The organism is Bacillus cereus group sp. BfR-BA-01382, from assembly GCF_022663475.1.
GTDB classification, from domain to species: Bacteria; Bacillota; Bacilli; order Bacillales; family Bacillaceae_G; genus Bacillus_A; species Bacillus_A thuringiensis_S.
Map to the genome: position 1 here is coordinate 1 of NZ_JAKUFQ010000011.1, position 95554 is coordinate 95554.

Genomic DNA, 95554 nt, shown 5'->3' on the forward strand with positions numbered 1-95554 from the left:
CAAAAGAAAGCAGAAGAACAGAAAAAAGCGGAGTAACTGCTGTAGTGAAACGGCTGGAAAACAAGAATGTGGTGCAAGAGATAATGAACGAATAAGCAAAACTAGTAATATTTATATGAGTGTGAGGGAACGTTAGCCCTCACCTCTTTGTTTTTCTTTTTTCTTATAGTATTAAATGCATTTGAGTGTGAAAAAAGTTATAAATCATCATTGTTTTTTCTGAAAAATCTAAATAATATTGAGAAATAAAAATAATTGAAAATATTAATAAATATGTGTTGTGTTTATATAGGGTTGTTCGTTATAATGAACATAAGGTTTTTAAAAAAGAACACATATTAGCTAAGCTAATATAGTTTTCTTTACATCTCTTATTGAAAAATAAGTGATAAAAATATAAAAAAAAGCTAGGGGGAATTGATTGTGAGTCTGAAAAAGAAATTAGGTATGGGAGTTGCATCAGCAGCATTGGGGTTAGCTTTAATTGGTGGAGGAACATTTGCATTCTTTAGCGATAAAGAAGTATCAAACAATACATTTGCAGCTGGGACGTTAGACCTTACATTAAACCCTAAGACGCTTGTAGATATTAAAGATTTAAAACCAGGGGATTCTGTTAAGAAAGAGTTCTTATTACAAAACAGCGGTTCGTTAACTATTAAAGACGTTAAATTAGCAACAAAGTATACTGTTAAAGATGCAAAAGGTGATAATGCTGGTGAAGACTTTGGTAAGCACGTTAAAGTAAAATTCCTTTGGAACTGGGATAAACAAAGTGAGCCTGTATACGAAACAACTTTAGCAGACTTACAAAAAGTTGATCCAGATCTTTTAGCTAAAGACATCTTTGCTCCTGAGTGGGGAGAAAAGGGTGGATTAGCAGCTGGTACAGAGGATTATCTATGGGTACAATTTGAATTTGTAGATGATGGAAAAGACCAAAATATCTTCCAAGGTGATACATTGAATTTAGAATGGACATTCAATGCTAACCAAGAAGCTGGGGAAGAAAAATAATAAAAAAGCGGGTATTCCCGCTTTTTTTTATAAAGAAAAAGAAGTGCTGGTTGTAAGCACTTCTTTCTATTATTATTTTTGATTTTGCTTCCACTTTGTAAATTCAAGAAATTCACGAAATTGTTCTTTGGAGACACCAGAGTTCATTGCATCTTTAACGAGTTGTGTCCATTCGGAGTCTAGGTTAGTTGCCTTTGTTGTTTCATCATGAAGTAAAGTATCAACTGGAATTTGTAGAACTGCTGCGATCTTTTCAAGAAACTGAATGGAAGGGTTTTTTTGTAAATTTCGTTCTATAGAACTAATGTAAGATTTAGCAACGCCAGCTTTTTCGGCAAGTTCAGTTAATGAAATACCTTTTTGTAAACGAAGGCGTTTTATACGTTCTCCAATCATATTTGCGCACCTTTCTATCAATATGTAGTTGTCTTATGATGTCATTATTATAACATAAACTTCGTTAAAAAGAACAAACCTATTGAGCCTGACTGGATGGCTTCATACGTTGGAAAAATTGTTCGATGTCTTGCATGGCGATACCAGCATCTAGAGCTTCAAGTATTAAATCAATCCATTCTTGATCCAGTGCGTCTGTCTTATCTTTGTACAAATGTAATTCCTCCCTAATTATCGGTCATAATTGCTGCTACAGAATACATGATAATGCAATCGGACTTTGTGTTTTATATAGTGAATTATCAAATACTTTGTAGATGAAACAAAGATAAAATCCCCATTAAACTCCCTCTATGGAAATTATAAATTGTTCGATAAAAACTTTCAATATTTTCAGAAAACATTGTTGAATTGTGATATATCCGTATGCTAACTATGAAATTTTTACAAATATATTAAAAACATTACATAATATGACTAAATATTGAAAAAATATTGAATTTTTAATAAAATTTAATTTGTAATACATATTATTTATTAGGGGAGGAAATAAGGGATGAACAAGAAACCGTTCAAAGTTTTGTCATCAATCGCTTTGACAGCTGTATTAGGCCTTTCATTCGGAGCTGGCACTCAATCGGCATATGCTGAAACACCTGTGAATAAAACAGCTACGAGCCCAGTGGATGATCATTTAATTCCAGAAGAGCGTTTAGCAGATGCACTGAAAAAACGTGGGGTAATTGATTCTTCAGCTTCAGAGAAAGAAACAAAGAAAGCTGTTGAAAAGTATGTAGAGGACAAAAAGGGTGAAAATCCTGGGAAAGAAGCAACAAATGGGGATCAACTTACGAAAGAAGCATCTGACTTTTTAAAGAAAGTGAAAGATGCGAAAGCAGATACGAAAGAAAAACTAAATCAGCCAGCAACAGGGACACCTGCAGCGACAGGACCAGTTAAAGGCGGACTAAATGGTAAAGTACCAACTTCTCCAGCAAAACAAAAAGCATATAACGGCGATGTTCGTAAAGATAAGGTACTTGTTTTACTTGTAGAGTACGCTGATTTTAAACATAACAACATCGATAAAGAACCTGGTTATATGTATTCGGAAGACTTTAACAAAGAACACTATGAAAAAATGTTATTCGGTGATGAGCCATTCGCGTTAGAGGATGGAAGCAAAATCGAAACATTTAAACAATATTACGAAGAGCAATCCGGTGGTAGTTACACAGTGGACGGAACAGTTACAAAATGGTTAACAGTTCCTGGTAAAGCTGCTGATTATGGTGCAGATGCTGCTACAGGTCATGATAATAAAGGACCAAAAGGACCACGTGATCTAGTAAAAGATGCATTAAAAGCAGCTGTAGATAGCGGTCTTGATTTATCACAGTTTGATCAGTTCGATCAATACGATGTAAATGGTGATGGAAATCAAAATCAACCAGACGGTTTAATCGATCACTTAATGATTATTCATGCGGGTGTTGGACAAGAAGCTGGCGGTGGTAAATTAGGTGATGATGCAATTTGGTCACATCGCTGGACAGTTGGACCAAAACCATTCGCAATTGAAGGCACACAAGCGAAAGTTCCATATTGGGGCGGAAAGATGGCAGCATTCGACTATACAATTGAACCAGAAGATGGCGCAGTTGGTGTATTCGCGCATGAATATGGCCATGATTTAGGTTTACCAGATGAGTATGATACAGACTATACGGGTCATGGTGAGCCAATTCAAGCTTGGTCTGTTATGAGTGGCGGCAGCTGGGCTGGTAAAATCGCTGGAACAACACCAACGAGTTTCTCACCACAAAATAAAGAGTTTTTCCAAAAAACAATTGGTGGTAACTGGGCAAACATCGTAGAAGTAGATTACGAGAAATTAAATAAAGGTATCGGTCTAGCAACATATTTAGACCAAAGTGTTACGAAATCTAACCGTCCAGGTATGATTCGTGTTAACTTACCAGATAAAGATGTAAAAACAATTGCACCAGCATTTGGTAAACAGTATTACTACAGCACAAAAGGTGATAATCTTCATACAACGTTAGAAACACCACTGTTCGATTTAACGAATGCAACGAATGCGAAATTTGATTTCAAATCGTTATATGAAATCGAAGCAGAGTATGATTTCCTTGAAGTACATGCTGTAACAGAAGATGGTCAAAAAACGTTAATTGAAAGACTGGGCGAGAAAGCAAATAGTGGAAATGCAGATTCGACAAATGGAAAATGGATTGACAAATCATATGATTTAAGTCAATTCAAAGGTAAAAAAGTAAAATTAACGTTTGAGTACATTACGGATGGTGGTTTAGCATTAAATGGTTTCCTACTTGATAATGCGTCATTAACAGTAGATGGTAAAGTTACATTCTCAGATGATGCTGAAGGTACACCACAATTAAAATTAGATGGTTTCGTTGTATCTAGCGGAACAGAGAAGAAAAAACATAACTACTACGTAGAGTGGAGAAACCATACTGGATCAGATAGCGCATTGAAATTTGCTCGCGGTCCAGAATATAACTCAGGTATGGTTGTATGGTATGCAGACTCAGCTTACGCAGATAACTGGGTTGGTTTACATCCAGGACATGGTTTCCTTGGTGTAGTTGATTCTCATCCAGAAGCAATTGTAGGAACTTTAAATGGTAAACCAACAATTGATAGTAGTACACGATTCCAAATCGCTGATGCGGCATTCTCATTCGATAAAACGCCAGCTTGGAAAGTTGTATCTCCAACGCGTGGAACGTATACGTATGATGGCTTAGCGGGTGTAGCGAAGTTTGATGATTCGAAAACGTATATTAATCAACAGATTCCAGATGCAGGACGTATTTTACCGAAGCTTGGTCTGAAGTTTGAAGTAGTAGGACAAGCTGATGATAATTCTGCAGGTGCTGTTCGTTTATATCGTTAATACTGTGAAACTACCGAGAGATTTTCTTTCGGTAGTTTTTTTGTGAGCAATGAATTTTATATAGTTGAAAAAGTCATATATAATGTAACTTTAAGAATAGAAATTTATTATATATGAAGTCTATATAAATAATGAAAGAACTGGATAAAAATAGTGGGAGAAGGTGAGTGAATGAGTATTTCCTCTATTGTAAGTAGGCAAAAGGAATATTTTTTAAAAGGGCATACGAGAAGCATCGAAATGAGAAAGAATAATTTGAAGAGGCTTTATGAAGGCATTCAGCGTTTTGAAGAAGAAATATTTCAGGCATTGAAATTAGATTTAAATAAGTCAGTTCACGAGTCGTTTACAACGGAAGTTGGATATGTATTAAAAGAAATTTCTTTTCAATTGAAACATATGTCATCGTGGAGTAAACCAAAGCGAGTTCGAACAGCACTGACTCATTTTGGATCAAAAGGAAAAGTAGTGCCAGAACCGTATGGTGTTACGCTTATTATTGCACCGTGGAACTATCCGTTCCAATTAGCAATTGCACCACTTGTAGGAGCACTGGCAGCTGGAAATACAATCGTTTTAAAGCCGTCAGAGTTAACGCCAAGCGTTTCAAAAGTGCTTAAGAGAATGTTAGGTGAGTTATTCCCAGAAGAGCTTGTAGCGGTAGTAGAAGGTGGCGTTGAAGAGAGTACATCTTTGCTGAGGGAACCGATTGATTATATTTTCTTTACTGGTAGTGTTGGCGTTGGAAAAGTTGTAATGGAAGCAGCAGCGAAACAGTTGACGCCGCTTACGTTAGAACTTGGCGGGAAAAGTCCTTGTATTGTACATAAAGATGCAAAGATAGAGATGACAGCAAGAAGAATTGTTTGGGGTAAGTTTTTAAATGCAGGGCAGACGTGTGTAGCGCCTGATTATATGTACGTGCATTCTTCCGTGAAAGAAAAGCTAATTGAGGCAATGCGACATGAAATTACAGAGCAGTATAGTAAAGAACCTTTGCAAAATGAAAATTACGTGCGTATTGTAAGTGAGCGTCATTTTGAACGATTATGTCGATTTTTACAAGATGGTCAAGTCGTAATTGGTGGAAACTATAAGAAAGATACATTACATATTGAGCCGACAGTACTAGCGGATACTACATGGCAAGATGCTGTTATGGAAGATGAAATTTTTGGCCCGATTTTACCAATCATAGAGTACGACAATATAGAAGATGTAATTGGCACAATTCAGCAACATCCGAAGCCGTTAGCGTTATATGTATTTTCTGAAGATAAAGAAGTACAAAAGAAAGTGACGAGTAATATTTCATATGGTGGAGGCTGTATTAATGATGTTGTCTATCATCTTGCCACGCCATATTTACCTTTTGGGGGTGTTGGAAGTAGTGGATTAGGGGGTTATCATGGGAAAGAAAGTTTTCGGACTTTTTCACATTATAAAAGCATTTTAGCCCAATCTACAGCATTCGACATGAAAATTCGTTACTCTTCTACAAAAAGTGCTTTAAAATTCATACGAAAGTTGTTAAAATGATGATGGTGTTTATCAGTAGGCGCAGCCGTATGATAATAGCCCCTTCGCAATGGAAGGGGTTTTTCTGTTCGACGTTATGTATCATGCGAAAATGAATCAAACATACTACATAAAGAATAGAAACGAACGCTTGCTAAATAACCATTTTTGTTTGGATCGAAACAAAAAATAGTCTATAGAACATAAATATTTATTCATGAATATAAAAATTTAAAATTTAAGGTAGATAGGACGGGAAAATGAAAAAGATTATTAAAGTTGAAGCAGTTGAAAAACATTTTGGAAATCAAGTGATTATCCCACCTCTTTCTTTAGATATTAAAGAGGGAGAGTTTTTAACAATTTTAGGGCCGAGTGGCTGCGGGAAAACGACTTTACTTCGTATGATCGCAGGATTTGAAACTCCAACTAAAGGGAATCTTTTATTAGATGATGAAAGAATTAACGATTTACCGCCATATAAGCGTCATATGAACCTAGTGTTCCAACATTACGCACTATTCCCACATATGACAGTGGAGAAGAATATTTGTTTTGGTATGAAAATGCAGAAAGTATCAGCAGCAGAGCAGAAAGAGCGTGCTGAAGAGGCAATGCGTTTAACGCAGTTACTTGAGTTCCGTAATCGTAAACCTGCGAAGCTTTCTGGTGGACAACAGCAGCGTGTTGCAATTGCAAGAGCAATTGTAAATAATCCGCGTGTATTACTATTAGATGAGCCACTTGGAGCGCTTGACTTTAAGTTACGAAAAGACTTGCAACGTGAATTGAAAAACTTACAACGTAATTTAGGAATTACGTTCATATACGTAACGCACGATCAAGAAGAAGCAATGAGCATGAGCGATCGTATCGTGGTTATGAATAAAGGACATATCGAACAAATCGGAACGCCGAAAGAAATTTATAATAAGCCGAAAACGTTGTTCGTTGCGACATTCATCGGTGAAAATAATATTGTGAAAAACGGGGAAGGCTATGTAGCAATTCGTCCTGAAAATGTAAAAGTACGTTCGGTTGAAGAACCAATTTTAAAAGAATACCATCTTGGACATATTGAAGATATAGAGTTTGTCGGAAATATGGAGAAGCTTTATGTACGTGATGAGAAAACATCAGAATTACTAATGGCATATCAAACTGCTGAAGAGGCAGCGCAGTGGAGCATTGGAGATAATGTATATGTAGGCTGGGAGCAAGAGGACGAGGTGACCTTAAATTGAAAAAAGGGAAATTACTCGCACTACCTACAGTCGCGTGGTTATTAATTTTCTTCCTAATCCCGCTCGTATTCGTATTAGGATTCGCCTTCATGCAGCGCGGAGCTTACGGGACAGTAGAAATGCAATTTACGCTGGAGAATATATCCCGTGTGTTTGATCCATTGTACTTAGGGACATTATGGGAAACTGTTAAAATCGCAGTTATTACTACAGTAATATGTTTATTAATTGGTTATCCATTTGCGTATACAATTACAATTGTTGACCGCAAATATCGTTCTATTCTTTTATTATTGGCAACGATCCCGTTTTGGATTAACTTTCTTGTTCGTTCATACGCATGGATTGTTATTTTACGTTCACAAGGCCTTGTGAATACGTTGTTATTAAAGCTTGGTATTATTAGTGAACCGTTAAATTTATTATATAATACTCCTTCTGTAATACTCGGAATGGTCTATTCTTTATTACCATTTATGATCTTACCAGTGTATGCAGCAATTGAGCAGCTAGATAAGCGTAAGCTAGAAGCGGCTTATGATTTAGGAGCAACACCAATAAAGGCATTTTGGAATATAACAGTGCCGATGACAATGTCAGGAATTGCGACTGGTTCTATTTTAGTATTCGTTTCTTCTATCGGAATGTTTGTTGTATCAGACGTGATGGGCGGATCGAAAGTAGCATTAATCGGAAACGTTATTCAAAACCAATTCTTAGGTGCACGTGACTGGCCGTTTGGATCTGCGTTATCGATTATCGTTGTTCTATTCTCTGTTCTGTTAATTTACTTATATTATCGTGCAACGAAAGTATATAAATATAATGAGAACGGAGGGGAATAGGCAAAGATGAAGAAGTTTTTAGTTTCTTATTCTTGGTTAATTTTGTTATTCTTGTATTTTCCAATGATGGTTTTAATGGTCTATTCTTTCAACGACTCTCGCATTAATGCGGAGTGGGAAGGTTTTACATTCCATTGGTATACAGATTTATTTCAAAAACAAGATGTTATTGATGCATTTGTAAATAGTATTACGATTGCAGTTATAACAACGATTGTGACAACGGTACTTGGCGTATTCTTTGCGATTGCTTTACATCGTTATAAATATCGTTTCGAAGGGGCTATTAATGGCCTTGTATATTTACCAATTTTAATTCCTGATATTTTAATGGGATTATCTTTACTAATTCTTTTCAGTCAGTTAGGAATGGAACTTGGACAAACAACGATTATTATTGCACATATTACATTTAGTATTTCGTTTGTTGTTGTTATTTTAGCTGCGCGTCTTTCAAGTATGGGACGTGACTTAGAAGAAGCTGCAAATGATTTAGGAGCAACGCCTTGGCAAACGTTTCGTTATGTAACGTTCCCAGCAATTGCACCGGGAGTTATTTCGGCAGCATTATTAACATTCACATTATCAATTGATGATTTTGTAATTAGTTTCTTCGTATCAGGACCAGGATCAACAACATTGCCATTATACATTTACAGTATGGTTAAGCGCGGAGTATCACCAGAAATTAATGCTCTTTCTACAATTTTAATTGTTGCTATCGTAGGATTAATGGTTCTATCTGAAATCTTCCGTAACAAAGGTGCAGATGGTGAAGAAAACTCTGGAGGACACCTTCCTTTATAATACGAATGATATAGAAAGTACGAGGGGGTAATAAACCGATGAAATTAATGAAAAGAATAGCTGGCGCAGCAATTAGCTTTAGCCTTGTTGCTGGTGTACTTGCTGGTTGTGGTGAAAAAAAAGAAGAATTAAATATTTATAGCTGGGCTGACAATTTTGATGAGCAAGTGCTAAGAGATTTTGAAAAGAAATATAATGTGAAAATTAACTATGATAAGTACGCAAGTAACGAAGAAATGCTTGCGAAATTACAAGCTGGTGGCGCAAAGTATGATTTAATTCAGCCATCTGATTACATGGTTAAAACAATGGCGAAAATGGATTTATTAGCGCCGTTAGATAAAAAGAATATCCCAAATATCGAAAACATGGTTTCTAATTTCAAAACACCGGCGTTTGATCCAGAGAATAAATATTCTTTAGTGTACACTTGGGGTGTAACAGGGATTGCATACAATAAAAAGTATGTGAAAGAAGCACCTACAAGCTGGGCTGACTTATGGAATGAGAAATATAAAGGACATGTAACGTTACTAAACGATTCTCGTGAAGTATTAGGAATGGGTCTTAAGAAGCACGGTTTCTCAAACAGTACGAAAGAAGATGCAGAGTTAAAGACAGCAGCAGATGATTTAAAGAAGCTGCTTCCAAACTTATTAGCATTTGATACAGACAACATTAAACAAAAATTCATTACAGAAGATGCTTGGATCGGAACAGTTTGGTCTGGAGATGCAGCATTTATCGCAAAAGATAATAAAGATGTAGAATACGTTGTACCAAAAGAAGGCGGAACAATTTGGGCTGATACGTTAGCAATTCCAAAAGGTGCAAAACATAAAGAGCTTGCTGAGAAATTTATGAACTACTTACTAGATGAAAAAGTAAGTGTGAAAAACTACGAGTCAATTGGTTACAGTAATCCAAATGAAAAAGCTCATCCTCTTCATAGTAAAGAATACCGTGATAATCACATGATTTTCTTAACGAAAGAAGAGTTAGATCGTACAGAATGGCTTGTTGATGTAGATGATAAGTTAAAAGACTATGATCGTTACTGGACGGAGCTAAAAACAAAAGGTAAATAAGTAAGGAAATGCGGTTTCTAAAGTAGAAATCGCATTTTTTCATAGTAGGAGGAAATCGTTTGAAGAAGAAGTTACATCAATATGAGATAATGTGTATTGCTTTATTATTTGCTGTATTTGGTATTGTTGCTTGGCGCGTACATGCAGGTGGCGTTACCGTGATGGATACATATGTCCGTGGATTAGTAAAAGGGCTACAAACGGAGAGTTCCCTTACATTTTTCTCGTACTTTACAAAATTGGGATCAGCAATTGGGATAGTCGCTACGCTCGTTATAAGTTTGCTTGTTTTTTGGAAGAAGCGTTATTATGCTACGATGATTGTGTATCCACTGGGAATTTTAATAACACATCTTGTGAATAAAGGGATAAAAGAGATTGTACAGAGAGAACGTCCGTCATTAAATGAAGCGCTAGATGCACTTGGATATAGTTTTCCTAGTGGACATGCAATGCTATCAATTATGACATTTGGATTTCTTGCTTATATCATTGCTGCTAATTTGAAAAGCATAGCTGGGAAATGTGTCACAACGATTTTGATGGGCACAGTAATTCTATCGATTGGATTAAGTAGAGTCATTTTAAATGTACATTACCCAACTGATATTTTAGCTGGTTACTGCGTAGGTGGTATTTTGTTAGTTATCGCTATTTACTATCATCGTTTACTTACTGAGAGATTGGGGTTTAATAAAGAGAGATAGAAAAAACGCCTGGAAAAACTATCATTATAGTGTTCCTAGGCGTTTTTTGTTTGTATAAAGATATGATACAGTATAAGTGACAATTGAATTATTTAAAGTAGGTGAAAATGTGTGAAGACAAATGTTCATAAAGTTGATAAGTGGGGCAAGTTAGGAGCTTTTTTGTATCAATTTCGTTATACAGTAATTGTAGCGTTACTGTTGCTCGCAATCGCACTTGGGATTTTTGCTCCAAAGCTACCGGGAGTATTAGGTGGTGACGGTTTCCAAACGGAAGGCGACTATCAAAAAACAAAAGAAATTTTAGATAAAGATTTTAAGAGGTCTCAAGATACGCTTCTGCTCGTTTTTGAGAAAAATAAAGATGCTTCGCATGAGGAATTTAAAAAACGAATAGATGAAATTGTAAAGAATGTTCAAGAGAAAGAGAACTATGAATCTTTCCATCACCCAATCCAAAATAAAGAAATGCTACAAGGTGATATCGGTTATGCGACAATTTTATTTTCCGGGAAAACAAATAAAGAAAGAATGGAAAAGACATTACAATTTGCTGATGAGATTGAGAAAGAAAGTAATGTAGCATTAAAAGTAACACCTACAGGATTTCCGAAAATTAATCAAGAGATTAATGAAAGAACGCAAAATGATTTAAAAGTAGCAGAAATGATTGGATTACCAATTGCGTTTCTTGTATTACTATTTTCGTTTGGTAGCCTTTTGGCATCAATTTTACCGATTTTGAATGGGGCGCTTAGTGTTATTAGCACGATGGGTATATTGTATTTTATCGGTGTGGATAAAGAACTTTCTATTTTCGTGTTAAACGTTGCACCGATGATTGGACTTGCACTATCTATTGATTTTGCGCTATTATTTGTGAACCGTTTTCGAGAGGAAGTTGCTAAACGAACGGTAAAAGAAGCGATAGCAATTACATATCAGACGGCAGGACGTGCAATTGTATTTTCAGGATTATGCGTATTTGTTGGGTTGTCAGGTTTGTTTTTCTTTAAGATAGATTATATTCAATCTGTCGCGATTAGCGGAATGATTGTTGTGATTATGAGTATTTTATTCTCACTCACACTTCTTCCAGCGCTATTATCGTTAATAGGTAAAAGAATATTAAAAAAGAATCAAGTAGCACATACGCCGGCAAAAGCATGGCGTAAATTTGCACAATTTGTAATGAAACATCCAATCGCAATGATTATTGTTGTTACAACATTTATTGTTATTTGCTTATTGCCGTTACGTACAGCTAATTTGCAGTTCCCTGGTGTTGAAGCTTTACCTGAAAAGAGTGATACAAGGATTGCATATGAAAAGTATGAAGAAGCATTTAATGAAACTGTCAAAACACACGCTGATGTTATGTTAGTTGTAGAGACGAAAGAAGATATGAAAGAAAAAGAAAGTCTACAAAAGATAGAAGAAGTCGTTCAAAAGTTAAAAGATGATAAGAAAGTACATGAAGTAAGAAGTTTATACGACGGGTTAACTGGAATGAAAGCAGATCAAGTTGTTGGAATATTGCAGTCGCCAGAGTCAGCGAAACTAACTCCTGTATTTGAAGCATACACGAAAGGGAATAAGACGACGATAGAAGTCTTTTTGAAAACAAAACCACGTACAGAGACTGCAAAACAGTGGGTGCGTGACTTTAAAAAGAACTATAAAGAAACGGATGTTACGTATTATCTAGGCGGAATGACGACGTTTCAACAAGAATTAGAAGATGAAATTAAAGATAAAGTTGTAATTGGTATGTCTGTTATATTTGGATCGACCTTTGTTATATTATTATTTGCATTCCGATCTATACTCATTCCAATTAAGGCAATTATTATGAATATACTTAGTTTAAGTGCAACCATTGGAATTGTTGTTTGGTTATTTGAAGGTGGTCATTTCGGTTTAGAAGCGAGTCCGGTTCTGTTTGTCTTACCAATCTTCATTTTTGGCCTCGTATTTGGGCTTAGTATGGATTATGAAGTATTTCTTATTTCACGCATTCATGAGCTCTATGAAGAAACAGGAGATAACGATCAAGCAACGTTAGAAGGGCTCGTTTCAACAAGTAGAATCATTACATCAGCTGCTTTAATAATGATTGTTGTAACGGGTGCATTCGCATTTACTGATATTTTACCAGTAAAGCAGATGGGGCTTGGCGTCGCATTAGCAATATTTCTTGATGCAACAATTATTCGTCTTATGCTCGTACCAAGCTTAATGAAGTTATTTGGAGACTGGAACTGGTGGTTGCCATTTCGAAAAAAACGAGAAAAATCATCATAAAAAAATGCTCATCATATTGATGAGCATTTTTTTATGAATAGCAAGACCTACATTTTGCAAATAGTATGTGATAAGAACATTACATACAAGTAGGTGAAGGCAATGTTTCGTTATTTTAAGTTTAAGTTAAATGATACAGTACAGTTTGCAGAAAACGATGGGCATATGTATCGCATTGTCGGTTATCGGTTAGAAAAGGGATTTTATCCAAAAGATGAATGGACTCATATCATTTATGAACTACTTAGAGAATTTGACGGGTATACGATGGATGCAGAGGAGGAAGAACTTGTAAAGGTCGTTCAAGTAGAGGATGAGTATTACAAAATACAAGAAGTATCAGGTTATCGTTATCCAGTAAAAATGAAACAAAAACAACAAGTGATGAAAATAGAAAGGATGGACGATTTATTAGATGCTTACAATGATTATAAAAGGTTGGCAGATTTCTTTAAAGATTTATCGTATGAACAAAAAGCTGAAGAAGTATTGTTAGAAATGAAAAGGCTTAGAGCTTGAGGGGCAGTCTATTATAAGACTGTCCTCTATTTTTGACGGTGCATCAAAGTGTGTTTTCCGTTACAATGAGAGAATCAATAGAAATAAGGTGATAAACAGTATGGAAACAAAGAAAAAGGGCGAATGGTGTGAAATTACCGTTCCAGCTAAATGGAATGGTATAAGTATTGAATCGGTATTAAAAGTAGAATGGGAAATACCGAAAAAGCTATTACATCAGCTTCGTATGGAAAAAGGTGTTACGGTTAACGGGGAACAAAGAAGATGGAATGAGCTTTTAAAAGAGAACGATAAGTTACAAGTTCATATGTTTGCGGAGGAAGAGTACGGTGTAGATCCAGAATATGGTGAATTACATGTAGTATACGAAGATGATCACGTACTCATCGTAAATAAACTAGAGCAAATGGACACACATCCTGCTGAAAAAGGTGGAAACGGGACGCTTGCAAATCTTGTTGCTTTTCATTTTCAAATGCAAGGTTTAGAGACGAAGGTTCGTCATATTCATCGTTTAGATAAAGATACGACAGGTGGTGTCGTGTTTGCTAAGCATAGAATTGCTGGTGCAATTATGGATCGTTTATTAATGGAACGAAAAATTAAAAGAACGTACGCAGCGCTCGTTGAAGGGAAAGTAAAGAAGAAACAAGGAACGATTGATGCTGCTATCGGAAGGGATCGCCATCATGCTACAAGGCGTCGTATTTCTCCAAAAGGTGACCAAGCTATCACATATTATAAAGTAGAAAAGTATTTTAAGAAGCAAAACACGACTTTCGTAACGTTACAATTAGAAACGGGTAGAACGCATCAAATTCGTGTTCATATGAGTCATAATGGTAATCCACTAGTTGGGGATGTATTATATGGTGGGCAAACAAAATATATGTCCAGTCAAGCATTACATGCGATGAAGATAAATTTCTTGCATCCAATTACGAAAGAAGCGATTGAAGTTGATGTGCCGTTTCCTACAAAATTAAATAATAAAATAAAAGAATTTCAAAAAGAAAATGCGTAAAGTATAAGTTTTAATTTGAAAAAAGTAGATTTTTGCAGGGATTTCTCTAAAAGAAGCGAAGCCGTTAAGAGAAAAGAGAGGTGAGAATTACTTGATCAAATATAAGTATGTACTTGGAATATTTTTCGCTTGTCTTTTAGTTACTCTATGTCTTTACCCCTATTTACCAAATCGTATGGCAGTACATTGGAACGTAAATGGTGAGCCAAACGAGTTTATGAGTAAACAAGTTGTTGTAGCATTTATTCCTTGTTTTATTATTTTTTCATATGGATTTTTGTATATTATTTCACATAATATATTTAAGTTTAATCAAAGAGAGCATTGTATTATAGGTGGATTTATAAAGAAAATTACATTATTTATGTTGTTTATTCATATGCTTATTCTCTTGATTAATTTTGGAGATTTTATATTCTTTCAAACAGGATTAACGATTGGGATTAGTATGTTTCTTTTTATGCTGAGTAAAGAATTTAAGAAAATAAAAGGCAAAGAAAAAGATCCAATTAAATTACAAAAAATTCGTTTAGTAAGTAGACGGATTTTTCAAGTGATGGCATGTGGCATATTGTTTTCATTGTTTTTGAACTTAGAGTGGGGATTTTATATATTGCTTAGTGTAATAAGCTGTGGATCTATGTTGTTTATGTTCTATATTTTCTATTCATACATAATAGAAAGCTATGAAACTTGAAAAAGAGTCTTCTCATTATGAGAAGACTCTTTTAATCTATTTACTTTGTAATAAATTGTTGTGTCCAGTAGTTGCCGCTTTCTACATAACCAACACCGATGTGAGTGAAGCCGTTATTTAAGATGTTTGCACGGTGTCCAGCGCTGTTCATCCAAGCTTGTACTACTTCTTCAGGTGTACGTTGGCCTTGAGCGATGTTTTCACCTGCAGATGTATAAGAAATACCAAATTTCTTCATCATGTCAAACGGAGACCCGTATGTAGGGCTGTTATGATCAAAGTAGTTGTTTTTTTGCATGTCTTCAGACTTAATACGTGCTACTTTGCTTAATTCAGTATCGATTTTTAGTGCTGGTAAGCCTTGCTTTGTACGCTCAGCGTTTGTTAATTCAACAACACGTTGTTCGAACTCGCTTAAAGATTTTGCTTCTTCAGCAGGCTTTTGCTCAGCAGGTTTTTGAGTATTGTTGTTTTCAGCAGGCTTTTGAGCTTCTGGTTTTTGAACTTCTTCAGCAGGCTTTTGCTCGGCAGGCTTTTGAGTTTCTGGCTTAGCTGTTGGTTGCTCAGTTACAACATTTTCAGTAGGTTGTTGACCAGGAATAATGCAATTTGGTTGGAAGTTTCCTTGTTGCCATTGCGCTAATGACTCAACGCCCATAGATTGTAAGAATGCTTGTAATTCTTGTTGGTTCATTTGTTTCATCATTACTTTTGAATGCTGAATATTTTGAACCTTAATGTTAGATGGTTGTACTGTTGCAGCTTGTGCATCTAGAGAAGATACTCCTAAAGTAAGAGCTGTTGCAGCAGCTACAGATAATAAAACACGCTTTTTCATGATGTGTGTCCCCCTATATAAAGTTTTAATTTGTTTTCACACGATTTGTTTTTGACAGCCTGTCTGACTGACAAATTCATCGTAGCATACAATTTGCGAGAAAAAAGATGGAAAAAAATTCATAGACTTTAAAATTACCTAATTTATCCTAAGAGAAGAAGTGAGCAAAAATAAGAGAAATATAGAGTATAAAAGGAATTTATAGTGTTTTTATACTTGATTTTAAGAGGGGTTTTTGGATAAATTTACCTAAAGAGAAAATAAAGAATCCTATTGTATCAATGGTTTGAGCGATTTTTTGAGGAATATAATGGATTGATTTTTACAAAACTGTAATGTTTCTGTTGTTCTTTTTTATAATAAAGTAACATATTTTTAATGTTGTAGCAGACAAAAAAGCGGCTATCTCTTTACATAGACGAAGGAGATAGCCGTTTTCCTATTATTACGTATGTTACGAGTTAGTTTCAATTGCTTCTAATAATAAATCTACAATGTGAATTCCTCTCATTTTATGAGAAAGCCCTTCTCGCTCAATTCCTAATTTCATTTGTAATAAACAACCTGGATTTGCAGTAACAATGGTTGCTGCGTCTGTTTCATGCACACGGTCCATTTTGTAATCTAGAAATTCCATTGATAACTCTGAATGAACAATATTGTAAATACCAGCAGAGCCACAGCAGCGGTCCGCATCTTTCATTTCACGATATGTTGCACCTTGGATAGCCTCTAGTAACATACGAGGTTCAGAAGCTGTGCGCATAACATTGCGTAAATGACAAGAGTCTTGATACGTAATAATTTGCTGCGTGAGTCGTAAATCAGTTCGCTTATGGAAGTCTAGTTCTACTAGTATAGCAGTAATATCTTTAATCTTAGAAACAAACTGCTTAGCACGTTCAGCCCACTCTGGATCATCCTTTAAAAGATAATCATAGTCTACGAGGTAAGCTCCGCAACCACCTGCATTCGTAATAATATAGTCGATGTTTAAATCTTCGAATGCCTTTATATTTCGCTTTGCTAATTCTTTTGCTCCACTCTTTTCACCAGCATGTCCATGCAATGCACCGCAGCAACTTTGTGTTTTCGGAATAACGATATCACAACCAGCTAATTGAAGAAGTTTCATCGTTGCGTTATTTGTTTCTAAAAACATAGTATCCATTAAGCAGCCTGTGAAGAATGCAACTTGTTTTTTCTTTGTACTTTCTGCAGGTAAAAATGAAGGACGATCTTTCATTGCTTTCATTTTTGGCACTTTTGGCAAAATGAGATCCATCGTTGCAAGTGTTTCAGGGAATAACTTCATAATACCTGTTTTATGTGTTAGTGTTTGTAAACCAGAACGTTGATAAAATCCAATTAGTCCTGTTAATGTTCTCATTCGATTTTGATGGGGGAACAATCCTTCAAAAACGACTTTTCGAACAGCTTTCACTGGCATTGAGAATTTTTTATTTTGATTAATAATATCACGAGCTTCTTCTAATAAATGTCCATAATTTACACCAGATGGACAAACAGGCTCACAAGCACGGCAACCAAGACAAACGTTTAATGTATTTTCAACATCTTCATCTGGTTCGATTAAACCATCAACGATAGCTTTCATTAATGCGATACGTCCGCGCGGTGAATGTGACTCTTTATATCCGGATTGAATGTAGGTAGGACAAGTAGGTAAACAAAAACCGCATCGCATACAGTTTAGTAATTCATCTTCACTTAATCGTTCTTTAAATTCTTTTTGAATATTTTCTTTATTTAATGTGGTCATCGCTCAACCACCACTCTTTTTCGAGTGTCTTTCGCGAACATTTTTCCAGGATTCATAATGTTATTTGGATCGAAAGCTTGCTTTATTCCTTGCATAGCTGCAATACCTTCTTTACCTAATTTCATTTCTAAATATGGAGCTTTCATCGCACCAACACCATGTTCACCAGTAATTGTGCCACCAAGTTCAATTGCTTTCGTAAATATTTCAGCAAAAGCTTGTTCAGCTCGGTGCATTTCTTCTGCATTACGAGCGTCTGTCATACAAGTTGGATGTAAGTTACCGTCACCAGCGTGTCCAAACGTACAAATAGGAATATTATATTTTTTTGCAATGGCATTAATAGCTTCAACCATCGGAGCGATTTGTGAACGTGGTACAGTTGCATCTTCTAATATTGTAGTAGGTTTTAATCGTGCGAGCGCTGATAGTGCACTACGGCGAGCGGTACGAAGTGCATCTGCTTCCGTTTCATCTTTTGCAATGCGAACATCAACTGCATTCATAGAGCGGCAAACGTTAGCCATGTTTTCAATATCTCGATTGACTACTTCGGGCGGGCCGTCTTGTTCGATTAATAAAATTGCTTTTACATCTGTAGGTAAACCGATTTGTGCAAACTCTTCTACTACTTCAATTGTCGGTTGGTCTAAAAATTCCAGAGTTGCTGGAATAATTTTATTTGCAATAATAGAAGAAACAGCACGTGCAGCTTCATTAATATCTTCATAGAGTGCAAGCATTGTTTTCTTTGTTTCAGGCATAGGAACAAGTTTTAATATCGCTTCTGTTACCACGCCAAGTGTTCCTTCAGAGCCGATAAATAAACGAGTTAAATCGTAACCAGCTACATCTTTTGCTAATTTGCCGCCAGTACGAATAATATCACCATTTGGTAAGACAAGTTCAAGCCCCATTACATAATCACGTGTTACGCCATATTTCAAGCCGCGTAACCCACCTGAATTTTCATTAATATTGCCGCCGATTGTAGAAATCTTCATCGAACTTGGATCTGGCGGATAAAATAAACCTTTTTCTTCTACTGCTTTAATAATATCAAGTGTAATGACACCAGCTTGTACAGTAATTGTTAAGTTTTCTTCATCAATTTCTAAAATATTGTTCATATGGCGGAAAATAAGGACGATACCGCCTTCAAGTGGACATGTTCCTGCGCAAAGATTTGTTCCAGACCCACGAACATACACAGGAATTTTGTGAGTGTTACATACCTTTAACACTTCAGCTACTTCATTTGTATTACGTGGAGCAATGACTGCATCAGGCATTGCTTGGAAGTTTGGAGTGGCATCATAACTATAAGTTAAACGCCCCATATTGGATGTATCTACATTATCTTCGCCAACAATAGATACGAATGAATGAATAATTTGCTTTTCTAACATTGGAAATCCCCCTCAAACTGTTAACGTGTTTAGTTATAATAAACAACGTGGTAACAGTGCTTTCATTATAATGATAAAAAAGTAAAGGGATTCTTTCTATGTGTAATCATCTAAAGATTAATCTGTTTTATCGTTCTTTTTTGTATGATTATCTAATAGGAGGAGTGCGAAGTATAAAACGTTTAAGTCTTTGAATTGTTTTGGATCAAGTCCTGTATGCTCTTCAATCTTTTTTAGCCTGTAATGTAATGTGTTAATGTGTATATGTAATTGTTTAGCTGTCTGTTTATAAGATTGGTTATAATCGATAAATAAGCGTAAGGTGTGCATAAGCTCAGGAGATGATAGTAAGTTTTCGATGGTACGCTCTAGAAATTGTTCACGCGTTTCGGCAGAAATATCTTGTAAACACATTTCTAAACGTAAATCTTCATTAAATACAATTTGTTTCGTTTCCAATGATACAGAAAGAGCACGTAATGCTTGTTCGTAAGATATGTTCATATTGTTTGGGGTAACTGTTTGTCCAATCCCGATATATAAAGGAATAGAAAATAAAGCTTCGCAGTCTTGTTTTAATCGTTTTAAAAATTGGTATGTTTGCTCGTTGGAGCTCATCGCTGTAAATAAAATAAAACGATCATTTCCCCACCGAACAAATAGATGCTCTTTTGTTAATATATTGCGTATATGTTGCCATATTTTACGCTGGAGCATCGTGTCATTTTTTCCAATAGAAAACAAAATAAGTTGTTTCTTCTTATATAAATCAATGCCAAGTGTTTTGGCGCGATCGAGAAAACTTGGAGACCATGCTGTATTTTGAAGCCAATCAAAGACGAAAGCTTCATAAGAACGGTGCTCAAGTTCTAGTTGCTCTAAAAAGTAGTTTTCATGAATTAATAACTCGGTCATCTTACGCAATATTTCTCCATAGCGTGAAATATTTTCAGGTTCTCCTGTAATTCCAATAACACCAATTACTTCGTCATGAAATAATAAAGGAAGATTCATTCCAGCCTTTACACCTTGCAACTGCCTTTCATCTTCTGTTGTAATGATGACAGTTTTCTTTTGGTTAGCGCAGCGGAGTGCACCTTCATGAAATTGACCAATTCTTTCTGTATCTGTACTTGCAATAATAACCCCTTGTATATTAATAATAATATTCTCTGTAATTAGTCTGCGTACTTCTTGTACAATTTTATTCGCTAAATCAGGAAATAGCATAATTGACACACCTCAAATTCTATTTGTTGTACATTATATATGTAAATTGAGTAAGAAAGGAAAATTTCACACTTTCCACACATTTATTTGTTATTTTACAATTATAACGAAATCATCCGAAGATGGAGGGAATCTTTTGAGAAAGTATGTTTTTCTTCTCTGTTTTTTATTTCTATTAGTAGGGTGTCAAGGAAGTTCATATACACCAATTGCTAAAGATAAAAATGTTATTATAACAACGAATATAAAAGAAGGAAGCATTAGTTTTATTGATAAAAAAAATAAAAAGTTAATCACGACATGGGAACTAAATGAGCCAATGGCCGGAATCACACTGCTTCCAAACGGTGAGGAAATCCTTGTATACGGTAAGCAATTAGAATATATGTATGTATATTCATTGGCGGAAGGAAGGCAAGTGGAAAAATATAAAACTGGAAAGGGCATTGTAAATGTGATCGTATCAGAAGATAAAAAGCAATTATTTGCTGCCGATCAAAATGTTCAAAAGGTAAGGTTCTTTACGATAAATGGGAAAGAGACAGGAAATGTTTCAACAGGAAAAGGTCCTATAACGATGGTAGAGTATCATAATCGGTTATCTGTACTAAACTTTTATGATACGAAACTAACGACAATTGATACGAAGAAAAAAGAAGTTGTTCAATCCTTTATGATTCCGCCAGCATCAACCGGAGCAACGATTAGTCCTGATGGGAAAGAAATATGGATTGGCGGACATGGTGATGGAAATCAAGTAAATGAGAAAGTGTTAGTGTATTCTTTACAGGGGGGAGAAATGGTGCGCTCTTTACACGCTCCATTTATGCCTGTGAATATAACGAAGGATAGTAAGTACGTATATGCACTAAGTCATGGTTCGAACACACTTAGAAAGTTTGATATTAGCACATATAAAGAAATAGCTTCTGTAGAAGTAGGATCGAATCCATTTGCATTTTTGGAGAGCGGAGCAGAAGGATATGTAGCAAGTTATGATAGTGATGAAGTGTGCGTTATGGATATGAAGAATTTGAAAATAAAACAAACAATTAAAGTCGGAAAAGGACCGTTTCAACTCATAGAGAGGGAAGGGAAGGATAATGAATAAATATAGAGTGCTAGTTGTAGATGATGAAAGTGATATGAGGCAGCTTGTTGGAATGTATTTGGACAACTTCGGATATGAGTGGGGAGAAGCTGAAAATGGAAAAGAGGCTCTTAAAAAACTAGAAACAGATCATTATGATTTCGTTGTATTAGATATTATGATGCCAGAAATGGATGGACTTTCAGTTTGTAAAGAAATTAGAAAAACGTCAGATGTGCCGATTATATTTTTAACCGCAAAAGGTGAAGAGTGGAATAGGGTGAACGGCTTACGTATGGGAGCGGATGATTATATTGTAAAACCGTTTAGTCCTGGTGAATTGGTTGCCCGTATGGAAGCTGTGTTAAGAAGATATACAAAGCAAGAACAGCAAGAAGAGATTCAATTTGGACCAATTCTTATCAATGAAAAAAGTAGACGAATAGAGGCGGATGGTGAGCCGATTTCTCTTACAGTAAAAGAGTTTGATTTACTATATTTTCTTTGTCAGCATACAGGACAAGTATTTAGCCGGGAACAATTACTTGAAAAGGTATGGGGATATGATTATGCGGGAAGTACAAGAACAGTAGATACGCACGTGAAAACGATGCGCTTGAAGCTTGGAGAAAGTGGAAACTACATTCAAACTGTTTGGGGTGTAGGCTATAAATTCGAGGTGTAACGTATGTTTACGATGGTACAAAAACTTTGGCTTACAGTAGTGTGTGCAGTATGTGTAACAGTGTCCTTTCTTTATTTCGTATCTTTATACTCATATGAAAAACTATACGTTGATAATTTAAAAGGTTCATTAGTAATGGAAGGGAAAAATCTTGCTGCTCAGTATGATAAGCGCGAAGGAATATCAATTTTTGAAGAGAAAGTAAGATCATTTGATCAAATATCTAGTTCAGACGTTCTTTTCGTGTCTAATCCGCGTGATTTAAGTGCATGTTTACCTTTTGATGTGCATCATCATTCTCTTATAAGTGAAGGAGATAGGCAAACGCTATTAGATGGGAAAACTGTGACAAAGATAGGATATGAAGAACATTTTGAACGTAATATTATGGGGGTTGTCATCCCTGTATTGGAAAATAAAAAATTAGTCGGAATTGTATATTCTTATATTCCTTTAAAAAGTATAAAAGACTTAATATATGATATGGGTCTTATTTTAGCACCACTAGCAATTGCGATGATTTTAATTACGATATGGGTTGGAAGAAAAATTATAATTGCAATAACGAAGCCGCTTTCGCAAATGGAGCGGGTTGCAAACCATTTGGCTACGGGAGATTTCTCGGAGCGGATTACCGTTTCTTCAGAGGATGAAATTGGACGACTAGGAAAAGCATTTAATAAAATGGCAAATTCATTGGAAACAGAAGATGTAAAGCGTAAGGAATTTTTAGCAAATGTTTCGCATGAACTTAGAACACCACTTAGTTATATAAAAGGGTATAGCGAGGCTATTTTAGATGGCGTTGCAAAGGGACCACAGCAGGAAAAAGTAACGCAGCTAATTCATAAAGAAGCAGGTCGTATGCAGCGTCTCGTTCATGACTTGTTAGACTTAGCGCAATTAGAAGGTGAGCACTTTCCGTTAAAGAAGCAACCTATCGTTTTTTCACAGCTGATTGAAGACGTATTAGATACGTATGAGATTAAGTTTATAGAAAAGGAAATTCATATTTCAACCAATTTAAATCCAGAGGTCATTGTCATGATTGATGAGGATCGTATGCAACAGGTGCTTCATAATGTGTTAGATAATGCGATACGGTATACAAATCAAAATGGAAATATCGTTATAACTTTAGAGAAAATCGATGATTACTGTGAATTAAAAATAAAAGATACAGGAATTGGCATTGATATAGAGCATTTAGAAAATCTTGGCGAGCGCTTTTACCGAGTTGATAAAGCGAGAAGTCGTCAACATGGTGGAACAGGTTTAGGCCTTGCTATTGTGAGACAAATTGTTCATATACATGGTGGACAGTGGAAAATTAAAAGTGAAAAAGATAAGGGAACAACGGTTATTATTAAACTGAATGTACAGGATGAGGTGGGCATGTTCTAATTTTTAGGACATGTTCTTTATATTGAAGGGAATATTTATCTCGCTATTTGCCGGGCAGTAAGCCCCCCACCTCAAAATTCAGCGGAAGCAAAGAATTTAGGTGGGGGGATGAAAAAAAAAACTACTGATTAAAGTTTCACTTTATACGTAAAAATATAAATTAATATGTAATAAATATCGGAAATTTGACTATTTTATGAACAAAACATTTGTACTTCTTATCAATTCGGTCTAAAATAGTTATGATGCAAAGTTCTTATAAATCGTTTCAATTGTTGTTTGGAAGATACTGAGGTGATTTAACTGGAGTACAAATCTATTAAACCGAAAAAAATTTACGAAGAAGTATCTGAAGCTATTTTAACAATGATTAAAAATGGTACGTTAAAACCTGGTGACAAACTACTCCCTGTGCATCAATTAGCTGAGCAGTTTCAAGTTGGCAGATCTGCTGTTCGTGAAGCGCTAAGTGCGCTAAGAGCGATGGGCTTAATTGAGATGAAACAAGGAGAAGGTACATATGTGAAGAACTTCGATTCTTCTTCATTAACAAAATCATTAAACAATAGATTATTAATGAAGAAAGAAGATATTTTGAATTTATTAGAAGTACGAAAGGTGCTTGAAGTGGGGGCAGTTCGAGTAGCGGCGGCAAAACGTACGGAAGATAATTTACAAAATATGAAACATTGGTTAGATGAAATGGCAAAGAGCATTGGAGATGAAAAGGCTGGCGAAAAAGCTGATTTTCAATTTCATATGGGAATTGCAGAGTCTTCGCATAATAACATTTTGCTTGAACTCATGAATCATGTTTCAGAGATGATTGCTGAAACAATTGGTGAATCAAGACGCATTATTTTATATGGTGAACAAACGACATCAGAACGACTTATAGAAGAGCATCAAGTTATATATGATGCGGTGTTAAAACAAGATGTAGAATTAGCGCAGAAAGCAATGCTAGATCATTTAACAAATGTAGAACATATTGTCACAGGTAAAAACGATATAAATTCGTAATTTAATCTTTTAAAAATTTAATTTTCTGATAAAATAGAGAAAGATTAAGTAAGCGTTTTCTTTAGGAGAGGGAGAGGATAGGCCATGGTTGAGCCTATTTCTTCTCTACTCAGTCATCTGATGACCATATGTTTATTGGCGAAGTTGTAAAAAGGGGGAGTAATAGTTATGAAAGTTACTTTATTTGTTACTTGTTTAGTCGATATGTTTGAAACAAATGTCGGTAAAGCAACAGTTGAAGTGTTGGAGCGTTTAGGTTGTGAAATTGAATTTCCAGAAGCACAAGTTTGTTGTGGTCAGCCTGCTTATAATAGCGGCCATGTAGAAGCAGCAAAAGAAGCGATGAAACATATGATTGAAACTTTTGAAGATGCAGAATATATTGTTACACCATCTGGCTCGTGTGCGACAATGTTTCATGAGTATCCGCATGTTTTCAAAGATGATCCAAAGTGGGCTAAACGTGCACAAAAAGTTGCTGATAAAACTTATGAATTTACACAGTTTATTGTAGATGTTTTAAAAGTTACAGATGTTGGTGCAAGTTTATCAGGGATAGCTACTATTCATAAATCATGTCATATGACACGTATGCTCGGAGTAAAAGAAGCACCAGGGATTTTATTATCAAATGTAAAAGGATTAACTGTGAGAGATTTGCCAAACGTGCAAAATTGTTGTGGGTTTGGGGGAACGTTTTCAGTTAAGATGACTCCAATCTCTGAGCAAATGGTAGATGAAAAAGTAGATAGTGTAATGGAAACAGGTGCAGATTATTTAATCGGTGCAGATTGTGGGTGTTTGTTAAACATTGGCGGACGTATTGAGCGTTTAGGAAAAGAAGTAAAAGTAATGCATATTGCTGAGGTACTGAATAGTCGCTCATGAAGGGGGAACATAAGCTATGTCTATGAAAATCAGTGAGAAAAAATTTAATGATCGCGTTGGTGATGGAATTCAAGATTCGTTTATGCGCGGAGCAGTATCTTCGGCACAAACGCGCTTATATACGAATCGCTTAAAAGCCGCAGATGAATTAGGAAACTGGGAAGAGTGGCGTGAACTAGGTGAACAAATCCGTCAACATACGTTAGAAAATCTTGATTATTACTTAATGCAGTTAAGTGAAAATGTATCAAAAAGAGGCGGACACGTGTACTTTGCGAAGACGAAAGAGGAAGCAGCAAAGTATATTCAAGACGTCGCCAAAAAGAAACAAGCGAAAAAAGTAGTAAAATCAAAGTCGATGGTAACAGAAGAAATCAGTATGAACCATGCGCTTGAAGAGATTGGCTGTGAAGTGTTAGAGAGTGATTTAGGAGAGTATATCTTGCAAGTAGATAACGATCCACCTTCACATATTATTGCACCTGCACTTCATAAAAATAGAACGCAAATTCGCGATGTATTTAAAGAAAAGCTAGGCTATGAAAATTCTGATGACCCGTATGAAATGACAAAGTTTGTTCGTAAACAACTTCGTGAGAAATTTATGGATGCAGAAATTGGTGTAACTGGTTGTAACTTTGCTGTTGCAAATACGGGCTCCCTTTGTTTAGTAACGAATGAAGGTAATGCAGATCTTGTTATGTCAATTCCGAAAACACAAATTGCAGTAATGGGTATGGAACGTATGGTTCCGACAATGGAAGAATTAGATGTTTTAGTTGGTTTACTATGTCGTAGTGCAGTAGGTCAAAAATTAACAAGTTATGTAACAGTAGCAGGACCAATTCAAGAAGAGGAAGTTGATGGACCTGAAGAATTCCATTTAGTTGTTGTTGATAATGGTCGCTCTCAAATTCTTGGATCTGAATTCCGTTCAGTATTACAATGTATTCGTTGCGCTGCTTGTGTTAACGTATGTCCTGTATATCGTCACGTTGGTGGACATTCATATGGATCGATTTATTCAGGACCAATCGGCGCGGTATTAACACCGCTTCTAGGTGGATATGATGATTATAAAGAGCTTCCTTATGCATCTAGTTTATGCGGAGCATGTACAGAAGCTTGTCCAGTAAAAATTCCATTGCATGATTTATTATTAAAACATCGTCAAGTCATCGTTGAGCAAGAAGGTCGTGCACCACTTGCAGAAAAACTAGCGATGAAAATGTTTAGTATGGGTGCTTCTTCAGCTGCTTTATATAAAATGGGTTCAAAAATGGCACCAGCGGCAATGAGTCCATTTACATCTGGTAATCGTGTATCAAAAGGTATTGGGCCACTTAAAAACTGGACGGATATTCGTGAATTCCCAGCTCCAAGAAAAGAACGATTCCGTGATTGGTATAAAGATCATAAGAAAGGCGGGGATAAATAATGACAGGATTAATTCAAAACCGTGATGCCTTTCTAGATAACATTGCAAAAGAACTTGGGCGCGCGCGTAAAACAGAAGGTGTAGAGCGTCCAGTATGGAAAAGTAATGTGAATATAGAAACGTTAAAAGATTATTCACAAGAAGAATTACTAGAAGTGTTTAAAAATCAATGTACAAACATTCATACAACTGTAGTAGAAACGACAAATGAACGTTTACGTGAAGACCTTCAACAAGTAATCATGGAAAACGGCGGAGGACCTATTTTATTATCAGCGGATGAGCGTTTTGATGCATATGGTTTAACATCTTTATTTAAAGAAGAACTTCCAAAGCGAGACGTTGAAGTAAACGTATGGGATCCAGAGAGAAAAGACGGAAATATGCGTTTAGCTGAAAAAGCGAATATTGGTATTGCATTTAGTGATTATACATTAGCTGAATCTGGTACAATTGTTGTACAAAGTCATAAAGGACAAGGACGTTCTTTACATTTTTTACCAACTGTATATTTAGCTATTATTCCACGTGAAACACTTGTGCCTCGTATTACACAAGCAGTTCAGGATATGAACTCACGTGTAGAAGATGGCGAGACAGCGGCATCTTGTATTAACTTTATTACAGGACCAAGTAACTCGGCTGACATTGAGATGAATCTTGTTGTCGGAGTACATGGACCATTAAAAGCAATATATTTCATCGTATAAAAGAGGGGAAAGCAGGCCAGAAAATGGCCTGCTTTTTTAGTAGAATAATGGATAATATGAAGTAGAAGTTCTCTCCTTTTTTTGCTATGTTTTTTGGGAAAGGAGAGGAAGGGATGTTCACTTATTTATATGCACTGTTAGCAGGGATGGTGTTTGGTTCATTTTTTATGTTAGTTGCGATGAGGGTTCCATTAGGGGAGTCTATCATTACCCCGCGTTCACATTGTCATTATTGTAAATATGTGCTAAGGCCAAAAGAACTAATCCCCATCATTTCATTTTATATACAAAGAGGCTGTTGTACGAATTGTAAGAGGCAAATTCCGATTATGTATGTAGCATTTGAATGTATAACAGGAAGTATATTTCTTCTTACCGTGTATATGATTGGAATAGAACGAGAGCTTATTATCATTTTATCCCTTTTTTCGCTACTTCTTATTATTTCACTTACAGATTACTTATATATGTTAATTCCTGATTGTATTTTAATTTCATTTGCCGTTTTACTCATTCTCGAAAGTGTTTTTGTACAATTAGTTACTTGGACAGATAGTATAGTTGGTAGTGGTGTTATATTCATTTTGTTATATTGCATGCAAAAGATATATCCAGAAGGGCTTGGCGGTGGAGATATAAAACTACTTTCGTTGCTTGGGTTTATAGTAGGAGTGAAGGGAGTTTTTATCATTTTATTTTTAGCATCTTGTTTTAGTCTTTGTTTTTTCGGGATTGGGATCGTATTAAAGCGTATAGAAGTACGAAAGCCCATTCCATTTGGTCCTTTTATTAGCCTTGGGGCAATATGTTATGTATTGGTCGCATATTCAAAGTAGAGAGGGAATAGAAAATGAACGTATATATGGATGATCAAAGAAGTTGTCCGTTCGGGTATGTGCCGGCAACTACAGTAGAATGTACCTTACAAATGGTTCGGGATTATGGTGTGAATATTCTTTCCCTTGATTTTAATATGGGATGGGGAGAAAAAAGTGGACTAGATTTTGTAGAAGCCTTTTGTACAGAAGGGTTATATGTAAATGAAATTCACCTTCATACGAATGATATCATCGGTATGCATAAGATGAAACAAAGATTGGATAAGGGAAAGGAAGAAGGAGAAATTAATCCTTACCTTGTTGTTAAATATGTGGGAAGCTAAAAACTCCAAAGTAAAACTTTGGAGTTTTTAATGTTTCATATGTGCTTGTAAAGGAATAATCTCTTCTTGTTGAGCTGCTGCGATTTCAGTTTCTTCCTGTTGAACGTCAGGTGTTTTCTTAGTTAAGTAGTGGTATACCATACCGACAAATACTGATCCGCCAATAATGTTACCGATTGTAACAGGAATTAAGTTATGAATAGCACCTGAAAAAGAAATTGTCTCAGGATGCGGTGAAACTAAAGATAAAGCAAAGAGTGATAAGTTTGCAATACTATGTTCGTAACCAGATAAGAAGAATGTGAAAACAAGTAGCATCATGACCATTATTTTTGCTGTGTCACCTTTGACCTGAGAAGGTAAGAAGCAAGCAAGACATACGAGCCAGTTACATAAAATGGCTTTAAAGAATAACTGCATTGTAGGTGTGTTCATCTTTCCTTCAACGACTTTACTCATTAAGTGACCGTGATCAATTGCTTCAAAAATTCCAGTTGCGTAAAATAGTAAGGCAAAGAATAACGCGCCACCTAAGTTACCTGCGTAACAAGCAACCCAGTTACGCAGTGTATCAGAAATCGTTGTTTCCTTTCTTAAAGTTGCTACAGTAAAGTACATTGTGTTTCCAGTAAACAATTCAGCACCGCCATATATAATAAGTACGAGAGCAATCCCGAAAAACATAGAAGCAGCTAAATAAGTTGCTGGTGAATCCGCAATGTGAAAAAAATTACCTAATTTAAAACATAGTACAATAATAAAACCGATATAAATACCCGCAAGTGCAGCACGAATGAAATATTGCATTGGGTTTGTATCTAGCATTTTCTTTTTGCTTTTAGCCAGTTTGACAACATAATCTAGTCCTTGTTCTAGCATGAGTAATACGCTCCTTTAGTAAATCTTCTATAAATACTCCTTATATGAATAAAGTACATGGAATTGTTCTCACTTTCAATAAGTTTGTGCAATGTTTCACAAAAAGGACATACATATATTTAGAAAACGTTTACAAAAGATAGTATAATGGAATTTTTTCTGGATATTGAGAGGAAGAAAGCAAAAAGAAAAAGCGCTGTAATTACAGCGCTTTTTCGTCTAAATTCTTTTCTACTTTTACTTCTACTTCTTTTGAGAAGAACCAACCACCAACTGCGATTCCGACTAATACAATCCAGAATGTAAGCTTCCACGGAGTGGATTCTGGGAATGAATGTGGAATTACATTTAATGCAGGGTGTGCTAATGTATAAACTGCTAGCTTTACACCAACCCAACCTACAATTAAGAATGCTGCAGTTTCAAGTCCTGGTTTACGTTTTAAGATTTGTACGAAAGCAGTTGCTGCAAATCGCATAATGATTAATCCGATAAGTCCACCCACAAAGATAACAACGAATTGCCCAGTATCAAGACTACCAATTGTACCTAATCCTGTTTTTGGTAAAGTCATTGCTAGTGCAACAGCAGCTAAAATTGAATCAACTGCGAAGGCGATATCAGCAACCTCAACTTTAAATACAGTCCACCAAAAGTTCTCTTGTTTTTTCTTTGCTTCTTTTTCTTCAGTTTCTTCATCCGTATTCTTTTTAACATACGTTTTAAATAAGTGATTACCAGCGATAAACATAAGGTAGATGGCACCGATTGCTTGCACTTGCCATACATCGACTAAGAACGAAATCATAAATAACGATCCGAATCGGAAAACAAATGCCCCCGCTAATCCATAAAATAGTGCTTTCTTTCGTTTTTCTTCTGGTAAATGTTTTACCATAATTGCAAGAACAAGAGCGTTATCAGCCGCTAAAATTCCTTCAAGTGCAATTAGGATGAGTAATACCCAACCATACTCCAATAATAATGATACATCCATGTACATTCTCCTCTCATTTCTATAAGTTCTAAATAAGTGAAGAATTTCCCCACTATTTAGTTTCCCCATACTCCTGCCTATTAACTTTGGAAGAATCTGGAAATGAATACAAAAAAGACCTCTGCCGTTAATAGGCAAAGGTCTTGCTAGACATATGTAATGAAAATGCCAACAAAGCCGGAAGAACTAAGTTCTACGTAATGACGACTTTGTTTCCAAGAAATTTTCTTGGACGCTACTCCCCTTTGGAGATATGCTATTGTATTCTCATTATATGGATAATTTCTACGGTTGTCAACCTGTTAAAATATCTTCATTCGGATATTTTATTTTCCGGTTCTTTTTACGAGCAAATGAAAAAGCCAATGTTAAAGGACCCATTTTCCCAAAAAACATCATAAAGATAATAATAGCTTTTCCGATTATAGTTAAGTGGGGTGTTAAGTTCATACTGAGGCCAACAGTCCCAAATGCTGAAAATACTTCGAAAGCACTCATCAATAGAGGAACTCGCTCAGTAATACTCAAAATTAAAATAGCAAAAAAGATAAATGAAATGGAAATGATAGTAATAGTTAATGATTTGACAATGAGAGTATCTTTAATGGATTTTTTAAATACGACAATATCCTCTTGTTCTTGTAGAAATTTAAATACGCCAAAAAATATGATTAAAAATGTTGTTAACTTAATCCCACCACCCGTTGAAGCGCTACCAGCACCAATAAACATAAGGAGCATCATTAATAGGAGGGAAGGTTTTGACAATGTAGAAATATCAACTGTATTAAACCCGGCAGTTCGCGTCGAAATTGCTTGAAAATAAGAGGCTATTCCTTCTTCAAATGGGGTAAAACCTCTCATAGAAAGGGAGTTATGGAACTCGAATATAAAAATAAAAAGGGTAGCAATAATGTTGACGATTAGAGTAGAAGAAAGCATAAGTTTTGAATGTAGTGTAAGGTTTTTAAAGTTTTTCTTTCTTTTTATGTCTACGATTACTGTAAAACCTATTCCACCTAAAATGATGAGAGAGGAAATGACGAAATTGACAAGAATGCTATGAGAATGGGACATTAAATTATCGCTCCACACAGAAAAACCAGCATTGTTAAAGGCTGAGATTGAATGGAAAAAACTATAATAGATCCCTTTGGTAACCCCATATTTTGGTACCCACTCAAAAGAAAGAATTAAAGTAGCGATACATTCGACTGTAAAAGAGAATAAAAATAACGATTTGGCAAGACGGATGACGCCGCCGATATTCGTTTGATTTAATGCTTGTTGTAATAAAATACGGTTTTGAAGACCGATTTTTCTTCCGAGCATAATCGCAATTAAGACAGCAAAGCTCATAATGCCAAGCCCGCCAACTTGTATAAGCGCTAAAATGACACATTGTCCAAATAAAGTAAACATTTTTCCGGTATCTACAACACCAAGCCCAGTAACAGTACAAGCGGAAACGGTTGTAAATAAGGCATCGAGCCATGAAATGGACGTTGTCGTAGCAATGGGCAGTTTTAATAAGCATGTGCCGACAACTGATAATAGAAGAAAAGATAAAGTAAGAACGCGTGGAGGGCTCATGCTAATATTAATCCGTTTCATTTCACATATCGCTCCTTTCATTTTGCTTTGATTAGTATGTGAAAAAGCACTATTATGTATGTTGAAAATAGAAAGAGGCAGAGAATATCTGCCTCTAAGCCATATGTTATATTATTATCCACGTAATTGTTGTTGTGCTAAAGCAACAAGACGTTTTGTTACTTCACCGCCAACTGAACCGTTAGAACGAGATGCTGTATTAGACCCTAAGCTTACACCAAATTCTTGTGCAATCTCATATTTAAATTGTTCAAGCGCTTGCTCTGCACCTGGAACTAATAATTTGTTTGTTTTTACCATGTTGATACACATCCTTATGAGTAGTCCAGTTCAGCTAAGTTCTTATCTAAACTGGTAACGTTATTTTATGTGGAAATGACGTAGTCATACGCGGAAGTAATCGGTGCGATTAGAAGTTCTTGGATAGAAAAAAGAGTAGCAAATTTGCTACTCTTTTTTTAGTATTGTCGCCGTTCCTTCCACGACAATATCATCTGATTGATTATATATGTTTGTTTGCAACGTAATGATTTTTTTATCGTCACGCTTCTTAATAACCTCTGCCACAACACGAAGTGTATCACCGATTTTGACAGGGGCACGGAATGAAACATTTTGGGATAAATAAATCGTATTTTTGCCTGGGAGTTTCGTTCCAAGGATGGTAGAAATAAAACTCGAAACGAGCATACCGTGAGCAATACGTTCTTTAAACATTGTTGTTTTTGCAAAAGAATCTAAAATATGAATAGGATTCACATCTCCAGTCAATTTTGCAAAATTGATAACATCTTCATCCGTAATTGTTTTTGTAAGGGATGCTTGATCACCGACTTGAATCTCATCATAACGAAGCTCCGGAACAGTTTGTGCTTCTTGAAATGGATTCATTTTGTCCTCCTTCTTTTCCATATCGAAAAATGCTAGCCATCTTGATGTAGTAGGAGGAAGAAAGAGTTTTGTTTGTGCTGCAGTTAGCTCCCACATTTTTCTTACTTGATGGAAGTAAATAGATTTTTTGAATTTTCCTCGAACTTTTTTGCGAGTTCCAACTGTTTTGACTTGAACTCTTCCAAAAAACCCTCTAACTGTTTTTGAGCCTCTTCACGTTGTAATTGTTGTTGCTCAATAAATTGTTTTGTTGTTTCTTCAAATTGACCGCTTGTTTGTGTAAGGATTGACAAAGATGTTTTTGTAGGAGAAACAGTAAGTTGCTGCATATGAGCAGAAAGTTCCTTCCACTTGTCTTGCCACTCGTTAATTTGATCATTTAAGGAGTTTCCAGTTAATTGTTTCACGTAATCTGTATATTGGTTATTGAACTGAGCAGTGAGTTGTTGTAGTTCTTTTTCTAGTTCATCTACTCCTGATGTTAATTTATGCAAAGCGTCTTGTTGTTGTTTTAATGTTTCTAAAGTAAGTTGCTCTAATTGTTTCCCAGCTGAAGAGAAAAGGGAAAGTGATTGAGACCAGTTTTTCCAAAATGCATCGACTAATTCGTATGGTTTAGTTTCCATTGTTTGACCCCCAAATGTTTTTTTGCATATTGTGAACGCAGATTACTCTGCTGTACCACCAGGTGAAGATGAAGAATCCTTTTCATCCTTTTCTGGAGAAGTAGAAAATGGAAAGAATGCATTGGTGTATAACGTGAAAAACGTTCGCAACATATTTTGATAATGTTCAAAAGAAGTCGCACATGTTGTTAAATATTGCTCTCCATATTCAGTTAAAGAATAAATTCTTTTTGCCGGCCCTCCATCGCTTGTATCCCAAGTAGAAGAAATAAGGTTTTCTTTTTCTAATTTGCGTAGTGTTCTATAAACATTACCTTGGTCAACAGAAGAAAAGCCGATATCCATTAGCATTTGAATAAGTTTGTAACCATGAAGACTCCAGTCTTTTAGACAGAGAAGTAAGAAGGGAACTAAGAAGTTTTTTGGCATGGAGTTTGGTTGTTTCGCTTGGTTGTTCTCCAAACTTTCGCGTTGTTCTGGTTCATTTTGTAGCATGATTGTGCATCACCTCATGAATCAGTTAGATGGAATTTTTTGCTTATAAGTGCAATTTACACCTATCTGTTTTTAAAGTCAACACATTTGTTAGAAAATAGAAAAAAATAAAATATAGACTTGAAGTTTTATTCAGAATATTAGAAAATAGTGAATAGGTTGAATTGTTTCAAAAACGAAAAAGGGAGTGTAGGTAAAGTGATTGATCAAAAATTCGATCCACTACAAGCATGGAAAAATGCTTATGAACAAACCGAAACATTTTGGGGAAAAGCGCTCAATGAAACAATTAAAACAGAAGAATATTCTGCTTGGATGGGCAGCGTTCTAGATTTGAATTTGTTTTATCAAAAAGCATTAAATGATACGACAAAAAACTATTTAGAACAAGTAAATGTGCCGACGAAAGAGGATATCGCAAGAGTGGCTACGCTTGTTATTAACTTAGAAAATAAAGTAGATAACATTGAGGAGTTTCTAGAGGAGAAAGTAGATTCTTTAGGACAAGCTCCTACATTAAAGCGTGATGTGACGAAAGTGAAACAAGATATTCGTACGCTTGAAACAAAAGTAGATCAAATTTTAGAATTGCTAGAAAAGCAAAATGCAGTACTAGCTAAACTACAAGTACCTGTAAAAGAAGAGATAAAGCCTGCGAATAAGCCGGAAAATAAAAAATGATAAAAGCGCTTGTTTATAACAGGTAAAAGAGAGAGGGAGAATCTCTTTCACGTGTAAACGGCGAAACATAATTATATAGGGACTCTACAGTATGAGTACCAAAATGATTCATAACAATCGTTCACAAATTCATTTAAGGGGGAAAAGAAATGGTTCAATTAAATGGCAAAGTAGCAATCGTAACAGGTGGAGCAAAAGGGATTGGAAAAGCAATTACAGTAGCATTAGCACAAGAGGGAGCGAAAGTAGTTATTAACTATAATAGCAGTAAAGAAGCAGCTGAAAATTTAGTAAATGAACTAGGAAAAGATGGACATGACGTTTATGCAGTGCAAGCGGATGTTTCTAAAGTAGAAGATGCAAACCGACTTGTAGAAGAAGCTGTGAATCATTTTGGTAAAGTTGATATTCTTGTTAATAATGCTGGTATTACAAGAGATCGTACATTCAAAAAGTTAAATCGTGAAGATTGGGAGCGCGTAATTGACGTGAATTTAAGTAGCGTATTTAATACGACAAGCGCGGTTCTTCCATATATAACGGAAGCGGAAGAAGGAAGAATTATTAGCATTTCTTCTATTATTGGCCAAGCAGGTGGATTTGGCCAAACAAACTACTCAGCAGCAAAAGCGGGTATGTTAGGATTTACAAAATCATTAGCATTAGAACTTGCAAAAACAAATGTCACTGTAAATGCAATTTGCCCTGGATTTATTGATACTGAAATGGTAGCAGAAGTACCAGAAGAAGTACGTCAAAAAATCGTTGCAAAAATCCCGAAAAAACGTTTTGGTCAAGCTGATGAAATTGCAAAAGGTGTAGTATACCTATGCCGTGACGGTGCGTATATCACAGGTCAGCAATTAAACATTAACGGCGGATTATATATGTAATGAAGTAAGAAAAAAGTGCATATCCATAGCAGGAATGCACTTCTTTTTTTAGAAGGAAATCGACCAAAAAGGAGATAGGAAAATGACTACATTCGCAACAGAATGGGAAAAGCAATTAGAGCTATACCCAGAAGAGTACCGAAAAGCATACCGCCGAGTGAAAAGGGCGAGTGAAATTTTATTACGTGAACCAGAGCCGCAAGTAGGATTAACGCCGAAAGAGGTTATTTGGACGAAGAATAAGACGAAGCTTTATCGCTACATTCCAAAACAAGAAAAAACACAAAGAGTTCCAATTCTGTTAATATATGCTCTTATTAATAAACCATATATTATGGATTTAACTCCTGGAAATAGTTTAGTGGAATATCTAGTGGATCGTGGTTTTGATGTGTATATGCTTGATTGGGGCACATTTGGTTTAGAAGATAGTCATTTGAAATTTGATGATTTCGTGTTTGATTATATTGCAAAAGCAGTAAAAAAAGTAATGCGAACTGCAAAAGCGGACGAGATTTCTTTACTTGGTTATTGCATGGGTGGAACGCTAACTTCCATTTATGCAGCACTTCATCCGCACATGCCAATTCGTAATTTAATTTTCATGACAAGTCCTTTTGATTTCTCTGAAACAGGATTGTATGGTCCTTTATTAGATGAGAAATACTTCAATTTAGATAAAGCGGTTGATACATTTGGAAATATTCCGCCAGAAATGATTGATTTCGGAAACAAAATGTTAAAACCAATTACGAACTTTGTTGGTCCATATGTTGCTTTAGTAGATCGTTCAGAGAATGAGCGCTTCGTCGAAAGCTGGAGATTGGTTCAAAAGTGGGTTGGTGATGGTATTCCGTTCCCAGGTGAATCATACAGACAGTGGATTCGTGATTTTTATCAAAATAATAAACTGGTTAAGGGTGAACTTGTTATTCGCGGACAAAAGGTAGACCTTGCAAATATTAAGGCGAATGTCTTAAATATTTCCGGGAAACGTGATCATATCGCTTTGCCATGTCAAGTAGAAGCGTTACTAGACCATATTTCTAGCACAGATAAACAATATGTATGTTTACCGACAGGGCATATGTCTATTGTTTACGGTGGAACAGCTGTAAAACAAACATATCCGACGATTGGAAATTGGCTTGAAGAGCGTTCTAATTAAAAATAAAAAAATCCAACTAGCCTATGTTAGTTGGATTTTTTTATGGAAAATAACAAAACATAGAAAGGAGAAATTTATATTTTAGGAGTATGATTATGAAACTTATGACCGGTAAGTTGTTTTGGAATACAGGAGTTTCTGTACCTTGTTATCCACCGTTAGAAAGTGATATGATATGTGATGTACTTGTAGTCGGAAGTGGCGAAGCAGGTGCTCATATAGCGCATTCGTTAGCGAAAATTGGTATGAGTGTTACACTTATTGAAAAAAGAGCAATTGCGTGTGGTAGCACAGCTGCTAATACAGGTTTACTACAATTTCTTCATGATAAATCGTTAACTTCTCTTATTCATACATTTGGTAAAGAAAAAGGGGTACGAGCATATAAGCTTTGTTATGAAGCGCTAAGAACAATGGAAGAGGTTATACCGACTCTTGATATTGATCCCCATTTTATTCCGCGAAATAGTTTATATTATGCAAGTAAAAGTGAGGATGTCTCATTTTTACAAGAGGAATATAATACGTTACAGAATTATGGATTTCCAGTTGAATATTTTACAGAAGCTGATATTAAGAAACGTTATTCTTTTGCAAAACAAGCAGCGTTATATATGCAAGGTGATGCTGAGGTGAATCCGTATTTACTAGCGCATAGTTTTTTGCATAAAGCAAACCAAATGGGAGCTAATATATATGAACATACAGAGGCAATACATATAAAAAAACACCAAAATGATTTAATTTGTTACACGAAAACAGGAAATCAAATTGTAGCAAAGAATATTATTATGGCGACAGGTTATGAAGCGCTTTTTGGAAAGAAAGAAAAGAATACAACAGTAGAAACTTCTTATGCAATTGTAACAAATGAAATAAATCAGTTTGAAGGCTGGCATGAGCGATCGTTAATTTGGGAAACGGCACGGCCCTACTTATATTTTCGAACGTATCGAAACCGCATTATTGTAGGCGGATTAGATGAAGCGATACAAATTCAAACAATCGGTGATACGAAATTATTGCATAAGCGTGATATCCTTATTAATATTGTAAAAGAACTGTTCCCGCAGTATAAAAATATACAGGCAGACTACTATTGGGCAGCCGCATTTGGTGGTACTCATGATGGTCTCCCCATTTTAAAAGAAGACGAAAAGATACATAATTTGTTTTACGCATTGCCGTATGGAGGTAATGGAACTGTATATGGAATGGTCTTTGCCAAATTATTTGAGCAGTTATTTACAAATAAAGAAAGTAAAGATTTTTCTTTATTTAATCGATAGAAAAAAGGTAGCGAAGTGATGGAATGAGAGATATAAAAAAGTTTTTACAAAAATTACGTCCTGTACAACTCATCGTTTTGTTTTATTTATTAGCGGTAGTTGTATCGGTAATATTGCTTAGTTTCCCGTTTGTTACGAAGGCTGGTGTGAAATGGACATTTATAGATGCCCTCTTTACATCTGTTAGTGCGGTAAGTGTTACGGGACTGTCTGTTGTTACGATTTCAGATACATTTACTACGGCAGGAATTATTATGTTAGCCCTTATTTTACAATTAGGCGGCTTAGGGATTATGGCACTTGGTACGTTTGTTTGGATTATAACGGGGAAAAAAATCGGTTTGCAGAGAAGAAGACTCATTATGGCAGATCATAATCAAGGGAATTTATCAGGCCTTGTAGAATTGATGCGTTCTATTTTAATTGTAATTATTTCGATAGAACTTATTGGAGCAATACTATTAGGTACAAGATTTCTACTTTATTTTCCAACTTGGCAAGAAGCTTATTTCCACGGTTTCTTTGCCGCTGTTAGTGCAACTACGAACGGAGGATTTGATTTAACTGGACAATCACTAATTCCGTACAAAAAAGATTATATTGTGCAAATGATTCATATGTTGCTTATTATTTTAGGAGCGATTGGCTTCCCGGTGTTAATGGAAGTAAAACAATTCTTTAGTAAAAGGCGACAGCAACTATTCCGCTTTTCGTTATTTACAAAATTGACGACAACGACATTTTTTGCACTCGTTATCGTTGGAACAATTATGATTTTTCTACTAGAACGAAATCAGTTTTTAGCAGGAAAGTCATGGCATGAAACAGTTTTCTATACATTATTCCAATCTGTGACGACGCGAAGTGGTGGACTGGCTACAATGGATATACGTGAATTGTCACAACCGACGCTTTTATTTATGAGTATATTAATGTTTATAGGGGCATCTCCAAGTTCGGTTGGGGGCGGAATACGTACAACAACATTTGCTGTTAGTATATTGTCACTATACACCTTTGCAAGGGGCGGTAGAACAGTTAGAGTCTTCAAACGTCAGTTACATGAAGAGGATGTACTGAAAGCATCTGTCGTTATGACGATGGGGATTTTGTTATGTGCTACTGCGCTATTCGTTTTATCTATTACGGAAAATGTACCGCTTATGAGCTTAATTGTTGAGGTTTGTTCTGCTTTCGGAACGACAGGACTATCAACAGGTGTTACGCCTGATTTAACAACTATTGGGAAGCTTGTACTCATTGTGCTTATGTTTATCGGACGCGTTGGTATTTTAACATTTATTTTAGCTAGTGGTGGAAGGGAACAACCACCTCGCTATAAATACCCGAAAGAACGGATTATTATTGGATAGTATGAAACCATTCTACCTATGTTAGGTAGAATGGTTTTTTAGTCGTTAATGCCAAATTGTGGATGCATAAAAGCTTCATTTTTATTATCTGATTCGTTTTTTAGCAACTCTTGATTTTCTTCTGAAATCCACCCAATATCATTTGTAGGATGGATCCACTCATCACCAGCCATAATGGCAGGATCTACTTCATCACTCCAATTGTTAAGTGGACTGTTCTCGGAATTATATTTACTGTCTCCAATTACAACATCATATGGATTCACAAAAGGTTGTTGCATCGTTTTTCCTGTTCCTTTAAAAGATGGAAAATTCATTTGATGCGGGAGCGTTTCGTCTAAAATTGGTGATTGAATCTTTTCTTTTTTCTTCAAAATCATCGCTCCTTTTTATAATGATTTCTTCATACGTAGTATTTCCATCGAACGCCTCTTATGTACTTGTTAACACTTGCCAGTAATAATTATTTTAAATTGTTTCAAACTAGAGTAGAAAGTGATTTCTTGAGAGCAGGTGAATGTATTGGTAAAAAGAAAAGTAAAACAAAATGCGGCAATCAATAATAATAAAACTCCGAAAGAAAGCTTACCAGATGCAGAATTTGCATTAGAGTATGAAGGAGAAAATAGCGCAAAGTATGCTAATCGTAATTCAAAAAAAGGGAAACAAAAATGAGGCGTTTTTACAAACGCCTCATTTTTTTGTGGGATTATAAAGGTTTTTTTAATTATTTGTAAATTTAGTGTTTTCTATTAGCAGAAAAATGCGAAAAAACATAGAAGTAGCAACGTATTACACAAAAACAAACAACAAACAAAAGATTAATGTTGGTTTAATACTGCTTTTACACTAGTTGTTTATATTTGAGTTGTACATAAGATTTGTAAAAGGAGAGAGAAACAGTGAAAAAAACAATCTTTAAAGCTGTAGCGACTGGAATGGTATTTTCGTTATTAATGGGGTGTGGTGCAAAGAAGGAAGAAAGTGCTGGAGCGAAAGTGAAAGATGAAAAATTATCTGGATCATTAACTGTTTACACAGCAATTGAAGAAGAGCTTGTACCAATTTATCTTGATTCCTTTAAAAAGAAATATCCTGATGTGAAATTAAACATTGTACGTGATTCAACAGGAGTTATTACTGCGAAATTGCTAGCTGAAGGGAAAAATACACAAGCAGATGTTGTATGGGGAACTGCGGCATCAAGTCTATTAGCTTTAGATAAAAAAGATATGTTAAAAGGATACTCTCCAAAAGGAACAGATCGTGTTCTTCCGCAATTTAAAGATGATAAGCAACCTGAAAAATGGGTAGGAAATACTGCATTTATGACGGGGATTGCTGTAAATAAAGAAGAATTAAAGAAGAAAAATTTACCGATGCCAGAATCATATGAAGATTTAACGAAACCAGAGTATAAAGGAACACTTGTTATGCCACATCCAGCATCATCTGGAACAGGGTTTTTAACAGTTTCTGCATGGCTACAAATCATGGGTGAAGATAAAGGCTGGGATTACATGAAGAAACTTCATGATAATATGGCAAGTTATACGCATTCAGGATCAAAACCAGCAAAATTAGCAGGAGCAGGTGAATATCCAGTCGGTGTATCAATGGTTTATAGTGCTTTAAAAGAAAAACAAAAAGGTGCCCCAGTTGAAGTTGTACTGCCGAAAGAAGGATTAGGATGGGAAGTAGAAGCGAACGCACTTATTAAGAAAGATAATGCGAAAAATGATAAATTAGCGCAAGCATTTTTAGATTGGGCAATTACTGATGATGTAATGAAGTTATACTTTGAGAAAAATGGATTTGCGACAATTAAAAATGACTATAAACTTCCAGAGGGATTCCCGAAAGATGTTACTGAAAAATTATATAAAAAGAATGACTTTAAATGGGCAGCAGAAAATCGTGACAAAATTTTAGAAAAATGGGAAAAAGAGTTTGGCCAAAAAGCAGAACCGAAAAAGTAAGTGAGTGGGAGAGAGAAAAATGAGCGAATATTTATCAATTCAACACATTCAAAAACAGTTTGATGCATTTACAGCGTTAAAAGATATTTCTTTTACTGTGAACAAAAATGAGTTTGTTTGTTTATTAGGCCCAAGTGGTTGTGGGAAAACGACGTTGCTTCGCATTTTAGCGGGACTAGAGGAACCAACGACTGGCAGTATAGCTGTGAATGGAAAAGATATTACAGCATTGCCTCCTGGAAAGAGAAACTTCGGAATGGTTTTCCAATCGTATGCTTTATTTCCGAATTTAACAGCACTTGAAAATATTGAATACGGCTTAAAGACAAAAAAATATGGGAAAGCAGAAGTGAAAGAGAAAGCGCTAGATGCGTTAAAACTTGTAGATTTGCTGAATGTAAAAGATAAATATCCTGCTCAAATGTCTGGTGGACAACAGCAGCGAGTAGCACTTGCACGTGCGCTCGCTCTGTCTCCAGATATTTTGTTACTCGATGAGCCGTTATCAGCTTTAGATGCAAAAGTGCGTGAAAAATTACGTAGAGAAATGCGTGATTTGCAAGAGGAAATAGGAATAACGACGATTATGGTAACGCATGATCAAGAAGAGGCATTAACGATGGCTGATAAAATTGTTGTAATGAATCATGCGGAAATTATGCAGATTGGAACACCAGAGGAGATTTATCAAAGACCAGCCAATCCGTTTGTGGCAGATTTTATTGGTTCTATTAATTTCTTTTCGAAAAATAACGAAGAACATGCAATTCGTCCTGAACATGTAACAATTGTACAAAAGGAAGGTATTAAAACAGTTGTGGAAAGTATGGAATTTCGCGGATCCGTATATCGGACGGAAGTGCGAGTCATAGAAGAAAACACACACCTTTATAATGAGAAAATTGTAGTGGATATATTAGCATCAGAAGTAGAAGCAACCGCTATTAGAAAAGGAAAGCCGATTCAAATCTCTTTCTCAGAAAATCATATGTTGTCATATGGAAAGAAGGTCATTGTATAGATGGAGATGTTAGAAAACTATAAGGTAGAAAGTACGAAAAAAAAGATTAAGAGAAGTATTGGGAAAGAGGAATGGATCCAAAGGCTCGTAATTATCGGTATGATCCTTTCCTTCCTTATCATACTTGTATTGCCGCTATTACAAATATTTACACAAGCTTTTTATAATAAAGATGGAGTTTTCATTGGTTTAGCGAATTTCAGTAAATATTTCACAACACCAACTTTAGTTCAGTCTTTACAAAATACAGTATGGATTTCGGGCGCAACAACAATTATTTCAGTTGCAATCGCATTCGTTTACGCATATGCAATTGCCCGTACGAATGTTTTTGGAAAGCGTGTATTTCAGTATGTAGCGTTATTACCATTGTTCGCACCAACGATGATGCACGGTATAGCACTTACATATTTATTTGGTAATCAAGGGCTAGTAACGAAAGGGATGTTTGGGTTATTTGAAGGTATACAAATCCCTTTATATGGACCAGTAGGAATTGTAATAGCTGAAGTTATGTATACATTTCCGCAAGCATTTCTTATATTGCTAATTGCCTTTCAAGGATCTGATTATCGATTATATGAAGCTTCTAATATGTTAGGGGCGAGTAAAACAAAGCAATTTTTCACGGTTACTTTACCTAGTGTAAAGTACGGATTAATTAGTGCAATGTTTGTTGTGTTTACACTTAGTTTTACTGATTTTGGGGCACCAAAAATTGTTGGTGGGCAATATAATGTGCTTGCTACTGACGTATACAAACAAGTAATTGGACAGCAAAATATGCCGATGGGTGCAACTGTCGGAATGATTTTATTAATCCCAGCTATATTCGCATTTGTAGTTGATCGTATTACGCAAAGAAAGCAGGCGAATTTCTTATCTTCAAAAGCAGTACCATACAGAATAATAGCTAATAAGAAAAGAGATGTAATCTCATTCATATATTGTAGTGTAATTACACTTATGATCATTCTATTATTTGTTGCAGTTGGTATTGCTGCAAGTGTGAAAGTATGGCCATATAATATGAGTTTTACATTTGAGCATTTTAATTTTTCAAGTTTAACAGGAGATGGACTTGAAGCATTTAAAAATAGCGTAATTGTTTCAGCAGTTACAGCAGTTATTGGGGCGATTTTAACATTTGTATTCGCATATGCAATTGAGAAAATAGACCAGCTACAATTTTTTAGAAAAACAGGTTACTTTTTCTCTATAGTGCCGTTAGCGATACCAGGTTTAGTACTCGGATTAGGATATGTCTTTTTCTTTAGTCAACCAACGATTCAAATTCTGGGACTATCAGTAACGAATCCGTTTCATTCTTTATACGGAACAATCGCTGTGTTAGTACTAGTAAATATCATTCATTTTTATTCTGTAACATTTGTCACGGCAACGACTGCCTTAAAGAAATTAGACCGAGAGTTTGAGCTTGTTTCGCAGTCAATGGGTATTCCGTTTTATAAAACATTCTTTAGAGTAACAGTACCAATGTGTTTACCAGCAATTTTAGAAATGGTGATGTACTACTTCGTAAATTCGATGGTAACTGTGTCAGCAGTTGTATTCTTATATGCAGCTGATTTTAAACTAGCTGCCGTATCAATCGTAAATATGGATGATGCAGGAAATGTAGCGCCAGCAGCTGCAATGAGTGTACTTATTGTTATTACAAATATTGTAGTGAGAGTTGTATATGAATGGGGAACGAAAGCACTTCGTAACCGAACTTCGCAATGGCAAAAAAGATAAATAAGAAGGGTGATGGACAGAATGAAAATTGAAGCAGTTATTTTTGATTGGGCAGGTACGACAGTTGATTACGGATGTTTTGCACCACTAGAAGTATTCATGAAGATTTTTCATAAACGCGGCGTTGAAATTACAGTAGAAGAAGCACGTAAGCCAATGGGATTATTAAAAATAGATCATGTAAGGGCACTAACAGAAATGCCTCGTATTGCGGATGAGTGGAAGCGTGTCTTCGGTCAATTACCAACAGAAGTAGACATTCATGAGATGTATGAAGAGTTTGAAGAAATTCTCTTTTCTATTTTGCCAAGTTATGCTACGCCGATTGAGGGGGTAAAAGAAGTAATCGCTTCTTTACGTGAGAGAGGCATTAAAATCGGTTCAACAACTGGTTATACGAGAGAAATGATGGATATTGTTGCAAAGGAAGCAGCGTTACAAGGATATAAACCTGATTTTCTTGTTACGCCAGATGATGTTCCAGCAGGCCGTCCATATCCATGGATGTGCTATAAAAATGCAATGGAACTTGATGTGTATCCGATGAATCATATGATAAAAGTAGGGGACACAGTATCAGATATGAAAGAAGGTAGAAATGCTGGAATGTGGACAGTTGGCGTAATTCTTGGAAGTAGTGAGCTCGGTTTAACGGAAGAGGAAGTGGAGAGTATGGATTCGGTAGAGCTTCGTGAAAAAATAGAAGTAGTTCGTAATCGGTTTGTTGAAAATGGGGCTCATTTTACGATTGAAACGATGCAGGAGCTCGAAAATATAATAGAACATATCGAGAAACAAGAACTAATTATTTCATAAAAGGGGCACTGGATCATGAATGAAAATCACTATTTATTATTAACACCAGGACCATTAACGACAACAAAATCAGTAAAAGAAGTTATGCTATACGATTGGTGTACGTGGGATGTTGAATATAATACGATGGTGCAAGAAGTAAGAGCTAAACTTGTATCATTAGCGACGAAGGAAGAAGAGAAATATACAACAGTGTTAATGCAAGGAAGCGGTACGTTTTCAGTTGAAGCAGTAATTGGTTCTGTTATTCCGGCAAATGGGAAGCTTCTCGTTTGTACAAATGGTGCGTACGGTAAGCGCATCGTGCAAATGGCAGAGATGTTACAGATTGATGTAGTGGTCAGTCAAACAGAAGAGTGGGAACCTACTAATATTGTAGAAGTAGAAAAGTTATTGCAAGAAGATAAAGAGATTACGCATATTGCAGTTGTTCATTGTGAAACAACGACAGGTATTATAAATCCAATTGTAGATGTATGTAAATTAGGAAAGCAGTATGGAAAGGTTACAATTGTTGATGCGATGAGTAGTTTCGGCGGGATTGAAATAGACATTGCTGATTTACAAATTGATTTTTTAATTAGTAGTGCAAATAAGTGTATTCAAGGGGTTCCTGGATTCGGATTTGTAATCGCAAAACGTGATGAATTATTGAAGTGTAAAGGAAAAGGACGTTCTTTATCTCTTGATTTATATGATCAATGGGAAACGATGGAAAAACAAAATGGGAAATGGCGTTTTACTTCACCTACACATGTTGTACATGCTTTTTATCAAGCACTACTTGAACTAGAAAAAGAGGGGGGAGTGAGAGCGCGTTACAATCGATATTACAACAATCAAAAACTACTAGTGAATAGAATGGGAGAAATCGGATTTAAGCCACTAGTAGATGAGAAATATCAATCTCCTATTATTACATCTTTCATTTATCCAAAAGAGGGGTTCGAGTTTCAACAGTTATATAACGAATTAAAGCGTTATGGATTTGTTATTTACCCTGGAAAAATTTCGAAAGTAGATACGTTTCGCATTGGAAATATCGGTGATGTACATGAAGAAGATATTAATCGCTTAGTTGATAGTATTGCTAAAGGAGCTGTTATTGGATGAAAGTATTTTGCTTAGGTGGAGCAGGTAAAATTTGTCGTGAAGCTATTTTGGATTTAGTTCAATTTTCATCTTTTGAGACGATTACAGTAGCTGATTTTAACGAGGAAGAGGGCCGTAAAGTAGTAGAATGGCTCAACGATCCTCGTGTTGATTTTGTAAAAGTAGATGTAACGAATCACGAGGATACGGTTGCAAAAATGATTGGTTATGACATTGTAATGGACGGTACGACGATAAAGCTAAACGGATTGTCGACCCGCTGTATTGCAGAAGCAGGGTGTCACGGTGTGAACTTAAATGGATTTGGCGAAGAAAATGAATCGCATGCTATATTTGTTCAAAACGAAAAAACATGTTTACCTGGATTTGGCATGACGCCAGGTGTAACGCAAATGATGGCAATGCATGCAGCAAATCAACTGGATACTGTAGATACGATCCGCGTAAGTCACGGTTCGTATCGTCCGATTGCTTTTTCTGCATCAATTACAGAGACAACGACATATGAATATGATCCACATTTACCATCGCGTACAGTGTATGAAGATGGTGAATTTAAGCAAGTACTTCCGTTTGCGCGTCCAAGAGAAATAGAATTGCCAGCGCCTTATGGTAAGACAACGCAGTATATAATCCCGCATTCTGAAACAATTACGTTAGCAAAGGCACTAGAAAATAAAGGTATCAAACTGATAGAGACGAGAGGAACTTGGCCAAAGCAAAATATGCAACTTGTACATGCTTTATATGATTACGGCATATTGCGTAATGATCAGATTGAAATAAATGGGAAAGAAATTGGTATTATGGATTGTATTTCGCAGTATTTATTACAATCGAAAGAAGGACAAGAAACAGAGGTTTATGGTTATGCACTTCATGTAGAAGTAATAGGTATGAAAAATAATGAGAAGCAAAGACATGTATTATATCATACACATCCGTTATCTGATGGCTCTGTTGTAGGATGGGAAAAATTAAGAGCTTATACGAGAAACGTAGGTATTCCATTTGGGATTGCTGCAGAGTTAATTGCAAATGGAAATGTAAATAGGGTGGGTGTTGTTACGCCTGAAGAAGCTTTTGAAAATCCACAATTGATTTTTGATGAGCTAGCAAAGCGCGGTATTCATATTCATGAAAAAGTTTCTGCTTATAAAGAAAATTACAACCTTGTATAAATAAGGAAGTTTATGAGGGAGATATAAATGAGGTGAAGCTATGTCTGTAGTAGGAGAAGAAAGAAAGCGAACCATTCTTGAAAAGGTAGAATTTAAAGGGAAAGTAAAGGTTTCAGAATTAGCTAGAGAATTTGCTGTATCAACAGAAACGATTCGTCGATATTTAGAAGAATTAGATCGTGAAAAGAAGTTGAAAAAAGTGTATGGTGGAGCTGTTCAACTTCCAGGCGCTGGGGTAGAGGCACCAATGTTAGAAAGAGAAATGCTACATATAGAAGAGAAGAAAAGAATTGGTTATAAAGCAGCGACATTTGTAGAAGATGGTGATGTCATTGCAATTGATGATGGAAGTACACCGCTTCAAATGGTTCCATACCTTGTTCATCGTAAAAACTTAACGATTGTAACAAGTTCATTTCCAGTCGCAACACAATTAATTTCTTCTATTAATAAAAAGATGTTTCACGGTGAAGTTTTATTTATAGGTGGAAAAGTATCTCCAAAGCATTCGCGTGTATCAGGGTCTATTTCTCAGCAAGTAATACAGCAATTCCATTTTCATAAAGCGTTCGTTTCGATTGATGGGCTATTACCTAGTTTTGGAGTTTCCAGCTTTGAATTAGAGAAAGCGAAATTGTCAGAGGCGATGATGAAATTAGCTGAGAAAACATATATTTTATGTGATCATACGAAGGTAGGCGTGAAAGGGAATTATCGTATAGCAGCATTTTCACGTATTCAACATGTAATTTGTGATAAAAAAATGCCATATAGTTTTGAAGAAGAACTTATGAAGCATAATATTCAGTGGACAGTTTGTTAAATACAGTGAAAGTACCTAAACTCCCGCCTAATTTTTAGGAGGGAGTTTTATTGTCTGTAAATCGTAAAATAAAAGATTTGCATTTATGCAAAAAGTGGACACATTTTCTCATCTCTTTCATATAATTTACCAATACAAAAAAAGTTGGTTGAAGGAAAGAAGGGAGAACATGTCAGAACGAATATATAATAAACTTGTATTGTACGCGAATATTTTGCGAAAAATCGGTGTCATCAATGAGAAGGAAAAAAGTGAAATTCTTCATACGATAGGTAAAAAAGCCCTTTGAATAAAGGGCTTTTTATTATTTATCTTTAAAAATATAAATTTAATGTAATATTCTCATTGACAATGATAATGAGATTCATTATCATTTATTTGTGGATAATTGATAAGTATTATCAATTATAAAAATTATATATGATAGGGGATATTATTTTGAAAAAAAATTATATGAAGGCGCTAGTAGTAGCGACAACATTAGCAATTCCATTTGCTACGTACTCTACTCCAGCATTAGCAGCACTAAAAGTTGAAGCAAATCAATCGGTAGCAGCAGCGAGTGATCGCACGTATGATACTGAGATTAAAATATATAAGGATCAAAAAGACGAGCCATCTATGGTTTCTCAATATATAAAAGATCCTAAAGTAACAATTGCAGCTGGCAAAAAAATTGTCACTGTAACAATGCAAGATAGCGATTATTTTCAATATCTTAGAATAGAAGATAGAAACCAGCCTGGTGTATTTCATGATGTGAAAGTTTTGTCAGAAGATAAGAGGAAGAATGGAACGAAAGTAGTTCAATTTGAAATTGGCGAGTTTGAGAAGAAGCACAATATGCAAATGCATATACTTATTCCAGCTATTGGATATGATCACAAATATCAAGTTCAATTTGAAATTAAAGATCCAACTGTAGGTAACAAAGAAACAGAGAAACCAGATGATAACTCTAATTCAGGCAATACGGAAACGGATAATCCAGTTGATAATCAAAACATGATAACAGATAACAAATTAAGAGAACTTGTTAATAAAAAAGTATTTAATAGAAAAGATTTAAATACACCAATTACGAAAGAAGAGTTATTACAAGTAAAGGATTTGTTTTTAAATACAAACGAGATACTTGATTATAGTGCATTAAAATATATGCCAAATTTAAAATCTTTAACAGTTGCGAATGCAAAGATAAAAGATCCGTCGTTCTTTGCGAACCTAAAGCAATTAAATCATTTAGCTTTGCGTGGTAATGAGTTTTCAGATGTAACGCCACTTGTTAAGATGAATAATTTAGAGTCTCTTGATTTAAGTAATAATAAAATTACAAATGTTGCACCACTAACTGAAATGAAAAATGTAAAAACTTTATATCTATCAGGCAACCAAATAGAAGATGTAACAGCATTAGCGAAAATGGAACAACTAGATTACTTGAATTTAGCAAATAATAAAATTAAGAACGTTGCTCCATTAAGTGCTTTAAAAAATGTAACATACTTAACTTTAGCAGGTAATCAAATTGAAGATATTAAACCGTTATATTCATTACCTTTAAAAGATTTAGTATTAACGCGTAATAATGTTAAAGATTTATCGGGTATTGATCAAATGAATCAATTAAATAAATTATTTGTCGGGAAAAATCAAATTAAAGATGTGACACCACTTGCTAAAATGACTCAGCTTACAGAATTAGATTTACCCAATAATGAATTAAAAGATATTACTCCATTATCAAGTCTAGTAAACTTACAAAAGCTTGATTTAGAAGCGAATTATATTACAGACTTATCACCAGTGAGCAATTTGAAAAAATTAGTATTTCTAAGTTTTGTTGCAAATGAAATCCGTGATGTCCGACCAGTTATAGAACTAAGTAAGACGGCTTATATCAATGTCCAAAACCAAAAAGTATTTTTAGAGGAAACAGAAGTAAATAAAGAAGTAAAAGTACCTATATATGAAAAAGATGGTGAGATTTCTACGAAAATTCGTCTGAAGAGCGATAACGGTACGTATAGTAATGGTGTAGTGAAATGGAGTACACCAGGTGAGAAAGTATATGAATTTGGTGTGAAAGATCCATTTGCGGATACAGGAATCTTCTTTACAGGGTCTGTTATTCAAAATGTAGTAGAAAGTAAAGACGGTAATACATCTAAAGAAGATGAGAAAACAGAAGTGGTAGAATTTAAAGATGTACCAAAGGGACATTGGTCAGAAGAAGCAATTAATTACTTAGCGAAAGAAAAGTTATTTATAGGCTATGGAAATGGTGAATTTGGATTTGGTGATAACATTACTCGTGGACAAGTAGCTCTTCTAATACAAAGGTATTTAAAATTAGAAAATAATCTAGAACCAAAAACGGCATTTACAGATACGAAAGGAAATATGTATGAAACGGCTATTGATGCAGTGGTTCAAGCTGGTATTATGACAGGGTATGGAAATGATATATTCCGTCCAGATGGAGTATTAACTCGATATGAAATGTCAGTAGTACTACAAAGAGTATTTCAGTTAAAAGAAAATGAAAATAGTGCAGAGAATTTCAAAGATATACCAAATGGCCATTGGGCGAAAGGATATGTGAAAGCTCTAGTAGATAATAAAATATCAAAAGGTGACGGGGAAGGGAATTTTTTAGGAGATAATTTCGTAACACGTGAACAATATGCACAGTTTTTGTATAATGCAATAAAGAAATAAAGTGAAACTTTAATCAGTGGGGGTTTTGTTTATCCCCCACTGATTATTAGCCCTCACCAATCGGGCTTTTACGGGCAGAGCCCGATCCCCGCCTAACTTCTTTGCTTTCGCTGCATTTTGAGGTGGGGGTCTTACTGCCTAGCAAATAGCGGGATAAAAAGTGAGGAAAATGCACTATTCTTTAATTAAAGAATAGTGCATTTTTTTATGTACAAAATGAAATAGGCAATAGATAGGAGTATAGACATATGAATAGCCTATTTTAAAGAAGAACCGCGAAACTATATTGACAAAAAAGCATTCTCATGTGATAATTCAATTAAATTTTTAGAATAATCAAAAAATATTCCTTTTACATAGAAAGGATTCGAACCTTATATGAATATTATGCCGGGGGTGACGAAATGTTATTTTTTCTGAAGAAATGGAATGAATTAAAAGATGTGAAATCTGAATTGGCACTTCGTGATTGGTTTTATGGTACCAAAATTAGTTTGTCGCTATGTACGTCAAAAGAGCCGTTAACATTTTTAGTAAATGTTGAGGGAAGAGATAAAGGGCTATTTTCGGAAGAAGATTTTATTGTCGTAAATTGCATGTGCGAGTCAGTATTTGAAAATGAAGAAAAACCAGCTGCAGAGTCATTTATGCATGCGGATATTTATAAAAAAAGTAGTGCAGGATGTATTTTACAAGTGCAGACTGTAGATAGTCATTTAATATCAGAGTTATATGGAGAAGAAGGAGAAGTAACGTTCGATAAACGCAGTGTGGAACGTGTTTTCGGAAAAGAAGGTATAACAGAAATGACCATTCCAATTGTAGAAGATGAAAAAAAATTCGCTGATTTATTAGAAAGCAATGTTCCGAATTTCATTGAAGGTGGAGGAGTAGTTCTTGTTCATAATTACGGCATGATTGTGTGGGGAAAAACGCCAGAAGAAGCGAAAAAATGGCTAGAGGGTATAGAATATTTAATGAACTATCATGTGAAATTATTAATGATTAAGGGCGCAAGAAGCTCTGTTATATAAAAATGAATGTGATATGGCCACAAGTTAATAAATAAATGAAAGCGTTTTAAAAATAATTTCACTCATAAAATATAGGTCTCCTTATTATATATAGATTACATGTTGACATGTAAGGAGGAACATATTTTGCGAGTTAAATATCATTTTCTGCCAAAGCAGCAAGTAACATTTTGCAAAATAAATGATTCTGGTGAAGAGGCACTGCAAACGATGAACAAAACGGGATTTCGAGCCATCCCGGTATTAGCAGAAGATGAGAAGAAATTCACGGGGATTATTTATAAAGTAGATTTATTAGAAAAAAAATGCAATAGCGGATTAGAGCATGTAAGTGCAGGAGATATACTTGACAATTCCAATGCATTTATTTTTGAAAAGGATTCCTTCTTCAGAGCCTTTTATGTGATTCGTCGGCTTCCGTTTTTAGCCGTGCTAAATGATTATAATGAATTTGTCGGTATGTTAACGCATTCGAATATATTTGATGTTATTGAAGATTCATTTGGTATGCGGACAGGTGGTTATATATTAACAATTGCAACACAAGATTGTAAAGGAACGATTAAAGAGCTTGGGACATTGTTAAAAGCATATAATATCGGTGGGTTGTTTACACTCGATAACGGTGATCAATATATCCGCCGCGTTATTGTAAATATATCAGATGAGTTAGATGAAACAAGATTAAAGCAATTAATCGGAAAAATAGAGAAAAAAGGATTCAGAGTGAGTCATGTAGATTATATTTAAGTTAAAAAGAAAAGTACCTATCTGTTATATATAGATAGGTACTTTTCTTTGTGAGTAATAAACTTTATTTTGAAACAGGAGGCGGGGATAATGCTAGATCAGATAAAAAAATAAAGTCTGCATGCTCACGAATTTTAGGGATAGAAGTTTCAATAACGCGTGATGTAATTTCACCTGGGGGGCCCACATGCCCGATAGCTACCATAATAGGTTTTTCTTGAATTTTTTTGATGAGTAATTGGGCTTGTTTTGAAATATGTCCTGCTGTATACACATCATCAAAAAATAGTTGGTTTTCAATAATAGGAACTCCTAATTCTTTTCCGATTTTTGGGACGACACTATTAGGATTAGTTTTACTATCTAAGTAAAATAAACCGTGTTTTTTACAAGCAGCAAGTATAAGGCGAACAATTCTTTCATCCGCTGTTACTTTTGACCCCATATGATTGTTCATTCCAATTGCATGCGGAACTTCTTGAATCGCTTGTTCAAGTCGGTTGTTTATTTCTTCATCGCTTAAATCGGTTGTAATTGCTTTCGGTCCAAGCCATTCTTTTTTACCTTTAATAGGTTCCATTGGCATATGTATAATAACTTCATGGCCTTTTTTATGGGCGGCTACTGCATCTTCTTTTGTGGAAGGAAGAAAAGGCATAACAGCAACAGTGAGCGGAATGGGAAGTGATAACATTTGATTAGTCCCCTTCATATTATTGCCGAAATCATCAATGACAATAGCAACTTTATTCGTATGAGCATTTGCTTGAATAGGAAATAAGAAGGACGGTAAAAACAAAACAATGATGAACAATGTAATCGTATATTTTCGCATATAAATATTTCCTTTCTATTGTTATCCCGCTATTTGTGGGTAGTAAGACTCCCACCTCAACATTGGGCTGGATAGGTGGGAGATTCACTGCCTATAAACGCACGATTGGTGAATGCTAATAATCAGTGGGGCTGAACAAAAAACACTGATTAAAGTTTCACTTTATCAATCATCATTATGTTTTGCTTTTTTATATAAATTAAACAAAAAATGTCGAAGAAAAGTAGGTGGAAAATTAAGAATCCCCGGTTTACGTAGAATTTGTAAAAAAAGAAGATGAAAAAAATGTCTATTATTGCGAATGTATTTACAAAGATAGAATAATTTGTAATAATTCTCAAAGTGAGGGTAAAGATTTGTAAATTACAGGGAGAAAATGTTAAAATTTCTGATTCTTCAAATTTGTATATGATTAAGTAGTTAAAAAGGTCAATGGAGAAGTGAAGTTGAGAGCATGGAAGTATAATAAGGGGGATATGGATGTTTACTGTAAAAAGGAAGTACACATTAGAAAAGCTTTCACGTGATATTCATATGAAACGTGAAGAAATGATTCAACTAGGATTAACAAGTGGGCTAAATAGTAGGGAGACAATTCAAGTTAGTCAAGAATTGGACAAGCTTATTTTACAATATCAGTGTTATAAAGAAAAACAAACACCGAAATGGTTTTCAATTATAAAAATACCAATTTTCCAAATCGGGTATGAAGGAAAATCAAATAATTTTTGGCGAATGCTTGTCGCTGGTTTTATGAAATAAGTATAATTACCCTTATAGGATAAGGATAATTATACTATGTGTAACGGAATTTCGATATGAACTGTCGTTCCTTCGTTTTCTGTACTGTCAATAAAAATATGCCCATTATACATCTCTACAATTCGTTTACATATGACAAGTCCAAGACCTGTTCCAGTATCTTTATTAGTAAAGAACGGATGAAAGAGGTGTTTTTGAATATGTTGCGGAATCCCTTTTCCAGTATCTGTAATCTGTAATTGTGCGTGTGTTTCATTGTTTTTTACTACAATGGTTAGTGTATCACTAGAAGTCATGGCCTCAATTGCATTTTTTGTAATGTTTAAAACCACTTGTTTCATATGGTCTTTCGAACAACGGATATGAACAGGATGGTCTGGCAAATGTAAATGGAATACAATGTTATGTAAATTCGCCTCAGATTGAATAATTAATGCTACCTCATTTAGAATTGTTCTTACGTCATATGTTTGTTCGATGATGGCGGTTGGCTTGCCGAGAATAAGAAATTCACTTACAATTTCATTGATTCGCTCTATTTCTTGTTCAATTACGGAAAAGTAGAACTGATCTTGTTCATCTTTATATTTCTCTTTTAATAGAGCGACGAGTCCTTTAATTCCAGTAAGAGGATTACGGATTTCGTGTGCTGTACTTGCTGCAAAAGTTCCAACTAATTCAATTTTCTGTAGTTCATTTTGTTGTCTTTCAAGTTTTGTTTGACGTTTTAACAACATATATTGAGCAAGTAAAAATAAAATAGACATTAAAAATAAAGTAGCGATACACTCTATTGCAACCCACTGGTATAAGTTTTTTTGATGAATAGGTAATGGTGAAACAGAGACCTTCCAATTTAATCTTTGGAGTGGAGTAGTAAGCATATTAGAATGCGTATCACTTGTGTCATTATTATCATCGGTTAGAAAAACTACATCATGTTTATCAGTTACCTCAAAATGGTATTGTGGTTTAATGGCATTTAAAGAAGATGAAATGTAATCAAAGCGTAAACTAGCTAATAATAATCCTGAGAGCTCCTTCTGTTTATTGAATATGGGGGCAGCAATCATAATAGCTTTATGTCCAAGAACGCGATCAGTAATGACTGATGATACAGTGGTTTTTTTAGTTTGTAGCACGTCTTGAATATATTTACGGTCTGAAACATCTACGGGCTTTGATTCATCTTCAGATGCGATTGTAATGACCCCTTTTGGTGTAGCGTAATATAGACCAGAAAAGCGTGCATCGTTTCCATCTGTATCATGTACAATTTGTTTAATGCCATTTATATTACCAGTCTCGGTGCCTACAACTTTTGCAAGCATGTCTAAAGCAGAAATTGCTTCACCAAGATGATGATCTAAATAATCTCTATATAAAAAGAGAACTGTATGAGCGGATAATTTGTTTTCCTGTTTCATTTTATATGTATGATACGAATAAAATGTAGCACCAATCCCTATTGTCGGTAGGATAACAAGCAATATATATATAATTATGCTTTGGAATTTGACTTTCAAATGTGGTACTCCTTCTTTTTTTATTATCATTATATATAAACTATGTTAAAATTGTCATGTTTTTATTCAAGAATGATTCTTAATATATTAGGGGAGAGGAAATGGATGAGTGAATGCTCATTCGGAATTCACATGAAGTATGAAGTGGCATTTTCTTTTTATTGCTGAGAATTTAAGTGAAGGGTTGAAAGTTGTATGACATCAAATAATGAACGAGAAGATATTTCTCAATCTTTAAAAGTATTTATTGCATTATCTCGTGTACATCGTTCTGTTATGGATACTACAAATAAATCTATACAAAGTAACGGGTTAAATCCAACGGAATTTGCTGTATTAGAACTGCTATATCATAAAGGCGGTCAACCACTCCAGCAAATTGGTGAGCGCATTTTAATAGCCAGTGGCAGCATTACATATGTTGTAGATAAGCTGGAGAAAAAGGGATTAGTAAAGAGAATCCCATGCCCGAATGACAGACGTGTTATTTACGCGCAATTAACTGAGTCTGGCGAGAACTTTATTGCTTCTATTTTTCCGGGGCATGAGAAAGTTATACATCAGTCTTTTGAAATGTTAACGAAAGATGAAAAAGATGAATTACTTGATCTATTAAAAAAAATTGGGAAGTATGAAAAATAATAATATGTTCCAAAGGAGCTTTGGATAAATAAATCCAAGGCTTTTTTATTTGCAATGAACTCAGGGTAGTAACTGCCGAATTTTGTTGAAAATTAAGAGGGAATTCGGGAATACGTATTGAATTATAGTAAAGGTATGTAATGGAGAGGAGGCTCGTTCATGTCATTTAAAGACTATGAATATAAACGCCCAAATATTGAAGAGTTAAAAGAGAAATTTACTGTTGCTTTAGAGAAGTTTGATAACGCAAAAACTGTAGAAGAACAAAAACAAGTCATTAATTCAATTAATGAAATTCGCAACGATTTTGGTACAATGGGAAACCTTTGTTACATTCGCCATTCTGTTGATACGACGGATACTTTTTATAAGGAGGAGCAGGATTTCTTTGATGAATTCTCTCCAGTTGTACAAGGATATGGTACAAAATATTATAAGGCACTCATTAATTCTCCATTTCGTGAAGAATTAGAGGCGTATTATGAAAAACAATTATTTGCTCTAGCAGAATGTGATTTAAAAACATATTCAGATGAAGTCGTGAAAGATTTACAATTAGAAAATAAATTATCGTCGCAATATACACAGTTATTAGCATCTGCAAAAATTGACTTTGCTGGAGAAGAAAGAACGTTATCGCAACTGATTCCGTTTATGCAAGGAAAAGAAAGAAGCGAACGTAAAGCAGCAAGTGAAGCATACTACGGATTTTTAGCTGGAAATGAGGAAGAACTAGATCGTATTTATGATGAGCTTGTTAAAGTGAGAACGAAAATCGCAAAATCTTTAGGTTTCAAAAACTTTGTTGAACTTGGATATGCAAGAATGTACCGTACAGATTATAATGCGGAGATGGTGGCTAATTACCGTCAGCAAGTGCTGGATTATATCGTTCCCGTTACAACGGAATTAAGAAAGCGACAACAAGCACGTATTGGTGTAGAGAAGTTAGCTTATTACGACGAAAACTTTGAGTTTGCTACAGGGAACCCAACTCCAAAAGGAGATGCGGATTGGATTGTTGATCATGGAAAGACGATGTATAAAGAGTTATCGGCTGAGACAGATGAATTTTTCAATTTCATGCTAGATAATGATTTATTAGATTTAGTTGCGAAAAAAGGAAAAGCTGGTGGCGGATATTGTACATATATTGAGAATTATAAAGCGCCATTTATTTTCTCAAACTTCAATGGAACATCTGGTGACATTGATGTATTAACACATGAAGCAGGTCATGCTTTCCAAGTATATGAAAGTCGTAAATTTGAAATTCCAGAATATAATTGGCCAACATATGAAGCGTGTGAAATCCACTCTATGAGTATGGAATTTTTTACATGGCCATGGATGAAGCTATTCTTTGAAGAAGATGCAGATAAATATTACTTCTCTCACTTAAGTTCAGCACTTCTGTTTTTACCTTATGGCGTATCAGTTGATGAATATCAACATTATGTATATGAAAATCCTGAAGCATCACCTGAAGAGCGTAAGACAGCATGGCGTAACATAGAGAAGAAATACTTACCGCATCGTGATTATGAGGATAATGATTATTTAGAGCGCGGTGGTTTTTGGCAACGTCAAGGGCATATTTATAGTTCACCTTTCTATTATATTGATTACACGCTTGCTCAAATTTGTGCGCTACAATTTTGGAAACGTGCAAGAGATAATAGACAAGAGGCGTGGGAAGATTATGTGAATCTGTGCCAACAAGGTGGAAGTAAATCGTTCTTAGAATTAGTAGAAGTTGCAAATTTAACATCACCATTTGCTGAAGGCTGTGTGAAAAGTGTTATTACAGAAATTGAAGCATGGTTACATGCGATTGACGACACAAAATTGTAAAAAACATGCGCTTTTTTTCACATGTTTAACATCGACATAATGGGAAAATGATGAGATAATAAAAGAAAATTCAGAATACTAAAGAGGTGTTTCTAATAAGGAGCACCTCTTTTCACCAACAAAAGGGGGGAACAAGTATGCTTCAATCTAATATGGATGTGAGTTTAGAAAGTTTAGTAAACTCATTACAGTCTACCCGAAGCACGCTATTATCAGAAATTGAAATGTTAAATGATACAGAAGTGAATGTAAAGCCACGCCGTGATAAATGGAGTATTACTCAAATTTTACACCACTTGCATTTAGTTGAACAATCTGTCACGTCTGCCCTTGTATATGCTTTACAAAAAAACGAAAGAAACATGACTCCATTTAAAGACCTCCAACTTACGCTTGATCGCACACATAAACGAGAAGCTCCTCAGCAAATGCAACCAACAGAAACTTTAATGAAAAAACAGCAAGGAATTCAATTACTAGAACATTCACGACAAGAACTATTACACGCGCTTCATAGTGTTATAGATGAAAAAGATCTATTTGAAAATGGATTAAAGCATCCTGTTTTTAATGATCTGAATTTGTATCAATGGGTTCAATTTCTTGATTTGCATGAACAAAGACATCTTACGCAGTTAAAAGAGGCGAAACATGCAATTTTGCAACGCTAAAGTGGAAGAAGTGGGAAACCACTTCTTTTTTGATATGTGCATAGTTTTCTTTCTTATTTTGGAATACTACATGGAGAAAGAAAAGAAGGAGTTGAAAAAATATGTCTAAGAAGAAGCGAGAAGAGGAGCGCGCCTGGAAAGCGCGTAAAGAAAATCAACAACCGCACGGAAAAGTGAAAGCTTTTGCTGAATTAGTTGAAGGAACAGAAAAAACGTGATGATTATTTCATCACGTTTTTTGTATGAGTGGAAAAGTTAATAAAAAGGTTGTACCGATTCCTTTTTCACTTATAATATCAATTTTTCCGTTCATAGCTTGAACAACACTGAATACGACCATCATTCCAAGTCCAGTGCCTTTTTCTTTCGTTGAATAGAAAGGCGAACCAAGACGTTTTACTTGTTCTGAATCCATACCGATTCCTGTATCTTTTATATATAACTGAATATGCTTATGATCAGGAACTAATGTGAAATAAAGATCACCGCCTTTTGGCATAGCCTCAATGCAATTTTTTAAAATATTTAATAAACATTGATTTAGTTTTTGTTTTTCTCCAGCGATAAAAAAAGAAGTGCTTTGCTTTATATAATGAGTACGTACATTTGTTAAATTAGCAAGCGGTGTAATTAACGACAATGCATGTAGTAATTCTTCTTCTAACTGTAATGTTTGTTCTTTTTCAATGCTTGGTTTGGCAAAAGTTAAATAATCTGTAAGAACATGATTTGCTTGTTCGATGCCGTTAATGGCAATGTCGATATATAATTTTCGTTCCTGCTCAGTGCATGTATCTGATTGTAACAGTTGTAAAAACCCTTTCGTTGAAGTTAATGGATTGCGAATTTCATGAGAGATAGACGCTGCCATTTCACCAATTAAATGAAACTTTTCAGCATTTATAAGTTCGTTTTGGAGACGAACTTGAGTTTGTAATATGTGTAGTAAATATAAAATTAGGATCGTACCAAGCATTGAACATAACTCATATACAATAATATGCGGTATATAATCAGTCTTATTTGTAACCTTTGAAAGAAAGAAAGGTATCCAACTAAATCCGTATGTGAGACTGTAGATAATAGCAAGTGTTATTTTTATACGATTAGAAGTTCGATTGAAAAATTTATATGTTAATAGTAGAACAATAAATAGAAGAACAGAACCGATAAGAGATGGGAAAACACCTACCCCACCTAATAGTAAGCGATATATGTTTAATACAACTAAGATAGAACCACCAGCAATAGGCCCTCCCGTTAATGTACCGACAATTAATACAATATGGCGCATATCAAATTGAAAACCATTATTTGTTTTTGCTGCAAATGTAATACAGAGTACGGTAGCGAGGCAACACAATACAATAAATATAGCTGAATTTAATTTAGGAGAGCGTTTCCCTTTTTGATTCCAAAATAAATGATATACGAGCATTGTAATAAGGATGAATAATATATTTAAAAAGAGATAAATAATAAAGGATTTCAGTGGGATGCCTCCTCTCTTCTTATATTAAATTAATCATACTATAAAATGAAAGAAATGAAATAATAAATAGCGGAAAAATCAGAAATTTTTACGCTAGTATACAATATGTTACAATAAGCTGTGTCAATGAAAGAAGAAATTCCGTGCACCGCGCGGGAGAGGTTCGCGAACTCCCTCTATAAAAAACTATGGAAACAACAATATCCTTAGGTATTGTTTTGTTTTTTTATTGTGACAGTTCAAGAACGTTCTTTCTTCTTATTTATAGTAGAGAAGGAGAATGAGTGAAATGAAAAAAGAAAAAGCAGTTGTTGTTTTTAGTGGAGGACAAGATAGTACAACATGTTTATTTTGGGCAATAGAGCAGTTTGCAGAGGTAGAAGCTGTAACTTTTAATTACAATCAACGTCATAAGCTAGAAATTGATTGTGCAGCGAAAATTGCAAAAGAGCTAGGAATAAAGCATACGGTACTAGATATGAGTCTATTAAATCAACTTGCTCCAAATGCGTTAACGAGAACGGATATGGAGATTACACATGAAGAAGGTGAATTGCCATCGACATTTGTAGATGGACGAAATTTACTCTTCTTATCATTTGCTGCTGTATTAGCAAAACAAGTTGGAGCACGTCATATTGTAACGGGTGTATGTGAAACTGATTTCAGTGGTTATCCAGATTGCCGTGATGTGTTTGTGAAATCGTTAAACGTTACTTTAAATTTATCCATGGATTACCCGTTTGTCATTCACACGCCACTTATGTGGATTGATAAAGCTGAAACATGGAAATTATCAGATGAACTTGGAGCATTTGAGTTTGTTCGAGAAAAAACATTAACATGTTATAACGGAATCATTGGTGATGGTTGCGGTGAATGTCCAGCGTGCCAACTTCGTAAAGCAGGATTAGATACGTACCTACAAGAACGCGAAGGAGCGAACAACTAATGGATAATTTCTTTGGATTTCGCATCGTAGAAAATTTGCAAAAAATGGACAAGGATATTCAGCGTAAACAGCTCAAATACCATAATAAAAGAGTAATGGTCAGCAAGGAATTTACATTTGATGCAGCACACCATTTACACTGTTATGAAGGGAAATGTAAAAACTTACATGGTCACACATATAAAGTTGTATTTGGAATTAGTGGATATGTAAATGAAATAGGACTTGCAATTGACTTTGGTGATATAAAAGAGATTTGGAAGAATGAAATCGAAATTTATTTAGATCATCGTTATTTAAACGAAACGTTACCTGCAATGAATACGACTGCTGAAAATATGGTCGTTTGGATTTATGAAAAGATGGCAGAGGCACTAACTAAAGAGAATCGAGTGAACGAATATAAAGGAGCTCGCGTAGAATTTGTTCGTCTATTTGAGACGCCGACTAGTTATGCGGAAGTAAGACGGGAGTGGATGCTCGATGAGTAAAATCCCTGTCTTAGAAATATTTGGTCCAACTATTCAAGGTGAAGGAATGGTTGTAGGGCAAAAGACAATGTTTATCCGTACGGCTGGTTGTGATTATAGCTGCGCTTGGTGTGATTCTGCTTTTACATGGGATGGATCAGCTAAAAATCAAATTAGACAGATGATAGCAGAAGATATTTGGGATGAGCTTGTTGCAATTGGAGGAGAAAAATTTTCTCATGTTACGATTTCAGGCGGGAATCCGGCATTGCTGAAAAATATTGAGTTTCTTCTTTCTATATTAAAAGAAAATGGAATGCGGACGGCAATTGAAACTCAAGGGAGTAAATGGCAAGATTGGTTACTTCAAATTGATGAAGTAACAATTTCTCCAAAACCACCAAGTTCGACGATGAAAACAGATTTTCAGAAGTTAGATGCTATTATTCAGAAACTAGCAGGAAAAGATATTAGTTTAAAAGTAGTAGTATTCGATGATCATGATTTTGAATATGCAGTTAAGATGCACGAACGTTATCCAGATGTACCATTTTTCTTGCAAGTAGGAAACGATGATACAAAAACAGTGGATGATGCGATGCTTATTAAAAAATTATTAGATAAGTATGAGTGGCTGATTGATAAAGCTGTAAATTGTAAAGAGATGAATGATGCAAAAGTATTGCCCCAGCTTCATGCGTTAGTATGGGGAAATAAACGCGGCGTATAATGAGAAGGGATGTTTAAAATGACAGGAAGATTAGATGAAGATTTAAAAGATGTAACATTACTAGGAAATCAAAATACAAAATATTTATTTGAATATAGCCCAGAAATATTAGAGGTATTTGATAATAATCATCCAAACCGTGATTATTTTGTAAAATTCAATTGTCCTGAATTTACAAGTTTATGTCCGAAAACAGGACAACCAGATTTTGCAACAATTTATATTAGCTATATTCCAGAGCAAAAAATGGTAGAGAGTAAATCTTTAAAGTTGTATTTATTTAGTTTCCGCAATCATGGTGATTTCCACGAAGATTGCATGAACGTTATTATGAACGATTTAATTAAATTAATGGATCCACGTTACATTGAGGTATGGGGGAAATTCACACCACGTGGTGGCATTTCAATTGATCCATACTGCAACTACGGTCGCCCGGGGACGAAGTATGAACAAATGGCTGACTACCGCATGATGAACCACGATCTATATCCGGAAACAATTGATAATCGTTAATAGAAAGAAAGGGCCTGTATACTATACAGGCCCTTTCTTTCTATTATATTATGCATTTTGATTAATGACAGTATAGTTTTTATGACTTACAACTGTAAGAGGTTCCATATCTAGTTCTCTAAAATTCTTCATAATTGTTATATCAACAATAACAGAGTTTTGATTTACTTTTTGAACACGGCCTTGCATTCCACCTTTAAATTCGATGATATCTCCAGTTTCTGCGATCTGCATAAGCAACTCTCCTTGTTACAGTTTTCCCAAAAAAAGAATAAATTTGGGTTTTTTTATTTCCTCCTATTTTGAACCATATTTCCTACTTTGTAAATGTTTCCAAAGTAAAAATTCGAAAAAAATTCACTTTTTGTAAGAAAATATGTAGAAAATCCATGTTATTTGAAAAAATAGCAAAAATGCGAAAATCTTTATATCGAGGTATAATGAAAAAGTAGAATAACCTGCTGAAGTGGGAGAAATTAGAGGCGGTAAAATGATGTTTGAATTTGTGGGGAGTGTTATAGCTTTAATTTTATTTTTATTTTCTTATATGCATTTAAAAAAGATTCGTCAATATGATACGAATACATATTTTGATGGGATGGATGGTACCCATGCTTCGATAACACATGATAGTGGTGGGGAGATGTAAAGGTATATAACTTTCTTTTCTTGCGTGGTATGATATTTAGAACTAGTGCATAATAGAGTTCGTAAGTGATGAATGGAGAGTGAAAAGAATGAAGATTTCTTTTATTCGTCATGGTTGTTTAGGTCGTATAAGAGAACCGATGACAATTAATTCATTTCACGAATGGATGAAACAGTATGATTCCGAATCAATGATACAAAAAGCTAAAATGCCGATAGAAACAATAGAGGCAATTGAAGCAGCGAAATTTGTCTTAACAAGTGATCAAAGGCGTGCTGTACAATCAGCAGCTGAATTGACAGATTCTTTATCTTTTATGCAAAATTCTCTTTTTAGAGAAGCTGAAGTTCCTTCATGCTTTTTTGCTCCGAAGTGGTTGAAATGCACAATTAAGGTATGGATGTTCATTGGACGAACATTATGGATACTTGGCTACCATAAAGATGTTGAGTCTTATAAGGAAGTAAGAGAGAGGGCAAGGCAAGCGGCTTACCTGTTACATCGTTATGCTCTCGTACATGGAAGTATTGCTCTTGTAGGTCATAAGTATTTTAATTCGATGATTGGAACGGAGCTGAGGGCAATGGGATGGTCTGGTTCTCCTATTTTGCATAGAAAGCCATGGGGATGTACAACATATACGTTTCACGAGGCGATGGATGGAAATATATTAAATACGAATTTAACATAAAAGCACACGATTTATATAAATCGTGTGCTTTCTTTTTAAGGTATAGAAATTTTGACGTTTAATGTTTTTACGAGATGAGCATAAGGTTCGCCTACTAGCATAACAATTTCATCTTTTTTATAACCTAACTTTTCGTATAGTGAATAGGCGCGTGTGTTTTCTAAATTAACAAGTAAAGCGATTTTTTCATGCCCTTTTTCAGTTGCATAGATTTCGGCAGCTTCAATTAATTTAGAACCTATACCTTTTCCGCCGTGTGCACTTGAAACTGATAATGTATCAATGTAATACTCATCAAGCTCAGCTTCTTTTTCTAACGTAATTGATTCATCTTTATGTAATTCTCTTAAGTGATGTACAATTGGTGCGTCAAGCTGTGTTGCTTCACTACCGTGATAAGCGACAATAATTCCAACTGCACTCTCGTCTTGTTCATAGACAAAACAGTTTTCGTAGCTCAGACGGTTATTTTCTTTTGAGAACCATGTCTCAAGTCCTAGTAATACTTCTGCTTTAACTGTGCTACCTGTGATTTTTTCAGCAATTTCATGCAGAGCATTATACAATAAAGGAGCTATTGCCAGTGCATCTGTCTTTTTTGCTTTCCGAATCATAGTATCCCTCCTAGTTCTATTTATATATTGTAGCATAGTGGTATGGAACTTTGCATAATTGAATGCCGAAATGTTTGATATAGAGAAGTAGCTATGTTAGTATATGATATTTAGTGGACATATAGTAAAACGATATTGTTTGCGAAATAACGAAAATAAAATCATGGCATAACAACGAGATAAAATGAAACGTTAATCAGTAAGACTTTTGTTCATTCCACGACTGATTAGTAGCCAACACCAATCGGACCGCCTGCAAATAGCGGGATAATTTTACAGTTGTTGACCTATAGAATATACGATAAAATAAAATATTGCAGAGAGGTGAAATACATGGATAAAGAATTAGCAAATACAATTTTAGATCAGCTGAAAAATGGTGAAATAACGGAGTATGTTGTTACGAAAGATGTATTTTATACGTTCAGAGAAGTTGTTGTAAATAGAGAAGACTTTAAGCATTTCATTGGTAACGCACAACGAGGCGGGCAAGTGATTTATACATATTCAGAAACGCCACGTTCATAAAGGGGAATTTTAATCAGCAGGGCATCCCTCACTGATTAGTAGCCGACACCAATCGAACGTTTAATGCGGGATAAATAAAAGATAAAGGAGAGGGGAATTATGGGCGATTTTAAACAAGGCATTTTACCACATTGGGATTATATGTGGAAAGATAGAGCCGGCAATAGATTTATGGGAATGGTTATGTATCCAGAGAAACGAAAATGTTCAGCAAAAATGCTTCAGAAAATAAAAAGAGCATATGAAGAAGCGATAGAAATTAAAGTAACTGTACAAGTTCAACATACATATCAGTACGTAGAAGGAATGATTGTATACTTTGATGAAGAGGCTCCTGTATGTACAATGCTTGATAAAGATGAAAATCCACATCACATATTTGTAAAAGATATTTTGCGTATTGAGCACTCTGAATAAACTTTTCATAAATAAATTGAAGTTCCATAATAATAATCTTTTTCTATAATAGTTATCTTTTAGTATGTAACGAAAAACGAAAGTATATGTATAATATATTTAATAAGGTAAATTTGATAAATGTAATCGTTTTTTAGAGCAGATTATAGTTTCATATCTGTTCTTTTTTGCGTGATGCTGGAGAAATATATTTCTTCAGCATCTACCGTTTTATGACAAAATATATTGTTAACTTTTTTTAAAATAAGATTAAATTCGTTGACAACTTTTTTGAAAAGCACTTTATTGACATGAGTTTTAGAATGTTGTTTCATAGTCATTGTATTGAAAAAAAACGGCTATCATGTCGAAAAGTAAAAGTTAAAAAAAGAAAGAATTTATACATATATCTTGTGTCTTATTTTGAAACGTAATACAATATATAGAGAAATCAAGAACAACATATAGAGAATATAGATTTGAGAGGGAGGGTCGGAAATGTTAGTTGCATATGATTCTATGACAGGAAACGTGAAGCGTTTCATTCACAAATTAAATATGCCGGCCGTTCAAATTGATGAAGATCTAGTAATAGATGAAGACTTTATTCTTATTACGTATACAACAGGTTTTGGCAATGTACCAGAACGTGTTTTAGACTTTTTAGAGCGCAATAATGAAAAATTAAAAGGCGTATCTGCAAGCGGCAATCGTAACTGGGGAGACATGTTCGGTGCAAGTGCTGACAAGATTTCTACTAAATATGAAGTGCCTATTGTATCAAAATTTGAGTTATCTGGAACAAATAACGATGTAGAATATTTTAAGGAAAGGGTGCGGGAGATTGCGACACATTGAACTGAATAATGAAATCACGCAAATGCAGGACGGTTTTTATCAGCTTCATAAAGATAAAGAGGCATTAGAAGTCTTTATGGAAGAAGCTAGAGAGAATACCGTTCCTTTTAATAGCGTGGCAGAGCGAATGGAGTATATGAAAGAACATGATTACTATTACAACGTTCTGGACGAGTATAGCTTGGAGGAAGTAGAGGGAGTATATAACATCGCTTATGGTGAAAACTTCGAGTTCCAATCTTATATGGCAGCATCTAAGTTCTACAAAGATTATGCGTTAAAAACGAATGATCAAAAACAATACTTAGAAAGCTATGAAGATCGTGTAGCAATTGTGTCATTATACTTAGGACGCGGTGATGTTTCGAAGGCAAAACAATTCGCAAGCATGATTGTAAAACAAAACTACCAACCAGCGACACCAACCTTTTTAAATGCGGGAAGAAGCAGAAGAGGAGAAATGGTGTCTTGTTTCTTGTTAGAGATGGACGATAGCTTAAATTCAATTGGCTTTAACATTAATACTGCGATGCAATTATCGAAAATCGGCGGGGGAGTAGCCTTAAACTTATCTAAGCTACGCGCACGTGGTGAGCAAATTAAAGGTATCGACAACGCTGCAAGTGGTGTAGTGCCTGTTATGAAATTGCTTGAAGATTCGTTTTCATATGCGAATCAGCTTGGCCAACGAAAAGGTGCCGGCGCAGTATATTTAAACATTTTCCATTGGGATATTATTGAATTCCTTGATACAAAAAAAATAAATGCCGATGAGAAGAGCCGTATTCAGTCTCTATCAATCGGAATTATCGTTCCAAGTAAGTTCTTTGAGCTTGCTGAGAAAAACGAACCTTTCCATGTTTTCGCGCCTTATACGGTTTATAAAGAATATGGCAAGCATTTAGATGATATTGACATTGATGAAATGTACGATGAATTAATGAGCAATCCGAAAGTGAAGAAGAAGCCACTAGATATTAGTGCACGTGATATGCTTATTAAAATCGCTATGATTCAGCTTGAGTCTGGTTACCCATACTTAATGTTTAAATCAAATGCAAATAATCAACATCCATTGAAGGATATTGGAACTGTGAAGATGTCGAACTTATGTACAGAAATCTTCCAGCTTCAAGAAACTTCAGAAATAAATGATTACGGTACAGATGACATTATCCGTCGTGATATTAACTGTAACTTAGGATCGTTAAATATCGTAAACGTAATGGAAAATAAAGAAATTCGTGAAGCAGTTCATGCGGGAATGGAAGCTTTAACAGCTGTTTCTGATATGACGATTATTCCGAATGCACCAACTGTGAAAAAAGCAAATGACGAGCTTCATTCAGTTGGACTTGGAGCAATGAACTTACACGGATATTTAGCAAAAAATAAAATCGCTTATGAAAGTGCAGAAGCGAAAGAATTCGCTCGTACATTCTTTATGATGTTAAATTACTATTCTATTGAGAAAAGTATGGAAATCGCTACAGAAAAAGGCGAGACATTTAAAGACTTCGATAAATCTGATTATGCGAATGGCACATACTTCGAAAAGTATGAAACGACAGATTACAGCCCAGTAACTGAAAAAGTTCAGCAACTATTTGAAGGAATTCATATTCCGACAAAAGAAGATTGGACAAGTTTAAAAGAGCAAGTGCAAAAGAATGGTTTATACAACTCATATCGTCTTGCCATTGCTCCAACACAATCAATCAGTTACGTTCAAAATGCAACTTCAAGCGTAATGCCGATCGTAAGTCAAATCGAATCAAGAACATATGCGAACGCGACAACATATTATCCAATGCCGTATTTATCAAAAGATACGTTCTGGTACTATAAATCTTCTTACGATATGAATCAGTTTAAATTAATTGATTTAATCGCAGAAATTCAAGAACATATTGATCAAGGAATTAGTACAATTCTTTACGTTAATAGTGATATTTCAACACGTGAATTAGCACGTTACTACATCTATGCACATAAAAAAGGCTTAAAGAGTCTGTATTATACGAGAACACGTAAATTAAGCGTGGAAGAGTGTGTGGCTTGTACCGTTTAATATAAAAAGTGAGACATGATGAGCAGGGTTTTCTGAACCCTGCTCATGCTTAGTTATCATATTTAGAGAAGGGGCGATTTAATGCGTGCGGTAAACTGGAACAAAAAAGAAGATGATTTTAGTTTAATGTTTTGGAAGCAAAACATCGCTCAGTTTTGGACAGAAGAAGAAATTGCGGTTTCGTCTGACAAAAATACTTGGGTGCAATTATCGAAAGAAGAGCAAATTGCTTATAAGCGTGTATTAGGTGGTTTAACACTTTTAGATACGAAACAAGGTGGCGAAGGAATGCCACTTGTACTTGTTCATCTTGAAAATTTACAAGCTAAAAGTGTATTAGCTTTCATGGGAGCTATGGAAGAAGTACATGCGAAGAGTTACAGTCATATCTTTACAACGTTAGCTACTGAAGAAGAAATTGATGATATTTTTGACTGGGTAGACAATCATCCATTACTTGAGAAAAAGGCCGGTATTATTACTGGTTACTATCGTCGTTTGTTAAAGCCTGAGGTAACGAAAAAAGAGCTATATATGGCAATGGTAGCAAGTGTGTTCTTAGAAAGTTATTTATTCTATAGTGGATTCTTCTATCCGCTTTACTTAGCTGGTCAAGGAAAACTAACAGCAAGTGGTGAGATTATTAACTTGATAATTCGTGATGAGTCAATTCACGGCGTATTCGTCGGTATTTTAGCACAACAAATCTTCGCAGAACTTTCTGCAGAAGAGCAACAAGAAGTGCAAAAAGAAACACAAGAGTTATTAATGGAACTATATGAAATTGAAATGGCTTATACAGAAGAAATTTACACTTCTATCGGTCTTGTAGAAGATGTAAATCGTTTCGTTCGTTACAATGCGAATAAAGGGCTTATGAACTTAGGACTTGAGCCGAAGTTTGAAGAAGAAGAAATTAACCCAATCGTTTTAAATGGTTTACGTACAGATACGAAAAACCATGATTTCTTCTCTGTAAAAGGAAATGGTTACGTAAAAGCAACGAACGTTGAAAAGTTAGCTGACGATGACTTCGTGTTTAACTTTTAATATAGGATTATAAAGAAAAGCTGTCTTATTCATTGATAAGACAGCTTTTCTTTATAATTTTGTTTACATAACACTATTATTTCTATATAGCGATTTATGTTTGGGAAGTTCTATTCGGTTAACGGATAGAAATTTTTGTAATTAAATGGGTATTTACAAACTTTTTGTATCAGTGTATTATTTAACTAGTACACCGATACAAAAGGAGGGAAGAAATGAAAATAGAGTTTTCTCCAAATATACCAATTTACATTCAGGTAATGGAATACATAAAAAAAGAGATCGTAACAGGACAGTTATTGCCTGGTGATAAAATTCCCTCTGTCCGTGAATTAGCGAGTGAATTACAAGTGAATCCAAATACGATTCAGCGTACATTTCAAGAGCTAGAACGGGATGGAGTTGTTGTAACACGTAGAGGAATGGGACGGTATGTAACGAATGAAGGGGAGAAAATAATGGAGCTGCGAAAAGAGATGGCGAAAGAATTACTTCATTCTTTTATAGATGGAATGGAAAATTTAGGTTTTTCAGAAGAAGAAATTCTTACAATTCTTCGTTCTTCATTGCATGATAAGAGGGAGGAGAGCCAATGACAGAGCTATTAAAAATAGAAAACTTATGGAAGAGATACGGATTAAAAGCAGTGATCCGTGAATTAAACATAGAGATTACGGAAGGGAAAATCGTTGGGCTTGTTGGAGATAACGGGAGCGGGAAAACGACGTTATTGAAAATGATTGCAGGCTTGCAACACCCTTCTGAAGGCAGTATCACAATAGACGGTAAAAAGGTAGGATTACAGACGAAAGAAATCGTTTCATTTATGTCCGATAAGCCAATCTTTGATGATTGGATGACTGTAAAAGACGCTTTATTTTTCTACCGGGATTTTTATAAAGACTTCGATATTCAAAAAGCGGTAGATACGATTGCAGAATTTAAAATACCGCTAGAAGAAAAAATTACAGCATTGTCAAAAGGTATGGTTGAGAAGCTGCAGATTATTTTAACGTTTTCTCGAAAAGCGAAGCTATATGTACTAGATGAGCCATTGGGCGGGATAGATCCTCTTTCTAGAGAACATGTATTGGATCTAATTCTACAGTTCTATAGGGAAGATTGTACGATATTAATTTCCACTCACTTAATAAATGAAATTGAAAATATTTTTGATGAAGTGATCTTTTTAAAAGATGGAGAAATGGTTCTATATGAAAATGTAGAAGAAATTCGTTTTCAGAGAGGAAAAGCAGTTCATGAATTGTTTAAGGAGGTGTTTAGTAAGTGAAGTCAGTACTTTCCTATTTATGGAATGTAAATAAGAAAAGATATATTGTTACTTTTTTATTCTTTGTGCTAATTGAAGCTGTGTTATTTTCACAAATGATTGTAAGAAAAAGTGATGCGGCTATCAGTAGACAAGAGGGTATATTTGGAATCATTATGATTATATTTTTCTTTTATATTGTTTATATGTTTATACAAACAATGAAATCATATTCACGCTTACTAACTAATCCAATGTTACGACTTACAGCAATATCTGGGAAACAATATGTAATTTCTATGCTTATTTTCTCATTTATCGCAATGGCTATATGGTATGGGATATGTGGAATTCTTTTCTACGTAAGTTATGTATTAGCTTTTCCTACGACTTCTGTATATGTAGAAGCAAAAGAGATTATGCAAGTAGGCATAATTAATAATTTAATATATACGATAAGCGATTTATTTGAGTTTTTGTTTAGTGTTTTACAAATCATATTGGTAATTACTCTAGTAAAGTTACTTACGAAAAAGAAAAAGGCGCAAAATATACTAATCGTTATTATTTTCCTAGTAATAAATATAGCGATTACTTTAGCGACAACCTTGCTAGGAAAATTAGCTCCAGCTTTCCAAGTATTACGAAGAGTAGAATATCATAGTGAAAGCAAGAGTCTGTTTATTAATATGTTTCAAGAAAATGGATTTAACATTTTTAATATAAGTTTCATGGTAATGGTTAGTGCTCTAATAATATATGTAATTGCTTACATAGTCGATAAAAAACTAGAAGTCTAAAGGAGGAATCAGCATTGGGAAACGTAGTAGTAAAGTTAGAGAATGTTCGAAAAAGGATTGGTGGAACGGAAATTATTCGTGGTTTATCATTTGAGGTTCGTGAAGGAGAAGTATACGGATTCCTTGGGCCGAACGGTAGCGGTAAGACGACGACGATCCGTATGATGACAGGTCTTATTTCAATGACAGAGGGCGATATTACAATTTGTGGACATAGTATTCGCTCGGAGCGTGAAAAGGCACTAGAGCAAATTGGAGCGATTGTAGAAAATCCTGAACTATATGATTATATGACAGGAATGCAAAACTTAAAGCATTTTGCGAACATGGCCATCACTCCAATTAGTAAAGAGCGCATTGCTGAGATTGTAAAGCTTGTTGAATTAGAGCATGCGATTCATAAAAAGGTGAAAACATATTCACTTGGTATGAAACAACGTTTAGGAATTGCACAAGCATTACTTCATCAGCCGAAAATCTTAATTTTAGATGAGCCGACAAATGGATTAGATCCAGCTGGTATTCGCCAAATTCGTGATTATTTACAACGTTTAGCGAAAGAAGAGAATATTGCTGTAATCGTATCAAGTCACTTATTGAGTGAAATTGAATTAATGTGTGATCGCGTTGTTATTATTAAACAAGGTGAGTTTGTACAAGAGTACAACTTACATGAAAAAGTGAAGCATGATGAGGCAGTCGTTGTAGCGTTTGAAGTAGATGAAGTTCAGAAAGCGAATGAAATTATTAAAGGTAAAGCAAAAGGGAATGTGATTGTAGCATCTGTAACAAAAGAAAACATTCCGCAACTTGTCAAAAAACTTGTTCATGCTGATGTGCTTGTATACGGAGTTACTGTTCAAAATAAAACGTTAGAGGATGAGTTCTTAGCGATTACTGGGGGAGTGAAAGCGTAATGTTTAAATTAATTCAAAATGAATTTTTAAAATTATATGCGAAAAAAGGTATGTATATTTTAATTGGTGTCATTGCTTTATTGGAGATTTTAGGAGCTGTAGTACTGGCGAAATGGGGTGAAGCTGGTAGTTTAAGTGGATCTTACTTAGATTTTGTAAGTTCAGATATCGGCTTAATTATGATATTCACAACGATTTTTGGAATTACAACAGCTTCTCGTACAATTACAGATGAATTCCAAAAAGGAACGATTAAACAATTATTAATTCGTCCAAGAAAACGAATGACAGTTTTATTTTCTAAATATATTACAGTGTTATTAACGATGTTATTTATTGTATTTGCTAGTACGTTAATTGCCATGATTATTGGATTAATTGTAATGGACGGTAGTAAAACTGAATTAACATTAGGAATTGTTTTGAAAACAATATTATATCAGTTGCTATCGCCATTTTTCTTTGCAACACTTGCATTTTTCTTAGCAAACGTATTTAGAAAGTCTGTATTATCATTAATTATTACGATGTTCCTATTATTCTTACAAGGAGCAATTAATATGGCACTAATGATGTTTGCAAAAGGTGTAGCGAAGTTTGTAGTATTCTTCCATTTGGATTTAAGAGCTTACGACAGTAATAAATTAATTAGTGGTGGAGTAGAACCAACATTTACAGAATTTACGTTTACAACTTCATTATTACTTGTAGCTGCATACTTTGTTGTGTTACTTGTAGCATCAAGTGCATTATTCCAAAAACGTGACGTATTATAATAAAAGAAATCCCCGCTTGTAAAAACGGGGATTTTTATTACATAAATTTCACTTGGATTGCAACTTGAAGAACAGCGATATGGTATTTTAAGAGCCATGCTGTTTGAAATGATTTGAGAAAAATAGGAAGGATTTCAACTAGATTCATATTGTAATTTAGTTATCCAATTATTTATAAGGAAAGGACGCCTATAAAATATTGATTCAAGTTTTACTTTATTTTTTACTATCTTTGGGGGTGTTTCATGTGCACTATGCATTTTCACGTATAAGGCTACGTAGCTTTTTTGGATGGATGATTATAGGGGTGTTCCTTATAATGATACCATTAGGTCTAGCAAATGTTTCTGAGAATACGATGGAGGTTATTTCACAAATAACTGTATTTTTTGTATTTCCGTTACTTTGGCTATACGTAAAAACAAATAAAAATAATGTTGTATTTAACAGTTTTTTTGATAAGCCAGGACGTTTATCTTGGGGATTAATTGTATTAGCAACGATAATGGGGATGATTTTTTCAGTTGGCATATCTCAGATTCAATTTTACATATTAGCACATACGTTACCGAATTTCTTAGTTACTATGCTAGAAGACGGAAATGTTATTAATACGAGTAACGTATATATGACGATATTTACTTTCATTTCAGCATGTGTGTTAGCACCTATTATGGAAGAGGTTATTTTTAGGGGATTTTTCTTACAGCGAATGGCTCATAAATGGGGAATTAAAAAAGCTGTAATTATATCTTCAATTATTTTTGGCCTAGGACATTTTGATGTTATTGGTGCGTTCATGTTTGGTGTCGTTATGTGCCTTTTATACATAAAGACAAAAAATATATGGACGAATATAGCTGTGCACGCTCTAAATAATTTGATTGCAACAAGTATGCAATTTTTCGGTGGAGAAGAAAGTGGTACAATCTCAATTACTGAATTACAAGCGCAAAGTAATTTATGGATTGGTATCGGTCTTACAGTTGTTGGATTACTATGGTTAATTCCGTATGTTTGGAAACAATGGCGTACAGTAAAAGAAGTTGGCGTGCCACCAGTACGTTTTATAAATGAGCAAAAAGTAGTGAATTCATCACAAGAAAATGAAGTGTATAGTCAAGTGATCGTAACCGATAGATTGATGGCCATAGAGTTACCAGATGAGGTTGTAAATAAGCTTCGGTTAGAAGAAAGTGATTATGTAACAGTATCAGTAGAAGAAGATAAAATCGTTATAAAGAAAGCACATAATAGATAATTAAAAAGTAGCTCCTTAGGAGCTACTTTTTAATTTGTAATAATTTCTATACGAAAATTATTACCGTTCTTTACATATTTAATATCTGTAACAGTACGGACTGTCTTTAAAATCTCCACTTTTTCACCAATTCGCGGGATGGTCGGAACATTGTCCCAAATACCAAGCAAGTCATCTAATTGTGCCGTTTTTTCATAAAACCAGATTTTCAATGTAAAGCCCCTTTCTCGAACTTTATGTATTTTAATACATAATATATTATTTTTATTCTTATTGTAAGGGGTTTTTTTATATTTTATGAATAAAAATAAATTAATCTTCTGGGAAGATATGTTCAATATCAGGAGTAAGAGATACTTCTGATAATACGATATGAGAAACTGTCGTTGCATATGAAGAAACATCATTGATAAATTCTTCAAGTTCAACGAGTGAAGGAACAGAAATTTTTACAATGTAGCATAAGCTTCCTGTTACTCGGTAACAAAAACTTGCAGATGGATAAGACTGAATAAACTGTTGCATACGTGTTGTATCACCATTTTTTAAAGTGATTTCTAAAATACAATCTAAAACTAGTCCTGCTTTTTTATAGTCGATATCGATTGTATATTTTTGAATAACGCCTTCACTTTCAAGTTTACGAACACGTTCTGCAGTAGACGGAGCAGATAAGTTTACTCGTTTCGCCAATTCACGCATAGAAAGGCGACTATCATTATATAATTCATTTAAAATTTTTCGATCAACACGGTCTAGTTGCATTTGTAAATATACCTCCAGTAAAATAATGATTTTTGTAAAGGGAAAATATAAATTAAGATTCATATGAAATGTAAAGTGAACGTTATTTATTTTACAATAAAACAGAAGGAAATAGGAGGGGAAATGATGGAGAGAATTTCATTATCAAATGTAGGAGATACAAAGTTTCAAAAGTTATTAGGGCATAATTCGGATATATTACATTCGTGGAGTACGTTAGAGGATACACTGTACAATAAAGGAATTCTTTCAGCAGAGTTGAAGGAGCAAGTGAGAAGAACATTAGCGTATGGGAATGAATGTCCGTACTGTATGGCAAAGGGAAGACCTGATGATGTGCAAAAGGCAGAGGAGATTGGTGTAGCCGTTACTTTTGCGCATACATTTGTTCATGACCGAAAAGCGATAGATGATACTATGTTTCACGCATTAAAACAATATTGGACAGAAAAAGAAATTGTAGAGCTTTGCGCCTATGTTTGCTTTATTACTGCGTCACAACAACTTGGTTTTCTATTTCAATTACAGCCAAATTAAGGAGGAAATGATGACAAATCAAATAGCACTTATCATAATCGATGTACAAAAGGCATTTCAATTACAAGATTGGGGCGAGAGAAATAATATTTTTGCTGAAGAAAACATGAGAATTTTGTTAGCAGAATGGAGGAAAAGGAAACGACCAGTTTTTCATATTCAACATGTAAATAAAGAAGATGCTCGGTCAATGTTTTATGAGAGAGGGGAAACGGTAAACTTTAAAGAAGAAGTGCAACCACTACCTGGTGAAGTGGTTATTCAGAAATTCGTTAACAGCGCGTTCATTGGGACGAATTTAGAAGAGCAATTAAGAGAGGACAAATGTAATGCAGTAGTAGTTGTAGGATTAACGACAAATCATTGCGTGGAAACTACGATACGAATGGCAGGGAATTTAGGATTTACAACGTATTTAGTGAGTGATGCAACGGCTACTTTTAACCGTAAAGGTTTAGATGGTAAAGAGTATAGTGCAGAAGATATTCACAATATGACACTTGTAAATTTACATGAAGAGTTTGCTACGATTGTGACGACAAAAGAAGCATTAAAATTATTTTGAAAAAATAATTGCGAATTATGTAGAAAAAAATAAGAATATTTCGTATAATCTAAGTACAATCATTTTGAAATAGGGGTGGCATCATATGGAGCAAATTTCAGTAAAGAAATTAGAAGAGGTACTTGTTGTAGCAGGGGATGATAAACAGAAGCAAAAGGAATTTTATGAATTGCTCTTATCTACTGAGTTTTATGTTGCTGGTTCACTAGAAGCAGAGGACGGGGCAACAGAAGGAATACTTCGTTTGCGTCATTTCCAAGGAGAAGGTAGATGGATCGTTCCGTTCTTTACACAAATGGAATTTGTAAAAGATGTGTTGCCAGAAGGAACGCCCCTTATTACGATACGTGGGAAAGAGTTATTTGGTAGCATTGAGAAAGATGCTACAGCTGTATTAAATGTTGGCACTGATATAAGTAAAACATTTATTCCAGAAGAAATTGCAGATATCGCATCTGGACGAATTTTTAATTATTATAAGTAAAAGGAAAAGCGTAATCGCTTTTCCTTTTTAATTTGAACATGGAGTGGCTATACCAGAAGAAATAGAGACTGTTTTATTATTTGTGTTTATTGTCGCTGTAGCTCCAAGTGGAATACCGATGTTTGGACTTATATGTCCAATTGGTAAACCGAATAGGACAGGTATATGATATGGCGCGAAATATTCATATAATATTGTTTGCAATGATTGAGATGGCTTTGAAGGAGTGCAGTCGTGACAACTTGTGAAAATAACGCCCCTGCATTCATTAAACTTTCCAGATAAAAGTAGCTGATTTAACATACGGTCAATGCGGTACGGTTCTTCACCAATGTCTTCAAGTAATAAAAGTGTATTGTCCGTATTTATCTCGTAGGGCGAGCCAATTATACTTGTTAACACAGCTAAATTTCCTCCAACTAACGTACTTGTAACTGTACTGTGAGAGCTAGGTACGATACATTCTGATGCAGATAAAATGGTTGAATACGGATGGAATAGCTGATTAAAAGAGGATAAAGATAGGGAATCAATACCTTTTCCTAGTTCTTCAATCATCGGGCCATGAAATGTTATAAGCTTTGCATAACGTGAAACAGCAGTATGTAAAGCTGTAATATCGCTATATCCCCAAAAGATTTTTGGATTCTGCCTAATAACTTCATATTGAATGTGAGGAAGAAGACGAGCACTTCCATAACCACCTCGTGCACAAAAAATTGCCTTCACTTCATTATTTGTAAATGCTTCATGTATATCGTCAAGCCGAACTTGATCACTTCCGGCTAAAAATCCATATTTCTCGTAAACACTCTTCCCGATTATTACGGATAACCCCATCTCTTGTAATACATTCACACCTTTTAATACATTTTCGATTGTAGGTGGACCAGATGGTGCAATAATCATTACTGTATCACCTTGTTTTAATGCATTTGGATAAATCATTAAGCTCAGCCTCCTTATCTTTCAATATATTCGCTTCATATGAAGTTCAACCCTTGCAAAAGCAGGGGAAAGCTTATCAAATAAAGAAGATATAAGGGAAATAGGAGGGAAAATGATGTTTACAAGTCGAGTAACAGACATATTAAAAATTGAGTATCCCGTTGTTCAAGCCGGTATGGCAGGCGCGATTACGACGCCAGAACTCGTTGCAGCAGTAAGTAATAGCGGAGGATTAGGGACGCTTGGAGCGGGCTATATGAGCCCAGAACAAATTTGTGAAGCGATTTATAGAATAAGAGAACTAACAGATAAGCCTTTCGGTGTTAATTTACTTGTAACGAAAGAGATACAAATAGAAGAAGAGAAGGTAAATGAGGCGAAAGTATTACTAAGCGGAGTGAATAGAGAATTAGGTATAGAAGTAGAAGGAACGTTAAAGCTTCCAAAAAGCTATAAGGAACAATTACAAGTGCTATTAGATGAAAAAGTACCGGTCGTTAGTTTTGCATTTCAAACGTTAGAAAAAGAAGAAATAAATGATTTAAAAAGAAGTGGAATAAAAGTTATCGGAACAGCTACCCATGTGAAGGAAGCGAAAGTACTTGCCGAGCTAGGAGTAGATATTATTATCGGACAAGGTAGCGAAGCAGGAGGGCATAGAGGAACGTTTATTGGGAAAGAACGAGATGCTATGATTGGTACTTTTGCGTTAGTACCTCAGTTAGTAGAAGCTGTTCCGCATATCCCAATTGTTGCAGCAGGTGGTGTAATGAACGGACAAGGGCTTGTTGCGGCATTGGCACTAGGAGCAGAAGGTGTTCAAATGGGATCGGCCTTTTTAACAAGTGAAGAGAGTATTACGCACGATGTGTATAAAGAAGCGGTTTTACATAGTACAGATACGAGCACAACGGTAACTCGTGCGTTTTCCGGGAAATATGCACGGGGTATCCGGAATGAATTTATAGAGAGACATGAAGGAAAAGAAGAAGGGCTTCCGATGTATCCAGTGCAAAACGTATTAACTTCTAAAATACGCCAAGAGGCAGCGAAGCAAAATAAGGAAGAATATATGTCACTTTGGGCAGGACAGGCAGCATCGTTGGCACGAATCGAATCAGCTCAGCATGTAGTGGAGCGAGTTATGAAAGAAGCGGAGAATGCAATCGAGCAATTACAAAATATATACAAAAAGACCACTTGAGTAATTCAAGCGGTCTTTTCATTAGTTTGCTTTATAAAATTGTTGGATGGCTTCGTCGATGTAAACCCAGCCTTTCCAACCTAAGTGCATATGATCTTTTAAGAAGTATTTATCGTATTCATGATTTGAGAAGTCGGCAATTGGATAACCAGCTTTTTCGATTTGCTCATGAACTTTCTTATAGTATGCTTCACGGCGTTCTTTCGGGAAGCCAGCGTAGTCGTACCAAGGACCTTTGACAGGAACAGAAATGAAGAGCGGTTTTGCACCAGATTGTTTTAATAAATCAAGTACAATTTGTAAATCTTCATATTCTGGCGATTGGTCATAAGCATCATTTTTTAAGTAACCTTCACGTTGTTTTAATTTTTTCTTAATTTTGCTATTGAAATAATCATCTTCAATACCGTATTCATTAGATCCAGATTCTACTGCACCTGTTTGATCCGCATGTTTACGAGCCTCTTCCCAGTTCATTTGTTTTAATGAAGGATCAAGCTTTTCTTTGTGCGGTTTAATATTAAACATAGCTGTAAATAAATCTTTACGATCTAAAATGTTACGATAAATATAAGCGAAAGGTTTAGCAGCAAGTGCTTTTACTTTATACTTCGTATCATCATAAGCAATGCCTTCAAGCGAAATTTTTAATAAAGTTTCTTTTTTTACAATCTCAAAGTTTAATAAACGCTTTGCAATTTGTTTTTTCATTTCAGGTTTTAAATCATTGTTGAAAATGAAATGGTAACCTTGTTGCTTTGAAAAGTTAGGTGCAAAGTGCGTTTCATCAATACCTTGTGGTACAAACCATTGCGGAGAAAGAACGAATACCATTTTCTTATCTTTCAATTGATCCATTGTAGATGCGAAGTTTAACACATGTACAAGGTCTTGTGTTCCGCCGCGTCCAAGAAGGAATGGTGTGAACCCTTCAGGCTTTACTTTAAAATAATTAGATGGATGGAAAGCATCCATACGTGCGAATTCCGATGAACCGTACATCGGAAGATATTTTGGATTTGCTAACATCTTTTGCTGTAAAATCATACTTTGAATTTTTTCTTCTTTTAAAGAAGTAGCAGCTTGTTCTACTTTTTCATCACTTAAAAGTGGAAGTAGGAAGCGCGTTGGAATAAGTAAGAATACAGCAAAAAGGGCCAATGCTAAAAGCATCGGACCAAATTTTGCTTTGTTCATCGGATTTCTTCCAATTTTTTAATAACCATGTTTGGTGTAGCCCACTCGTCACGGTCAAAATCAGAAATAGAAACTTCAATATCTAAACGCTCTTGGAATTCAACTAATAAAGATACTACAGCGAAAGAATCAAGGATACCTTCTTCAAATAATTGAACATCTAAGTTTTCTTTCACAATATCGTTTTCACATACTTCTTCTAAAATATCTAATACTTGCTCTTTGAATTCTGCCATTTTTAAAATCTCCTTTATATCCGAAATATATTATATGTGCAACTTCTTAATGGAATAAGAAGGGTGCATTAAAAGTATCTGTTAAGGTGTCCAGAGAAGATTAGGAAACCGAAACATACAACGTGGAACGTAATTACAATCGCAAGGATGCGTGTAAATTTAGTGTTTGGCCAAAACTTATGCTTCTTGTTTTTTCGTTCGAAAATATCGAATAAAATAAACAGTGCGGCATGATATAGACCATAAATAATATACTGCGCAACAGCGCTTCCTTGGATATGCCAAATTCCCATAATGAAAAAGTTTAAAAATGCACCGATATATGAAATTGTGTAACGGTTCTTAATTAACTTTTTCTTCGTTGCAAAAAAGACGAAACGCATGTAAATAAAATCACGGAACCAGAATGATAAACTCATGTGCCAGCGGTTCCAGAAGTCTTTAATATTACGACTAAGGAATGGCTTATTAAAGTTTTCTGGCGTTTTAATTCCCATCATATAACTTACACCAATTACAAAAGAGCTATAACCAGCAAAATCAAAGAATAGATATAAGCTATAGCTATACATGTAAATCATATTTGAAAAGATTGTATCGTGTTGAGCGAATGCTGGATCCATACAATATTGCTTTATTAAGTAAGCAATAATAAATTTATACAAGAAACCTTGGAAAATACGATTTAGTCCTGTATATAGTAAATTTTGATATTCTTCAGCGCTAGGTGGCTTTTGAATATCTTTTTGGAATCTTCTGTAACGATCGATAGGTCCTGTTGAAATTGCAGGGAAGAATAAAACGAATTCCCAGAAGTTAAAGAAAGAAAGCTCTTTAATTAAACCATCACGAACTTCAAATACCATTTGAACTGCTCTGAATGTTACGTAAGATATACCTAGAAAAACAACAAGTTTTAACTCAGGTAATAACGATGCAAATGGTGCGATTTTTGCCAAAATAAGAGGCAAAATCGATAAAATAACAGCTATGCAAAATGTGAATGTACTATTATTTTGTTTTCTTAAAATTAAATAGCCTTTAATAAGGGCATATTGCCAAATAATAAATGCAGCTAACATCATTGCTTGCTTTGGTTTATCTGAGAAGATAATAGCAAGCATGACTAATGTTAAAACGGCATTATATTTACGCAACATTTTACCTTTTAATCCAGCTATGATAGTAGGTATTAATAAAATGCCCACTATAGCGAAAAAATAAAATGATCCATATGCGGTCATGCTGTAACCTCACTCAATAATTTTTTGCGATCTACCTTTCCATTTGGTGTCATTGGAATAGAAGATTGATACATGAATTTACGTGGAATCATGTAGTTTGGTAATCGCTCATTGAGTTCTTTTTTGATTGCAGATGTTAATTTGAATTCTTTTTCAAACGAATGCTCTCCAGGAACAACAACCGCTAATAAATAATCGTATTTCTCACCTTTTTTAATTGGAACGATAACTGCTCCCTCAACGTAAGAACACGCACGAAGGTGATGCTCAATTTCTTCTAATTCCATTCGATAACCATGCAGCTTAATTTGGAAATCAAGACGACCATTATAGAATAGAAGACCATTTTCTACATAGCCAGCATCGCCTGTTTTATAGGCACGCTCACCGTCAATCATAGTAAATGCTTTTTCTGTTAATTCAGGGCTTCCTAAGTATCCAACGCTTACGCTTGGACCGACAATTACGATTTCACCTTTTTCACCATCAGGTGCAATCGTGCCATCTTCTTTCATAATAAGAAGGCGACAGTCTGATTTACAATAGCCAACTGGAAGTGATTTGTATTGATCAAGTACTTCTTCTGTAACGTGAATACCTGTTACAGCGACAGTAGCTTCTGTTGGACCGTACGTATTCATAATTGTTGCATTTGGGAAACGCTCAATTAATTTTCTAGCTACTTCATTTGGTAATACTTCACCACAGAATAAGAATGTTTTCATGTTCGGTAGCATACTCTCAGAGAAGGATGCTTCCATTAAACACATTTCAGCGAAAGAAGGTGTGGAAGTCCATACTTGTATATCCGATTGCTCTAAAGAAGCAAACAAGTCTTTTGGACGCGCAATCATATCTTTATCGATTGCCCAAAGTGTACCACCTGTTACTAATGATGGGTAAATATCCATGACAGATAAATCGAATGAGAAAGGTGCTTGGTTTAAGAATACTTGCCCTGTTTGTAAGTTAAAATCTTCTACAGCCCATTTTGTAAAGCTAACAAGGCAGTTATAAGTAATCTGAACCCCTTTCGGATTACCTGTGCTTCCTGATGTGTAAATAATGTAGAAGTTCTCATCACCTTTTACCGCATGTTCAGGATTTGGAGTGTTCCCTTTATGAGTAAAGAAAATATCTTTTAAGTTGTCTTCACTTACGATGCGAACTGGTAAATCAGTTACAGTTACTGCTGCTGCCGATAAAAGTAATTTCGCACCAGAATTTTCAGCGATACGTTGTACACGATCAGCTGGGATAGATAAATCTACAGGAATATAAGCATGTCCAGCTTTTACACATCCTAAAAAGTTAATAATCATTTCAGGTTGCATATGGCCATACACCATAATTGGTGAACGATCATCTGGATACGCAGAAGAAATCCAATGTGCTAACGCATCAGAATCTTCCTTTAATTGTTTGTACGTAATTTTCGCATCTCGCCAAACAAAAGCAGTTTGATCAGGCGTTTCAATAGCCCACTTTTCAATTAGTTCTAATAACTTCATAACGTTCCCACCCTAGAATTCATTGTAAATAAATGTACTTGTGTTTGTATCATGGAATCCATACAACCAAAGTAATGCAAATAAAATTGCAAGATAATAAACCGTCTTTGCAACCCATTGTGTGAGTGGTCGAGACCATATCTCTTTTAATCTTTCCATGTCTTTCCCTCTCTTAATGAAATAATAGCTCTTTGTAGGTATCATGTCCTACATTATTGTGAAAAAAACAAAATCCCACATTTTAGGTAAAAATAAGTCAAAAGGCTCTTTTCTGATATTAGCACTAAATACTAAAAAAGAAAATCCCTAACTTAGCAATTATATTACATTCAGCATGAATTTGTAATGGGTTTGATATGTAAATAGAAAGTGGATTGTGTGAATACATAAAAGTGGACTATAAGAATACGTAAAAATGCAGTATTTGCTTTTATTAATCATTTAAGACGGAGTAAAATTTAAAATTTCTAGTTCTTTTGAAAAGGAGGAAATTATCATGAATAGAGTGTGGAAGAGTCTAATTTCGGAAGAAAATATCGTGAAATGGAGAAGGCATTTTCATAAGTATCCGGAATTATCATTTCATGAAAAAGAAACTTCGCAATTTATATATGATACATTATGCTCGTTTTCTTCTTTTGAAGTAACGAGACCGACGAAGTATAGTGTACTAGCAATTAAAAGAGGCGTGAAGCAAGGGAAAGTGATTGCGATTCGAGCTGATATAGATGCTTTACCAATCCAAGAGGAGACAAGGAAATCTTATACGTCTGTAAATAAAGGAGTGATGCATGCATGTGGGCACGATGCTCATGCAGCTATTTTATTAAGTACAGCAGAGATGTTATCAAATATGAAGGAAGAGTTTGTAGGGGAAGTTCGTCTATTCTTTCAGCATGCAGAAGAAGCATACCCTGGTGGTGGACAAGAAATGGTCGAGGCGGGCGTTATGGACGGTGTTGATTATGTAATAGGTTTACATGTTATGTCTGGATTGGAGAGCGGAAAGATAGGTATTGCGTATGGGCCAATGATGGCAGCTCCAGACGTATTTACAGTTGAGATTCAAGGCAAAGGAGGACATGCAGCACGTCCAGAAGAAACGATTGACCCTATTGCTATCGGAGCACAGATTATTACAAATTTACAACATATCGTATCAAGAAATACAAGTGCTTTCATGCAAAGAGTCGTTTCAGTTACGCAGTTCCATGGGGGAATGGCTGATAATATTATTCCAAGTACAGCAACTTTAATGGGAACTGTACGTTCTTTTAATCAAACATTAAGAATAGAAGCAGAAGGGAAAATCGAAAAAATTGTGAAAGGAATTACAGAAGCACATGGAGGATCGTATACATATACGTATCGATATGGATATGATCCGGTTATTAATGATGAATATATTACGAAAATAGTAGAAGAAAGTGCACTACATTTGTTTGGGAATGAGCGTGTTGTTAAGCTTGAACCTTCTATGGGTGGGGAAGATTTTTCAGCATATTTAAGAAAAGCACCCGGTTGTTTCATTAAATTAGGAACAGGTAATGAAAATATATATACTTGTTATCCACATCATCATCCGAAATTTGACGTGGATGAATCAGCATTAATTTGTGGAGTGGAGCTATTCTTAGAGACTACTATAAGATTACTAAAATCATAGAAAAACAAAAAAAGGCAACTGCGCTCTATCGCAGTTGCTTTTATTTCTTTCCGTCAGAGAGGGCTGAGAAAGAACTATGCTCATTTATAGTATATGAATAGCTAACGGACAAGCTTGTACATTTTAATCATTTTTTTAAAAATAGTTGTTGACATTGATAATCAATGTCAATTAATCTAAATATAGTTGAAATTGATAATTATTATCAATAGGATGGATGCGACATGTTAATGAGAAAAAAATTTCACCTTCTACGGAGGGGATTAAAAGATAAAAATAAAGATGTTGATCAGCATATGGAATGGCAACGAAATGTAATTCGGTCTGAATATGTAGATGAGAAGAAGAGCATTCAAACAGAAAAAGAGATACAAAGTAAAGGGAGAGGTTCAGTTGAGTAAGTTAGTAATGATTTTTGCAAGTATGAGTGGAAATACAGAGGAAATGGCTGACCATATTGCCGGCGTAATTCGTGAAACAGAAAATGAAATTGAAGTTATTGATATTATGGATTCACCAGAAGCTTCTATATTGGAACAGTATGATGGAATTATTTTAGGTGCATACACATGGGGAGATGGTGATCTTCCTGATGATTTCTTAGATTTTTATGATGCAATGGATTCTATTGATTTAACTGGGAAAAAAGCGGCCGTATTCGGATCATGTGATTCGGCTTATCCGAAATACGGAGTGGCGGTTGACATTTTAATAGAAAAGCTACAAGAGCGCGGAGCAGCAGTTGTGTTAGAAGGACTAAAAGTAGAATTAACGCCAGAAGATGAAGATGTAGAAAAATGTTTACAGTTTGGAGCTAAATTTGTAAAACACCTTTCTTAATGGCAGAAGGGAGCTGAAGAGCAAGTGCATGAGAAAATCTCAATCAAAACGATGACAGATTATCATTTGTATGATTTTATGCGGTGTCCGCATAAATTTTATTTTCGTCATATAAAAAGAAGAGAACCTTCTTCATTTGAATGGCAACAAATAGCGCAAATGATTGTGAATCAAATTATTAACGAGTATTACACGCTACCTGCGGGTCAACAAACGAAAATTGTACTTTTAATATTAATAGAAAAGTATTGGAAAAAAGTAAGGATTAATATGTTTGCTTCGAAGACGGAGTACTATATTGTATTAGCGAAGCTAACGGATCACTTATTACAGTTTGTTGAAAGGGATGATAGTCAGACACCACCATTGTTTTTATACGAGAAGTTTCAAACATATATGGAAGAGTTAGGTGTCCACATGTCATTGACATTTGAAGTTGGTGAGTGGAATGCTGAGTCGTTTGTAATTAAAAAGTATGTTGTCGATGCGGATGAGGAAATGCTTGCTCTTTGTCAGAAGCTAATGACAGTATTCAGTTATAAAGCTTTCGGCGTTCTTCCAGGAAAAATTGAAGTTATTAATTTAATAGAAGGAACTAAGTATGAGTACATTCCGAAACAAGAAGATATTATAACTGGAATGGCTGATTTATCTAGAATGAAAGAAATGTTACAGCAACCTGAGCATTATACTGAGCGTCATTTTCGTTCTGAGTGTATAAGTTGTGCGTTTCGTAGTGAATGCCAAAGGGAAGAAGTAAAGAAAGAAGCGAAACAGAAGAAAAATATAGTTCATTAAAGGATGCAACTTTGCATCCTTTTTTGTTATTGACATGAAAAGCTTTTCATCATTTACGGTATATTTGTAGCAGATTTTAATAAAGTGAAATTTTAATTAGTGGGGTTTTGTTCATCACCCACTGATTATTAGCCTTAACCAATCGGGCTTTAACGGGCAGCCCGACCCCCACCTAACTTCTTTGCTTCCGCTGAATTTTGAGGTGGGGGTCTTACTGCCCGCAAATAGCGGGATAAAGGGAGGAATAATCAATGAAAGATGAAACGAAAGTATTTCAATGGTTAAAAGAACAAAATGCTCCTTTTGAAATTCAACTGCAAATCTTACAGGCATTTCAATTGTATAAAGTTATTGTTGAAATGGATAAAAAGTTAATGATGTATGAGGAAAGAGTATACAGGGAGAGAATGTAATCTCATCCCTGTAATATCGTTTTTAGCTGTTCTGTACTTGTAATGAATTCGAGTTCATTCTCTGACTCAAAGTTATAAATAATATTATGTAGTAAAGGACTGTATTGATAAAAGGTAGTAATGCGGTGAATGAGTAATGGATCATGATGAGAAATAAGTGTACTGTACTGTTCATATACAGATGTAGTAAACTCATGTCCGAAATCATAATATAGTCCTGCAAAATCAAAAGCAGGATCGCCAATTTGCGCATCACCAAAATCGATAACACCTGAAATGCTTTTGTTCTGCTTGTTAAATAAAATGTGATGATGTGTAAAATCAGCGTGAATGATTGTGTTTTGAAAAGTGGATGTAGCTAAACATGCAAAGAAATTTTCAAATAAGCGATTTAAGGCTAGTTTCTGTAATGAAGTAAGGTTAGTAGTGAGATATTGGTTTAATTTTGTTTGTAGCTCTTTCCAGTAGGTACATGTTTTTCTAATAGGGAAACATAGCGTTGTAACTTGGTTTAAAGGAATACTATGTAGTACCGCAAGGAAAGTAGCTAATTTTGTAATAATTGCTTTCAGCTCTGTATCCTCCAGCGTGGCAATTGTTTCTGTTTTTAATGGTTCACCATGAATGAGAGTATAGTAACTACAAAGAGGAACCTCATCAGATTCATTTTTATAAATTAGGTGATATTGTGGAACTTTGATTTCTTGTAGTGATTGAGTGAGAATTGTGCATAGTTCTTTTTCTAACGGAATTCGCATTGCATATTCCTGTTTTCGCGGGAAACGAAACAGTAGCTCATCATTTACTATAACTGCTACATTATCCCATCCTCCTTTATTTTGTTTATATGAACGTATAGAAAGATTAGGCAAAGCTTCTTTTATATAATGTTTGTAAGAGTCCATAATTGTTCCTCGTTTCTGAGTTAAGTTATTCTACTTTATGATATCAGAATTTTCTTTCTATATGTTAAAATATAGCTATCATTATGAAGAAGGGCGGGAGTATTACGAAAAAAAGATTGTTAATCATTTCTCTATGTATCGCTTTTGTATTGTTTTGGTCATATAAAGAGAAGGTTTTTGCTACCTTTAAACCGATTGATCAGTACGAGTTAAATAAGGAATTAAAGAACAAAAGTATAGAAAATTTAACTCATAATGAAATGAAAAAGGTAGGAGAGCATTTTGTGACCGAGCAACTATCAGTGTTTGAGTTTACTAATAAAGAAGATGTGAAACGAAAAGGTGAAGAACTATTTTTAAATAGAGGGTATGAACAATTAATGGGAAATTATTATCCAAATCGTTTTCAAGATTTAGAGTATAAATTTACAAACGAGGAGATACGTGAAGAGACCGATGAGAGTTTTCTTTATCAAGCTGTAGCGTACGTTGCGGGTACTGAAAATGGTAAGAGAAGCAAAATGAAATTGAATTATGAAGTGAAAATTGTAAAGGTTAATAATATATTTATGGTGCTAGAACAAAAGCAGCGCGTACAATAAAGGAAATTCATTGCTCAATAGAACATTTGGGGGTGTACTACTTAATGCGGAATAAAAAGGCCCTCAAGGAATCAAGGGCCTTTAAAGATTTTCATTTTGTTGACCAAGTTCTTTTTGAGCAATATATAAATTTCCTTGCTCGACTTGTTTAAGTGTATGAACAGAATCTCCTGCATATCCTTTTTGTGTTTTAACAGTTCTTTTTGAACGATTGGAATTTTGTTTCTTCATATAATAGGCACCTTTCATCAAAAATAAACGAAAATGATAAGTATGAGTAATACAGCAGCGAAAATGGTAATGCCCATTAAAAACGAAGTGTTTTTATATTTAGGTGGCTTATGTACATCTTGCCGATATCCAGGTGAAATTTCAGGGGCAAATTCTTCATCGAATGATTGCTTTTTTTCTTTGTCGTCCATATGTACCCACCTTTCTTTTTCATTATATTACACGTTACAAGAAAAAATATGCATAAAGAAAACAGCCGCTTTATTATTAGCGGCTGTTTTGTGTTGCATATTTTCGTTGTACTTGAAAGAGACGGATAAGTAGGAAGGCAGCGCCAAATGCTAGACCGATAATAAGACCGATCCAATAGCCTTTTGCGGCCCAATCTGTATACGTTGCTAGTATGTAACCTAGTGGTAGACCTATTATCCAATAAGCAATTAAAGTCATAATTAGAGCAACATTTACATCTTTATAACCACGCAGAGCTCCTTGTACAGGGGTTGCAATTGCATCTGAAATTTGAAATAAAATCGCAAAGATAAGAAATTCTTTTGCTAAATGATGAACTTTTGCATCTGTCGTATAAATAGAAGCAATTTGATTATCAAAGAAGTAGAGAAGAATCGAATATAATAAAGCAAAGGCAAGGGCTAATCCAATTCCAATCAGTCCGTATTGTTTTGCATTATCGTAACGTTTTGCTCCGACTTCGAATCCGACTGCAATAGTCATTGCCATTGCTAAACTTAGCGGAGTCATATATAACAAGGAAGCAAAGTTCATAGCTGCTTGGTGAGCTGCAATAGTTGTCGTACTAAAATTACTCATCATAAGCGTTACCGCAGCGAAAATACTTGTTTCAAAAAAGATAGCAAATCCGATAGGGACGCCAAGCTTTAAGAATGCTGTCCAACTCGAAAGAGAAGGACGATATAATTGTTTGAAAATGTTAAAAGAGGCAAAAGGCTCTTTCGTCTGAATAATAATGACTGTAATAATTAAAATGCACCAATATGTTGCAGTGGAAGCAATTGCTGCTCCGACACCACCAAGCTTTGGGAAACCGAAGTTACCAAAAATTAATAGGTAATTTAATATTACGTTAATTGGTAATGATAGTAATGTAATAATCATCGTTGTTCGAGTTTTTCCTAATGCATCAATAAATCCACGTAAAACAGTGTACGTGAATAAAGGTATAATTCCTATTGCGATAATACTTAAAAATTGAGCTGCAATTCGTTCCACAGGTTCTTCTAAGCGCATGCCGTTTAAAATAGGTGAAACGACGAAGAAACCGATGAGGATAACAACGAAGCTAGCACAAATTGCTAAATAAACTGCTTGTATGACAACGTGGGGAACGTCCTCTTTTTTCTTGGATCCAACGAGCTGTGCAACAATGGGAGTAGTAGCCATTAAAATTCCTGTTAATCCCGTACTAACTGGAAGCCATATACTTGTTCCAATTGCAACACCTGCTAAATCAGTTGGACTTGCATGTCCTGACATTGTTGTATCAAAAAAACTCATCGCAAATAATGACATTTGCGTTACGAAAATCGGAAAAAATAGTAATACAAATTGCTTTAACTTTTGTGAGAATGAAGTAGTTTCTTTCATAAAATCCCCTTTCCGTATAAAAAAACAAACTCTTACTATCATACAATTTAATCAAAGATTAGAAAAGAAATACGCGCCTACAACATATGAAACCAATAAAAAAAGGATGCACTTTGAAAAGGGATAAGGTATTATGATAAGGTGTGAAAAAATTACATATTATTTGTTATTAAGGAGGCACTACTTGTGGCTGATTGGTTAATTGGTTTAATCATGGGTGCTGTTGAAGGGTTAACAGAGTTTCTACCAGTATCATCAACAGGACATATGATTTTAACAGGACATTTAATTGGATTTGAAGATGAGAGAGCGAAAGTTTTCGAAGTTGTTATCCAATTGGGATCGATTTTAGCAGTTGTTGTTATATTCTGGAAGCGTCTATGGTCGTTAGTTGGAATAGGAAAAGTAACAGACGGACCATCGTTAAATTTATTACATATTATTATCGGGATGATTCCTGCCGGGGTACTTGGCGTATTATTCCATAGCACTATTAAAGAGGTTTTATTTGGTCCAGGACCAGTTGTTATTAGCTTAGTAGCCGGTGGTATTTTAATGATTGTTGCTGAGAAGTTTTCAAAACCAAGTACAGCAAGAACGTTAGATGAAATCACATATAAACAGGCATTTACAATTGGAATGTTCCAATGTTTAGCTCTTTGGCCAGGGTTTTCTCGTTCTGGTTCTACAATCAGTGGTGGTTTATTAGCTCGCGTGTCGCATACAGCGGCAGCTGAATATACGTTCATTTTAGCGGTACCGATGATGGTAGCTGCAAGTGGGTTAGATTTAATTAAAAGCTGGGATGTATTAAGCTCAGCAGATATAACGCTATTTGTAACAGGATTTGTAACTGCATTCGTTGTTGCGATGCTTGCAATTGTTTCATTCTTGAAATTATTATCTCGTGTAAAACTAACACCGTTCGCTTACTATCGTTTCATTTTAGCTGCGGTATTCTATTTCTTCATTATGTAATAAAAAAAACTGCCGAGCTCGGCAGTTTTTTTATTTTACTATTTTTTCCACCATATTTTCCATTACATGCTCCCAAAGAGAAGTATCATCAGCTAATGTAGCACGGAAATTAGCATACATTTCTTTTTGTTTTTCTTCGAATGTTGGATCTTCTTTTTCAGGTAATGTAGCGCGCATTGAAGTTACTAATTCTTGTACTTTTGGAGCGCGTGGTCCAAAGACGGCTTGTTCATTTCCATCTTTATCAATGAAAATAAAGATTGGAATCGCACGTGCTGTTCCATTTGTTAAATATTGATCCATTAATTCTAAGTTTTCATCGCGAATTAATAAACTCATATCAATATTTGCAACTTCAGAAATTCGTTTCATAACAGGTACGCATAAAAGAGCATCGCCACACCAATCAGCAGTTAATACGATAACACGCCAGCCGTCATTTTGACGTTCTTCTAATACAGGAAGTAATTCATTTGGAATTAAAAAGTTATTGTAAATGTGTAGTAGCTCGTATTGGTTTACTTGCATTTCATTCACATATGTATCAAAGGACATACCTTTATCAGCCCATTGTTGTAAGTTCATAATTAACACCTCTTTAGTAAGATTTGCTTTCATTGTACCAATTTTTATATAGAAAAGCTTGTATTCTTACTCTTTCTCGTCACTTAATAATTTATTTAAGAGGAAAAAGAATAGTACGACACATAATTCAGCTGTGTTGGACATTTGTACGCTTTCTATCCAATTATCAGCAGTATGAATGACGAACCAATCTAGTGTAATTTCAATGAACGAGAAAAGAGTAATAGAAATCCAATTTGGCATGTTTTGTGTCAGTGGATATAGCAGCGCTTTGAAGAAACTGAAGATGAAAAATGTAATACTGTCTAAGAAAGTGATTAATAAAAAAAGAGAAGTAACGCAGTACGTGAACTATACTCTATACCTGTAATTTGAAAGATTCCTACATATACAAAAAATATAAATGCAAAAACGATAATGAGAAAAAGAGCAATAATACTAGTGATAATCGTTTTATCTTTTAGGCTGAGATTTGAGAATTTCTCCTCCTCATGCATTAAAATACCCCCTTTTTCTGGAAGTTAACTTCATTTTATCATGAAATACCTATTAAAAAACTACGAATTATGGGAAAATAAGGTGACAAAAAGTAAGATTTCATGTAAAATTATTAATAAGGTTTTTATTTAACTAAATGAAATAAAAGGAGCTGTCAAAGTTGTCTCAAAATCGAGAGCAATTAATGGAAGAACTATCGACAAATGTGTTTGCTATGTTTCGCACATTGCGTAATGATATCGGAAAAATATTCGGTGGTTACATACCGTGGAATGAATTCATCGTCCTGAGAATATTAAATCGTACGAATAAAGAAATGGTATCGCGTGTAGCAAATGAATTAAATGTGTCGAATAGTCATATTACAGCTGTTACAGAAAAATTAATTAATAAAGGTTTTGTAACTCGTTCACGTTCTACATCGGATCGCCGAGTTGTGTATTTAGAGATTACAGAACAAGGGAAAAATTTAGTTGCGAAAATGGAAGATGCGAAAAAACAATATTTACAAGAAAGATTCTCTGCACTTTCAGAAGATGAAATGAGTGTAATGATTTCGATTTCCAAAAAACTTATTTAAGTGATTATAAACAAGAAAACGCTTACGTGATGAAAAAGAAGATCTTCCTTATATATGGAAGGTCTTCTTTCGTGTGTAGTAGATGTTAAAAAATAAAATGTGTATGAAAAAAGATAGAGCGCCATACTACTAATACAAGGAAGGGAGGGAGAAATATGACGAATCGTAACGGTAGTAAAGGGAGCGGTAATCAAGGATCACCAAAGTCCGGCCAGTTTAATCAGGAATTTAGCACTGAATTTGAAACTGGTAATGATAATAAAGGGAAAGAATATCGTTCGAAAAAAGGAAGTAAATCAAAAAAGGAGTGAATATATTCACTCCTTTTTTGATTTAAGATGCTGCCGATTGATCAGTATTATATTTTTCTTCTGATTTTGCGACAATCATTGCACAAATTGCATCACCAGAAATGTTTACAGCTGTTCTTGACATATCTAGAATACGGTCAATACCAATAATTAAAGCGATACCTTCTACTGGTAGATTTACTTGATTTAAAACCATTGTAAGCATTACAAGTCCAACACCTGGTACACCAGCAGTACCAATACTAGCTAGTACAGCAGTTAATACGACCATAGCTAATTGCGGTAATGTAAGTTCAACTCCGTATACTTGAGCGATAAATACAGTTGCTACCCCTTGCATAATAGCGGTACCATCCATATTAATCGTTGCACCGAGTGGTTGTACAAATGAGCTGATTGCTTTTGGAACTCCAAGCTTCTCTTGTGCGGTTTTCATTGCAAATGGAAGAGATGCATTAGAGCTAGATGTGCTAAATCCAATTGCCATTACCGGTCCGAAATGCTTAAAGAACCGGACGATACTTTCTTTTGCTAAAACCTTTAATAGGCCGCCATATACAAAGACCCCGTGAATAATGAGTACTAACATAACGACAATCATATACTTGAACATCGCAGCGACGCCTGCAAGACCCATTTTACCAACGGATGAAGCGAGCAAACCGAATGTTCCAATTGGGGCTAATTTCATAACGAGATTAACAAGATACATCATTAATTCGTTGCCCTGTTCAAGTAATGAATGGATACCTTGAACTCGTTTTCCTAAAATAGCTATACCGAGTCCAATCAATACGGCAAAGGCAATGATTTGTAACATGTTTCCGTCAGCCATTGCTTTTGCTGGGTTATCTGGTACGATATTTAGCAATGTTTCGACGAAAGATGTTTCAGTTTTTGCACCTTCATACTTAAGACCTTCTGTTTTAAAATTACCGCCAGCTCCTGGTTTTATAATAAGTGCAAATGTAACCGCTATAGAGATGGCAACCGCAGTTGTTACGAGAAAGAATGAAATTGATTTTAAACCGATTCTTCCAAGTTGTTTCGGATCTCCAAGGCCGGCAGCACCAAGTACGATAGAAATGAATACAACAGGAACAACTAGCATTTTAATAAGGCGAATAAACAATTGACCAATTGGGTTGAACACATATTGATTTAGTGGCTCAAAGATAGATGGAGCGGCTAAATTTAGAGTGAGTCCAACAACTAGACCTAGAAATAATGCGATTAAGATTGCTTTTGTTTGTTTCAATAAAATCCCCCCTTTTGTTTGTGCGAAAGTTCTTTCTAAAGTAATTATACCGAAAAAATACCTAATTTAACAATATTTTCTGAATTTTTTGTTTTTATTTAAGTGTAGATAGACTGATTTTGTGTTTGGAAAATAAAATAGACCATCATATAGGATGGTCTAGGGAAGGGGACAATTTATGTCAATTTAATTAGGGATGGAAGCTGCTTTAAGACACTGGGGAATGTCTTAAAAATTAGGGAGGAACAACTTCGATACATATACTATAAAAGGTAGGTGTGACTCTCATGTGAACATAGGGTGAAAGAGAGAGGGAGTTTTAAAGAAAAGATAGAAAGACAAAAAAATAAGACCATCATTTATAAGATG

The 95554-nt window shown here is 35.0% G+C and carries 105 protein-coding genes, 1 pseudogene and 2 riboswitches; of the genes and pseudogenes, 72 read left to right on the forward strand and 34 right to left on the reverse strand.

What is annotated here, in order from left to right; genetic code table 11:
- Positions 1-423 precede the first annotated feature (423 nt).
- On the forward strand, positions 424-1017 hold the full coding sequence (calY, locus tag MR160_RS07155) for a biofilm matrix protein CalY (protein WP_000053713.1): 594 nt from the start codon (positions 424-426) through the stop codon (positions 1015-1017).
- A gap of 72 nt (positions 1018-1089) precedes the next feature.
- Here the strand turns inward: calY and MR160_RS07160 are convergent, their stop codons facing one another.
- Positions 1090-1413 (reverse strand): helix-turn-helix domain-containing protein, encoded by a 324-nt coding sequence (locus MR160_RS07160; RefSeq protein ID WP_000578875.1) that lies wholly within the window; start codon positions 1411-1413, stop codon positions 1090-1092.
- Between the two features lie 79 nt (positions 1414-1492).
- Positions 1493-1627, reverse strand: coding sequence for an anti-repressor SinI family protein (locus tag MR160_RS07165; protein ID WP_000276219.1), 135 nt, complete (start codon positions 1625-1627; stop codon positions 1493-1495).
- Positions 1628-1969: 342 nt separating this feature from the next.
- Here MR160_RS07165 and inhA1 point away from each other — a divergent pair, with 342 nt between their 5' ends.
- The 11 genes from inhA1 to MR160_RS07220 all read left to right on the forward strand — a co-directional run bounded on the left by inhA1 (position 1970) and on the right by MR160_RS07220 (position 15110).
- Entirely contained in the window at positions 1970-4357 is a 2388-nt protein-coding gene (gene inhA1 / locus MR160_RS07170) for a M6 family metalloprotease immune inhibitor InhA1 (protein ID WP_001035950.1), read from the forward strand.
- A gap of 171 nt (positions 4358-4528) precedes the next feature.
- The gene (locus tag MR160_RS07175) at positions 4529-5896 is read left to right on the forward strand and encodes an aldehyde dehydrogenase (protein WP_000028385.1); all 1368 of its coding nucleotides are present in this window, start codon (positions 4529-4531) and stop codon (positions 5894-5896) included.
- 239 nt (positions 5897-6135) lie between these two features.
- Positions 6136-7119, forward strand: a complete 984-nt coding sequence (potA, locus tag MR160_RS07180) for a spermidine/putrescine ABC transporter ATP-binding protein PotA (RefSeq protein ID WP_000720333.1) — start codon at positions 6136-6138, stop codon at positions 7117-7119.
- Positions 7116-7964 carry a spermidine/putrescine ABC transporter permease PotB gene (gene potB, locus MR160_RS07185; protein WP_000715500.1) on the forward strand — a complete coding sequence of 283 codons (849 nt, stop codon included), beginning with the start codon at positions 7116-7118 and terminating at the stop codon, positions 7962-7964. The genes potA and potB overlap by 4 nt, the downstream gene beginning before the upstream one ends.
- A 6-nt stretch (positions 7965-7970) precedes the next feature.
- Positions 7971-8771, forward strand: a complete 801-nt coding sequence (gene potC, locus MR160_RS07190) for a spermidine/putrescine ABC transporter permease PotC (RefSeq protein ID WP_000714192.1) — start codon at positions 7971-7973, stop codon at positions 8769-8771.
- Positions 8772-8809: 38 nt separating this feature from the next.
- Positions 8810-9859, forward strand: coding sequence for a spermidine/putrescine ABC transporter substrate-binding protein PotD (gene potD / locus MR160_RS07195; protein ID WP_000772489.1), 1050 nt, complete (start codon positions 8810-8812; stop codon positions 9857-9859).
- A 59-nt stretch (positions 9860-9918) separates the two neighbouring features.
- Entirely contained in the window at positions 9919-10566 is a 648-nt protein-coding gene (locus MR160_RS07200; protein WP_000727779.1) for a phosphatase PAP2 family protein, read from the forward strand.
- Positions 10567-10677: 111 nt separating this feature from the next.
- On the forward strand, positions 10678-12870 hold the full coding sequence (locus tag MR160_RS07205) for an MMPL family transporter (protein WP_000856414.1): 2193 nt from the start codon (positions 10678-10680) through the stop codon (positions 12868-12870).
- 102 nt (positions 12871-12972) lie between these two features.
- Positions 12973-13389 carry a hypothetical protein gene (locus tag MR160_RS07210; RefSeq protein WP_000490302.1) on the forward strand — a complete coding sequence of 139 codons (417 nt, stop codon included), beginning with the start codon at positions 12973-12975 and terminating at the stop codon, positions 13387-13389.
- 100 nt (positions 13390-13489) lie between these two features.
- Positions 13490-14413 carry an RluA family pseudouridine synthase gene (locus MR160_RS07215; protein ID WP_000448345.1) on the forward strand — a complete coding sequence of 308 codons (924 nt, stop codon included), beginning with the start codon at positions 13490-13492 and terminating at the stop codon, positions 14411-14413.
- Between the two features lie 91 nt (positions 14414-14504).
- Positions 14505-15110: a DUF1648 domain-containing protein gene (locus tag MR160_RS07220; RefSeq protein WP_000599008.1), complete on the forward strand. Its 606-nt coding sequence runs from the start codon at positions 14505-14507 to the stop codon at positions 15108-15110.
- A 40-nt stretch (positions 15111-15150) separates the two neighbouring features.
- Here the strand turns inward: MR160_RS07220 and MR160_RS07225 are convergent, their stop codons facing one another.
- The 4 genes from MR160_RS07225 to MR160_RS07240 form a co-directional block, all read right to left on the reverse strand.
- On the reverse strand, positions 15151-15948 hold the full coding sequence (locus tag MR160_RS07225) for a CAP domain-containing protein (RefSeq protein WP_086402375.1): 798 nt from the start codon (positions 15946-15948) through the stop codon (positions 15151-15153).
- A gap of 454 nt (positions 15949-16402) precedes the next feature.
- Complete coding sequence (locus tag MR160_RS07230; protein WP_000209615.1) at positions 16403-17731, reverse strand: (Fe-S)-binding protein; 1329 nt, start codon at positions 17729-17731, stop codon at positions 16403-16405.
- Positions 17728-19140, reverse strand: coding sequence for a glycolate oxidase subunit GlcD (glcD, locus tag MR160_RS07235; protein WP_000890758.1), 1413 nt, complete (start codon positions 19138-19140; stop codon positions 17728-17730). The genes MR160_RS07230 and glcD overlap by 4 nt, the downstream gene beginning before the upstream one ends.
- A gap of 117 nt (positions 19141-19257) precedes the next feature.
- Positions 19258-20379: a CdaR family transcriptional regulator gene (locus MR160_RS07240; protein ID WP_242297177.1), complete on the reverse strand. Its 1122-nt coding sequence runs from the start codon at positions 20377-20379 to the stop codon at positions 19258-19260.
- 127 nt (positions 20380-20506) lie between these two features.
- Here MR160_RS07240 and MR160_RS07245 point away from each other — a divergent pair, with 127 nt between their 5' ends.
- From MR160_RS07245 to MR160_RS07285, 9 genes are all read left to right on the forward strand, one after another.
- Entirely contained in the window at positions 20507-21481 is a 975-nt protein-coding gene (locus tag MR160_RS07245; protein WP_242297178.1) for a YncE family protein, read from the forward strand.
- Positions 21474-22145, forward strand: coding sequence for a response regulator transcription factor (locus MR160_RS07250; RefSeq protein WP_001046396.1), 672 nt, complete (start codon positions 21474-21476; stop codon positions 22143-22145). The genes MR160_RS07245 and MR160_RS07250 overlap by 8 nt, the downstream gene beginning before the upstream one ends.
- 3 nt (positions 22146-22148) lie before the next feature.
- The gene (locus MR160_RS07255; protein ID WP_242297179.1) at positions 22149-23549 is read left to right on the forward strand and encodes a sensor histidine kinase; all 1401 of its coding nucleotides are present in this window, start codon (positions 22149-22151) and stop codon (positions 23547-23549) included.
- 333 nt (positions 23550-23882) lie between these two features.
- Positions 23883-24572, forward strand: a complete 690-nt coding sequence (locus MR160_RS07260; RefSeq protein ID WP_254894088.1) for a FadR/GntR family transcriptional regulator — start codon at positions 23883-23885, stop codon at positions 24570-24572.
- Between the two features lie 168 nt (positions 24573-24740).
- Complete coding sequence (locus tag MR160_RS07265; protein WP_000869152.1) at positions 24741-25460, forward strand: (Fe-S)-binding protein; 720 nt, start codon at positions 24741-24743, stop codon at positions 25458-25460.
- 16 nt (positions 25461-25476) lie between these two features.
- On the forward strand, positions 25477-26898 hold the full coding sequence (locus tag MR160_RS07270) for a LutB/LldF family L-lactate oxidation iron-sulfur protein (RefSeq protein ID WP_242297180.1): 1422 nt from the start codon (positions 25477-25479) through the stop codon (positions 26896-26898).
- Positions 26898-27608 (forward strand): LutC/YkgG family protein, encoded by a 711-nt coding sequence (locus MR160_RS07275; protein WP_000147194.1) that lies wholly within the window; start codon positions 26898-26900, stop codon positions 27606-27608. The genes MR160_RS07270 and MR160_RS07275 overlap by 1 nt, the downstream gene beginning before the upstream one ends.
- Before the next feature lie 113 nt (positions 27609-27721).
- Entirely contained in the window at positions 27722-28444 is a 723-nt protein-coding gene (locus MR160_RS07280; protein WP_000495721.1) for a prepilin peptidase, read from the forward strand.
- 14 nt (positions 28445-28458) lie between these two features.
- Positions 28459-28770, forward strand: a complete 312-nt coding sequence (locus MR160_RS07285; RefSeq protein WP_001103767.1) for a cyclic-phosphate processing receiver domain-containing protein — start codon at positions 28459-28461, stop codon at positions 28768-28770.
- A gap of 27 nt (positions 28771-28797) precedes the next feature.
- Here MR160_RS07285 and MR160_RS07290 read toward each other — a convergent pair whose 3' ends face one another.
- The 7 genes from MR160_RS07290 to phaQ form a co-directional block, all read right to left on the reverse strand.
- Entirely contained in the window at positions 28798-29649 is an 852-nt protein-coding gene (locus MR160_RS07290; RefSeq protein WP_000893035.1) for a formate/nitrite transporter family protein, read from the reverse strand.
- A gap of 202 nt (positions 29650-29851) precedes the next feature.
- Positions 29852-30646, reverse strand: coding sequence for a TerC family protein (locus MR160_RS07295; protein WP_000383326.1), 795 nt, complete (start codon positions 30644-30646; stop codon positions 29852-29854).
- An 82-nt stretch (positions 30647-30728) separates the two neighbouring features.
- Positions 30729-30902, reverse strand: a riboswitch (yybP-ykoY riboswitch).
- Between the two features lie 38 nt (positions 30903-30940).
- Positions 30941-32260 (reverse strand): TrkH family potassium uptake protein, encoded by a 1320-nt coding sequence (locus MR160_RS07300; protein ID WP_000822358.1) that lies wholly within the window; start codon positions 32258-32260, stop codon positions 30941-30943.
- A gap of 114 nt (positions 32261-32374) precedes the next feature.
- Positions 32375-32560, reverse strand: a complete 186-nt coding sequence (locus MR160_RS07305; RefSeq protein WP_000241212.1) for an alpha/beta-type small acid-soluble spore protein — start codon at positions 32558-32560, stop codon at positions 32375-32377.
- A gap of 147 nt (positions 32561-32707) precedes the next feature.
- Positions 32708-33151 carry a MaoC family dehydratase gene (locus MR160_RS07310; protein ID WP_001067916.1) on the reverse strand — a complete coding sequence of 148 codons (444 nt, stop codon included), beginning with the start codon at positions 33149-33151 and terminating at the stop codon, positions 32708-32710.
- Between the two features lie 101 nt (positions 33152-33252).
- Positions 33253-33777, reverse strand: a complete 525-nt coding sequence (gene phaP / locus MR160_RS07315) for a polyhydroxyalkanoic acid inclusion protein PhaP (protein ID WP_000448596.1) — start codon at positions 33775-33777, stop codon at positions 33253-33255.
- Between the two features lie 42 nt (positions 33778-33819).
- Complete coding sequence (gene phaQ, locus MR160_RS07320; RefSeq protein ID WP_000939954.1) at positions 33820-34272, reverse strand: poly-beta-hydroxybutyrate-responsive repressor; 453 nt, start codon at positions 34270-34272, stop codon at positions 33820-33822.
- Positions 34273-34470: 198 nt separating this feature from the next.
- On the opposite strand from phaQ, the gene phaR reads away from it, so the two are divergent.
- The 5 genes from phaR to MR160_RS07345 all read left to right on the forward strand — a co-directional run bounded on the left by phaR (position 34471) and on the right by MR160_RS07345 (position 39676).
- On the forward strand, positions 34471-34953 hold the full coding sequence (gene phaR / locus MR160_RS07325; RefSeq protein ID WP_000566941.1) for a polyhydroxyalkanoic acid synthase subunit PhaR: 483 nt from the start codon (positions 34471-34473) through the stop codon (positions 34951-34953).
- A gap of 149 nt (positions 34954-35102) precedes the next feature.
- Positions 35103-35846 (forward strand): acetoacetyl-CoA reductase, encoded by a 744-nt coding sequence (locus MR160_RS07330; protein ID WP_000250407.1) that lies wholly within the window; start codon positions 35103-35105, stop codon positions 35844-35846.
- Between the two features lie 82 nt (positions 35847-35928).
- The gene (gene phaC, locus MR160_RS07335) at positions 35929-37014 is read left to right on the forward strand and encodes a class III poly(R)-hydroxyalkanoic acid synthase subunit PhaC (RefSeq protein WP_000206331.1); all 1086 of its coding nucleotides are present in this window, start codon (positions 35929-35931) and stop codon (positions 37012-37014) included.
- Between the two features lie 95 nt (positions 37015-37109).
- A complete protein-coding gene (locus tag MR160_RS07340; RefSeq protein WP_000772567.1) occupies positions 37110-38303 on the forward strand; it encodes an NAD(P)/FAD-dependent oxidoreductase in 1194 nt (397 codons plus the stop codon).
- 23 nt (positions 38304-38326) lie between these two features.
- On the forward strand, positions 38327-39676 hold the full coding sequence (locus MR160_RS07345; protein WP_001204689.1) for a TrkH family potassium uptake protein: 1350 nt from the start codon (positions 38327-38329) through the stop codon (positions 39674-39676).
- A 38-nt stretch (positions 39677-39714) separates the two neighbouring features.
- On the opposite strand, the gene MR160_RS07350 is transcribed toward MR160_RS07345, so the two are convergent.
- Complete coding sequence (locus MR160_RS07350) at positions 39715-40050, reverse strand: DUF3905 domain-containing protein (protein ID WP_000726020.1); 336 nt, start codon at positions 40048-40050, stop codon at positions 39715-39717.
- 148 nt (positions 40051-40198) lie between these two features.
- On the opposite strand from MR160_RS07350, the gene MR160_RS07355 reads away from it, so the two are divergent.
- From MR160_RS07355 to cbpA, 11 genes are all read left to right on the forward strand, one after another.
- A complete protein-coding gene (locus MR160_RS07355) occupies positions 40199-40351 on the forward strand; it encodes a hypothetical protein (RefSeq protein ID WP_000240799.1) in 153 nt (50 codons plus the stop codon).
- 227 nt (positions 40352-40578) lie between these two features.
- Complete coding sequence (locus MR160_RS07360) at positions 40579-41655, forward strand: putative 2-aminoethylphosphonate ABC transporter substrate-binding protein (protein ID WP_000750915.1); 1077 nt, start codon at positions 40579-40581, stop codon at positions 41653-41655.
- A 19-nt stretch (positions 41656-41674) separates the two neighbouring features.
- Positions 41675-42676 carry a putative 2-aminoethylphosphonate ABC transporter ATP-binding protein gene (locus MR160_RS07365; protein ID WP_000006195.1) on the forward strand — a complete coding sequence of 334 codons (1002 nt, stop codon included), beginning with the start codon at positions 41675-41677 and terminating at the stop codon, positions 42674-42676.
- Entirely contained in the window at positions 42677-44434 is a 1758-nt protein-coding gene (locus tag MR160_RS07370; RefSeq protein ID WP_000425527.1) for a putative 2-aminoethylphosphonate ABC transporter permease subunit, read from the forward strand.
- Between the two features lie 21 nt (positions 44435-44455).
- The gene (phnX, locus tag MR160_RS07375) at positions 44456-45250 is read left to right on the forward strand and encodes a phosphonoacetaldehyde hydrolase (RefSeq protein ID WP_000687386.1); all 795 of its coding nucleotides are present in this window, start codon (positions 44456-44458) and stop codon (positions 45248-45250) included.
- A 15-nt stretch (positions 45251-45265) separates the two neighbouring features.
- Positions 45266-46363, forward strand: coding sequence for a 2-aminoethylphosphonate--pyruvate transaminase (gene phnW, locus MR160_RS07380; RefSeq protein ID WP_001004779.1), 1098 nt, complete (start codon positions 45266-45268; stop codon positions 46361-46363).
- Positions 46360-47544, forward strand: a complete 1185-nt coding sequence (locus MR160_RS07385; protein ID WP_000862157.1) for a saccharopine dehydrogenase family protein — start codon at positions 46360-46362, stop codon at positions 47542-47544. The genes phnW and MR160_RS07385 overlap by 4 nt, the downstream gene beginning before the upstream one ends.
- A gap of 40 nt (positions 47545-47584) precedes the next feature.
- Positions 47585-48367 (forward strand): DeoR/GlpR family DNA-binding transcription regulator, encoded by a 783-nt coding sequence (locus MR160_RS07390; protein WP_000117666.1) that lies wholly within the window; start codon positions 47585-47587, stop codon positions 48365-48367.
- Between the two features lie 438 nt (positions 48368-48805).
- A complete protein-coding gene (locus tag MR160_RS07395) occupies positions 48806-51088 on the forward strand; it encodes an NEAT domain-containing leucine-rich repeat protein (RefSeq protein ID WP_000742628.1) in 2283 nt (760 codons plus the stop codon).
- 404 nt (positions 51089-51492) lie between these two features.
- A complete protein-coding gene (locus MR160_RS07400; RefSeq protein ID WP_000896006.1) occupies positions 51493-52122 on the forward strand; it encodes a class II aldolase/adducin family protein in 630 nt (209 codons plus the stop codon).
- A 126-nt stretch (positions 52123-52248) separates the two neighbouring features.
- On the forward strand, positions 52249-52872 hold the full coding sequence (gene cbpA / locus MR160_RS07405; protein ID WP_001264213.1) for a cyclic di-AMP binding protein CbpA: 624 nt from the start codon (positions 52249-52251) through the stop codon (positions 52870-52872).
- A 64-nt stretch (positions 52873-52936) separates the two neighbouring features.
- Here the strand turns inward: cbpA and MR160_RS07410 are convergent, their stop codons facing one another.
- Positions 52937-53707, reverse strand: a complete 771-nt coding sequence (locus MR160_RS07410; RefSeq protein ID WP_218226399.1) for a divergent polysaccharide deacetylase family protein — start codon at positions 53705-53707, stop codon at positions 52937-52939.
- A gap of 480 nt (positions 53708-54187) precedes the next feature.
- On the opposite strand from MR160_RS07410, the gene MR160_RS07415 reads away from it, so the two are divergent.
- Positions 54188-54469, forward strand: a complete 282-nt coding sequence (locus tag MR160_RS07415) for an aspartyl-phosphate phosphatase Spo0E family protein (protein ID WP_000495536.1) — start codon at positions 54188-54190, stop codon at positions 54467-54469.
- A 29-nt stretch (positions 54470-54498) separates the two neighbouring features.
- Here the strand turns inward: MR160_RS07415 and MR160_RS07420 are convergent, their stop codons facing one another.
- A complete protein-coding gene (locus tag MR160_RS07420; RefSeq protein ID WP_000865060.1) occupies positions 54499-55995 on the reverse strand; it encodes a DUF3149 domain-containing protein in 1497 nt (498 codons plus the stop codon).
- 195 nt (positions 55996-56190) lie between these two features.
- Here MR160_RS07420 and MR160_RS07425 point away from each other — a divergent pair, with 195 nt between their 5' ends.
- The 4 genes from MR160_RS07425 (at position 56191) to MR160_RS07440 (ending at position 59380) form a co-directional block, all read left to right on the forward strand.
- The gene (locus MR160_RS07425; RefSeq protein WP_000203336.1) at positions 56191-56637 is read left to right on the forward strand and encodes a MarR family winged helix-turn-helix transcriptional regulator; all 447 of its coding nucleotides are present in this window, start codon (positions 56191-56193) and stop codon (positions 56635-56637) included.
- A gap of 159 nt (positions 56638-56796) precedes the next feature.
- Complete coding sequence (locus tag MR160_RS07430; RefSeq protein ID WP_000008588.1) at positions 56797-58491, forward strand: M3 family oligoendopeptidase; 1695 nt, start codon at positions 56797-56799, stop codon at positions 58489-58491.
- A gap of 137 nt (positions 58492-58628) precedes the next feature.
- The gene (locus tag MR160_RS07435; RefSeq protein WP_000941975.1) at positions 58629-59162 is read left to right on the forward strand and encodes a DinB family protein; all 534 of its coding nucleotides are present in this window, start codon (positions 58629-58631) and stop codon (positions 59160-59162) included.
- Between the two features lie 101 nt (positions 59163-59263).
- Positions 59264-59380, forward strand: coding sequence for a DUF6254 family protein (locus MR160_RS07440; protein ID WP_000038355.1), 117 nt, complete (start codon positions 59264-59266; stop codon positions 59378-59380).
- 11 nt (positions 59381-59391) lie between these two features.
- Here the strand turns inward: MR160_RS07440 and kinB are convergent, their stop codons facing one another.
- On the reverse strand, positions 59392-60600 hold the full coding sequence (gene kinB / locus MR160_RS07445; RefSeq protein ID WP_002083096.1) for a sporulation sensor histidine kinase KinB: 1209 nt from the start codon (positions 60598-60600) through the stop codon (positions 59392-59394).
- 206 nt (positions 60601-60806) lie between these two features.
- A riboswitch (PreQ1 riboswitch) is annotated at positions 60807-60850 on the forward strand.
- 93 nt (positions 60851-60943) lie between these two features.
- Between kinB and queC the strand changes: the two genes are divergently transcribed.
- From queC to queF, 4 genes are read left to right on the forward strand one after another with little or no spacing between them, the layout of a single operon-like run.
- A complete protein-coding gene (gene queC, locus MR160_RS07450) occupies positions 60944-61606 on the forward strand; it encodes a 7-cyano-7-deazaguanine synthase QueC (protein ID WP_000711598.1) in 663 nt (220 codons plus the stop codon).
- A complete protein-coding gene (gene queD / locus MR160_RS07455; RefSeq protein WP_000368414.1) occupies positions 61606-62097 on the forward strand; it encodes a 6-carboxytetrahydropterin synthase QueD in 492 nt (163 codons plus the stop codon). Before queC ends, queD begins: the two co-directional genes overlap by 1 nt.
- Positions 62090-62806, forward strand: a complete 717-nt coding sequence (queE, locus tag MR160_RS07460) for a 7-carboxy-7-deazaguanine synthase QueE (RefSeq protein ID WP_242297181.1) — start codon at positions 62090-62092, stop codon at positions 62804-62806. The genes queD and queE overlap by 8 nt, the downstream gene beginning before the upstream one ends.
- Positions 62807-62824: 18 nt before the next feature.
- Positions 62825-63322: a preQ(1) synthase gene (gene queF / locus MR160_RS07465; RefSeq protein WP_001986050.1), complete on the forward strand. Its 498-nt coding sequence runs from the start codon at positions 62825-62827 to the stop codon at positions 63320-63322.
- A 48-nt stretch (positions 63323-63370) separates the two neighbouring features.
- Here the strand turns inward: queF and MR160_RS07470 are convergent, their stop codons facing one another.
- Complete coding sequence (locus MR160_RS07470) at positions 63371-63556, reverse strand: YkvS family protein (RefSeq protein ID WP_001165082.1); 186 nt, start codon at positions 63554-63556, stop codon at positions 63371-63373.
- Positions 63557-63815: 259 nt separating this feature from the next.
- On the opposite strand from MR160_RS07470, the gene MR160_RS07475 reads away from it, so the two are divergent.
- Together MR160_RS07475 and MR160_RS07480 are read left to right on the forward strand one after the other, a co-directional pair.
- Positions 63816-63971 (forward strand): hypothetical protein, encoded by a 156-nt coding sequence (locus tag MR160_RS07475; protein WP_002083105.1) that lies wholly within the window; start codon positions 63816-63818, stop codon positions 63969-63971.
- Between the two features lie 88 nt (positions 63972-64059).
- Positions 64060-64662, forward strand: a complete 603-nt coding sequence (locus tag MR160_RS07480) for a phosphoglycerate mutase (protein ID WP_000703092.1) — start codon at positions 64060-64062, stop codon at positions 64660-64662.
- A 35-nt stretch (positions 64663-64697) separates the two neighbouring features.
- Here MR160_RS07480 and MR160_RS07485 read toward each other — a convergent pair whose 3' ends face one another.
- The gene (locus MR160_RS07485; protein ID WP_098437763.1) at positions 64698-65276 is read right to left on the reverse strand and encodes a GNAT family N-acetyltransferase; all 579 of its coding nucleotides are present in this window, start codon (positions 65274-65276) and stop codon (positions 64698-64700) included.
- Positions 65277-65609: 333 nt separating this feature from the next.
- On the opposite strand from MR160_RS07485, the gene MR160_RS07490 reads away from it, so the two are divergent.
- The 11 genes from MR160_RS07490 (at position 65610) to MR160_RS07540 (ending at position 75203) form a co-directional block, all read left to right on the forward strand.
- Positions 65610-65804, forward strand: a complete 195-nt coding sequence (locus MR160_RS07490) for a hypothetical protein (protein WP_000356686.1) — start codon at positions 65610-65612, stop codon at positions 65802-65804.
- Positions 65805-65903: 99 nt separating this feature from the next.
- Complete coding sequence (locus MR160_RS07495; protein WP_000502199.1) at positions 65904-66221, forward strand: hypothetical protein; 318 nt, start codon at positions 65904-65906, stop codon at positions 66219-66221.
- Between the two features lie 477 nt (positions 66222-66698).
- Positions 66699-67058, forward strand: coding sequence for a class Ib ribonucleoside-diphosphate reductase assembly flavoprotein NrdI (gene nrdI, locus MR160_RS07500; protein WP_000959447.1), 360 nt, complete (start codon positions 66699-66701; stop codon positions 67056-67058).
- Positions 67045-69129, forward strand: a complete 2085-nt coding sequence (nrdE, locus tag MR160_RS07505; protein ID WP_001215843.1) for a class 1b ribonucleoside-diphosphate reductase subunit alpha — start codon at positions 67045-67047, stop codon at positions 69127-69129. Before nrdI ends, nrdE begins: the two co-directional genes overlap by 14 nt.
- Before the next feature lie 81 nt (positions 69130-69210).
- Positions 69211-70179 (forward strand): class 1b ribonucleoside-diphosphate reductase subunit beta, encoded by a 969-nt coding sequence (nrdF, locus tag MR160_RS07510; RefSeq protein ID WP_001203025.1) that lies wholly within the window; start codon positions 69211-69213, stop codon positions 70177-70179.
- A gap of 215 nt (positions 70180-70394) precedes the next feature.
- Positions 70395-70775 carry a GntR family transcriptional regulator gene (locus MR160_RS07515; protein ID WP_000687507.1) on the forward strand — a complete coding sequence of 127 codons (381 nt, stop codon included), beginning with the start codon at positions 70395-70397 and terminating at the stop codon, positions 70773-70775.
- The gene (locus MR160_RS07520) at positions 70772-71470 is read left to right on the forward strand and encodes an ABC transporter ATP-binding protein (RefSeq protein WP_000137741.1); all 699 of its coding nucleotides are present in this window, start codon (positions 70772-70774) and stop codon (positions 71468-71470) included. The genes MR160_RS07515 and MR160_RS07520 overlap by 4 nt, the downstream gene beginning before the upstream one ends.
- A complete protein-coding gene (locus tag MR160_RS07525; protein WP_000843922.1) occupies positions 71467-72249 on the forward strand; it encodes a hypothetical protein in 783 nt (260 codons plus the stop codon). Before MR160_RS07520 ends, MR160_RS07525 begins: the two co-directional genes overlap by 4 nt.
- Positions 72250-72263: 14 nt before the next feature.
- On the forward strand, positions 72264-73166 hold the full coding sequence (locus MR160_RS07530) for an ABC transporter ATP-binding protein (RefSeq protein ID WP_000528821.1): 903 nt from the start codon (positions 72264-72266) through the stop codon (positions 73164-73166).
- Positions 73166-73942 carry an ABC transporter permease gene (locus MR160_RS07535; protein ID WP_242297182.1) on the forward strand — a complete coding sequence of 259 codons (777 nt, stop codon included), beginning with the start codon at positions 73166-73168 and terminating at the stop codon, positions 73940-73942. The genes MR160_RS07530 and MR160_RS07535 overlap by 1 nt, the downstream gene beginning before the upstream one ends.
- Before the next feature lie 247 nt (positions 73943-74189).
- Positions 74190-75203, forward strand: coding sequence for a CPBP family intramembrane glutamic endopeptidase (locus MR160_RS07540; protein ID WP_017762934.1), 1014 nt, complete (start codon positions 74190-74192; stop codon positions 75201-75203).
- 29 nt (positions 75204-75232) lie between these two features.
- On the opposite strand, the gene MR160_RS07545 is transcribed toward MR160_RS07540, so the two are convergent.
- Complete coding sequence (locus MR160_RS07545) at positions 75233-75415, reverse strand: DUF3913 family protein (protein WP_000707106.1); 183 nt, start codon at positions 75413-75415, stop codon at positions 75233-75235.
- A gap of 100 nt (positions 75416-75515) precedes the next feature.
- Positions 75516-75968: an Lrp/AsnC family transcriptional regulator gene (locus MR160_RS07550; RefSeq protein WP_001175498.1), complete on the reverse strand. Its 453-nt coding sequence runs from the start codon at positions 75966-75968 to the stop codon at positions 75516-75518.
- 126 nt (positions 75969-76094) lie between these two features.
- On the opposite strand from MR160_RS07550, the gene MR160_RS07555 reads away from it, so the two are divergent.
- The 3 genes from MR160_RS07555 (at position 76095) to MR160_RS07565 (ending at position 77554) form a co-directional block, all read left to right on the forward strand.
- Positions 76095-76505, forward strand: coding sequence for a carboxymuconolactone decarboxylase family protein (locus MR160_RS07555; protein ID WP_000439752.1), 411 nt, complete (start codon positions 76095-76097; stop codon positions 76503-76505).
- 10 nt (positions 76506-76515) lie between these two features.
- The gene (locus tag MR160_RS07560; RefSeq protein WP_242297183.1) at positions 76516-77070 is read left to right on the forward strand and encodes a cysteine hydrolase family protein; all 555 of its coding nucleotides are present in this window, start codon (positions 76516-76518) and stop codon (positions 77068-77070) included.
- An 85-nt stretch (positions 77071-77155) separates the two neighbouring features.
- A complete protein-coding gene (locus MR160_RS07565; protein WP_000435265.1) occupies positions 77156-77554 on the forward strand; it encodes an SseB family protein in 399 nt (132 codons plus the stop codon).
- A gap of 27 nt (positions 77555-77581) precedes the next feature.
- On the opposite strand, the gene MR160_RS07570 is transcribed toward MR160_RS07565, so the two are convergent.
- Positions 77582-78502, reverse strand: coding sequence for a S66 peptidase family protein (locus tag MR160_RS07570; protein ID WP_000640066.1), 921 nt, complete (start codon positions 78500-78502; stop codon positions 77582-77584).
- A gap of 115 nt (positions 78503-78617) precedes the next feature.
- On the opposite strand from MR160_RS07570, the gene MR160_RS07575 reads away from it, so the two are divergent.
- Positions 78618-79706 (forward strand): NAD(P)H-dependent flavin oxidoreductase, encoded by a 1089-nt coding sequence (locus tag MR160_RS07575; RefSeq protein WP_000495271.1) that lies wholly within the window; start codon positions 78618-78620, stop codon positions 79704-79706.
- A gap of 21 nt (positions 79707-79727) precedes the next feature.
- Here MR160_RS07575 and dltD read toward each other — a convergent pair whose 3' ends face one another.
- From dltD to MR160_RS07600, 5 genes are all read right to left on the reverse strand, one after another.
- Positions 79728-80903 (reverse strand): D-alanyl-lipoteichoic acid biosynthesis protein DltD, encoded by a 1176-nt coding sequence (gene dltD, locus MR160_RS07580; RefSeq protein ID WP_001030287.1) that lies wholly within the window; start codon positions 80901-80903, stop codon positions 79728-79730.
- Positions 80900-81139: a D-alanine--poly(phosphoribitol) ligase subunit DltC gene (gene dltC, locus MR160_RS07585; RefSeq protein ID WP_000807310.1), complete on the reverse strand. Its 240-nt coding sequence runs from the start codon at positions 81137-81139 to the stop codon at positions 80900-80902. The genes dltD and dltC overlap by 4 nt, the downstream gene beginning before the upstream one ends.
- Positions 81140-81207: 68 nt before the next feature.
- Positions 81208-82383, reverse strand: coding sequence for a D-alanyl-lipoteichoic acid biosynthesis protein DltB (gene dltB / locus MR160_RS07590; RefSeq protein WP_000127955.1), 1176 nt, complete (start codon positions 82381-82383; stop codon positions 81208-81210).
- Entirely contained in the window at positions 82380-83894 is a 1515-nt protein-coding gene (gene dltA / locus MR160_RS07595) for a D-alanine--poly(phosphoribitol) ligase subunit DltA (RefSeq protein WP_000770497.1), read from the reverse strand. The genes dltB and dltA overlap by 4 nt, the downstream gene beginning before the upstream one ends.
- A gap of 12 nt (positions 83895-83906) precedes the next feature.
- Positions 83907-84053, reverse strand: a complete 147-nt coding sequence (locus MR160_RS07600) for a teichoic acid D-Ala incorporation-associated protein DltX (protein WP_000440293.1) — start codon at positions 84051-84053, stop codon at positions 83907-83909.
- A gap of 337 nt (positions 84054-84390) precedes the next feature.
- On the opposite strand from MR160_RS07600, the gene MR160_RS07605 reads away from it, so the two are divergent.
- The 5 genes from MR160_RS07605 (at position 84391) to MR160_RS07625 (ending at position 87611) form a co-directional block, all read left to right on the forward strand.
- Complete coding sequence (locus tag MR160_RS07605) at positions 84391-85560, forward strand: amidohydrolase (RefSeq protein ID WP_001082809.1); 1170 nt, start codon at positions 84391-84393, stop codon at positions 85558-85560.
- Between the two features lie 224 nt (positions 85561-85784).
- Positions 85785-85961, forward strand: coding sequence for a hypothetical protein (locus MR160_RS07610; RefSeq protein WP_000929009.1), 177 nt, complete (start codon positions 85785-85787; stop codon positions 85959-85961).
- Positions 85954-86400 (forward strand): flavodoxin, encoded by a 447-nt coding sequence (locus MR160_RS07615; RefSeq protein WP_000041154.1) that lies wholly within the window; start codon positions 85954-85956, stop codon positions 86398-86400. The genes MR160_RS07610 and MR160_RS07615 overlap by 8 nt, the downstream gene beginning before the upstream one ends.
- A 24-nt stretch (positions 86401-86424) precedes the next feature.
- Positions 86425-87198: a hypothetical protein gene (locus tag MR160_RS07620; RefSeq protein ID WP_000544580.1), complete on the forward strand. Its 774-nt coding sequence runs from the start codon at positions 86425-86427 to the stop codon at positions 87196-87198.
- Positions 87199-87449: 251 nt separating this feature from the next.
- The gene (locus tag MR160_RS07625) at positions 87450-87611 is read left to right on the forward strand and encodes a hypothetical protein (protein ID WP_000651086.1); all 162 of its coding nucleotides are present in this window, start codon (positions 87450-87452) and stop codon (positions 87609-87611) included.
- 2 nt (positions 87612-87613) lie between these two features.
- Here MR160_RS07625 and MR160_RS07630 read toward each other — a convergent pair whose 3' ends face one another.
- Positions 87614-88516, reverse strand: coding sequence for an aminoglycoside phosphotransferase family protein (locus tag MR160_RS07630; RefSeq protein ID WP_000378990.1), 903 nt, complete (start codon positions 88514-88516; stop codon positions 87614-87616).
- 83 nt (positions 88517-88599) lie between these two features.
- Here MR160_RS07630 and MR160_RS07635 point away from each other — a divergent pair, with 83 nt between their 5' ends.
- Complete coding sequence (locus tag MR160_RS07635; RefSeq protein WP_002083113.1) at positions 88600-89118, forward strand: hypothetical protein; 519 nt, start codon at positions 88600-88602, stop codon at positions 89116-89118.
- Between the two features lie 81 nt (positions 89119-89199).
- On the opposite strand, the gene MR160_RS07640 is transcribed toward MR160_RS07635, so the two are convergent.
- The 3 genes from MR160_RS07640 to MR160_RS07650 form a co-directional block, all read right to left on the reverse strand.
- Complete coding sequence (locus MR160_RS07640; RefSeq protein ID WP_000744623.1) at positions 89200-89349, reverse strand: hypothetical protein; 150 nt, start codon at positions 89347-89349, stop codon at positions 89200-89202.
- A 17-nt stretch (positions 89350-89366) separates the two neighbouring features.
- A complete protein-coding gene (locus tag MR160_RS07645; protein ID WP_000341062.1) occupies positions 89367-89540 on the reverse strand; it encodes a hypothetical protein in 174 nt (57 codons plus the stop codon).
- Between the two features lie 76 nt (positions 89541-89616).
- On the reverse strand, positions 89617-90975 hold the full coding sequence (locus tag MR160_RS07650) for an MATE family efflux transporter (RefSeq protein ID WP_242297184.1): 1359 nt from the start codon (positions 90973-90975) through the stop codon (positions 89617-89619).
- Between the two features lie 186 nt (positions 90976-91161).
- Here MR160_RS07650 and uppP point away from each other — a divergent pair, with 186 nt between their 5' ends.
- Entirely contained in the window at positions 91162-91953 is a 792-nt protein-coding gene (gene uppP / locus MR160_RS07655; RefSeq protein ID WP_000796263.1) for a bacitracin resistance undecaprenyl-diphosphatase, read from the forward strand.
- Positions 91954-91983: 30 nt separating this feature from the next.
- Here uppP and MR160_RS07660 read toward each other — a convergent pair whose 3' ends face one another.
- Positions 91984-92571 (reverse strand): thioredoxin family protein, encoded by a 588-nt coding sequence (locus tag MR160_RS07660; RefSeq protein ID WP_003260458.1) that lies wholly within the window; start codon positions 92569-92571, stop codon positions 91984-91986.
- Positions 92572-92604: 33 nt separating this feature from the next.
- Positions 92605-93035 (reverse strand): annotated as a pseudogene (locus MR160_RS07665) (regulatory YrvL family protein).
- A 161-nt stretch (positions 93036-93196) separates the two neighbouring features.
- On the opposite strand from MR160_RS07665, the gene MR160_RS07670 reads away from it, so the two are divergent.
- Both MR160_RS07670 and MR160_RS07675 read left to right on the forward strand, forming a co-directional pair.
- Complete coding sequence (locus MR160_RS07670) at positions 93197-93616, forward strand: MarR family winged helix-turn-helix transcriptional regulator (protein WP_242297186.1); 420 nt, start codon at positions 93197-93199, stop codon at positions 93614-93616.
- A gap of 155 nt (positions 93617-93771) precedes the next feature.
- On the forward strand, positions 93772-93927 hold the full coding sequence (locus MR160_RS07675) for a hypothetical protein (RefSeq protein WP_000184928.1): 156 nt from the start codon (positions 93772-93774) through the stop codon (positions 93925-93927).
- A gap of 22 nt (positions 93928-93949) precedes the next feature.
- Here MR160_RS07675 and MR160_RS07680 read toward each other — a convergent pair whose 3' ends face one another.
- A complete protein-coding gene (locus MR160_RS07680; protein ID WP_000814811.1) occupies positions 93950-95185 on the reverse strand; it encodes a dicarboxylate/amino acid:cation symporter in 1236 nt (411 codons plus the stop codon).
- Between the last annotated feature and the right edge of the window lie 369 nt (positions 95186-95554).

Excerpts from the sequence above, each read along its gene's own strand:
- phnW (WP_001004779.1), top strand. The coding sequence starts at position 45,266 with ATGAATGAAAATCACTATTTATTATTAACACCAGGACCATTAACGACA.
- MR160_RS07650 (WP_242297184.1), bottom strand. The coding sequence starts at position 90,975 with ATGAAAGAAACTACTTCATTCTCACAAAAGTTAAAGCAATTTGTATTA.
- MR160_RS07490 (WP_000356686.1), top strand. The coding sequence starts at position 65,610 with ATGGATAAAGAATTAGCAAATACAATTTTAGATCAGCTGAAAAATGGT.
- dltC (WP_000807310.1), bottom strand. The coding sequence starts at position 81,139 with ATGGCAGAATTCAAAGAGCAAGTATTAGATATTTTAGAAGAAGTATGT.
- MR160_RS07425 (WP_000203336.1), top strand. The coding sequence starts at position 56,191 with ATGACATCAAATAATGAACGAGAAGATATTTCTCAATCTTTAAAAGTA.
- MR160_RS07390 (WP_000117666.1), top strand. The coding sequence starts at position 47,585 with ATGTCTGTAGTAGGAGAAGAAAGAAAGCGAACCATTCTTGAAAAGGTA.
- MR160_RS07280 (WP_000495721.1), top strand. The coding sequence starts at position 27,722 with ATGTTCACTTATTTATATGCACTGTTAGCAGGGATGGTGTTTGGTTCA.
- MR160_RS07535 (WP_242297182.1), top strand. The coding sequence starts at position 73,166 with ATGTTTAAATTAATTCAAAATGAATTTTTAAAATTATATGCGAAAAAA.
- MR160_RS07400 (WP_000896006.1), top strand. The coding sequence starts at position 51,493 with ATGTTATTTTTTCTGAAGAAATGGAATGAATTAAAAGATGTGAAATCT.
- MR160_RS07295 (WP_000383326.1), bottom strand. The coding sequence starts at position 30,646 with ATGGATGTATCATTATTATTGGAGTATGGTTGGGTATTACTCATCCTA.
- MR160_RS07630 (WP_000378990.1), bottom strand. The coding sequence starts at position 88,516 with ATGGACTCTTACAAACATTATATAAAAGAAGCTTTGCCTAATCTTTCT.
- MR160_RS07560 (WP_242297183.1), top strand. The coding sequence starts at position 76,516 with ATGACAAATCAAATAGCACTTATCATAATCGATGTACAAAAGGCATTT.
- potC (WP_000714192.1), top strand. The coding sequence starts at position 7,971 with ATGAAGAAGTTTTTAGTTTCTTATTCTTGGTTAATTTTGTTATTCTTG.
- MR160_RS07275 (WP_000147194.1), top strand. The coding sequence starts at position 26,898 with ATGACAGGATTAATTCAAAACCGTGATGCCTTTCTAGATAACATTGCA.
- MR160_RS07305 (WP_000241212.1), bottom strand. The coding sequence starts at position 32,560 with ATGGTAAAAACAAACAAATTATTAGTTCCAGGTGCAGAGCAAGCGCTT.
- MR160_RS07365 (WP_000006195.1), top strand. The coding sequence starts at position 41,675 with ATGAGCGAATATTTATCAATTCAACACATTCAAAAACAGTTTGATGCA.
- nrdF (WP_001203025.1), top strand. The coding sequence starts at position 69,211 with ATGCGTGCGGTAAACTGGAACAAAAAAGAAGATGATTTTAGTTTAATG.
- potD (WP_000772489.1), top strand. The coding sequence starts at position 8,810 with ATGAAATTAATGAAAAGAATAGCTGGCGCAGCAATTAGCTTTAGCCTT.
- MR160_RS07625 (WP_000651086.1), top strand. The coding sequence starts at position 87,450 with ATGAAAGATGAAACGAAAGTATTTCAATGGTTAAAAGAACAAAATGCT.
- MR160_RS07290 (WP_000893035.1), bottom strand. The coding sequence starts at position 29,649 with ATGCTAGAACAAGGACTAGATTATGTTGTCAAACTGGCTAAAAGCAAA.
- phaP (WP_000448596.1), bottom strand. The coding sequence starts at position 33,777 with ATGGAAACTAAACCATACGAATTAGTCGATGCATTTTGGAAAAACTGG.
- MR160_RS07645 (WP_000341062.1), bottom strand. The coding sequence starts at position 89,540 with ATGGACGACAAAGAAAAAAAGCAATCATTCGATGAAGAATTTGCCCCT.
- queD (WP_000368414.1), top strand. The coding sequence starts at position 61,606 with ATGGATAATTTCTTTGGATTTCGCATCGTAGAAAATTTGCAAAAAATG.
- MR160_RS07475 (WP_002083105.1), top strand. The coding sequence starts at position 63,816 with ATGTTTGAATTTGTGGGGAGTGTTATAGCTTTAATTTTATTTTTATTT.
- MR160_RS07470 (WP_001165082.1), bottom strand. The coding sequence starts at position 63,556 with ATGCAGATCGCAGAAACTGGAGATATCATCGAATTTAAAGGTGGAATG.
- inhA1 (WP_001035950.1), top strand. The coding sequence starts at position 1,970 with ATGAACAAGAAACCGTTCAAAGTTTTGTCATCAATCGCTTTGACAGCT.
- MR160_RS07255 (WP_242297179.1), top strand. The coding sequence starts at position 22,149 with ATGTTTACGATGGTACAAAAACTTTGGCTTACAGTAGTGTGTGCAGTA.
- MR160_RS07370 (WP_000425527.1), top strand. The coding sequence starts at position 42,677 with ATGGAGATGTTAGAAAACTATAAGGTAGAAAGTACGAAAAAAAAGATT.
- MR160_RS07570 (WP_000640066.1), bottom strand. The coding sequence starts at position 78,502 with ATGATTTATCCAAATGCATTAAAACAAGGTGATACAGTAATGATTATT.
- MR160_RS07565 (WP_000435265.1), top strand. The coding sequence starts at position 77,156 with ATGGAGCAAATTTCAGTAAAGAAATTAGAAGAGGTACTTGTTGTAGCA.
- MR160_RS07265 (WP_000869152.1), top strand. The coding sequence starts at position 24,741 with ATGAAAGTTACTTTATTTGTTACTTGTTTAGTCGATATGTTTGAAACA.
- MR160_RS07270 (WP_242297180.1), top strand. The coding sequence starts at position 25,477 with ATGTCTATGAAAATCAGTGAGAAAAAATTTAATGATCGCGTTGGTGAT.
- MR160_RS07480 (WP_000703092.1), top strand. The coding sequence starts at position 64,060 with ATGAAGATTTCTTTTATTCGTCATGGTTGTTTAGGTCGTATAAGAGAA.
- MR160_RS07210 (WP_000490302.1), top strand. The coding sequence starts at position 12,973 with ATGTTTCGTTATTTTAAGTTTAAGTTAAATGATACAGTACAGTTTGCA.
- MR160_RS07215 (WP_000448345.1), top strand. The coding sequence starts at position 13,490 with ATGGAAACAAAGAAAAAGGGCGAATGGTGTGAAATTACCGTTCCAGCT.
- MR160_RS07340 (WP_000772567.1), top strand. The coding sequence starts at position 37,110 with ATGAAACTTATGACCGGTAAGTTGTTTTGGAATACAGGAGTTTCTGTA.
- dltD (WP_001030287.1), bottom strand. The coding sequence starts at position 80,903 with ATGAACAAAGCAAAATTTGGTCCGATGCTTTTAGCATTGGCCCTTTTT.
- MR160_RS07675 (WP_000184928.1), top strand. The coding sequence starts at position 93,772 with ATGACGAATCGTAACGGTAGTAAAGGGAGCGGTAATCAAGGATCACCA.
- glcD (WP_000890758.1), bottom strand. The coding sequence starts at position 19,140 with ATGTTAGAAAAGCAAATTATTCATTCATTCGTATCTATTGTTGGCGAA.
- MR160_RS07555 (WP_000439752.1), top strand. The coding sequence starts at position 76,095 with ATGGAGAGAATTTCATTATCAAATGTAGGAGATACAAAGTTTCAAAAG.
- queC (WP_000711598.1), top strand. The coding sequence starts at position 60,944 with ATGAAAAAAGAAAAAGCAGTTGTTGTTTTTAGTGGAGGACAAGATAGT.
- MR160_RS07430 (WP_000008588.1), top strand. The coding sequence starts at position 56,797 with ATGTCATTTAAAGACTATGAATATAAACGCCCAAATATTGAAGAGTTA.
- MR160_RS07300 (WP_000822358.1), bottom strand. The coding sequence starts at position 32,260 with ATGAAACGGATTAATATTAGCATGAGCCCTCCACGCGTTCTTACTTTA.
- MR160_RS07485 (WP_098437763.1), bottom strand. The coding sequence starts at position 65,276 with ATGATTCGGAAAGCAAAAAAGACAGATGCACTGGCAATAGCTCCTTTA.
- MR160_RS07230 (WP_000209615.1), bottom strand. The coding sequence starts at position 17,731 with ATGACCACATTAAATAAAGAAAATATTCAAAAAGAATTTAAAGAACGA.
- MR160_RS07495 (WP_000502199.1), top strand. The coding sequence starts at position 65,904 with ATGGGCGATTTTAAACAAGGCATTTTACCACATTGGGATTATATGTGG.
- MR160_RS07605 (WP_001082809.1), top strand. The coding sequence starts at position 84,391 with ATGAATAGAGTGTGGAAGAGTCTAATTTCGGAAGAAAATATCGTGAAA.
- MR160_RS07635 (WP_002083113.1), top strand. The coding sequence starts at position 88,600 with ATGAAGAAGGGCGGGAGTATTACGAAAAAAAGATTGTTAATCATTTCT.
- MR160_RS07330 (WP_000250407.1), top strand. The coding sequence starts at position 35,103 with ATGGTTCAATTAAATGGCAAAGTAGCAATCGTAACAGGTGGAGCAAAA.
- dltA (WP_000770497.1), bottom strand. The coding sequence starts at position 83,894 with ATGAAGTTATTAGAACTAATTGAAAAGTGGGCTATTGAAACGCCTGAT.
- MR160_RS07640 (WP_000744623.1), bottom strand. The coding sequence starts at position 89,349 with ATGAAGAAACAAAATTCCAATCGTTCAAAAAGAACTGTTAAAACACAA.
- MR160_RS07345 (WP_001204689.1), top strand. The coding sequence starts at position 38,327 with ATGAGAGATATAAAAAAGTTTTTACAAAAATTACGTCCTGTACAACTC.
- MR160_RS07415 (WP_000495536.1), top strand. The coding sequence starts at position 54,188 with ATGTTTACTGTAAAAAGGAAGTACACATTAGAAAAGCTTTCACGTGAT.
- phnX (WP_000687386.1), top strand. The coding sequence starts at position 44,456 with ATGAAAATTGAAGCAGTTATTTTTGATTGGGCAGGTACGACAGTTGAT.
- phaC (WP_000206331.1), top strand. The coding sequence starts at position 35,929 with ATGACTACATTCGCAACAGAATGGGAAAAGCAATTAGAGCTATACCCA.
- MR160_RS07435 (WP_000941975.1), top strand. The coding sequence starts at position 58,629 with ATGCTTCAATCTAATATGGATGTGAGTTTAGAAAGTTTAGTAAACTCA.
- MR160_RS07515 (WP_000687507.1), top strand. The coding sequence starts at position 70,395 with ATGAAAATAGAGTTTTCTCCAAATATACCAATTTACATTCAGGTAATG.
- nrdI (WP_000959447.1), top strand. The coding sequence starts at position 66,699 with ATGTTAGTTGCATATGATTCTATGACAGGAAACGTGAAGCGTTTCATT.
- MR160_RS07250 (WP_001046396.1), top strand. The coding sequence starts at position 21,474 with ATGAATAAATATAGAGTGCTAGTTGTAGATGATGAAAGTGATATGAGG.
- MR160_RS07600 (WP_000440293.1), bottom strand. The coding sequence starts at position 84,053 with ATGGAAAGATTAAAAGAGATATGGTCTCGACCACTCACACAATGGGTT.
- queF (WP_001986050.1), top strand. The coding sequence starts at position 62,825 with ATGACAGGAAGATTAGATGAAGATTTAAAAGATGTAACATTACTAGGA.
- MR160_RS07410 (WP_218226399.1), bottom strand. The coding sequence starts at position 53,707 with ATGCGAAAATATACGATTACATTGTTCATCATTGTTTTGTTTTTACCG.
- MR160_RS07225 (WP_086402375.1), bottom strand. The coding sequence starts at position 15,948 with ATGAAAAAGCGTGTTTTATTATCTGTAGCTGCTGCAACAGCTCTTACT.
- MR160_RS07610 (WP_000929009.1), top strand. The coding sequence starts at position 85,785 with ATGTTAATGAGAAAAAAATTTCACCTTCTACGGAGGGGATTAAAAGAT.
- MR160_RS07285 (WP_001103767.1), top strand. The coding sequence starts at position 28,459 with ATGAACGTATATATGGATGATCAAAGAAGTTGTCCGTTCGGGTATGTG.
- MR160_RS07160 (WP_000578875.1), bottom strand. The coding sequence starts at position 1,413 with ATGATTGGAGAACGTATAAAACGCCTTCGTTTACAAAAAGGTATTTCA.
- kinB (WP_002083096.1), bottom strand. The coding sequence starts at position 60,600 with ATGCTCGTATATCATTTATTTTGGAATCAAAAAGGGAAACGCTCTCCT.
- MR160_RS07310 (WP_001067916.1), bottom strand. The coding sequence starts at position 33,151 with ATGAATCCATTTCAAGAAGCACAAACTGTTCCGGAGCTTCGTTATGAT.
- MR160_RS07385 (WP_000862157.1), top strand. The coding sequence starts at position 46,360 with ATGAAAGTATTTTGCTTAGGTGGAGCAGGTAAAATTTGTCGTGAAGCT.
- potA (WP_000720333.1), top strand. The coding sequence starts at position 6,136 with ATGAAAAAGATTATTAAAGTTGAAGCAGTTGAAAAACATTTTGGAAAT.
- MR160_RS07440 (WP_000038355.1), top strand. The coding sequence starts at position 59,264 with ATGTCTAAGAAGAAGCGAGAAGAGGAGCGCGCCTGGAAAGCGCGTAAA.
- phaQ (WP_000939954.1), bottom strand. The coding sequence starts at position 34,272 with ATGCTACAAAATGAACCAGAACAACGCGAAAGTTTGGAGAACAACCAA.
- dltB (WP_000127955.1), bottom strand. The coding sequence starts at position 82,383 with ATGACCGCATATGGATCATTTTATTTTTTCGCTATAGTGGGCATTTTA.
- MR160_RS07520 (WP_000137741.1), top strand. The coding sequence starts at position 70,772 with ATGACAGAGCTATTAAAAATAGAAAACTTATGGAAGAGATACGGATTA.
- MR160_RS07550 (WP_001175498.1), bottom strand. The coding sequence starts at position 75,968 with ATGCAACTAGACCGTGTTGATCGAAAAATTTTAAATGAATTATATAAT.
- MR160_RS07575 (WP_000495271.1), top strand. The coding sequence starts at position 78,618 with ATGTTTACAAGTCGAGTAACAGACATATTAAAAATTGAGTATCCCGTT.
- MR160_RS07175 (WP_000028385.1), top strand. The coding sequence starts at position 4,529 with ATGAGTATTTCCTCTATTGTAAGTAGGCAAAAGGAATATTTTTTAAAA.
- queE (WP_242297181.1), top strand. The coding sequence starts at position 62,090 with ATGAGTAAAATCCCTGTCTTAGAAATATTTGGTCCAACTATTCAAGGT.
- MR160_RS07660 (WP_003260458.1), bottom strand. The coding sequence starts at position 92,571 with ATGAAAGCAAATCTTACTAAAGAGGTGTTAATTATGAACTTACAACAA.